General features: G+C 38.7%; 105 protein-coding genes, 1 tRNA gene, 2 pseudogenes and 1 riboswitch (1 of these 109 cut by a window edge). Of the genes and pseudogenes, 11 read left to right on the forward strand and 97 right to left on the reverse strand.

Going from position 1 to position 111,927, the window contains the following annotated elements; translation table 11 throughout:
* Nucleotides 1-2,059 carry the 5' portion of an FtsX-like permease family protein gene (locus tag ABH902_RS07145; RefSeq protein WP_404589918.1) on the reverse strand. It extends 23 nt beyond the left edge of the window, so only the first 2,059 of its 2,082 coding nucleotides appear in the window; the start codon lies at nt 2,057-2,059; its stop codon lies off the left edge, out of view.
* The gene (locus ABH902_RS07150; RefSeq protein ID WP_404589919.1) at nt 2,049-2,816 is read right to left on the reverse strand and encodes an ABC transporter ATP-binding protein; all 768 of its coding nucleotides are present in this window, start codon (nt 2,814-2,816) and stop codon (nt 2,049-2,051) included. The genes ABH902_RS07145 and ABH902_RS07150 overlap by 11 nt, the downstream gene beginning before the upstream one ends.
* A 302-nt stretch (nt 2,817-3,118) precedes the next feature.
* Between ABH902_RS07150 and nrdD the strand changes: the two genes are divergently transcribed.
* Both nrdD and nrdG read left to right on the forward strand, forming a co-directional pair.
* Nucleotides 3,119-5,311 (forward strand): anaerobic ribonucleoside-triphosphate reductase, encoded by a 2,193-nt coding sequence (nrdD, locus tag ABH902_RS07155; RefSeq protein WP_404589921.1) that lies wholly within the window; start codon nt 3,119-3,121, stop codon nt 5,309-5,311.
* Nucleotides 5,312-5,944: 633 nt separating this feature from the next.
* Nucleotides 5,945-6,547 (forward strand): anaerobic ribonucleoside-triphosphate reductase activating protein, encoded by a 603-nt coding sequence (gene nrdG, locus ABH902_RS07160; protein ID WP_404589923.1) that lies wholly within the window; start codon nt 5,945-5,947, stop codon nt 6,545-6,547.
* Nucleotides 6,548-6,598: 51 nt separating this feature from the next.
* Here the strand turns inward: nrdG and ABH902_RS07165 are convergent, their stop codons facing one another.
* From ABH902_RS07165 to ABH902_RS07260, 20 genes are all read right to left on the reverse strand, one after another.
* Nucleotides 6,599-8,002: a cryptochrome/photolyase family protein gene (locus ABH902_RS07165; RefSeq protein ID WP_404589925.1), complete on the reverse strand. Its 1,404-nt coding sequence runs from the start codon at nt 8,000-8,002 to the stop codon at nt 6,599-6,601.
* 73 nt (nt 8,003-8,075) lie between these two features.
* Nucleotides 8,076-9,212 (reverse strand): DNA polymerase IV, encoded by a 1,137-nt coding sequence (dinB, locus tag ABH902_RS07170; protein ID WP_404589927.1) that lies wholly within the window; start codon nt 9,210-9,212, stop codon nt 8,076-8,078.
* Nucleotides 9,213-9,243: 31 nt separating this feature from the next.
* Nucleotides 9,244-10,227, reverse strand: coding sequence for an HD domain-containing protein (locus ABH902_RS07175; protein WP_404589928.1), 984 nt, complete (start codon nt 10,225-10,227; stop codon nt 9,244-9,246).
* A gap of 139 nt (nt 10,228-10,366) precedes the next feature.
* Nucleotides 10,367-11,536: a MucBP domain-containing protein gene (locus tag ABH902_RS07180; RefSeq protein ID WP_404589930.1), complete on the reverse strand. Its 1,170-nt coding sequence runs from the start codon at nt 11,534-11,536 to the stop codon at nt 10,367-10,369.
* Between the two features lie 218 nt (nt 11,537-11,754).
* Entirely contained in the window at nt 11,755-12,621 is an 867-nt protein-coding gene (gene rsmI, locus ABH902_RS07185; protein WP_404589932.1) for a 16S rRNA (cytidine(1402)-2'-O)-methyltransferase, read from the reverse strand.
* Between the two features lie 156 nt (nt 12,622-12,777).
* Complete coding sequence (locus ABH902_RS07190; protein ID WP_404589933.1) at nt 12,778-13,125, reverse strand: DNA replication initiation control protein YabA; 348 nt, start codon at nt 13,123-13,125, stop codon at nt 12,778-12,780.
* Nucleotides 13,118-13,957, reverse strand: a complete 840-nt coding sequence (locus tag ABH902_RS07195; RefSeq protein WP_404589934.1) for a stage 0 sporulation family protein — start codon at nt 13,955-13,957, stop codon at nt 13,118-13,120. The genes ABH902_RS07190 and ABH902_RS07195 overlap by 8 nt, the downstream gene beginning before the upstream one ends.
* Before the next feature lie 14 nt (nt 13,958-13,971).
* Nucleotides 13,972-14,919, reverse strand: coding sequence for a DNA polymerase III subunit delta' (gene holB / locus ABH902_RS07200; RefSeq protein WP_404590075.1), 948 nt, complete (start codon nt 14,917-14,919; stop codon nt 13,972-13,974).
* 1 nt (nt 14,920) lies between these two features.
* On the reverse strand, nt 14,921-15,250 hold the full coding sequence (locus tag ABH902_RS07205) for a cyclic-di-AMP receptor (protein WP_086331890.1): 330 nt from the start codon (nt 15,248-15,250) through the stop codon (nt 14,921-14,923).
* A 13-nt stretch (nt 15,251-15,263) separates the two neighbouring features.
* Nucleotides 15,264-15,908, reverse strand: coding sequence for a dTMP kinase (tmk, locus tag ABH902_RS07210; protein WP_404589935.1), 645 nt, complete (start codon nt 15,906-15,908; stop codon nt 15,264-15,266).
* Between the two features lie 156 nt (nt 15,909-16,064).
* The gene (recR, locus tag ABH902_RS07215; RefSeq protein WP_404589937.1) at nt 16,065-16,661 is read right to left on the reverse strand and encodes a recombination mediator RecR; all 597 of its coding nucleotides are present in this window, start codon (nt 16,659-16,661) and stop codon (nt 16,065-16,067) included.
* Between the two features lie 218 nt (nt 16,662-16,879).
* Nucleotides 16,880-17,797, reverse strand: a complete 918-nt coding sequence (locus tag ABH902_RS07220) for a class C sortase (RefSeq protein ID WP_404589938.1) — start codon at nt 17,795-17,797, stop codon at nt 16,880-16,882.
* 181 nt (nt 17,798-17,978) lie between these two features.
* Nucleotides 17,979-19,601 (reverse strand): SpaH/EbpB family LPXTG-anchored major pilin, encoded by a 1,623-nt coding sequence (locus ABH902_RS07225; protein WP_404589939.1) that lies wholly within the window; start codon nt 19,599-19,601, stop codon nt 17,979-17,981.
* Nucleotides 19,602-19,650: 49 nt separating this feature from the next.
* Nucleotides 19,651-23,217: a prealbumin-like fold domain-containing protein gene (locus tag ABH902_RS07230; RefSeq protein WP_404589941.1), complete on the reverse strand. Its 3,567-nt coding sequence runs from the start codon at nt 23,215-23,217 to the stop codon at nt 19,651-19,653.
* A 100-nt stretch (nt 23,218-23,317) separates the two neighbouring features.
* Entirely contained in the window at nt 23,318-24,028 is a 711-nt protein-coding gene (locus ABH902_RS07235) for a winged helix-turn-helix domain-containing protein (RefSeq protein ID WP_404589943.1), read from the reverse strand.
* A gap of 144 nt (nt 24,029-24,172) precedes the next feature.
* Complete coding sequence (locus ABH902_RS07240) at nt 24,173-25,285, reverse strand: tyrosine-type recombinase/integrase (protein ID WP_404589944.1); 1,113 nt, start codon at nt 25,283-25,285, stop codon at nt 24,173-24,175.
* A 525-nt stretch (nt 25,286-25,810) separates the two neighbouring features.
* Entirely contained in the window at nt 25,811-26,125 is a 315-nt protein-coding gene (locus ABH902_RS07245; RefSeq protein WP_404589946.1) for a YbaB/EbfC family nucleoid-associated protein, read from the reverse strand.
* Nucleotides 26,126-26,140: 15 nt separating this feature from the next.
* Nucleotides 26,141-27,892, reverse strand: coding sequence for a DNA polymerase III subunit gamma/tau (gene dnaX, locus ABH902_RS07250; RefSeq protein WP_404589948.1), 1,752 nt, complete (start codon nt 27,890-27,892; stop codon nt 26,141-26,143).
* Nucleotides 27,893-28,049: 157 nt separating this feature from the next.
* Nucleotides 28,050-28,328, reverse strand: a complete 279-nt coding sequence (locus tag ABH902_RS07255) for a YiaA/YiaB family inner membrane protein (RefSeq protein ID WP_404589949.1) — start codon at nt 28,326-28,328, stop codon at nt 28,050-28,052.
* Between the two features lie 103 nt (nt 28,329-28,431).
* Nucleotides 28,432-29,925, reverse strand: coding sequence for a helix-turn-helix domain-containing protein (locus ABH902_RS07260; RefSeq protein WP_404589951.1), 1,494 nt, complete (start codon nt 29,923-29,925; stop codon nt 28,432-28,434).
* 239 nt (nt 29,926-30,164) lie between these two features.
* Between ABH902_RS07260 and ABH902_RS07265 the strand changes: the two genes are divergently transcribed.
* Nucleotides 30,165-31,187: an immunoglobulin-like domain-containing protein gene (locus ABH902_RS07265; RefSeq protein WP_404589952.1), complete on the forward strand. Its 1,023-nt coding sequence runs from the start codon at nt 30,165-30,167 to the stop codon at nt 31,185-31,187.
* A gap of 45 nt (nt 31,188-31,232) precedes the next feature.
* On the opposite strand, the gene ABH902_RS07270 is transcribed toward ABH902_RS07265, so the two are convergent.
* Both ABH902_RS07270 and galE read right to left on the reverse strand, forming a co-directional pair.
* On the reverse strand, nt 31,233-32,558 hold the full coding sequence (locus ABH902_RS07270; RefSeq protein WP_404589954.1) for a UDP-glucose--hexose-1-phosphate uridylyltransferase: 1,326 nt from the start codon (nt 32,556-32,558) through the stop codon (nt 31,233-31,235).
* Nucleotides 32,559-32,569: 11 nt separating this feature from the next.
* A complete protein-coding gene (galE, locus tag ABH902_RS07275) occupies nt 32,570-33,559 on the reverse strand; it encodes a UDP-glucose 4-epimerase GalE (protein WP_404589955.1) in 990 nt (329 codons plus the stop codon).
* Nucleotides 33,560-33,778: 219 nt separating this feature from the next.
* Here galE and ABH902_RS07280 point away from each other — a divergent pair, with 219 nt between their 5' ends.
* Nucleotides 33,779-33,946, forward strand: coding sequence for a DUF3042 family protein (locus tag ABH902_RS07280; RefSeq protein ID WP_404589957.1), 168 nt, complete (start codon nt 33,779-33,781; stop codon nt 33,944-33,946).
* A 131-nt stretch (nt 33,947-34,077) separates the two neighbouring features.
* On the opposite strand, the gene ABH902_RS07285 is transcribed toward ABH902_RS07280, so the two are convergent.
* The 23 genes from ABH902_RS07285 to ABH902_RS07395 all read right to left on the reverse strand — a co-directional run bounded on the left by ABH902_RS07285 (nt 34,078) and on the right by ABH902_RS07395 (nt 57,094).
* On the reverse strand, nt 34,078-34,428 hold the full coding sequence (locus ABH902_RS07285) for a hypothetical protein (protein WP_404589958.1): 351 nt from the start codon (nt 34,426-34,428) through the stop codon (nt 34,078-34,080).
* Between the two features lie 72 nt (nt 34,429-34,500).
* Complete coding sequence (locus ABH902_RS07290) at nt 34,501-35,232, reverse strand: hypothetical protein (protein WP_404589960.1); 732 nt, start codon at nt 35,230-35,232, stop codon at nt 34,501-34,503.
* A 147-nt stretch (nt 35,233-35,379) separates the two neighbouring features.
* A complete protein-coding gene (locus ABH902_RS07295; RefSeq protein WP_404589961.1) occupies nt 35,380-35,943 on the reverse strand; it encodes a hypothetical protein in 564 nt (187 codons plus the stop codon).
* A 1,089-nt stretch (nt 35,944-37,032) separates the two neighbouring features.
* Nucleotides 37,033-37,302 carry a hypothetical protein gene (locus ABH902_RS07300; RefSeq protein ID WP_404589962.1) on the reverse strand — a complete coding sequence of 90 codons (270 nt, stop codon included), beginning with the start codon at nt 37,300-37,302 and terminating at the stop codon, nt 37,033-37,035.
* Between the two features lie 26 nt (nt 37,303-37,328).
* A complete protein-coding gene (locus tag ABH902_RS07305; protein ID WP_404589964.1) occupies nt 37,329-39,149 on the reverse strand; it encodes an FAD/NAD(P)-binding protein in 1,821 nt (606 codons plus the stop codon).
* A gap of 19 nt (nt 39,150-39,168) precedes the next feature.
* A complete protein-coding gene (locus ABH902_RS07310) occupies nt 39,169-39,540 on the reverse strand; it encodes a DUF488 domain-containing protein (protein WP_404589965.1) in 372 nt (123 codons plus the stop codon).
* A 120-nt stretch (nt 39,541-39,660) separates the two neighbouring features.
* A complete protein-coding gene (locus ABH902_RS07315; RefSeq protein WP_404589966.1) occupies nt 39,661-40,137 on the reverse strand; it encodes a DUF2975 domain-containing protein in 477 nt (158 codons plus the stop codon).
* Nucleotides 40,138-40,278: 141 nt separating this feature from the next.
* On the reverse strand, nt 40,279-40,806 hold the full coding sequence (locus tag ABH902_RS07320; protein ID WP_404589968.1) for an IbrB-like domain-containing protein: 528 nt from the start codon (nt 40,804-40,806) through the stop codon (nt 40,279-40,281).
* The gene (locus ABH902_RS07325; protein WP_404589970.1) at nt 40,788-42,107 is read right to left on the reverse strand and encodes a DUF3440 domain-containing protein; all 1,320 of its coding nucleotides are present in this window, start codon (nt 42,105-42,107) and stop codon (nt 40,788-40,790) included. The genes ABH902_RS07320 and ABH902_RS07325 overlap by 19 nt, the downstream gene beginning before the upstream one ends.
* Before the next feature lie 269 nt (nt 42,108-42,376).
* Complete coding sequence (gene mtnN / locus ABH902_RS07330; protein WP_404589972.1) at nt 42,377-43,054, reverse strand: 5'-methylthioadenosine/S-adenosylhomocysteine nucleosidase; 678 nt, start codon at nt 43,052-43,054, stop codon at nt 42,377-42,379.
* Nucleotides 43,055-43,139: 85 nt separating this feature from the next.
* Nucleotides 43,140-43,538, reverse strand: a complete 399-nt coding sequence (locus tag ABH902_RS07335; RefSeq protein ID WP_404589973.1) for a rhodanese-like domain-containing protein — start codon at nt 43,536-43,538, stop codon at nt 43,140-43,142.
* Between the two features lie 15 nt (nt 43,539-43,553).
* Nucleotides 43,554-44,525, reverse strand: a complete 972-nt coding sequence (locus tag ABH902_RS07340) for an ROK family glucokinase (RefSeq protein WP_404589974.1) — start codon at nt 44,523-44,525, stop codon at nt 43,554-43,556.
* Complete coding sequence (locus ABH902_RS07345) at nt 44,526-44,744, reverse strand: YqgQ family protein (RefSeq protein ID WP_404589976.1); 219 nt, start codon at nt 44,742-44,744, stop codon at nt 44,526-44,528.
* 81 nt (nt 44,745-44,825) lie between these two features.
* Nucleotides 44,826-45,536: a rhomboid family intramembrane serine protease gene (locus ABH902_RS07350; protein WP_404589977.1), complete on the reverse strand. Its 711-nt coding sequence runs from the start codon at nt 45,534-45,536 to the stop codon at nt 44,826-44,828.
* Between the two features lie 9 nt (nt 45,537-45,545).
* A complete protein-coding gene (locus ABH902_RS07355) occupies nt 45,546-46,085 on the reverse strand; it encodes a 5-formyltetrahydrofolate cyclo-ligase (RefSeq protein WP_404589979.1) in 540 nt (179 codons plus the stop codon).
* 86 nt (nt 46,086-46,171) lie between these two features.
* Entirely contained in the window at nt 46,172-47,143 is a 972-nt protein-coding gene (locus ABH902_RS07360) for an alpha/beta fold hydrolase (protein WP_404590077.1), read from the reverse strand.
* A 163-nt stretch (nt 47,144-47,306) separates the two neighbouring features.
* Entirely contained in the window at nt 47,307-48,026 is a 720-nt protein-coding gene (locus ABH902_RS07365) for an MIP/aquaporin family protein (protein WP_404589980.1), read from the reverse strand.
* 1 nt (nt 48,027) lies between these two features.
* Nucleotides 48,028-49,863, reverse strand: coding sequence for a type 1 glycerol-3-phosphate oxidase (gene glpO, locus ABH902_RS07370; RefSeq protein WP_404589982.1), 1,836 nt, complete (start codon nt 49,861-49,863; stop codon nt 48,028-48,030).
* Nucleotides 49,864-49,880: 17 nt separating this feature from the next.
* Complete coding sequence (gene glpK / locus ABH902_RS07375) at nt 49,881-51,389, reverse strand: glycerol kinase GlpK (RefSeq protein WP_404589983.1); 1,509 nt, start codon at nt 51,387-51,389, stop codon at nt 49,881-49,883.
* 703 nt (nt 51,390-52,092) lie between these two features.
* On the reverse strand, nt 52,093-53,574 hold the full coding sequence (locus ABH902_RS07380; protein ID WP_404589985.1) for a helix-turn-helix domain-containing protein: 1,482 nt from the start codon (nt 53,572-53,574) through the stop codon (nt 52,093-52,095).
* The gene (locus ABH902_RS07385; RefSeq protein WP_404589986.1) at nt 53,564-54,898 is read right to left on the reverse strand and encodes an FAD-dependent oxidoreductase; all 1,335 of its coding nucleotides are present in this window, start codon (nt 54,896-54,898) and stop codon (nt 53,564-53,566) included. The genes ABH902_RS07380 and ABH902_RS07385 overlap by 11 nt, the downstream gene beginning before the upstream one ends.
* A gap of 400 nt (nt 54,899-55,298) precedes the next feature.
* Nucleotides 55,299-56,213 carry an LCP family protein gene (locus tag ABH902_RS07390; protein WP_404589988.1) on the reverse strand — a complete coding sequence of 305 codons (915 nt, stop codon included), beginning with the start codon at nt 56,211-56,213 and terminating at the stop codon, nt 55,299-55,301.
* A gap of 127 nt (nt 56,214-56,340) precedes the next feature.
* A riboswitch (M-box (ykoK) riboswitch) is annotated at nt 56,341-56,509 on the reverse strand.
* Nucleotides 56,510-56,701: 192 nt separating this feature from the next.
* Complete coding sequence (locus ABH902_RS07395; protein ID WP_404589990.1) at nt 56,702-57,094, reverse strand: DUF4809 family protein; 393 nt, start codon at nt 57,092-57,094, stop codon at nt 56,702-56,704.
* Between the two features lie 141 nt (nt 57,095-57,235).
* Between ABH902_RS07395 and ABH902_RS07400 the strand changes: the two genes are divergently transcribed.
* Nucleotides 57,236-57,775 carry a DUF924 family protein gene (locus tag ABH902_RS07400; RefSeq protein WP_404589992.1) on the forward strand — a complete coding sequence of 180 codons (540 nt, stop codon included), beginning with the start codon at nt 57,236-57,238 and terminating at the stop codon, nt 57,773-57,775.
* A 94-nt stretch (nt 57,776-57,869) separates the two neighbouring features.
* Here ABH902_RS07400 and ABH902_RS07405 read toward each other — a convergent pair whose 3' ends face one another.
* A complete protein-coding gene (locus ABH902_RS07405; protein ID WP_404589993.1) occupies nt 57,870-58,625 on the reverse strand; it encodes an alpha/beta fold hydrolase in 756 nt (251 codons plus the stop codon).
* An 86-nt stretch (nt 58,626-58,711) separates the two neighbouring features.
* Nucleotides 58,712-59,611 carry a hypothetical protein gene (locus ABH902_RS07410; RefSeq protein ID WP_404589994.1) on the reverse strand — a complete coding sequence of 300 codons (900 nt, stop codon included), beginning with the start codon at nt 59,609-59,611 and terminating at the stop codon, nt 58,712-58,714.
* Between the two features lie 142 nt (nt 59,612-59,753).
* On the opposite strand from ABH902_RS07410, the pseudogene ABH902_RS07415 reads away from it, so the two are divergent.
* Nucleotides 59,754-59,894: pseudogene (locus tag ABH902_RS07415) on the forward strand (transposase); the annotation flags it as partial.
* 76 nt (nt 59,895-59,970) lie between these two features.
* Here ABH902_RS07415 and ABH902_RS07420 read toward each other — a convergent pair.
* The 9 genes and pseudogenes from ABH902_RS07420 to ABH902_RS07460 form a co-directional block, all read right to left on the reverse strand.
* A pseudogene (locus ABH902_RS07420) lies at nt 59,971-60,436 on the reverse strand (IS5/IS1182 family transposase); the annotation flags it as partial.
* A 641-nt stretch (nt 60,437-61,077) separates the two neighbouring features.
* Nucleotides 61,078-61,566 (reverse strand): hypothetical protein, encoded by a 489-nt coding sequence (locus ABH902_RS07425; protein WP_404589995.1) that lies wholly within the window; start codon nt 61,564-61,566, stop codon nt 61,078-61,080.
* An 8-nt stretch (nt 61,567-61,574) separates the two neighbouring features.
* Nucleotides 61,575-61,979, reverse strand: a complete 405-nt coding sequence (locus ABH902_RS07430; protein ID WP_404589997.1) for a hypothetical protein — start codon at nt 61,977-61,979, stop codon at nt 61,575-61,577.
* Between the two features lie 134 nt (nt 61,980-62,113).
* Nucleotides 62,114-62,422, reverse strand: coding sequence for a hypothetical protein (locus tag ABH902_RS07435; RefSeq protein WP_010824213.1), 309 nt, complete (start codon nt 62,420-62,422; stop codon nt 62,114-62,116).
* A gap of 19 nt (nt 62,423-62,441) precedes the next feature.
* Nucleotides 62,442-63,959 carry an EndoU domain-containing protein gene (locus ABH902_RS07440; RefSeq protein WP_404589998.1) on the reverse strand — a complete coding sequence of 506 codons (1,518 nt, stop codon included), beginning with the start codon at nt 63,957-63,959 and terminating at the stop codon, nt 62,442-62,444.
* Between the two features lie 19 nt (nt 63,960-63,978).
* The gene (locus tag ABH902_RS07445) at nt 63,979-64,329 is read right to left on the reverse strand and encodes a hypothetical protein (RefSeq protein ID WP_404590000.1); all 351 of its coding nucleotides are present in this window, start codon (nt 64,327-64,329) and stop codon (nt 63,979-63,981) included.
* Nucleotides 64,330-64,617: a TIGR04197 family type VII secretion effector gene (locus ABH902_RS07450; RefSeq protein ID WP_404590001.1), complete on the reverse strand. Its 288-nt coding sequence runs from the start codon at nt 64,615-64,617 to the stop codon at nt 64,330-64,332. It lies immediately after the preceding gene.
* A gap of 606 nt (nt 64,618-65,223) precedes the next feature.
* The gene (gene rpmG, locus ABH902_RS07455; protein WP_002296119.1) at nt 65,224-65,373 is read right to left on the reverse strand and encodes a 50S ribosomal protein L33; all 150 of its coding nucleotides are present in this window, start codon (nt 65,371-65,373) and stop codon (nt 65,224-65,226) included.
* Between the two features lie 125 nt (nt 65,374-65,498).
* Nucleotides 65,499-67,628: a penicillin-binding transpeptidase domain-containing protein gene (locus ABH902_RS07460; protein ID WP_404590005.1), complete on the reverse strand. Its 2,130-nt coding sequence runs from the start codon at nt 67,626-67,628 to the stop codon at nt 65,499-65,501.
* Nucleotides 67,629-67,864: 236 nt separating this feature from the next.
* On the opposite strand from ABH902_RS07460, the gene ABH902_RS07465 reads away from it, so the two are divergent.
* Nucleotides 67,865-69,457 (forward strand): aryl-sulfate sulfotransferase, encoded by a 1,593-nt coding sequence (locus ABH902_RS07465; RefSeq protein WP_404590006.1) that lies wholly within the window; start codon nt 67,865-67,867, stop codon nt 69,455-69,457.
* Nucleotides 69,458-69,593: 136 nt separating this feature from the next.
* On the opposite strand, the gene thrS is transcribed toward ABH902_RS07465, so the two are convergent.
* The 5 genes from thrS to ABH902_RS07490 form a co-directional block, all read right to left on the reverse strand.
* Nucleotides 69,594-71,531 carry a threonine--tRNA ligase gene (thrS, locus tag ABH902_RS07470; protein ID WP_404590007.1) on the reverse strand — a complete coding sequence of 646 codons (1,938 nt, stop codon included), beginning with the start codon at nt 71,529-71,531 and terminating at the stop codon, nt 69,594-69,596.
* Nucleotides 71,532-72,308: 777 nt separating this feature from the next.
* A complete protein-coding gene (locus ABH902_RS07475; RefSeq protein ID WP_404590009.1) occupies nt 72,309-72,488 on the reverse strand; it encodes a 2-hydroxymuconate tautomerase in 180 nt (59 codons plus the stop codon).
* A gap of 41 nt (nt 72,489-72,529) precedes the next feature.
* Nucleotides 72,530-73,123: a class I SAM-dependent DNA methyltransferase gene (locus ABH902_RS07480; protein ID WP_404590010.1), complete on the reverse strand. Its 594-nt coding sequence runs from the start codon at nt 73,121-73,123 to the stop codon at nt 72,530-72,532.
* Entirely contained in the window at nt 73,120-73,623 is a 504-nt protein-coding gene (locus tag ABH902_RS07485) for an NUDIX domain-containing protein (protein WP_404590011.1), read from the reverse strand. The genes ABH902_RS07480 and ABH902_RS07485 overlap by 4 nt, the downstream gene beginning before the upstream one ends.
* A 43-nt stretch (nt 73,624-73,666) precedes the next feature.
* Entirely contained in the window at nt 73,667-75,133 is a 1,467-nt protein-coding gene (locus tag ABH902_RS07490; RefSeq protein ID WP_404590013.1) for a L,D-transpeptidase family protein, read from the reverse strand.
* Nucleotides 75,134-75,705: 572 nt separating this feature from the next.
* Between ABH902_RS07490 and ABH902_RS07495 the strand changes: the two genes are divergently transcribed.
* Nucleotides 75,706-76,284 carry a YdcF family protein gene (locus ABH902_RS07495; protein ID WP_404590014.1) on the forward strand — a complete coding sequence of 193 codons (579 nt, stop codon included), beginning with the start codon at nt 75,706-75,708 and terminating at the stop codon, nt 76,282-76,284.
* A gap of 92 nt (nt 76,285-76,376) precedes the next feature.
* Here ABH902_RS07495 and ABH902_RS07500 read toward each other — a convergent pair whose 3' ends face one another.
* From ABH902_RS07500 to ABH902_RS07510, 3 genes are all read right to left on the reverse strand, one after another.
* A complete protein-coding gene (locus tag ABH902_RS07500) occupies nt 76,377-77,441 on the reverse strand; it encodes a WxL protein host-binding domain-containing protein (RefSeq protein WP_404590016.1) in 1,065 nt (354 codons plus the stop codon).
* Nucleotides 77,442-77,545: 104 nt separating this feature from the next.
* Nucleotides 77,546-78,280 (reverse strand): WxL domain-containing protein, encoded by a 735-nt coding sequence (locus ABH902_RS07505; RefSeq protein ID WP_404590017.1) that lies wholly within the window; start codon nt 78,278-78,280, stop codon nt 77,546-77,548.
* A 61-nt stretch (nt 78,281-78,341) separates the two neighbouring features.
* On the reverse strand, nt 78,342-80,597 hold the full coding sequence (locus tag ABH902_RS07510; protein ID WP_404590019.1) for a hypothetical protein: 2,256 nt from the start codon (nt 80,595-80,597) through the stop codon (nt 78,342-78,344).
* A gap of 515 nt (nt 80,598-81,112) precedes the next feature.
* Between ABH902_RS07510 and ABH902_RS07515 the strand changes: the two genes are divergently transcribed.
* The gene (locus tag ABH902_RS07515; RefSeq protein WP_404590020.1) at nt 81,113-81,967 is read left to right on the forward strand and encodes a MurR/RpiR family transcriptional regulator; all 855 of its coding nucleotides are present in this window, start codon (nt 81,113-81,115) and stop codon (nt 81,965-81,967) included.
* Between the two features lie 84 nt (nt 81,968-82,051).
* On the opposite strand, the gene scrK is transcribed toward ABH902_RS07515, so the two are convergent.
* From scrK to ABH902_RS07540, 5 genes are all read right to left on the reverse strand, one after another.
* On the reverse strand, nt 82,052-82,933 hold the full coding sequence (gene scrK / locus ABH902_RS07520; RefSeq protein WP_404590022.1) for a fructokinase ScrK: 882 nt from the start codon (nt 82,931-82,933) through the stop codon (nt 82,052-82,054).
* Nucleotides 82,930-83,562: a hypothetical protein gene (locus tag ABH902_RS07525; RefSeq protein WP_404590024.1), complete on the reverse strand. Its 633-nt coding sequence runs from the start codon at nt 83,560-83,562 to the stop codon at nt 82,930-82,932. The genes scrK and ABH902_RS07525 overlap by 4 nt, the downstream gene beginning before the upstream one ends.
* 14 nt (nt 83,563-83,576) lie before the next feature.
* Entirely contained in the window at nt 83,577-85,709 is a 2,133-nt protein-coding gene (locus ABH902_RS07530; RefSeq protein WP_404590025.1) for a hydantoinase/oxoprolinase family protein, read from the reverse strand.
* 34 nt (nt 85,710-85,743) lie between these two features.
* Nucleotides 85,744-87,024: a citrate transporter gene (locus tag ABH902_RS07535; RefSeq protein WP_404590027.1), complete on the reverse strand. Its 1,281-nt coding sequence runs from the start codon at nt 87,022-87,024 to the stop codon at nt 85,744-85,746.
* Nucleotides 87,025-87,179: 155 nt separating this feature from the next.
* The gene (locus ABH902_RS07540; protein WP_404590028.1) at nt 87,180-88,592 is read right to left on the reverse strand and encodes an FAD-dependent oxidoreductase; all 1,413 of its coding nucleotides are present in this window, start codon (nt 88,590-88,592) and stop codon (nt 87,180-87,182) included.
* 124 nt (nt 88,593-88,716) lie between these two features.
* Between ABH902_RS07540 and ABH902_RS07545 the strand changes: the two genes are divergently transcribed.
* Nucleotides 88,717-89,685 carry a hypothetical protein gene (locus ABH902_RS07545; RefSeq protein WP_404590030.1) on the forward strand — a complete coding sequence of 323 codons (969 nt, stop codon included), beginning with the start codon at nt 88,717-88,719 and terminating at the stop codon, nt 89,683-89,685.
* 119 nt (nt 89,686-89,804) lie between these two features.
* Here ABH902_RS07545 and ABH902_RS07550 read toward each other — a convergent pair whose 3' ends face one another.
* The 21 genes from ABH902_RS07550 to ABH902_RS07650 all read right to left on the reverse strand — a co-directional run bounded on the left by ABH902_RS07550 (nt 89,805) and on the right by ABH902_RS07650 (nt 106,581).
* Nucleotides 89,805-90,521 (reverse strand): YebC/PmpR family DNA-binding transcriptional regulator, encoded by a 717-nt coding sequence (locus ABH902_RS07550; protein WP_404590031.1) that lies wholly within the window; start codon nt 90,519-90,521, stop codon nt 89,805-89,807.
* 88 nt (nt 90,522-90,609) lie between these two features.
* Nucleotides 90,610-91,779: a nucleotidyltransferase gene (locus tag ABH902_RS07555; protein ID WP_404590033.1), complete on the reverse strand. Its 1,170-nt coding sequence runs from the start codon at nt 91,777-91,779 to the stop codon at nt 90,610-90,612.
* Between the two features lie 124 nt (nt 91,780-91,903).
* Entirely contained in the window at nt 91,904-92,641 is a 738-nt protein-coding gene (locus ABH902_RS07560; RefSeq protein WP_404590035.1) for a class I SAM-dependent DNA methyltransferase, read from the reverse strand.
* A 1-nt stretch (nt 92,642) separates the two neighbouring features.
* Complete coding sequence (gene rsfS / locus ABH902_RS07565; protein ID WP_404590078.1) at nt 92,643-92,981, reverse strand: ribosome silencing factor; 339 nt, start codon at nt 92,979-92,981, stop codon at nt 92,643-92,645.
* Nucleotides 92,982-92,988: 7 nt separating this feature from the next.
* Complete coding sequence (gene yqeK / locus ABH902_RS07570; RefSeq protein WP_404590036.1) at nt 92,989-93,594, reverse strand: bis(5'-nucleosyl)-tetraphosphatase (symmetrical) YqeK; 606 nt, start codon at nt 93,592-93,594, stop codon at nt 92,989-92,991.
* On the reverse strand, nt 93,584-94,228 hold the full coding sequence (locus ABH902_RS07575; RefSeq protein ID WP_404590038.1) for a nicotinate-nucleotide adenylyltransferase: 645 nt from the start codon (nt 94,226-94,228) through the stop codon (nt 93,584-93,586). Before ABH902_RS07575 ends, yqeK begins: the two co-directional genes overlap by 11 nt.
* 17 nt (nt 94,229-94,245) lie before the next feature.
* Nucleotides 94,246-94,557: a ribosome assembly RNA-binding protein YhbY gene (gene yhbY, locus ABH902_RS07580; RefSeq protein WP_404590040.1), complete on the reverse strand. Its 312-nt coding sequence runs from the start codon at nt 94,555-94,557 to the stop codon at nt 94,246-94,248.
* A gap of 28 nt (nt 94,558-94,585) precedes the next feature.
* Nucleotides 94,586-95,695, reverse strand: a complete 1,110-nt coding sequence (gene yqeH, locus ABH902_RS07585; RefSeq protein ID WP_404590041.1) for a ribosome biogenesis GTPase YqeH — start codon at nt 95,693-95,695, stop codon at nt 94,586-94,588.
* Entirely contained in the window at nt 95,692-96,219 is a 528-nt protein-coding gene (locus ABH902_RS07590; RefSeq protein ID WP_404590043.1) for a YqeG family HAD IIIA-type phosphatase, read from the reverse strand. The genes yqeH and ABH902_RS07590 overlap by 4 nt, the downstream gene beginning before the upstream one ends.
* A 225-nt stretch (nt 96,220-96,444) precedes the next feature.
* Nucleotides 96,445-97,230 carry an acetyl-CoA carboxylase carboxyl transferase subunit alpha gene (locus tag ABH902_RS07595; RefSeq protein ID WP_404590045.1) on the reverse strand — a complete coding sequence of 262 codons (786 nt, stop codon included), beginning with the start codon at nt 97,228-97,230 and terminating at the stop codon, nt 96,445-96,447.
* A 2-nt stretch (nt 97,231-97,232) separates the two neighbouring features.
* A complete protein-coding gene (gene accD / locus ABH902_RS07600) occupies nt 97,233-98,099 on the reverse strand; it encodes an acetyl-CoA carboxylase, carboxyltransferase subunit beta (protein ID WP_404590046.1) in 867 nt (288 codons plus the stop codon).
* A 14-nt stretch (nt 98,100-98,113) separates the two neighbouring features.
* Nucleotides 98,114-99,484, reverse strand: a complete 1,371-nt coding sequence (locus tag ABH902_RS07605; protein WP_404590048.1) for an acetyl-CoA carboxylase biotin carboxylase subunit — start codon at nt 99,482-99,484, stop codon at nt 98,114-98,116.
* 7 nt (nt 99,485-99,491) lie between these two features.
* Nucleotides 99,492-99,911 carry a 3-hydroxyacyl-ACP dehydratase FabZ gene (gene fabZ, locus ABH902_RS07610; protein WP_154775984.1) on the reverse strand — a complete coding sequence of 140 codons (420 nt, stop codon included), beginning with the start codon at nt 99,909-99,911 and terminating at the stop codon, nt 99,492-99,494.
* A gap of 2 nt (nt 99,912-99,913) precedes the next feature.
* Nucleotides 99,914-100,399, reverse strand: a complete 486-nt coding sequence (accB, locus tag ABH902_RS07615; protein WP_404590049.1) for an acetyl-CoA carboxylase biotin carboxyl carrier protein — start codon at nt 100,397-100,399, stop codon at nt 99,914-99,916.
* Nucleotide 100,400: 1 nt separating this feature from the next.
* The gene (gene fabF, locus ABH902_RS07620; protein WP_404590051.1) at nt 100,401-101,636 is read right to left on the reverse strand and encodes a beta-ketoacyl-ACP synthase II; all 1,236 of its coding nucleotides are present in this window, start codon (nt 101,634-101,636) and stop codon (nt 100,401-100,403) included.
* A gap of 24 nt (nt 101,637-101,660) precedes the next feature.
* Nucleotides 101,661-102,398 (reverse strand): 3-oxoacyl-[acyl-carrier-protein] reductase, encoded by a 738-nt coding sequence (fabG, locus tag ABH902_RS07625; protein ID WP_404590053.1) that lies wholly within the window; start codon nt 102,396-102,398, stop codon nt 101,661-101,663.
* 3 nt (nt 102,399-102,401) lie between these two features.
* Nucleotides 102,402-103,328: an ACP S-malonyltransferase gene (gene fabD, locus ABH902_RS07630; RefSeq protein ID WP_404590054.1), complete on the reverse strand. Its 927-nt coding sequence runs from the start codon at nt 103,326-103,328 to the stop codon at nt 102,402-102,404.
* Nucleotides 103,329-103,722: 394 nt separating this feature from the next.
* Nucleotides 103,723-104,679, reverse strand: coding sequence for an enoyl-[acyl-carrier-protein] reductase FabK (gene fabK / locus ABH902_RS07635; protein ID WP_404590055.1), 957 nt, complete (start codon nt 104,677-104,679; stop codon nt 103,723-103,725).
* Between the two features lie 206 nt (nt 104,680-104,885).
* A complete protein-coding gene (locus ABH902_RS07640) occupies nt 104,886-105,113 on the reverse strand; it encodes an acyl carrier protein (RefSeq protein ID WP_404590056.1) in 228 nt (75 codons plus the stop codon).
* Nucleotides 105,114-105,165: 52 nt separating this feature from the next.
* Entirely contained in the window at nt 105,166-106,125 is a 960-nt protein-coding gene (locus ABH902_RS07645) for a beta-ketoacyl-ACP synthase III (protein ID WP_404590057.1), read from the reverse strand.
* Nucleotides 106,126-106,140: 15 nt separating this feature from the next.
* A complete protein-coding gene (locus ABH902_RS07650) occupies nt 106,141-106,581 on the reverse strand; it encodes a MarR family winged helix-turn-helix transcriptional regulator (protein WP_404590058.1) in 441 nt (146 codons plus the stop codon).
* Nucleotides 106,582-106,860: 279 nt separating this feature from the next.
* Between ABH902_RS07650 and ABH902_RS07655 the strand changes: the two genes are divergently transcribed.
* A complete protein-coding gene (locus tag ABH902_RS07655; RefSeq protein ID WP_404590060.1) occupies nt 106,861-107,925 on the forward strand; it encodes an NAD(P)H-dependent flavin oxidoreductase in 1,065 nt (354 codons plus the stop codon).
* 85 nt (nt 107,926-108,010) lie between these two features.
* Here the strand turns inward: ABH902_RS07655 and ABH902_RS07660 are convergent, their stop codons facing one another.
* From ABH902_RS07660 to ABH902_RS07680, 5 genes are all read right to left on the reverse strand, one after another.
* On the reverse strand, nt 108,011-108,241 hold the full coding sequence (locus ABH902_RS07660; RefSeq protein WP_069635996.1) for a YkuJ family protein: 231 nt from the start codon (nt 108,239-108,241) through the stop codon (nt 108,011-108,013).
* A gap of 100 nt (nt 108,242-108,341) precedes the next feature.
* Nucleotides 108,342-109,232 carry an NAD(P)-dependent oxidoreductase gene (locus ABH902_RS07665; RefSeq protein ID WP_404590061.1) on the reverse strand — a complete coding sequence of 297 codons (891 nt, stop codon included), beginning with the start codon at nt 109,230-109,232 and terminating at the stop codon, nt 108,342-108,344.
* 74 nt (nt 109,233-109,306) lie between these two features.
* Nucleotides 109,307-110,530, reverse strand: coding sequence for a glycosyltransferase family 4 protein (locus tag ABH902_RS07670; RefSeq protein ID WP_404590063.1), 1,224 nt, complete (start codon nt 110,528-110,530; stop codon nt 109,307-109,309).
* Between the two features lie 15 nt (nt 110,531-110,545).
* Entirely contained in the window at nt 110,546-111,598 is a 1,053-nt protein-coding gene (locus ABH902_RS07675; protein WP_404590065.1) for a glycosyltransferase, read from the reverse strand.
* A gap of 236 nt (nt 111,599-111,834) precedes the next feature.
* Nucleotides 111,835-111,908: transfer RNA gene (locus ABH902_RS07680), tRNA-Asn, on the reverse strand.
* Between the last annotated feature and the right edge of the window lie 19 nt (nt 111,909-111,927).

Consider the following 111,927-nt stretch of genomic DNA (forward strand, 5'->3'; position numbering starts at 1 on the left):
TAATCCGAGTATAAATCGCTGAAGTTAGAAAATAGTACGCAAGATAAATTAAAATCAGCAGTCCGCAGGATAAATATGCCAGCCAATAGCCGGAACTTGACACAAACTTACTAAAAACATAGATTGCAAAGGTCGCATGCAAAACACCAATGACCATTGGTGGGAAAAAGATAATACTGTTTTGCTGATAAACCAGCCATGTCATTTGCTTTTGAGAAACACCGATTTTTCTTAATAAATCATATTTTGCTTTTTCTTTTTCCGCTTCAGCAAACTGCTGCAGCATCAAAATGCTGCCGGTAATAATCAACGCCAAAATCCCCAAAAACATCGCTACATAGATAAACAAGCCCATTACTCTGCGTTCATACCTCAAATCGGAAAAATGATTTGTATAGTTCAACTGCCAAAATTCTTCTTCATCTGTGCCAATCGTACTAAGGTCTTCTTCTTTCACTTGACTCGCTTTTTTAATATAGCCGCTCACCTGATTATCTATCCACTGGTAACGATAATAAATCGGCGATGTCCAGTTAGGCTTAATCGATTCAGCCAAAAAGTTAGTTAAAGCTTCTTCATCCGAGGTTTGTACGTTAAAGGCCGTTAAATTATACGTAAGCCCAGTATCGATTCGTTGATACAGTGCATCGGAAACCACCAACGTCGGCATCATATACCGCATCAAATCCTGACCTAAATAATCCGGCTTCGTTTCTTTCACAATCAGCTTTTGACCACCTTGCAGATCAAAGACAGAATCATAGCGGACAAAGCCGCTTAAAATATTTTGGAGACTATCTAGAGTAACAGCCTCCTGCTCATGAGTAATCTGAATATCTTTTAAATAAGGATTTATCCGTTGATATTCCCTATAATTGGACAAAGCAATCAGATTAATAGGACTCAAGGAGCTTTCCTTTTGTTCCTGACCAATTTTAAAATGAAACCTGCTACCCGTCAACTTAAATTTCAATGTGACGGATGAATCAATGACGGTATTAGGTTCCGCTTCAATTTTTTTCTTCAGCTTGTTCACAGTGTCCTCGGAAACAATAAAATCGGTGGGCGCAGTAACTTTCACAGAATTCATACCAAGAGTATATAAAGAAGCAGAACCACCAATCATCCCAAGCGCAACGGCAATAAAAATAGTAATTGTAGACAAGGTCCGTCCACTTTTCTTTATATGAAATTTTGTATTCCCTAAAGCCAGCATATGCAAATTACGATAGTAGCTGGAACGATTTTTTTCAATAAGATAGACAATTAAATAAATCGTATATTTAAAAAATAAATAGGTTCCTACCATACATATCAGCATAATCAATAACGGAGCCAGTAATATGCCAGTGAAACTTCCTAGAGCCTTATTCAAAGACACAGCAAACGGCATCACATAATAAGACAAAAGATAGCCGGTTAAAATCAACACAATCCCTAAAACTGCCCAAAAAAAGGATAGCTTTGATAACTTTTTTGATTCAATCATTCGTTCCTCAACATTTTTGGTTAAACTAGTGACACGATAGCGATAAATCGTCCAGGTGCTGCGAAAAGAAACAATTAACAGCATAAAGACAAAGATCAGCGCCGTTTGCATCATGGATGGAAACGAAATGGAAAATAGGCTTTCCACCTTTAAAAACATCGCTTTAGCCAAAATCATCGAAAACAGTTTTGAGAAAATCACCCCAAAGATAATACCAACGACAAGGGAAGCTGCGCCAATAATCAAGGTTTCCATAAAAAACAACAAAGAAATCTGACTTTTCCGCATGCCGAACAAATGGTACAAATCAATCTCCCGTCTTCTTTTCAATAGAAAGAAATGATTCGCCGCAAGCATAAACCCTAACACCATAATAATAAGCAAAATACCGCCGAAATTCATGGCTCCGCTAATATGGATTTCCTGCCCTACGCGCTTTACTAATGCCCGATTGTACGTAATAGCACTGAAACAATAGTAGACGATTACTGCAAATGTCATGCTGACAAAATAGACAAAGTAATTAAGAAATTGTCCTTTGAAATTTTTCCAAGACAAATTAAAAATCATTTGCACGACCACCTCCGCCAATCGTTGCCTGCATATCAATTACGCGATTGAAAAATTCTTTTCTAGAGCCTTGACGCACAACTTCAGAAAAAATCACGCCATCCTTAATAAATAAAATCCGATTACAATAACTAGCGGTATAGGGATCATGCGTAACCATCATAATCGTCGCATCATCTTGAATATTCATATTCGTCATATAATGAAGTAGCTCTGCAGCGGATTTAGAATCCAGCGCGCCTGTCGGTTCATCTGCAAAAATAATTTTAGGCTTAGTAACCAACGCTCGTGCTGCTGCAACTCGCTGCTTTTGGCCAACAGATATCGCATTAGGATAAGCATCTAAGAGCTGCTCGATGCCCAAAATACGTGACACATGAAGTAAACGCGCCTCCATCTCTGCTACAGGCATTCGATCAATAGCCAAAGGCAACAAAATATTGTCCTTCACATTTAACGTATCCATTAAATTAAAATCCTGAAAAATGAAGCCTAAATTTTTCCGGCGAAAATCACTGATCTGATTATCTCTCATCTTTAAAATATCCTGTCCATCAATACGAACAGTTCCTGTTGTCGGTAAAGAAATAGTGGAAATAGTATTCAACAACGTAGATTTTCCTGCTCCACTGGGGCCCATAATCCCTACAAACTCCCCTTGATCGACAGAAAAAGAGAGATTATTCAACACTTGGACTTTATTATTTCTATAACCATAAGACTTGCTTAAGTGATCCACTTCTAAAATTTTTTTCATTGTCTTCTCTCCATCTTATTCATTGCTCTCATTCTACCAAGATTTTTAAAAACTGAACATCGTTTCTTCTTACAATTCGGTAATAATAAAAAAAATTCTTTCACTCTTTTTGTCATTAAATTTTTGTGATGAATTCTACAAAGCTTGTTACGAGTTGCTTTCAATAAATTTTCATTCTCACGAAACACTATATGTAGTTATTAATAAGCTAAAAAAATTAAATTTGACACTACATATAGTTGAAAGATTTCTGGAATTGTTTTATGATAGTGAAGGAAAAAACATATGAGGAGCTGGATAGTATGATGGAAATAAAACAAGCAGGCGTTAAAATGAATTCACAAAATTCAAGCCTGCACACTATGAAAATCGTTAAAAGGGATGGACGCTTAGTTGATTTTGATGACCAGAAAATCTATGACGCCTTGATCAAAGCTGAACAAAAAATTCATGGTTCTTTGGATCCGCTGGCTCACGAACGCATTCAAGAGATTGTCGAAAGAATCGATCAGGAAATTTCCGACCGGTTTACGGAAAATGTTAAAATCTATGAAATTCAAAATATTGTCGAGCATATTTTACTGACGAAAAACGAATATGAACTGGCTGAAGAGTATATTAATTACCGCACACGTCGGGACTTTGAACGCAGCAAAGCAACCGATATTAACTTTACCATCAGTAAGTTAATCAATAAGGATCAAACAGTGGTCAATGAAAATGCCAACAAGGACAGCGATGTTTTCAACACGCAACGTGATTTAACGGCCGGTATCGTTGGTAAATCAATTGGTTTGAAAATGCTACCTCCTCATGTAGCCAACGCGCACCAAAAAGGAGATATTCATTATCATGACCTTGATTATCATCCTTACACGCCAATGACGAACTGCTGTCTGATTGACTTTAAAGGTATGTTAAATAATGGCTTTAAAATCGGTAATGCCGAAGTCGAATCACCAAAATCCATTCAAACAGCAACCGCACAAATTTCGCAAATTATCGCCAATGTTGCATCTAGCCAATATGGCGGCTGTTCTGCTGATCGCGTGGATGAATTACTCGCACCTTTTGCAAAATTGAATTACGACAAGCATTTAATTGATGCCAAGGAATGGATTGAAGACGAAAAGCGTCAAGAAGAATACGCAAAAGCGAAAACACAAAAAGATATTTTCGATGCGATGCAAAGTCTAGAATACGAAATCAATACATTATTCACCTCGAATGGTCAAACACCCTTTACATCACTAGGCTTTGGTTTAGGCTTAAACTGGTTTGAACGCGAAATCCAAAAAGCGATTTTACAAATCAGAATCAACGGTCTTGGTAGCGAAAAAAGAACCGCCATTTTTCCAAAGTTAATTTTCACATTAAAAGACGGTGTCAATTTAAACGCCACCGATCCTAACTATGATGTAAAACAATTAGCTTTAGAATGTGCAACAAAACGCATGTATCCAGATATTTTAAACTACGACAAAATTGTAGAATTAACAGGAAGCTTCAAAGTCCCAATGGGCTGCCGTTCATTTTTACAAGGCTGGAAAGACGAAAATGGCACGGAAGTCAATGTTGGTCGTATGAACTTAGGTGTTGTTACACTAAACCTACCAAGAATCGCAATGGAAGCCCAAGGTGATATTGAAAAATTCTGGTCATTATTAGCGGCTCGTTTGGATATTATGAAAGATGCCTTGGTTTATCGTGTAGAACGCTGTAAAGAAGCTACTCCGGCAAATGCCCCTATTCTTTATATGTACGGCGCTTTCGGCAAACGTTTATCCAGAAAAGAATCTGTAAATGAACTATTCAAAAACAAGCGTGCAACAGTTTCTCTAGGCTATATCGGTTTATATGAAGTTGCTTCTGCCTTTTACGGCGGTGAATGGGAAACAAATCCTGAAGCGAAAGAATTTACTTTGGCTATTTTGAAAGATCTAAAAGCACATGCAGACAAATGGGGCAACGACTATGGCTATCATTTCAGTGTGTACTCAACACCAAGTGAAAGCTTAACAGACCGCTTCTGTCGTTTAGATACGGAAAAATTCGGTATCGTAGAAAATATTACGGATAAAGAATATTACACAAACAGCTTCCACTATGATGTGCGTAAAAATCCAACGCCGTTTGAAAAATTAGATTTTGAAAAAGATTATCCGGCTTATTGTTCCGGTGGCTTTATTCACTATTGTGAATACCCAGTCCTACAACAAAATCCAAAGGCTTTAGAAACTGTTTGGGATTATGCCTATGACAAAGTAGGCTATCTAGGTACAAATACGCCAATCGATCACTGCTACGAATGCGGCTTTGAAGGTGACTTCAATCCGACAGAACGCGGCTTCGAATGCCCACAATGCGGCAATCACGATCCAAAATCATGCGACGTTGTCAAACGCACCTGCGGCTACCTAGGCAACCCCCAAGCAAGACCAATGGTACACGGCCGCCATAAAGAAATCTCTTCGAGAGTAAAACATATGAAATAGAAAGCGGAATGAGCCGTTTAGCCTTGACAGGAAAATAGGAAAAATCGATTGTGGCGCTTTTTACCACAAACCATTTTTATCTTTTTCCCGAAAGGCTGGCTCATGCAGCTGGATTGATAGAAAGCAGAACAGGCTCGTTCAGCTCTTAGGAAATGTTCAACACTTTCTACGAAAGTCTTGTACTGTTCATCATCAGCTCAATTTCTTTCGCTGTGATTCTCAGCAAAATAGGAAATTGAGGATGAGGCGCTCTTCGCCTCGTTCACAATTTATCTTTTTTCCGAAGAGCTAGCCTGTGCAGCTGGATTAGTAAAAAGCGGAATGAGCCGTTTAGCCTTGACAGGAAAATAGGAAAAATCGATTGTGGCGCTTTTTGCCACAAACTATTTTTATCTTTTTCCCGAAAGGCTGGCTCATGTAGCTGGATTAGTAAAAAGCGGAATGAGCCGTTTAGTCTTGAGAAAAAATGTTCAACACTTTCTATGAAAGTCTTGTACTGTTCATCATCAGTTCATTTTTATTCACTGTGATTCTCAGCAAGTCTTGTACTGTTCATCATCAGCTCAATTCTTTCGCTGTGTTTCACAGCAAATGAACTTCTATCGGCGTTGTTTTATTTGAAAGGATGATATTATGAGAAATCCAAAACCAAAAGAATGGTTGGCGGAAGACTTCAGCAAAGATTATATTGCTGATTACAAAGCCTTTAACTTTGTTGACGGTGAAGGAGTCAGAAATAGTCTTTACGTTAGCGGCTGTTTATTTGCCTGCGAAGGCTGTTTTAATCAAGCTGTACAAAATTTTCACTATGGAAAACCATTTACCAAAGAATTGGAAGATAAAATTATTGAAGATCTTTCCCATGATTATGTTCAAGGATTGACACTTTTAGGTGGAGAGCCTTTTTTAAATACACATGTTTGCTTAACCGTCGTTGACCGCGTCCATCAAGAATTCGGTGCTAAAAAAGATATCTGGTCGTGGACTGGTTATACATTTGAAGAATTATTATTGGATTCGCCGGATAAATTGGAATTGTTGAATAAAATCGATATTTTAGTTGATGGCCGATTTGAGCTTTCTAAAAGAAATTTAAATTTGCAGTTTAGAGGTAGCAGCAATCAGCGAATTATTGATGTAAAAAAATCGCTTCAACAAGGCGAAGTGGTCATTTGGGATAAATGCCACGATGCTGAACAATCCTTTGAACAAATAAAAAAATCAGCGTTAATCTAAATAAAAATACACACTAGGCAACTTTGTTCTTTTGTTGTCTGGTGTGCTTTTTTATGAAAATTCTTTATAAAAAGCCAAAACTTTCGCTCGCTGCTGACTATGCTCAACGATCGGCTTTGGATAAGCTAATTGTAACGCTTCCTGCAGTTCCTTCGGTAAAGTACTTGGCTCATGAAGGTATGGCAATGGTACCTGTCGTAACTCTGGAACATACTTTTTAATAAATTCCCCTTTTGGATCAAATCGTTTTCCCTGAAGTGTCGGATTAAAAACTCGAAAATACGGAACTGCATCTGTTCCGGTAGAAGCAGCCCATTGCCAGCCGCCAATGTTACTAGCCGCATCATAATCAATAAGCTGCTTTTGAAAATAAGCTTCCCCTAAGCGCCAATTAATCAGTAAATCTTTTGTTAAAAAGGAGGCCGTAATCATTCTTAAACGATTGTGCATCCAGCCAGTCTGATTCAGCTGACGCATCGCTGCATCTACAATCGGATACCCCGTCCGCCCTTCCTGCCAGCGTTGAAACTGTTCTTGATCATACCGCCAATTTAATTGTTGAAAATTCTCTTTAATTTCCTGCGTTTTTTGCTGAGGGTACTCATTGTAAATCATATTATAAAAATCACGCCAGCACAGTTCTTTAATAAAAGTTTGTTTGCCCTCAGAATCCGGCTGCGCCATTATTGCCTGCCAAACCTGTCGGATAGAAAGCTCTCCAGTCCTTAAAAATTGGGAAAGCTTACTTGTACCATCAACAAAAGGATAATCACGATTTTTTTCATAATCCGCTAAACCTTCTAAAATGAACCGTTCTAGACAAGCGTTTGCCGCCGCTTCACCACAAATATAGGAAAATGGTAGCTGCACTTTGTTCATTATATTTTGAAACGCAGCAGCTCCCTCCATAAAAAGTGGAGCAGACAGCTGCCGAAAGACTCGCTGAATGTCTGCTGTTTGACGATAAGGACGTTTTGAACGCAGCAGCCATTTTTTAAAATAAGGTGTAAAAACATGATAGCTTCCGCCAGTCGGCTTCTCTATTTCTCTTGCGCCATGCAAATGACTATCCTGATAGGCATGAATCTCAATTTGTTGCTCTTCCAAAAAAGTGGCTACAGCTCGATCTCTTTCCAGTCCAAAACCGCGCTCATCTTTGTTAAAATAAAGCGCCTGCCATTCTGGATACGCCGCCTTCAATGCTTTAAAGCTGGCAACCGGTTCTCCATATAAAAAATGAAGTGGAATCTTTCGCGCCTGCGCTCGGTTTCTAAATTCCTGCAGACTTGTAAAAAAGCTATCATGATTAAAGCTATTTGCCAAAAATTGCTCCGGATTTAACTGAAATACACATGCGAGCTGATCATGCGCTGCACTTTGCTCCAGCAACTTATTAAAAGCGGTATTATCCTCAAAACGCAAATCCTTACGAAACCACATTATCTTTAAACTCATCTATTTCCACCTTTCTATCTAGTTGTGCCTTTCTGAGTTTAATAGTAGCACAATGCTTACTTTTCAACGAAAGTTAGGACTGCGTATCTTCTTTGTGCTTCTCCCATAGCGGTAAAACCATATTTTCATAAGACATTGGATCAAGATTCGTCAATGTGATGCCCAACAACCGAATCCCCTGCTCCAACCCCAAAATGTCTTCCCAAATCAAGTTCGCCTGATAATACAGCTCTTCTTTTTTGGAAATGTATTCCGGCAAGGTTTGGCGTTTGGTGATTGTTGTATAATCGGCGTAGCGAACTTTTAAGACCACTGTTTTGCCGTGCTTTTGCACCCGATTAAGGGATGCTTCTACTTTTTCTGCCAACTGACGCAACTGCGCAGTCACTTGTGTTTGCGTTGTTAAAGGCGCAGCGTAGGTATGTTCCTTGCCGACAGACTTTCGATCTCTGGTAACACTGACAGGCGAATCATGAATCCCGCGAACCTTTCGATAAAGGGAATAGCCCATTTTGCCGAAGTGGCGGATTAGCTCCATCTCGTCTTTGTTGTATAGGTCTTCTCCTGTATAAATACCTAAATCATGCATTTTAGGTACAGTCTTTTTACCCACTCCATGAAATTTTTCAATCGGCAGTGCTTTTAGAAAGTCTTCTGCCTCATCCGGCATGACCACTGTCAGCCCTTTAGGCTTTTGAAAATCAGAAGCTAATTTCGCTAAAAACTTATTGTAGCTGACTCCGGCAGAACAGGTTAAATGCAGCTCATTCCAGATATCATATTGAATCAATTTTGCAATCTTAATCGCTGATTTACTGTTAATTTTGTTCACTGTCACATCTAAATAAGCCTCATCGATCGAAACCGGCTCAATAATATCTGTATAACGTTTAAAAATTTCTCTAATTTGCTGCGAAATTTCTGTATATTTTTGATGATTTCCCGGTTTAAAAATAGCCTCCGGACATAATTCAAACGCTTTTTGTGCACTCATTGCCGAATGAATACCGAACTTTCGAGCCTCGTAATTTGCGGTAGTTACTACACCTCTGCCACCGGTATCACTAGGATGCCGAGCAATTACCAGAGGATGACCTACAAGCTCAGGATGATCCCGTTCTTCTACAGAGGCAAAAAAAGCATCCATATCGATATGAATAATCTTACGCGAAATATCCTTTTTTAAGGGAAAGCGCAATTCGCTAATCATAGCATCGTCATCCTCTCTGAAAACACTGCACTTAGTTTTCATTAATAATAAGATAAATCCCTTGCTCACTGTCTCTGCGCAGCTGTTTTATTTTTTCATAAGCTGTCGTGGAAAGCTGTGAGACAGGGACAGCCCCGCTAGCTGTTTTTACTAAAGGATCAACCAAGCGCAGCTTTTTCTTTTGAAAAATATCATAATTATCTTCACTTGAACAATACTGCCAAGTAAAAGCTTGATCCAATTTTGCTAAGAGCTGTCGGATTTCCGGCGAATCAATTTGCTTTAGCTTTGCTAAAAAAGCGGAATCAGTCAATAATAAATCCTCTGAGCCAATTTTTTCAGATTCTAGACCTTGACGAATTGCTTGAGCCAGCCATTCATAGCTATAAATATTACGCGGATCATAAAAAAAATCAATGACAATCTTACGATATTGGTCAATGAACCAATTAGCCCACTCTACAGACTGGAGTAGGATGCGTTGATCGCTAACAAGCAGATTGTCTAAAAACACCTGAATTTCTGACAAAGGCACCGCAAAATAACGTTGAACCTCTCTCAACGTATAATCGATTCGATCACAACACAGTAACGGAGCTTCCTGCTCCAAAAGCGGCCACTGCTCATCATTAAACAGCAACGCTTCAATAGAATAGCCGGCTTGTTCTAAAATAGCCGCAATTTCTGAGTCCTGAATATAATTAGCCTTTATTTGTTCATGATAGTCCTCACGTTCGTTGCTTAAAGCCAAATCGACCACATGAGAAAAAGCTGTATGAGAAATATCATGAAGTAGACCGGCAATTTGTTCTTCCAGTGAACCGCCCAATCTTCTGATTAACAACATAACACCGAGTGAATGCTCATATCTTGTTTCATTCCAAAGTGGATTTACCAAAACAGCGGCTCCTGCCATATGCACCTGCTTTAAACGTTGCACCTCAGTGGAAAGAATCAAGCTCTCCAAAAGCGGCTCTACTGTGAAACGACCATACAGCTCATCATAGATTTCCATCACATTTCTCCTAATTTCCCTCTTCTTCCTCTCTATTATATACGAACATTTGTTCATTTACAACTAATGCTATTTGTGGCCACTTACTTTATTTTATACAAAAAAAAGCAGATGATCCCCCTCTGCTTTTTTTCCTTATTTAGTTATAATTGATTCTTCTTTTTAAAATTGCATAACCAACCAAAAGTAATAAACTGCCTCCGGCAATCAGATACCACTGACGTTCACGGGTATTCGTGCGGGGAAGCTGCGTCTGTTTTTTCATTGTAGGAGATGCTTGTGATGACTCTGTACTAGTTACCGTTGCTTGACTTGAATCGCTTGTCTGCGGTACTTCTTTTGCAGCTGTTTGGCTGGCAGAAGTGCTCGCTGGTGGAATTTCGATACTGCTGTCGCTTGTTCGTAGAGGCTGTTGGTCGATTTTCTCCTTTTCATAGGTGTAGATCACTTGCTGAACTTCTGGTGTAAAAGTCCCTGCTTCGTTTCCTTGAATTGCTTTCACTTTGTAGCCGTTGATTTCTTTAGGCACAATAGTGTAGTTCGTATTTAAAGCACCGGTAAGTTCAGTCGGTTCGGCTAAATTTGCTCCAGCTTCGTCTAAATAAAAGACATGGACGGTACCCGTTGTTGCCGCATCTTTTTTGTAAATATATGTCACTGTTTGTACTGTGTCACTGAGAGTACCCACAGCATTTTGAGGCAGCTGCGTTTCATCTAAAGTATAGCCGTCAAGAGTCAATTTATAAGGTGTTGTATCCGCTGCATAGGAATCCCCGATGTAGCCATTGATTATTTGTGCATCATGAAGCTGATTCCCTTCAGTATCTATATAACGTATAATGACGTTTTCAGCTTGTTCATAAGTTTTTATGTAAACATAAGTCAATGTCACTGATTCAGCAGCTAAATGATTTGCTATTTGGTTATTTAAAAAAAGGATTGTTTCTTCAATAGAAGTTAACCCCACACTTGTCATAAAATCTTGTAAAGAAGTTTCTTGTGTTCTATTACTTGCTTTTATAAACATAGTTGATTTTGAATAATCAACTTCATAGCCTTTAATCACAGCTGGAACCGGCCAATTAAATTTACTTCCCGAATTGATAGAGACATCAGCAGAAGGCAATAATACACGTCCATCCTCAGCAACATAGTGAACACTCCCCGCTACAATCTGTGTAGCAGCAAGCGGTGCCGATACAGAATAATCAGTACCAGCTGTCGTCATTTCTTCAGCAACTACAGGAACCGCAAGAAATGAAGTACTTACTAAAAAAATAAGTGAAGCATTTATTATTCTTCTAAACATAGATTCCCTCCTTTTTATTAGAATTATATCATTATAATATACAAAATAACAATAATTTTTAATATAAATATCTTAACATCCATTAAGCATACTATTTATTAGTTATTTAAATTCATAACAAAACTATAATTTTCCTTATTTTTTATCAATAATATAAAGAAGGTTATTTGTTATATAAAAAAACGCATCTCAAAAATGAGATACGTAAAAAGCTTTCTTTATTCTATGTGGTATTCTCTATAAACCTCCTGCTTTTTCAGCTGGCGTATTTTTGCTACTTCCTTAATCGCCTCTTTAGACGTAAAGCCTGCAGCGATCAGTTCTTCGACATGTTCTTTAGTCGACAGCTTCAGCTCCTGCTGATCCTCAATCAATTCGCCAGTAAATCCAGACACTAGCAGGCAGCATTCTCCTTTTAAGGAATGCTCCTGTAAATATTCCGTTAATTCAGCCAAGGTTCCCCGCAAGTATTCTTCGTGGAGCTTAGTCAATTCACGACAAATCACAGCAGGCCGCTCATCCCCAAAAACCTGTTGAAAATGCTTGACTGTCGCAGCAATTCGATAAGGCGATTCATAAAAAATTTGCGTTGGCAGTGCTGTTTTTAAGGTTTCTAAAACCTCAAGCTGTTCCTTTTTCTTACGCGGCAAAAAGCCATAAAAGGTAAAAGGCTGCGGCAGTAATCCTGACGCAATCAAGGCAGTTATTCCCGCCGTCGGTCCAGGCAAGGCAATAACTTTGATATTTTCTTCAATGCAGGCCACAACCAATTCATGACCAGGATCACTAATGGACGGCATCCCCGCATCGCTGACCTGAGCAATCGTTTCTCCGCTTCGTAAACGCTCAAGCAGCTGCGGAATCCGCTCCTTATAATTATGCTCGTGAAAGCTGATTTGCGGTGTTGTGATTTCAAAATGATTTAACAATTTTTGCGTATTACGGGTATCTTCGCTGGCAATCACGGTTGCTGTTTTTAAAATAGTTAAGCAGCGAATACTCATATCTTCTAGATTCCCAATCGGCGTCGGTACTAGATAAAGATTTCCCGTTTCAGCGGATTCATAGCTTTTTTGTTTAAACATGATAGCTCCTTTACATAATAAAAATAAAAAAACAGCGTGAAACAAAAGTAAAGGTGTTGTTTACTTTTGTCCCACACTTTAAACTTCCTTAAACGAGATGAATCAATGAACAGCGAAAAGACATTCTACCGTTTTTCAAATCGTATAAAAGTCGTATTATTTATTGCGTTCTCCATAAATTACGTCCAGACAAAAAGCACATTCTTCATCATTTTCACGACGGGAACCATATAAAATGTTACATACGTGGAAGCCTTCTTCATATAACTTTTCCAGATTCATCCGTGATTTAGATAGCTCCTGCTTAGCAGGATCATTCGAATCATTGGATAATTTGGTCAGCTCCTGCAGATGTTCCCGCAATCGTTGGTTTTCGATTTCAAGTGTTGTATTTTTTTCGACTAATTCATGCAGCGCTTCTTTAATTTCAGATAATTGGCTCAGCGTTCCCTGTAAATCAGTTTCCAGTGAGCTTAATCCATCGTATAAAGAGCGTTTATCCATTCTGATCACCTTTTTCGGCTTGCGCTTTTTGCGTTGCTTCTTTAATTTCGTCGTAATCATACTCAACCGCTGTTTCACGTCCGAATAAACGAACCTTCACAATCCGGCTTAATAAATTCAGACCGACAACTTTTCCTTTGCCGTCTGGGGTAATCACTTCTTTGCCGTAATCAGGCAATTCTTTTTTGGCTGCTTCATACTCGTCATTTTCGTATTTTAAGCAGCACATTAAACGTCCGCATAATCCGGAAATTTTGACTGGGTTTAAAGATAATCCCTGATCTTTTGCCATCTTAATTGAAACAGGCATAAAATCGCCTAGAAAAGTCGAACAGCATAGCTGTCTGCCACAAGGACCAATTCCGCCTAAAATTTTCGCTTCATCACGTACGCCAATTTGGCGCAATTCGATTCTGGTACGGAAAATCGCAGCCAGATCTTTCACCAATTCACGAAAGTCAATTCGACCATCTGCTGTAAAATAAAAAATCATTTTACTACGATCAAACGTATATTCTACGCGAATTAATTTCATCTCTAGTTCGTGCGCTTGAATTTTTTCTTTTGCCACACTAAGCGCGGCGGCTGCATCGGCTATATTCTTTTGTTCCTTTTCCAAATCGTTTTCTGATGCTTTATTTAAAATGGGTTTTAATTCCTCTGGGAGATCATCTGGATCAACGGATTTCTTTGGTATTGCAACGGTGGCCAGCTGTTTGGACTGCTGGGATTCCACGAGAACTTTATCATTGTAAAAATACTCTGATTTTCCAGGAGCAAAATAATAGATGTGACCTGCTTCACGGAAACGTACTCCTACTACTTCTACCATTTCCATCCTCCTATTTATAGTTTAGGGTGAATCATACGAATCACTAATTGTTCACAAACACTTTGCCAGCTGACGTTGGCTTCCCATTTTTGTCGTGCCTTTAAAATCAGCTCAATTCGTTGCGCCTGCTGTTCCAGCACACGCTTTTGCTGCTGTTTTGCCACACTTTGGGTCAGGCGTTTGCGATAATAAGCGAGCAACAAATCAAAACTCAGCGCTTGCTGTTCTTTTTCTTTGAACACCTTCACTAGTTTTTTTTGAACATAAACAAAAGCCTGTAAGTCATCTTTTGTTAAATAATCAAACCATTGCTGCGTAATTTCCCTAGCTTCATTAAACCATTCATCCTGTGAGATTTCAACTGCTTTGTCAAAACTATTTGTGAGTTCCGCCAAAAGCTCGGCCGTGTTCGAATTAATGCCGTTTTCAGTCAAAGCCCGTACTAGTTTTTCCTTGACAAGCGGCTGAAAGTGCAGAATCTGGCATCTGGATTGGATCGTCGGTAGAATTTTGGCTAATGAGGTGGTTTCAAGGATCGCTAAAATCTTGCCTTCCGGCTCTTCTAAAAATTTCAAGAGACTGTTGGCAGCTCCAATACTCATTTTATCGGCCTGTTCAATTAGAAAAACCTTTTGGGCAGTTTCCACGCCGCTTTTACTGAACTCAGCCTTTAGCGCCCGAATTTGGTCGACTTTAATCGTTTGACCTTCAGGTACTACTCTCAGTACATCCGGATGTTCATTTTCCGCTATCCGCAGGCAATTATTGCATTGATTGCAAGGCTGGTTGTCCGTGACTTGGGTACAAAAAACCCGTTTGGCCATCCATAAGCCGAATTCTTTTTTACCAGTTCCTGTATCGCCTTTAAAAAGATAAGCATGGGCAAGACGACCATGCTCAAAGCTTTTTTGAAGCTGCTGGTAAAGCAGCGGCTGTTGTTCACTTAAGGCTGTCTGTTTCATCTTAATATTGATGGAAGCCTTCGACTGGAAGGACAAAGACAGTCGCTCCGCCAACCTCGACCTCTACAGGATAAGGTACTTGTCCATCCATAGTAATATCAAGTGTAACAGGTGTTGATACATATTGTTTCCGTGATTGACAGGTTTGTTTAATTAATTCCAGTGCTTCTTCCACTCGATCATCATCAATCCCGACAATAAAGGTACTGTTGCCGGCTTTTAAGAAGCCTCCGGTAGATGACAATTTAGTTGCCCGAATATTTGCATCAATAAATTCATTGGCTAAACGGTTGCTGTCTTTATCTTGAACGATCGCTAAAATAATTTTCATACGGATCACCTTCCTAAATTCTAAAGTATGCTGGGTAACGCTCTGTGATTGCTTCAAATGTTGCCTGAACAACATCTTCCAAACTCATTCGGGCATCAATCTTCATGATTCTTTCCGGGTTCTCTTCGACTAGTTTTAGATATTCATGACGAACACGCTGGTGAAACTCCAGACCTTCTGAATCCAGGCGATCAATCTGCTGCTGCCGATTGTTTCTGATTCGGTTTAGCCCAGTGTCTGAATCAACATCCAAATAAATCGTAAAATCAGGAACGGTTCCTTCAATGGCGAACTCATTAATTGAAGCAATCGCTTCAACACCAATACGTCGGCCTGCTCCTTGGTAAGCTAAGGAGCTATCTACAAAACGATCACATAAAACAATTTCGCCGGCTTCTAAAGCAGGTAAAATCTTTTCCATTAAATGCTGTCGTCTAGCTGCTGCATAAAGCAACGCTTCTGTCCGTTCATCCATTTCTAAATTCTTTGGATCTAAAATGATGTGACGAATCTTCTCAGCAATGGGAATACCGCCAGGTTCTCTAGTTTTGATAATACTACGCTTTGCAACCAAATCCAGCTTAGGATACAACTCATGTAATACACTTGTTTTTCCAGCGCCATCTGGTCCTTCAATTGTTATAAAAATCCCTTGCACTCTACTAATCCCCTTACTTACTTTGATTCCTTTTACCTATTATACTGTATCTATCACGATCAGTCTAATTGAATTCCTTCACTCTGACAAGAAATTTAGGCTAATTTTCTTCTGTATTAAAAAATCAGCTATCTCATGAGATAACTGATTTCTTGTTTAAAGCTCACGGCGACCTTCCACTGCTTTGAGTAAGGTCACTTCATCAGCATACTCGATATCGCTGCCCACCGATAATCCATGAGCTAATCTTGTCACCTTAATGCCAGCTGGTTTAATCAAACGAGAAAGATACATCGCAGTGGCTTCTCCTTCTGTGGTAGCATTGGTCGCAATAATAACCTCTTTTACTTCATCATCATGCAAGCGTTGAATCAATGAAGCGATATTAATATCCTCAGGTCCCGTACCTTCCATAGGAGATAAAACACCATGCAGCACATGATAAAGACCATGATATTCACGCATCTTTTCCATCGCCATAACATCTTTAGGCTCTTCTACAACAAGAATAATACTGCGGTCACGAGATTTATCCTGACAAATATCACAAGGATCTTCTTCAGTGATATTGCCGCAAATACTGCAAAAATGCAAATCACGTTTTACACTGATTAACGCTTTAGCAAAAGCATTGACATCCTCTTCCTTCATATCTAATGTATAAAAAGCCAAGCGGACAGCCGTCTTTTGACCAATGCCTGGTAATTTCATATAGCTTTCCACTAATTTTGCAATTGGTTCAGGGTATTGCATAAATGTATATACTTCCTTTCATCGTGTCTCTAGGAATCAACTTTAAATAATTTAGCCCGATTCAGCTTGATTCTTCTTTTTTGACGAATACTGTTAATTGAACGGTATTTCAGTCATGGGTGTAATTTTGTGATCGTTCCTATTTTAACATATTATTACCCGCAAAAACAAAAAAGCATGCCCGCAATTTTAGCGAACAATGCTTTAATGAATGTTTTTTACTTTTTTAGTTTTTTTATTGGTCGTTTCTGCTTGATTTTCTTTTTTTGATTATTATGTTCTTTCTTGTTTCTCACCTCTTTTTGTCGCTTGAAAGCATTTTTTCTTTTGTTATAAATTCTGGTAAGAAGGATTAATAAAAGCATGACTATTGAAGTAATCAGCCCAGCAATCATGACCGCATGATTAGCGGAAGACTGCACAGGTAGATTTTTATTTTTTTGCTTTTCTTTCGGTTTATAAGGGATTCTTGTTCCTCGGACTAACAATCGATGTGAATTTACTCCATAAGGGGTGCAGGTCAATAACGTAACATAATCCTGCTCTTTTACTGCTTGAAGTAGTTCTGTCTGCTCTGGTTTCACCACTTTAATCTGGTCAATTTGATAAGCTAAGGTAGTATCAAGCACATTAATGTAAAATTGATCTCCTTTTTTCAAGTCAACCAGATCTGTGAATAAACGCGCTGAGGTTAAACCAGTATGCCCTGTTAAAACTGCATGGGTGCCAGAACCGCCGATAGGCAGGGCTGAGCCTTCCAAATGACCGATTGAGTCCTTCAGCACCTCATCACTGGTTCCATGTTTCACTGGTAGATTGACGTTGATTTTAGGAATTTCGATGGTTGCCATTACGCCGTCAACATTAAGAACCTTGAAATAATTGTCCGGCATGGCATAGCCGGAGCCACCGATAAAGGGGTCATGGGCAGGTGCACCTGTCATATTTTCATTGTATTCTTTCGCTTTTTTCCATTCTTCCGCTGTTGTTTTTTTATCTGTCTTTGCAATTTTTTCTTTATATTGTTCTGCTATATACGAGCCGTTTTTACTCGCCAAATAGCTGCTAATGCTTGGATATGCAAGTACGCCAATACCTATTAACAATAATGCGATGACTAAAACTATTCGTTTCATAGCATACCTTTCTTTCAAGTTCTATTGATTTCATTAATGCCTGAAGTGGCTTGATGATTGCTTTTCAGTGCATGTAATCCTTATGTAAAAAAGCGGCTGGACAATATGAAACTCCAGCCGCTCAGCAGTTGTTAAGATTCAGTCAACTGACCAAAATCAACAAAGCCTATTTTACAATCGATTAACGAGTTTTCACTTGTTTTTTGCGAGAAACTAAGATAATTCCTGCAAGACCTACCATGATAATACCAGCAACCGTTAATAACACATTGCCAGTGCCACCTGTTTCAGGTAAAACAAATTTACTTGTATTTACTACTGTTTTTTCCGCTGTATAAATATCGGCAGTTACTGAGCCTTTATCCGCAGCTGAGAAGGTTACTTCAAATGCATCTCCAAGTAAGTTGAAGCCGGCTGGAGCTTTTGTTTCCACGATCCAGTATGATTTCCAATCAGCAGGAGCTTCTAAAGTTCCGCCATGTACTTCCAAACCTTTGAAGTGAACATACGCAGGATTACCCGCAGAAGTTTCAACCCAAGCATTTGCTGTGGCATAGTTAGCATCTGTTGGTTTAACAATCAAGCCATTGGCATCTTTTTTCAAGAACTTTCCTGCTTTTGCATCTGCTTCTGATAAAGCGATTTGAAATTGTGCGCCAGCCAAAGCATTTCCTTTGTCATCTTTTTTATCTAAACGAATTTCACCAGTGATTACCTTCACTACATTTGAACCTGGATGTGATTCTACACCGTTTGAGTTAATGTAATCTACATTCGCTTGGTTAGGTACCGTATAATCAGCCTTTTCCAAAATTTTGCTGTTTGCAACAGCTTTAAATTCTACTTCTACTTTTGGATAAGCAGCCAAAGCTGTTCTACCTGCTGCATCAAATTCTACTTGTAAACGATTAGCTGGGCTACTTGGTTCAGTTAATTTGAATCCTGTAGTTAACGCTGTATCACGAGTGCCATCAGCTTTGATTGGGTAAATTTTTACAGAATTCGCTTGATAATTTAACGCTGCATCTAAATCATCATAGATGTTAAATTTACTTGAAGCAGCAATATCACTTGGAATAGAAGCAATGATTGAATACGTCACTTCATCACCTACAGTAACAGAGGGCTTGTTTACTTTCTTCTCTAAGCCGATTGGCTGATTTTTAGGATAAACATGGACATCTGACACCCAGCCATCTTGTGTATCACGATCAACCATTGGTACTGCTACAACAAAAGGATTTACAGAAGTACCAATTTCTACTTCTTTTCCAGTAGCAGGATCAACCGGTGTTGAGTTGGTCAAGTTTTCCACTACAAAATAATAGCCACGATCTAGATCAGTTAATTTTACTTTCCCCGTATTATCCGTGATCCATGATTTACTAGCCGTACTAGAATCTACTTTACTAATCGCGAATGTTTGCGTTTGTGACTTGTTGTTCGCATCTAAATAAGTCACTTTCATTTCTGTATCAGAAACTTTAGTATAAGTAGCACCAGCCCCCATCGGTACTGCTGGTGTATTACCTGTTGTGTCTGCAGCGGTAATACGGAAGACATCAAAAGCAACACCTTGAGCAATTTTAGCGTTTGCAGGTAAATCACCGGAAGCTAATTCTTTCCCATTGTTGTTTAGTTTCCCTGCTTCACTCAAATTATCTAAAAAGTATTTATGAATCGTTAATGAGCCTTTTTCCGGAGCTAAACTGTCTGCAAATGCTGTGACTCCGTTAATAGCTAAGCTAACAAAAGACATTAGCACAAATAATGCAGAAATAGCTTTCTGTACTGTTTTTTTCATTGTTTGTTCTCCTCTATTTGTTTTTTTGACTATTGTGTTTTTTTATTATTTATATTGGAAACTCTTTTTTATTTACAAGAATAGCAGCTGCTAATCCGATAAATACAACACCAACCACAACCAGTAGGATTACTTCATTTCCACCAGCCTCAGGCATAACAAATTCTGGGTAATTCGGCAGATGATACGTCTGATCCCCTCCCGAAACTGTTTCATAAAATGCAGGAGGCAAGGTAGCTCCCTTTCCAGTGATCGTTACAGCTGCATTCGCGGCATCCACTTGAATCAGCCATTGACCCAGCGGCAGATTATAGCCCGGCAGTGTTTTGGTCTCGACTAACATATATTCCCCAGAAACCAGATTGGTAAAGCGTACTTTCCCGTCCAACGCCCCGCTTGTTGCAGCTTGAGCGGTTGTCTGATCCCAACAATTATTCGGATCATTCGTTACTAAGTCATCATGTGTATGATTTGCCTCATCTGCGTGCTTACAGCTATATAACTTGAATTCAACATCAGCCAGTGGTTCTTTTTGGGGATTTTCTTTAATGAATTCAAAATCCATTAATTCTTGAGCTTTTTTCTCTATTACGACTCCGACCTGCTCCGGCTCGACTACCTGTAAATCATCTACTGCAAAAGCAAAAGAATTCCAGGCAGCTCGCGTTTGTTCTGCAAGATTCGGATCCAACAGATTAGCTGACAACTCATTTTCAGCAGGTGCCTTCATTTGGAAATTCAATAAGATTTCTTTGCCTGACACCCATTCTACGCCAGCCTTCAACTCTACTTTAAAACTGTGAATCGCTGTCCAGTCAGTTACGGAGGACTCTGTCTGCCAATTTGGACTTACAGCTGAACTAGCATTTGTTAATTTTTCAGTCGTTTCAGGATAGTTGACGTTTTTAGTCAGATCATCAATTTTCGGCGTCTTTGCGCTACTGTAATGAACAGTCACTTTGTCCTGCCACTCAACCGGCAACGTAATAGGACCAGTTAAGCTTGGTGTAAACGCCGTTCCTCTGCTAACCTTGCTTGTAATACCAGAATCGCCTACTGAAGGCAGCACATCCATCAACACTAATTTTGAAAAATCATCTCCGGTTGTGTTCATCAGCTTCAATTGATAAAAGATATCTCCTTCCGGAACAGTATGACCGAACTTACTATAATTGGCATCCAAGCTTCCTTTGACTAATTTTTCGGTTTGAACATCTACGCTTTTCGTCAACTTATAGTTTTTTCCTGATTTGATGAGGTTTTGAGTGGTATTTTTATCACCATTCAGATCTTTCTTGTCAACTTCACTGATAGAATCAGAAATTGCTGGATTCCCGCTAACCTTAGGAGCATTCAGCGTTTCATCACCAGAAAAACCATACATATATAAGTTAAAATTAGCGGGACATTCTTTCGCAATATTTACATCAAATGCCACTCCGACCGATTCACCAAAAAGCAATTCTTTATCTGTCCAGTTGACTTTAATTAATTGCTGCCCGGTTCCCTGATAGTCGTCTGTAATGACGGAATAGCTTCCGCCGTTTTCGGAAACGACTTTTTTTGCATTGCTATATTTAACATTTGGGGCAGCTGTCAGCGTTACTCCTTTGGGTAAAAGAATCACACCATTTAACGGTCCATTCATTCGGACTTGGGAGCTGTTGTCAAGTGTTAGTGATGCATTGACTCGTTGTTTCCCAAGCTGGACAATGTTGCCATCTTTTACAGAGCTAAATTCAATGGCTGTTCGTCCAACCGGATCATAATTTTCAGGCTGTACGACTTTGACAGAACGATCGGCTGTCCAATTGGCACTTGTGTCATTCGGTGAAACTCTATAATAAGGAGTCGCTTCGCCTTGAATAAAGCCATATTGCATGAATTTATTTGTAGCTGTACCTTCAAAACCTTTTTTGACAGAAAAGTATACCTGATCGTTCCCATTTAAATCTCCTTCTAAAAGAGAACCATCATCATTTTCATAATGAACTTTTAAACTAAGAATCTGATCAGATTCAACCAATCCTAAACTCGCTCTGGAAAACTCATATTTAGGTAAATCACTCAATGAAGTGACAGGTTTTACATCTACTGGATGAGTAATCCAATTACCTTTGGAGTTAACTTCTAGCTTTAGCGATATATTAATTTTTTTTAATACATATTTTGGTGACGTACTATTGTACGCTCTTATTGGATGATAAATAATAATTTTTTCAAAATTTAGGTTCGGATCAATAAACAACTGCGTACCTGCGTATTTATACCCTTTCTCTACAATTGTTTTATAGTCTCGATTATTCCACGGAAACGGTGTTGTAAGAGTTTCATCTTTATAAACTAAACCATTTGCATCTTTCACTTTATTAGTAAGACCTATCGCAAATGATAAGTTATATTTCAATTTTGCTGCATCTGTGACCACTGGAACTAAACCAATTGTATCTGGAGTAGTAACCGTTTCACCTTTTCCGTCAGCAGGACCTTTGAATATCGGATAGTAGACATTCGTTCCACTTGAGGAATTATTCCCTCCTGGAACAATCGTAACTGAGGCTTCATTCGATTCTGTATTTATCTCTCGTCCAAATACATCTTTTGTAGTTAAGTCAACCTTATTAGTTAATACTGCATCGTCTTTTCCAACAGTGCTATAAACAAGAAATTCTTCCGAAAATAAGTCTTCCTCATTGGCCAGTCGCTGCTCTTGTTCTGCAATTGTGGGGGTGTTATAGGTCCAGGTATATACATCGGTTGACGTTTGGAAGGGCCAAAAGCCACTGACAATCGTTTCTTTTTTCGGAGCAGTCGTTGAATTGGTTCCTTGGTAGGTTAAGCCCTCGGTAAAGATTTCTTTGATGTCTAATGCTGTTTTATCACCTAAATAAAGCAGCCCAGTTTTTTTAGAGGAAACACTTACCTTCACTTTCCACATAACAACTTGGCCTTTGGCTGGTGCCACACTTGCATCTGCATCTTTGACACCCACATAAGATTTCGTTACGGAAATTGGCAGTGAAGCAATGACATTAATTTCAGCAGTGTCTGTCAGTACATTTAAGCCATCTGCTTCCAGCGTTGCTTTGATGGATAGCTTTGTATTATTGTCCGTAGTACCGTTTGGTGGAAGGACATTAATAACTGTTCTATACGCCTGACCTGCGATCAGTTCAGGAAATTCATAGGTCAGTGTATGAGTGGAGCCATCATAAGCAGGCGTCACGCCAGCTATCACTAATTCGTTTAAGTCTTGCTTAAATTCCGCTTTGTCCAAAGGCGGCAGTGTAACAACCACCTTTGCATTGGTATATTTCGTTTTAGCTCCCGTTACTTTTAAATTCAGAATATAAGACGCTGTTGTGCCTGACTCGATTTCTTTTTTCTCAGGTGCAATATCAACGTCTACCATAAGGTTTCCGATTCGCGGAGCTATTTTTTTAGGTATCTTACTTACAGTTGTTTCATCTTTGGTAGTCAAGGTTTCTTCTGATGATGCTTCTTTTTCATGCGCCTGAATGCTGCTGACAGGTTGTTTAAAGAAAAAACACAACGTCAGAATGAACATACTTAGTAAAACTGTATACAGTACCCGCAACCTTTTCCTTTTTTCCATTTTTTACCTCCTTTCTTTTTATTTCAACAAACTGTCACCGTCACCTTTCTCTCCAAAATAGCCGCCATGACAGTCATTCATGATCACCAACAAGTTTTTCTCAAAGAAGGTGTGACTTATGTCTGGTGTCTTTTCTGCTAATTTCTGCCATGTAGCCTCTTGAACGAACATTTTTAATGAAATCTTTTGCTGCTTCGTTGCTAATCTTATTACGAATATGAAAAACTAAATTAGCGATTCTAGGCTTTGCCGAACAGGTTCCATTTTCATTCCAAATCTTTTTCTCCATTTCTTCGTAGCTGAACACGGTCCCTTTTTGGCTGAATAAAAGATCAATCATTTTATATTCAAGATTTGTTAATTGTATTTCTTCTTCCCCTTCAATTAACAGGCTTCGATTTTGATCATTTAGTTGTATCCAATCCGTCTGATTCGTGTGATTTAACTCTTTTTCGTGATACCTGACTGTATTATTGATAATGAGCCGAACCTCATCCGGACTATACTGCGATTGAATATTCCCAACTGCTCCCAATTTTAAAAATAGTAAGCGATTCGTTTCATTTTCTTGATTAGAAATAATCCAAATGTGCGGTTCATGATTGGCTTTTAACTCTAATATTAATTTGCAAATTTCACCGATGCTTTCTTGGAATTCATCATATATAATGACCACATCAGATTTTGCCAATAAAGAATCATTCAGGTTTGAAAATTCCAATAAAACCACTTCATGTTGATCCTTTTGTAAAGCTTCTATGTATGTACTATCCAGTTTTCCAACTATATTTATTACACTAATTTTACACACTGTCGTTCCTCCTATAACAAATTAAAAAATTCGAGCAAATAAGTGTCTTTTTTTCGAAATTTCCATACAATTGTGATTAGTGCGGAAAATCCTTTACAGTACTGGGTTTCCCCTAGACTGACCATAATCTATGACGGCGAATTTTTAAATTTGAAAGAGTTTATCCAACTCGTGCATCGCTTTTCTGCGGGTTTCCAATAATGACCCCGTGTAGATATCTAAAGTCATTTTGGTGGACTGATGCCCTAAAATACGACTTAAACTAGCTACATCAATGCCGTTTTCCATACATCTGGTAGCAAATGTATGCCGTAAGACGTGAAAATTGATTTCCGGAATACCAGCTGCCGCCACTTTCTTTTTAAATTGGTTGGAGATTGTCCTTGGTTCAACAAGTTTATTCGTATTGGAAATAACATAAATCAAGCTTGGGTGATATTTATTTTGCAGATACTTTTTTAAATTGGGCGCCAGTGGTATGTCGCGTAATGAGTTGGAGGATTTAGGCGTTCCTTCAATGAGTTTCGTTTTAGCTCCGTTCGGTTCCTCGTTTACAATTCGGGAAACCGTCCTTCTTACATGAATCAATTCATTTTGAAAATCAACATCCTCCCATTTTAAACCACTGATTTCACCAATCCTCATGCCAGAATATAAAGATAAAATAATCGGCGAACAGCTTTTTTCCTGAAAAGCATGCAACTCTAATTTCTTTTGTTGATGAAGACTAAGAATTTGGACTTCCTTTTGTTTTTTCTTTGGAAGTACGATTTGTTCACTTATATTTTCAGACAAATAGCCTTGTTGCTTGGCTGCCTCTAAAGAATTTCTAAGTAAAATAAATACGTTATTGATCGATCCGGCTACAAGCTCCTTTTTTTGAAGGGTATAAAGGAAATTTTCCAGTTCTTTTTTTTGGAGCTTCTTAAGCGGTATACTTCCAAGTTCCGGTAGAATATGCTTTTGGATGACGCGTTTATAGTTAGAATAGGTAGTTTCCTTAACTTTTTTCTTCACATTATTTCTCATCCAAAAATTTAACCAGTTTTCCAACGTGCCAATATAACAATCTTGGGTATGCTGGGGTGAATACAAATACTTTGCTTTTAATACAATCACCTTTTGCTTAACCTCCGTGTATGTTTTACCATATACCGATCCGTAAAGAATCCGACCATTTTCCTTTCTACTTTTTATATAGCGTGCCTCCCATCTCCCATCTTTTCTTTTATAAATATTTTCTCCTTTTCTAGCCATAATAACTCCCATCCTTTCTTGACGATTATTTTGACGGCTCATTTAGAGAAGAACTCACAAAATCGTTAAACTATGTTAAAAACATTTGTGAAATCATTCAAAAAAATAAAAAACCAGATATTTTTCTGTTTTTTTTATTAAAGACAGATTGACTTTTACTAATACTGTTGTTAATATTTAATAGAAGCTGAATTTTTTCATTCCATATCTATTTCTCAATTGTATGGAAATTTCGAAATAGATTATCCGTTTTTTAAAACTATCATTTTTTTAATGTTAGTCTTATTTCCCTACAGCATAGACATCTGTCTATTTGTAATTTTACCTTGTTTGAATAATGAAAAAATAGATTTGATGATGAAATTTCAATATTATATGTTTACAAAATTAAAAAACTCTTCATATAAAAAAAGCAACAGTCATTAATTTTGACCGTTGCTTTTTAGTTATTTTATTTTTTATTAAACTAAATAAATAAAAAGATCATGACTTGTAATAATCGTCATGACCTCTTTTTGACTTTTCTTAAAATCCCGGTAAGCCTTTTGCGTACTTGCCCATCGTTGCTTCTGTTTCTTTTTCGATTTTTGCTAGTGCATCGTTCACTGCCATAATCACTAAATCCTGCAGCATGTCTACATCTTCTGGATCCACTACTTCTTCTTTAATGGAAATATCTTTCATTTTACGGTCACCTGTAAAGGTAGCCGTTACAAATTCATTCGTAGATGCACCAATAAATTCTTTTTCGTTTAACTGTGCTTGTGCTTTTTCCATATCTTTTTGCATTTTTTGTACTTGTTTCATCATACCTTGCATATTACCCATGCCACGCATCATAGTTATCGTCTCCTCTTAATCATTTATCACTTCAACGAGGTCTTGGCCAAATAGTGCCACAGCCTCATCTACTAACTCATTATTTGGTGGTGTCTGCGGCGCTTCTTCATCTATTAAATGTGTTTCGCCAGCTTTTGACTCCCCCTCAGCATGACTGCCGATAGAATCTTTATTTTGGCTAATAAAGGATTGGCGTAGTTTCGGCCAGCTTTCCTTTGTGATACAAACCATTTCCGGTGCATAATCTGACACTAAACGACTTAAATTATTATGCAGCGCCAGCTGCAATTCTTCATCCTCCATTGCACGTCCGCACACAATCTCATAATCAAAGGCCACCACTAAGCCTTTTGGCCCCGCTGCTACCGGTTCACTTGCCTTAAGCATTGCTCTTTGGGTAACAGACAGCATTTGTAATAAATCATCCCAAACATTTTTTACGTTTAACAAGTGATCTCTAGTCGCTTCATTTAAGACCTTATACACCAGCTCAGTCGGTATTCTTAAGGCGTTTTTACTGCTAACCGCTCTTGGTGTTTTTACCGGCTCGGGTTCTTTCACTTGAACACCATTTTTCTTCAATTCGGCTAATTCTTTTTGCAGCTGTTCGATCTGTTGCTGTAATGCTGAAATTTCCGCAGGCGCAGCCGGACTTGTTTCATTAACCGCGGCATTAAGTAGCGGTGCGACTGATTTTGCCAGCTTGACTGTTGCTACTTCAAGGTAAATATTCGCATTGTTGGTAAAACGGATATCATTTTGTGTGTCGCTTAAAATATGAATCATTTGATAAATTTTTTCTGCAGCCGTTTTGTCTGCTAATTCTTTAAAATTATCCGTTAAATGACCCGCTTTTTCTTTTAAAAGATTTGGTGCTTGTTGAAACATTAATAAATCACGACAATATAATAACAAATCTTCCAGAAATCTTCGAGCTTCTTTGCCTGAGCCTAAAATTTTCTCTAAGGTTTCAAGCGCTTGCTCAACATCTCCTCGGACACAATTCGCGATATATTGATCCATCATTTCATAGGTTAAGCTACCGGTCACCTGCATAGCATCCGTCACCGTTACTTTTTCATCACTGAACGAAATTGTCTGATCCAAAATGCTTAACGCATCACGCATTCCGCCTTCTGCTGCCCGACCAATAACATATAACGCCTGTTCATCGTAGCTTATATTGATTTGCTTTAAAATATAAGCCATATGCTCAACAATATCCTGCGTGCTGATTCGTTTGAAATCAAAGCGCTGCGTTCTCGAAATAATGGTTAAGGGAATCTTGTGCGGTTCTGTTGTCGCTAGGATAAAAATAACATTTTGCGGCGGCTCCTCCAACGTTTTCAGCAGCGCATTAAAGGCTCCAGTGGACAGCATATGTACTTCATCGATGATATAAACCTTATAATCCGCTTGAGTGGGCGCATATTTTGCCTTATCACGGATATCACGAATTTCTTCAACACCGTTATTGCTGGCCGCATCAATCTCAATGACATCGTTTAAACGACCTTCGGTAATCGCCCGACAGGTTTCACATTCATTGCAAGGTTCACCGTCTACACTATGTTTACAGTTGATCGCTTTGGCAAAAATCTTCGCTGCACTGGTTTTTCCTGTTCCTCTTGGGCCGGTAAACAAATAAGCATGTGAGGTTTTCTTTTGGACAATTGCGTTTTTTAACGTCTGTGTAATTGCTTTTTGTCCTACAACATCAGCAAAACGCTGCGAACGCCAGACGCGATACAAAGCTTGATACGCCATTATTTACCCCTCCCTCAAAATTTCACTATCTCCTATTATACGTGATTTTTCCAGATAAGGCATTAAAAAAATGTTAAAAGTAATTCGAAAAGCACAGCCGCTAGTCTACCAAAAATAAAAAAACAATCCAATTAAAAATCAGATTGTTTACTGCTCATTATAAAGCTGTGTCTATTTCTTCGTTTGGATTTGGTTTGTCCATCGCACGGAACATCTGGTTATAACGTTCTTCATCTTCTTGATTATCCCGAATAACTTTCGATAAGGTAAATGAAGACGAGATTAATCCCACAGAACCCATTAAGTAATAGCCCTTAACCATTAACGGTTCTTTTAAGGTGTACAGTCCAATTAACATCAATGCCGCAAAAAAGGCAAAGGATCCCCAACTTAGAAACACAAAAGCTGGCGTGTTTCTATACGCTTTCTTTTTCATATCAATCTCCTTAAAATTTATATACTGCTTTTTCAGTATATCATTATCTTATTCTCAAAGACAACCATTAGTTGCAATAAAGAGCATACTTGAAGAATGAATGTTATGAATTTAAGTAGTTAATATCTTCCGGCAACACTAGCCGACGCTTATTAATAAACTTTCTCAAGTCAGTCAAGTTTTTGAACGAGGGGATATCTTCAACAATCATACTTATATTTTTATCCACTCCATCCACGGTAAAATTTGAAACATACAAATCAAAGGATTGATCGATCGGGCTCACGTTTTTTTCAAAGTAGTGACTTTCTTGAAAAGAAACTTTAATTTTATTTTGGAAATTCTCCTTCAATACAGAGCCCAGCAGCTGCGCATGTTCCTGTCCCAAATCACTCAAAACTAAAATAGACACCTGATGCCTTAATTTTTCTGACAGTCGGTTCAAATCTTTCCAGCGAATCGCTATTTCATGCAGCAATTCGTCGGCATACATCGTCTTCCAAGGAAATTTCGTTTTCTCTTCCAATTTGCCCAGTGCTTTTGACACAACGGCAGCAAAAACCACAAAGTTGTTTTTTACAGCGCCGCTGGAATATAAATAACGATCGTAAACCATAAAGTGCTTGTGGGGAAACATTTTATGTCGTGTATAAGTATATTCCATTAAACGAACTATACTTTTGCGACTCGTTTCCGCGATTTCTAATGACAGTGCTTCACTGATTGTTCTGATTAATTGATTGGCCTGATGAATAACATTTCTGCGTTCCTGCTCATTGTCCCAACCATATTTCCACCAAAATACGGAATAACAGAAATCTTCATACCAATGATCAGCCATTACTACATTGAGCGGCTCGACAATTTCAAGAATATCCTCATAATAGCTTTTTTGCTCACTGACCGTCTGTACCAGCTTATTAGCAGCATAGCTTGTCGGCTGAATAAAAAAGCCCTGACGCTCCCGCCTCATGGTAATAATAATCAAATAAGCGAGCTGCATCATTTGACTATCGTTCAGCTGCAAATTGAAATCCTGATTAATTTTATTCGTTAAAGTAAAAACTTTTTCTTTATCTACCTGAAACGGCCATTCCCGAATACCATATACCTCTAAAAAATAAAAAGCAAAAAAATAACGGATTTGGCGTTCATCATTTCCATAAATATAATAAGGTGAACGATTCATTTCAATATTACGATCCTTCAAGGCTGAAGAAATTAAATTCGATAAGCGATACAAGCTGGAATTGCTCAAAAATAATTTTTCTTCCCAATAAACAGCTGGTTCCTTTGGTTGAAAAAAAACAGATTCCAAAAGAGCAAACGCATTCGATTCTTGAATAATTTCAACATAAATTTCATGAATGGAGCGATGTGGCGAGGTGATCAAACGAATACCATTTTTTCTGGAAGTTTCAATTGATAAATGCTCCTCCCAACGATCTTCTATGTACTGACAATCCAGCATAACCGTTTTTCTAGAACAGTTAATTGTTTCTGCTAAATAATCTGATGTAAACCAGCCGTTAGTGCCATTTAGTATGTTAAGCAACAAAACTCTGCGGTGCATAGCAGGTGATAATATTCGCTCCATTTTATCCCTCTTTTCACTTTTTTCATTTTCCCTTCAAATTCTTCCACTTAAAGAGAAAATTTTGAAGAAAACCTTATGTGTCAATACTTATAGTATCATAATAGACTTTTCAAAATCAATTCTAAGCGCACCTCAATTGGTTTATCTACGTCATGCATTTATTATAAAAAGTGTAAAAACGCGGATTTAAAATTTATCGATAAATGGAAAATCCCACCACATTTTTGGAGGGATTCTACATGCAAAACAAACAGTTTAAAAAGACAATAATTCTAGGATTTATCAGCATTTTAAGTATCATGATATTTATCGGCGGCTATGTTTGGGCGGACAGTGTCGATCGAGAAAATCAGCAAAGATCTGAAACTGAAACCATCACAAAAAAATATTTTAAAAAAACAGTAGAACCTAAAATGAAAAAGAAAGAAAAAACAAATGAATCAACTGGTACTTCTGAAGTCACCACTGTTGCTGCAGCTACCAAGCAAACACCGCCTGTCATCGTGGCACCTGCTGCAACCGTTCAACAAGGAGAACCATTCAATGTTTATACTGGTGTAACAGCCACAGCTGCCAACGATGATGATTTAACTGCCCAGCTTCAAGCTTCTAAGACGACGATTGATACCTCTATTCCCGGTGATTATACTGTTCATTTTTCAGTTGTCGACGCGAATAACAATACAGGGACAGCAGATCGTACGATAAAGGTAATCCCCGCTACAGTTGAAGCAGCTGGACAAGAAGATACGCAACCAGCCGATGAAACAGCCCAAGCAGAGAGCACAACTGATGAAAAAATGCCGACTGAAACAAAAACAGCCACAGCACCTTCAACACCTGTTTATGAACCGATGACGATCTACATGAATGGTCAAAATATTCCTTATCAAAATGGCGGTCAAGGAACCGGTCAAAGTATTATTGACGCTAATCCGAGCGGTGTAGCTGCTACTTGGGGTGGAGCAGCCGTACAATCCGGCACTGATGGTCAGAACACGCATTTTATTGGTCATAATCCGGGTGCTTTCGCTACGATCTTTTCATTAAGCGCCGGCAGTCAAATTATCGTAACTGATGCAAACGCAACGCCTACAACTTATACAGTCAGAACTTTACTACAATTGAATGATTATGGAGAAGAAGTAAATACAGGCAAAGATTATTGGGATTTAACTGTCGGAACAGGTGATGAAGAAAGAATCACTTTGCAAAGCTGTATTAATGACGACATTAACTTAATCGTGATAGCCTATAAATAAAAAAGAGTAGGACAGAAAAGAATTTTCTTTTGTCCTACTCTATTTCTATAAAGATGCGATAAAACGCTTAAAAGCCGCTTGACCTGATGCTGACGGCTCAAAGGGTGCAGCCTGAGTTAAAGCTTGAAGAAATTGTTGTCCAACAGCAGCTTGCCAGTTTGGCGTCTCCTCCAAAGCTGCAGCAACCACCGTTGCGCCCATGACTTCCATTAAGCCAAGTTGTTTTTTTGCTGTAAAAGATGCTTGCTCAAAAGAACGATGCTTTGGAGAATTGTCACATAAGACTAAATCCAATTCAAACAATAATTCTTTGCGTCTGGCAATCGCCATAAGCGTGTGGCGAAGCGTTCCATCAGGAGCCACAGCCTCCATTTGAATTTCAGCATCAGAGTAGCCGCGCCATTTATTTAAAATCTCTGTTCCTGTTAAAACTAAATCTTCCTGATTAGGGCTTTGTAAACGAATCACTGGTAACGGCCATTTTACAATCCCAGCATTCATCAGCGGATAGTCAGCGAATTCAAAATAATCAACTATCTCAGCTTTTGCCAAAGGAAACTCTTTGCGACCAGCCTGATAATGTTCGTGAGTAGTATTCTCTCCACCAGATAAAAGTAAGTCTGTCTCAGCTCCTACAAAATAATGAGGCAACACCTCAACAATTCTCATTAATCTGCGGAAGGTAGCCTGATTAAAAGTCAGCGGCTGATGTTTTTCAGCGGAAATGATGGCTTGTTCATCGTAGCAAGCTGCCGGTGCATAATGAAAACCCCAGCTTTCCCCATCCAAATTCATACGTATAATTCGCTGATTCGTACGAGCAGGGTAATTTTCTCGACCTGCATAGCCTTCATTTTCCATGCACAGTTCACATTTAGGATACTCCTGTTGAGATTCCTGTTGAGAAGTTTTTTTAACTGCTGGCTGTATCACTATTTCTAATTCTCCATACTCAGTCAGCGTTGTATAAAACTGTCTTGCCTCTGCCGCCTGCGAATGAATATAGTTATTTCTTTGGTTTAATTCATAAAAATAATTTGTTGCTTCTTCCGGAGACTTATCATAATGTTTCGCAAAAAACGCATTGACAACGGATGGCGGCGGTGTAAGAAAATCCATCAACTGAGCTTCAAATATAGCTAGCTGCTCCGGATTTTTTTCAACTACACCATTTTTTTGTGCTTGATGCACTAATTCTGCAAGCAACTCTTGAGAGGTGGCCCTTACCTTGCTTGGTGCAGCCGGCGCCATTGTCTCTTCACCAATCATTGCCAGCAGGCGATTTTGTAAATAGATGCGGTCCAATTCCATCCAGCCGCCTGCCTGAATTGCTAATGTTGCAAAATCAGTAATCGTTTTACTAATGGACACAAAAATTCCTCCTAGTCCTCATATCCGTTTGGATGACTAACATGCCAGTTCCAAGCGGTTTGAATGATTTGTTTAATGTCCGTCGTTTCCGGCTGCCAGCCCAATTCTTCCTTAGCTTTTTCACTTGAAGCAATTAGTTTACTTGGATCGCCCATTCTGCGCGGCATTACTTTTACCGGAATTTCTTTGCCGGTAACTTCACGTGCAGCTTCAACGATCTCTTTAACGGAGTAACCAGTACTACTGCCTAGATTGAAAATAGCACTGTCATTCCCCTTTTGTAAATATTCAAGCGCCTTAATATGGGCCGCTATTAAATCTTCAATATAGACATAATCACGAATACAAGTTCCGTCCGGTGTATCGTAATCATCGCCAAAAATACCGAAGAACTCTCTTTGTCCCAGTGCTGTTTGTAAAACGATTGGAATTACATGCGTTTCTGGCTGATGATCTTCCCCAATCAAGGCATCGGCTTTTGCGCCTGCTACGTTAAAGTAACGTAAGGCAACATAGCGCATGCCGTAAGCTTGATCACACCATTTCAGCATTTTTTCCATCATTAATTTACTCTCGCCATAAGGATTTTTAGGATTGGTTGGGACTGTTTCTACAATTGGCATGATTTCTGGTTCGCCATAAGTAGCTGCCGTTGAAGAAAATACGATCGTTTTCACTCCAAATTCCTGCATTACTTCCAATACTACCTGCGTTCCATAGACATTATTATTAAAATACATCAATGGTTTTTCAACAGATTCACCAACTAAAGAACTAGCGGCAAAATGAATAACAGCTTCGATTGCTTCCTTTTTAAATACTTCCTGCAAAAAGACTTTATCACGAATATCGCCTTGATAAAACACCGCCTTTTCATGAACAGCTTGTCGATGTCCGGTTAATAAATTATCAACTACTACAACTGTATACCCTTTTTCAACTAATTGATCAACTGCATGCGAACCAATATAGCCTGCTCCGCCTAAAATTAAAACTGACATAATTACCTCCTTGTCAAGTACAAAAGCCTTTTTTGAATATATGCTCCATTTTACAGCTTTCTTCCACCATCAGCAACCACAGCAGTCGATTTGTAAGACAAACGTTATTTTTGTATCCAAACGCTAATCTTCTCAAACAACTTGTTTCAATCTATTGGCTTTTTTAGTTCGTTTAGTTCATAATGGATATATGAAAAAAAATTTGAGAGGAGCTTTAATATGAAAAAATTTATTTCAGGCATGCTTGTCGGAACTGCGGTTACTTGTGTGGCTATGATGGGCTTAGCTGCTACTGTAAAGAAAACAATTATCGATCCGATTGAAGAAAAAGAAGACATGATTGAAGCAAACCGTAAAAAAGCGATGCGCAAAAGAGTGACACGTTAACCTAGATTTGTACTAAAATTCATTAATCAGAAAAGCGTAAAAGGTTTCAAGAGTTGAGTCTTGAAACCTTAATCTTCTTGAAAGACAATATATTTTCTTTACTTCCATGTTAGACATCAGATTATTCCTCCCTAATTATTTCTCCTTTTAAGAAAAAGATTCGCAGCTACGCTACTGCCGGAGAATTTTCTTCCATTTAACGAACGATCCTTTTTGAAATAGTTAAAATACTTCTGTAGGATCAAAAGGTAAGCTAAGTATCTTTTTGTTTGATCCAAATGTATTTCATTATTTTCTATTTCATATTGTAATCCTAAAGCCATACAAACGCCGTGTAAAATACCAAATGCACGAGTGACTTCTTGTGGTTCACCTAATAAAGTATTGGTGCAATGACTTTTTGTAAAAGCACACTCATAAACAACGTTTTCACGTAGTTCTTCTCTTGTAACACCTACAGCACTCAAATACATTTCTCTCATCTCCTATTGATCCTTATTACTATCCTTTCTACTGATCGTTTTTGAATATCATATATGCTGCCGCTTAACATTTTAAAAGGTCAGATTTTCAAAATTGATTAAGTTTAACCATTGAGTACCAAGTGTTTCAATCCACTCGACTAGAGTTCTACACTTCTTAAGTGTATAAAAAGTATATTCAGGATAACCTTGACATTGTTGGGTATAATCACTTGAGTTATCATGAGCAAAAAGATAGATTTTTTCTGTATTTCTATCACACAGAGTGACATCACCATTTGCATCCAAATCTACAATAAATAATGCCCCCAAATCAATAAATTCAGTGTTCTTACCAAAATCTTCCTTCTCATACTGCTCTAACTCATCCAGTATATCTTTTAAATACTCCTTATTATCTAACTCACCAAAACCTAATATCTTAGTTTTATTTTGCCAATAAAACTCACTTTCGGCTATGGTTAATTGATAGTCATAGTAAAACCCTAAAATACCTCCTAACATACCAGTAAATATTGTATATGACTCCGTTTCAATAAAGCTTTCTTTTTTAGGTGGTAAACAAACTATTTCAAAGATACGTCCCTTTATTTCCCAGCATAATATCCAATAATGCATTTCTTTTTTTCTATCTTTCGTAAAGAGTTCTAATAGTATTGCTGATTCTAGCATCAATGTAAATTCAGGAAATAAATCTCTAAATTCACTAGGTATGTTTAGTTTTTTCTCTTGCCATTTCGATATCTTATTTACATTAAAAGTATAATTGTTTTTCTTTGAAAGGTAGTTAATATATTTTTCCATTTTATGCTCCTTTTTGAGAAGCCGAACTATTTTCAGCTTCAAAACTTTTTACCGTTCGCTTTTGGAAAAATTAACTTAGAAGATCCACAGCTGCTTTCGGAGCATTCCATTTCACGAACGATCCTTTTTGTGAATTAATTTTCTGTTCTAAATATTTTCCATTATTTCGTTTAACAAATTTATGCAGATTGAACATTGAATTGTCGTACTCGTTTTTTGCTTAATTAAAAAAAAGAGAGCTATTAATTTTTTCACTTGTTGTTTAGATATCAGTTTTTCAAAATTTTCTTGTTTCTTGATAATTATTGTATGAAGTATCGCAATAGCTTTACTGATATGAGATATAGTATTCTTATCTTTCTTTTTCGATAATACTTTGATAAAAATATCCCACGTTTGAATAGATTTATACTGCCACAGAAATGAACCCACTGCTTGTAAAACTTTCATATCATTCGTAAAAATCAAACGCTTTACTACAATGACTGCTTGATTCTCAAAGTAAATTGTATCAGCATTTTTCACAAATTCTTCACCATTCTTCGTTGAAAGGGCTAAGTGAATATACCTATGACAAAATGATTCTAGCATATAAATATAGTTCCACAGCAAGTCACTATCTTTCTCAGAAGAAACTAACATCATTAATTCATCCGTATGAGTAATAAAACAAGTTCTAATAGGAACAGTATACTTTGTTCCAACTTCCAAACAACTAGCTTGTCTTAAAATTTCACACCCTTTTTCCGTTCATCAAATACTTTATTATTAGACCAAACAAGAGCTTTATCTAAAGTCTCAGCATTATATTTTATCGGCATTTTTCTCTCCTTAATTTTCAAAAAATCCTTCTTTTTATCAATTCGACTTATTATCATTATAACGTGATTTGAGTCATATTCAAACGACTTATAAAGAAAAAGCTCGACAAAAATTCTATCTGAGTCTTAGAGCCATCTATATTTCCATCACTTTAACGAATGTGACATAATCGGTTTGTGTCATATTCGACCAAACGAAATTTTTCATTTTTCAAAATCTATCATCGAAATATTATCTATATATATATATAAATATTTTAAAACGAACGAAAGTAACGTATTTATTACTAACCATCTTTTAAGAATTTTTTTGCAGGAGGTGAACATCATGATCCAACCATTTGGCGATATTATTATTATCAATTTGTAAACAAAAAAATTGATCTATGTGAAATACGGAGTTAGTGGATAATACTTACTTCGTATTTTATTCATGTACGCTTCTCATAAACCTTCATTTTTAAGAAATATTGGCTTAACTTGAACTATATAGTAAATGAAAGCGAAAAAGTATTGACACTTAAAAAAAATACTGGAAGCTTTTACAAAAGAATCAATCAAAGCTTGATTTTAAAAAACGCCGTTCCTATTTAACTGTTACAGAAGTCGTTGAACGATTATTGGCATATGATGATGAATTAACCAAGGGCTACGCCTGTTATCAAGACTATATTTAAGCTGTACAAACAAGAAATTATTCAACAAATGAGGATCACGCTCAGCTTCCAACTTATTATCAAACTACTATTGATACATTTAAAAAGTACCAAAATAAAGTGAAAATGCCTTGGAATTTCCTTATTCTAATGAACCACTAGAATGTTTAAACAACCATATTAAAGTCTTAAAAAGAACGCCTATAGTTTTAGTAACTTCTACAATTTCAAACTGAGGATTTCTTTATGTTTTGACAACATTCTTTTTCATATAAAATAGAAAAACCTAGAGGAAAGTTTCTCTAGGAATCATACGAATCGATTTAATTCTTTGGATTTTCTTCTCCAACATTAGTTGACAAAGAGCAGTAATTTTTAGAAAAATGAGCCATCGCTCCAGTTACTTCTGCTACTTTTTCAGGCTTTACTAAAGGTAGTAATTTTTGCTGCAGCTCATTAAAATCAGCCATACTTAATTTTTTTGTTTGCTGCTGTGCAAAGCTCTGGAGTAAAATTCCTTTTGCTTCCTCTTGTTTTTCTGGTCGTGTATTTTCTATAAAAAAAGCTAAAAATTGTTTCTGTCCTTTATTCATACTTCTTTCCTCCTATAAGCGGATTTTTAATCATTGAAAATCGTTGCGGCAATGACATCTGCTTCCCGCATATTTCTTGGATCGGTTCCTGGTCTAGCTGTTGTCGCGGTCAGCCAGTTCAGACCTTCAGTGGGAATTCCATAGCAGAACAAACCTTCCACAATCTCACCAGAAGCATCAATCATTTGATTATTTTTTCGATCAATCATTAACGCACCTGTAAAAAACTTCTCCCCGGAGCTTAACGTTAATTGATGACTTACAGCTAAACCTGACTGCAACAGCTGCTGTATTAAAGGATTTAAACTAAACTGATTGGCAACCTTAGGTAAACGCGCTTCAATCAGAAAATGCGCAGCATATTTTTTTGTCGGTTCTTTCTGTGAAAACGCGATAAATGTGCCATTTTCTGTTAAAACGTTCATGTCCTCCTGTAGAATCGTCACAACTCCTGCTTCAATCAGCGCTTTCAATTCAGCAATTCTTTCCAGAGGTGGACCAATTGAAAGAAACGCATTTAATGGTGTAAACCAGTCCCACAGCCATTCTTTTGCTTCATCATCTGTGAATAGCTCATGATCGAGCATAAAACGTACCTCATCGCGCAAATCCTTCAAGCTGTCCAGCGCAGCTGCAAAAGGACCATCAAGGTTGCCTTTTTTAGCAGAAGTGTAATCCCATGCAAGATAATCAAGCAGCGATTCCGGATGATTAAAGGTCTGCTGCGGATGTTGGACAATCGCCCAATCCCAATACTCGTCCTTTTTGATACCGAATTTTTGTAGAGTGCTTTGTGCTCCCTTTGTTCGAACAAACATTTCCGTGAAACGGCCAGCATCTATTGAAGGATAATGTTCCTTGATAAGTGCCGTATAATAAGCTAATTCGACTTCTTTTTGTAGCAGCTGAAAAAATTGCTGCGCTGTCAGCTTTTCTTTTCGTTTAAATTTATTCAAGTTTTTTTCTTTTAAAAAATGTGGGCGATATTCTTCTCCATAGGCTTTTTGATTTCGCCCTCTTGCATGATAGGGAATGCCCCGTCTGGAACCTGCAATTATTTTAGGCTCCTTACCGGATGGCTGATACACGAGCTTCCCAGCTCTTTCTTGAAAATGCCCTCCCCGACCTCTAGTCAGCAATGCCAAATAGTCAAAAAAGACCAGCCCTAATCCTTTGATAATAACTGGCGCCTGATCTTTGAGTGCCTGAAGAGGAGCATCAGCAGCATTTTTAGGTGTTGCGTAGTATAACCGGTGTTCACTAGCATAGGCCGCCAGTTTCTTTTCTTGACTGCTCATTTCAATTTCCTGATGTCCTACTGCTAAAATCACCTTATCTACTGTAATTTCAAGCGCTTTTGTATAAACTTGAAAAGCAGTATTTTGCTTTTTGACAGCCCGCACAGTGTTCTTAAAAAACTTTACAGATGTTTGATCAGTCATTCTGGTTTGAAGATAGGCGTAAAACCATTGTTGATAGAAGCCGTAGAGTGCACGTGAGCAATGATCGTCAGGTCCTAGGTCTTCACATTCTTTTATTAGTAACTCTTGATTTTCAGTCGGTTGTTTTTGAATAAACTCAAGCGCTTCCTGCTTAATCCATTCATACAAATTAGGACCTTTCACTACAGGTCCCGAAGTACTTAGGCTCTCGTCCGTAAATAAAGTCACTTGTGAAACTACCGAATTCATCATTAATAAAACTGATTGATCCCGCCAAACCTTTCCTCCTGGACCATAAGGATCGAACATCGTGATTTGAACACTTTGTTCATTTCTTGCCCATTCAATAATGCGTTCTAATGCACCAAGACCGCGAGGACCGCCGCCGATAATTGCTATTTTCATTCATGCCCTCCATTATGCCTTAATCTTTTCTGCTGCTGACACATCTTTCCAATAGTTCTTTTAATACAACAGCATTATTTTCAGCTTGATTTTTGGCTCCATAAACCAATGTAACAGTTGGATGCTTTTGAACAATCTCAATCAGCTGTTCAAAAGCTGCACTTGCTTTTGCTTGATGTAATTCTGCTGTATATTTTTCTTTAAATTCTGGAAATTTAGCTGATTCATGATGAAACCATTGTCTTAATTCTTTGCTAGGTGCTATTTCTTTCAGCCATAAATCCAACTGTTCTTTTTCTTTAGATACTCCTCTAGGCCATAAACGATCAACCAAAACACGATAGCCATCTTCAGGAGCCGCCGGTAAATAAGCTCTCTTTAACTGAATCATTTCCGTCACCTCTTCTTTATTTTAGCGCAAATGACGTAAAATAAACATTAGAAGAATCAATAGAAACAAAAAAACTCAGCCTAATGGATTTGCTTAGACTGACGTTCTTTTTTGTAGTACTCAATTCGATAATTTTGCAATTGCCTTCATTGCGATTGCTTCTTTTAAAATCTTTTGAAGAACACCGGCAAATACAGCAATGAGCATAGCAATAAACATAGGAACACTGCCTAAAATAATCAGTCCCGGCGCGTCATCAATCTCAGCGATGCCAAAAAGAAATGGCAGCATCAACAAATAAAAGCTGCTGATGGCTCCGGCACAATATTGGATCTTTTTCAATTTCTGGACTGCCTGCTCGGAAAAAGTATGACCCTTGTCAATGTAGGTTAAAAGCTCAAAAGATTCATACAGCGTAATAAAAAAAGGAATGGCCGACAAATACAGTAAGCCGGCACTAGGATAGAGTAAAAAAGCATAGCTAGGATTTGCAGGATGCGTTCCTAGATATATTAGACCAATACTCCCGAAAAGAATAACCGGCAAACTAATAAGAATAACAGCAATTTTTAGAAAAATAATTGACCCTCGTTTCATAAGAGAACCTCACAGTTCATTGTTTTCTTTTAAAGAATAGCTCTTTGCTCCTACTTTTACAATCATTCTTTATTCTCTAAAGAAATTATTTAGCTTTTTTGTTCAGATAATCATTCAACTATTTAAACATTGTTTCTGCCCTTAGATTAATTCTTCAGTTTCCCAAGCCTCCGAAAATTTCTCTTCTTTAAAAAGCGACATTAAACCGCTCAATTGTTTCAACCGCAATAATTCATCCTTGTCCATACCGATGTTTTCATTCAACCATTCGTCACTCACTCCTGCTTCCACCAGCTGTTTAACAATACTGACCATTAAATCGATGGAATGCGTTCCTCTTGCCCGATTATGCCGAATCGTACTTGCCATTCGTTCCGACAACGGCTTATCAATCACTGAAACAGGTAAACAATAATTTTCCCGTTCTGCAATTACTTTCGACTGCTTCATCACCTTATAGCGGTGAAAACCATCGACAATTTCGTACACGTCTTCCTCGGCAATATAATAACAAACAATTGGCATGGTATAGCCGTCTGTTAAGATAGATTGTTCTAATAATTTTAATTCTGGAGGTGCCACAGAATTGGGGTTATAGGCATTCGTCCGAATTTTTTTGATGGGCACACGGCGTACATTATATACCGGGCTTAAAAAAGATTCTTCCATGTTTCCAGCGCCTCCTTTTGCTTACTTAATTCTTCCACCGTTTGGCTAAATCCCATATAACGACAAGCGGTATCATTTTTCAAAATAGTAATACACATTCTTTTATAAGAAGGAACGAGACGAAAATTTTTAATCGGCAAATTGTCCGGATATTCCTTAAAGCGAATCACTTCATAAGGCTGACGATAGTTGCGGTTATTTTGGGGTTTGCCCAATTTTTCAAAGGCAACAGGTACATTGTCCAATTCATCAACGACATTAAGCGGCAACGCTCCTCCAGTTTCAGTCCAATATTTAATTGAAGCGGTAAATTTTTTCAAATAAATGTTGCGCGTTGCAGCAGGTAAGGTTTTTAATAAAAAATTGACATACGTTTTCCAACTGTGTCCTTGCGGCAGTTTCACAGTTTTGTACCCGACTGCCCGACTGCCGCCATAAATGGCAGCAAAGTTGGCACCATTTACTCTACCGACAAGCTTCGCCCAAGTTTTTGGTTCAATTGCTCGGTATAGCTTTAAAGAATGAACACCTGAATGATGGAAGGGATTCGCTACTCGCATTTCATTTACTGGAATTCCAGCCTTATAATACAGGTCGTAAATCTCATTGTAATCCCACTTAAACAAAGCATTGGCTGTCCAAATATCCGAAGTCGTCCAATCATAGATAGGGTATACATTAAATACATTCATGCCAATTCTTTGAGTAAAACGTGTATTTCCGAAAGAGCGAAAATTGTCCTTACGATTAATTGCGTTATAGCGGTGTAAGCTTTCCTGAGCACGAATACCTACTAAAATTGCCGTTAATTTAGCTTCTTTTTCCTTATGCAGCCACTTCCCAAACTTAACTTGAAATTGATAATCAGACATTCCGACGCGAAAGAAATCAAATGAATGATTCTCTAAATGAATAACGTAGGGCTTATCAGGAATTTCCCGTACCCACAACTCCTTTTCTTCAGGATTCCAAGGCATCCAGGTCGTATGGTACATTGAAATACCGCAGGAAGCAGAAACTGGAAGACAAATATGATAATAATCAAATTCTGGATATTTTCCCATGCAGCGATCAACATAATCCAATGTCTGCTGGTAACTGCCTTCATAATCTAAGTGAAAGACAGATACTTTCACCTTGCTTTCATGTTTTTTATAATAATCATAAACCAATTCCAGCATAACTCCTGAATCTTTGCCACCGGAAAAGGACACGACCACGTGATCAAATTTTTGAAAAACATAATCAATTCTTTGCATCGCTGCTTCATAAACGTCAATTCCTAACCAACGTTTTCCCATGATAATCCCCCCCTTTATCATTTTCCGTTAAATTAGTTCAAATGACAGCTAACTTCCCAACCTATAAAAAAACAGTTAATTTGAATAAATCATACATCAAAAAGCCTGTATTTTCAATTTCACAGTTAAAATTATCTTTTTTTTGGTGAATACTGTGTGACTATTTAGTATTTTCTATTATTTATCAATTCACTGTTTCTAGCAGAATCACTTGTTTGTCTTCTCATATAAAATCGGCAGCGCTTGAAACATCTTTTGCTCTATACTTTTTAACTATTGATCGAGCTTAATAAGTCCAAACTTTTTTGTAAAAGTACAACAATTTTTTCAGAAATAGTTTCCTGTAATTCCTCCGTAGTCGAAGTAGCCTGTTCATCTGCTTTATCACAAATCCCGCGAATAGAAAGATATTCAGTATCATTTAGAAAACAACACTGTGCAGCCGCTGCCGATTCCATATCTACAGCGCTAATCTGGAATTCATTGTATAACTTTTGTTTTAATTTAGGATCAGCAACAAAGCCTTCCCCAGTGCCAAAAATCCCTATTTTCACCGTAGGCTCAATAGTTCTGAAAAGTCGGATCATTTTTTCATTTCCAGAATAGTACAATTGCTTTGGAAAAGTCTTTTCTGACTGTCTTTTTCGCACGTCATGATGACAATACTGACGACCAAGATATAAATCACCAATCCGGCTGGTTTCTTCAATTCCGCCAGAGACTCCGACATTTAGCAATAAATTCGGCGTAAAATGCGTAATCATCAGTTGGGTAAAAACAGCCGCATTGACTTTCCCCCTGCCTGAACAAACAAATACTAGCGTATGCTCCTTTTCTTCACACAGATAAAATGTATTATGACCATGTTCAACAGTCCGAATCAGTGCAAAAGCGTTTAAAAACGGACGCAGCTCATTATCCATTGCTGCCACAACCCCAATAATCATTGACTAACTCCTTTCAATAGAACCGAAAAAACACAGCGAGGAACATCGCGTTGCGGCGCAGATGTTTTTCACTGTGTTTTGGCAATTAACTATTTTTCTTTTTGGTTTTTCCTGTCCAGCCTTCGTAGCCGCCTTTAAGAATGTAGACATTTTTGTAGCCTTGCTTGCGCAGTTGATTCGCCGCACGAATGCTTAAAGATTTTTTCTGATCGTAAAGATACACTGGCTGATCTTTACGAATGGAATTCATTGTCGTTTTTAACGTCGTGTAAGGCATGTTGCGGGCACCAAGAATATGACCGCCGTCAAATGAATCCTTTTCACGCACATCAATAATCTGTGCTTTACGCATTCCTTCTTTAAATTCATCTTCTGTAATCGTTTTGGCAGAACGCTTAGCCATAATGCGAAGATATAACTCATTTGCGCCCATTCCTAATAAAATAGCCAATAAAATAATGTTGATAATCCATAAAACGTTCATTCCAAAATCCCTCTCCTACGCTTTTTCCTTAAATTGTAACGCGAGTGAAGCAGCGCCGATAACACCTGCTTCATTCCCTAATTCGGCAAGTTTCACTTGGGTACTGTTGCGAACCTCTGGAAATGTAAATTCTTCAAAATAGCTTTGAACCCGACTCCGCAAAAACTCGCCGGCCGCCGACACACCGCCGCCGATCACGATACTGGACGGATTTAGCATATTGCCGATATTTCCCACAGCCAATCCAAGATAATAGCAGACCTTGTCAACCACCATTAAGGCAAAAGGATCATTCGCCTGCGCATAGTCAAAAATATCCTTACTTGACACATCCTGACCATCATCAATGTCTTGCTTCAGCTTAGAGTCTCCAGCATATTCTTCAGACATAAGACGTGCAACTCTGACAACGCCCGTTGCACTGGAAACTGTTTCTAAACAGCCGCGTTTACCACATGTACATTCAAAACCGCCCGGATCAACCGTCACGTGACCAATCTCGCCCGCACAGCCATTAACGCCGTGAAGTAATTTCCCTTCTGCGATAATGCCGCCGCCAACACCAGTCCCTAAAGTAATAAAGACAACATCCGGATGATTATCCCCGGCGCCTTTCCAGCGTTCACCTAGAGCAGCAACATTCGCATCATTGTCCAATACAAAAGGAATGCCAGTAGCTGCTTCGATTTGCGCTTTTACTTTTTGTCGTTTGGTCCAATTCAGATTATAGGCCCCAATTACAGTACCTTCTTTAATATCTACACTGCCGGGCGTGCCCATACCAATTCCTACAAAATCGTCATGCTTCATCCCGTAAAGATCAATGCGATGATTAATTGATTCAATAATATCAGGCACGATGTGACTGCCCTCATCAAGAATATTCGTTTCAATACTCCATTTTTGCTGAACAGTTCCATCAAGTGTTAAAATTGCGAATTTAATCGTTGTTCCGCCTAAGTCAATCCCTATCAGTTTCTTGTCCATTTACTCGGTTCCTTTCTGAGTCGCTTTACTTTCTTCGATTCGATGTTCTCTTTGCAAGACACTTCTCGCATTAAGATAGGTGTCTCTATCAATTAAGTGACCCTCATAAATATTTTTCAATTCAATCATCATCAGCTCAATATCATAAATTCGGGCACCTACATAAATATAAATACCGAATTGCTTAAACAGTTGCTGGACATCATATAGTGTTTTCATAGAATACACTCCTTTGCTCGTGCAAAAAAGAACAGTCTGGCTTTTGACTGCGTTTTCGTCATACCTTGAGTCACTGTTCTATTATACAAGGAAACCGTATTTTTTAAAACCCAAGACTAGGCAAACAATGAGTAAAAAGATAAAAAAGATTCCCGCAACAATTCGTTCATGAATATTGAATTCTTTTGAGTGCTCCGGTACAGCCAATGCTGAAGCAATCAACAGCCCGCCGATTAATCCGCCGATATGTCCTAAAATATCCACAGAGCTACTGAACAAATTAAAAATCAGATTAATTCCAATAAAGGTAGCATACCGCTGGACCATAAACGAGATCGCCGGATTATTTCTAAAATGCCGTCCCAAAAGAACAAATGCGCCAAATAAACCGAACAAAGCCGTACTAGCTCCTGCAGAAATACTGGTTGGCGAACCGAAAGCAAAGCTGACAATATTCCCGGAAACGCCGCTTAATAAATAAATCAGCAGATAGCGCCAATGTCCGTAAATCCCTTCCACCTGCGCGCCAACATAGTATAAAGTCACCATATTCACCGCAAAATGTAGCCAGCCGATATGTAAAAACATTGGTGTAAAGAAGCGCCAATACTCATGGTAGTACAAAATTTCCATTCTGGACATAGCTCCCCAATTCACTAAAACCTGTCCATTTGTTGATCCGCCGCTTAGCTCCGTACCTAAAAAGACAATGGCTGTAAGCGCCAGTAAGCTGTAAGTAATCAGCGGTTGTTTTAAGAATCGTTTGAGTTGCATTTGTGTTTGATAGTTCATCTCTGCCTCCTAGCTGATAAATAGTTGTTTTACAGGTAAATCAAAGGATTCAACGGTCCAGCCTTCTTGAATCTGTTCACTGAATACCAAACTACATGTATGCCCCTGATAGCTTTGTAAAAAACGATCATAATAGCCGCCGCCAAAACCAATGCGATAGCCTTCATGTGTGAAGACAATCCCTGGTACAATTAAAAGATCGATTTCTTCCGCAGAAACAATCGGTGCCGCCACTGGTTCCTCTACACCAAAAAAGCTTCTTTCGAAAACCGTTTCCGGTGTAATTAAATGAAAAGTCAGCCGCCGATCTTGATCTGCTGTTGGCATTAGTACTCGTTTATTTTCCGCAAAGGCTTGTTGAAGTAAGCTCTGCGTATTAAATTCGAACTCCAGCGATTTTGTCATCGCAATCGTTTGAGCCTGCTGCCAGCTGGCATCGTTCAACAGCTCCTGCATAATCACTTGCTCTTTTCGTTCTTTTAAAGCTGGATGCTTATGAAGCCATTTTAAATTTTTCAATCCTAGTTTTCTTAAACGTCCTTTTTCCATCCAACCACTCCCATCTATTATAACTGACACTTAAAAAGTTTTAACCGTACCTTTTAGTTTATAGAAAATCAGCTCAAATAGCAAACTCATGCCCGGCTTTTCACCGGATTATTTACATTTTTCCCTAGCCAGCTCGCGAGTGCTTTATAAACCGCTGCCTCTTTTTCAAACAATAACTCATGTCGCAATGTTTCAAATAAAACCAGCGTTACATCCGTTACTCCAGCTTCGGTCAGCTCTTTGGCTGTTTTTTTAGGTCCTTTCCCGAACTCTCCCACTGGATCCTGTTCACCGCTAATAATCAGAATCGGCAAATCCTCGGCTACTTTTTTAGCCCAACCCTGACGAGTTGCACTGTCTACTAAGCGAAATAAGGTATAAAACCCATTATTCGTAAAGGTAAAGCCTGTGGCAGCATCCTTTTCATATGTACGAACATTATCCTGATTTTTACTCAACCAGTTAAAACGACCCGCTTCAGGAAAATGCTTGCTGTAAGAACCAAAAGCCAGTTGATCCAGCCACGGATTAGGCTTTTTAGGTGCACGCTTATTTAAATAATTAGTTAGCGACAACGCTAATGGCAGCAACGTTGGCTTTGTCCCTGTTCCCATTAAGATCGCTCCGCTAATTTTGGGACGGTATAGCTGTAAATAATTGCGCAGCGCAAAAGAACCCATACTATGTCCCAGCATAACATGCGGTAGCTCCGGATAAGCTTTATCAATCCAGCCCTTTACCTGATGAATATCCGCTAAAATAGCTTGAACAGGTCCTTCTTCGCTAAAATAACCATAGCTCACTTGCTCTTTAGAGATAGCCGTACCATGTCCTAAATGATCGTGCCCCACTACAATGTAGCCTAATTCATTTAAATATTCGGCAAATTCATGATAACGTTCAATATATTCGGCCATTCCGTGAATGATTTGAATAACCGCGACAGGCTGGCTTACAGCGTTCCAACAGACAAAGTGACCCGTTGTTTGTTGATTTGACGATAAAAATGTTCGATGCTCCATCGTTATTCCCTCTTTTAGTTTGATATTCCTTATTATATAGGAAGAACTGCGTAATTACTATACATCCAATGTCTTTTCCAGCCATTCTACCGCACCGTTTCAAGTATTAAAAAATAACTGAGCATTCACTTAAAAAGTAAATGCCCAGCTATATTCATTCAAAACATAAATAACAGTTAAAAATAATAATTACTTCTTTTTAAACCATCAGCATATAAACTCCGGCTGCAATCGCTGCACCAATGACCGGTCCAACAATCGGCACCCAGGAATAACTCCAGTCAGAATCTCCCTTTGTTGGAATCGGTAATAGCTGATGGGCCAAGCGCGGACCAAAGTCACGAGCCGGATTGATCGCATAGCCAGTAGGTCCGCCTAGAGAAAGACCAATAGCTAAAATCAAAGCCCCAACTGCAATTGGCGTCAAACCGTCTGTAAAGCTGTTTTGAGAAAAAGCTAGTAAACCTAAAACTAAAACAAAGGTACCAATAATTTCTGTAACCATATTCGCTGGATAATTGCGAATTGCCGGACCTGTTGCAAAGGTTCCTAAAATCGCACCTTGATCCTCCGTTTGTTCCCAATGCGGCAAATAAGCCAGCCAAACTAAGACAGCACCTACAACCGCACCTACAATTTGCGCAATAATAAACGGTACAACCAAACTCCAGGCAAAGTTACCTGCTATGGCCATGCCAATTGTAACCGCCGGATTTAAATGAGCTGGTCCCATAAAACCGGAAATATAGACAGCCATGGTAACCGCCATCGCCCAGCCAAAAGCAATCACAATCCAGCCAGAAGCTTCGGCTTTACTTTTTTTCAAATTTACCGCCGCACACACGCCATCCCCTAACAAAACCAAAATCAAAGTACCCAAAAACTCGCTGAAAATCTGTGTCATATTGGACGTATCCATTTTACTTCACTCCTTCTTTTAATGTGGTTAAATCAGACTCGGCAATTATTTGATTTAATTCTTCTGTGTAGCTGGCTTTTTGCTGATCTGACCAACCATAATAGCGTGTCATTTCAGCAATGACTCCAGCTTTTACCTGATCCAGTGTATCTCGCATAAATAAGATATGATTGGTACGACGAAGCAGATAATCTGCTGGTGTTAAGGTCATTTCATTTTCCAGTGCATAATGTAGACCTAGTGTTTCTGCTAAGGTCAAGCCTTCAACAGGAGTGGTTTCAGGAATTTTTTCAAATAGTTGCGTTACATTTGAGCCGTATAAATGAGCTAAGTACTCCGCCTCTTCCTTTGTTAAGCCTGCTTCAATTCCCGGTTGAGCAAGAGCTTCTAATTCAGCTTCTGCATTAGCGGCATCCAGCTCGCCGCCGGAAACTGGATACGTTTTTGAATCAATCAGCTGGAATTCACGCTGAAATTCTTCTTTTAAAATACGTTGAATCTCTTTGAGCGCACCTTCCGCCATTTTCCGATAATCAGTAATTTTACCGCCCGACAAAGTTAAAAGTCCGTCATCCGAACGCTCCAGCAAACTGCCTCTGGAAACCGCAGAAGGATTTTCTTTCGTTTCTGCTAGTGAATCTTCTAAATGATTCAACACATTTTCCACATCTAAACGACTGACTTGCTTTTGTTGATATTTTTCAACAATGTCTACGACTTTGTCAAAGCTTTGATCAGAGATTTTGCCATTGTTGCCGCCATTATAATCCGAACCGCCATTTTCTGAAATTAACGGGCGCAATCCAGCCCAGCTAGCTTCGATATCATCAATCGTCACATTGGCTTCAGGATAGCGATCATTGACAATTTCCAACAAGTAATCCACGTCTTCCTGTGTCACTGTGGGATGTTCATAATCGCCGGTATAATCCGTATCAGTAGTACCGAAATACGTTTTCTTTTCTCTGGGAACAACGAAAACCATCCGGCCATCATGCTTGCCTGTATCAAAATAAGTTGGCTGCGGAACAAATAGCTTTGTGCTATCTACAACTAAATGTACGCCTTTAGTCGGGCGCATTTGCGGAATAAGCTCTTCCTTTTCATCCAGACCACGCACCTTGTCAGACCAAGGACCGGTAGTATTAATGACCACCTTGGCTTTTATCTCAAAGGTTTCATCAGACAATACGTCATGAGCTTTGACACCCATTATTTTCCCCTGATCATCAAATAAAAAGCCGACAGCTTTTACTTTACTGACCAGATAACCACCATCTTGAGCCGCACGTTTGATGTTTTCAATCACTAGACGTGCATCGTTGTTGCGAAAATCCAAGTAAACACCGCCGCCCTGCAGTCCTTCACTTTGCAGCTGTGGCTCACGCTCTAGTACTTCTTCCTTTGTTAAGGTATAATTTTCATATTTTGTACCGATCACATTAGCCAAACGATCATATAAATCCATCGCCACTTTTACTGAAAACATATTAAATGTAGCTTTCGGTTCATCGTAAATCGGTAAAAGCATCGGATCAGGCTTTGGAATATGCGGCGCGATTGCTTGAACAACCGCCCGCTCCTTAACTGTATCGGAAACAACCTCTACATCGAAATTTTTTAAATAGCGAATACCGCCATGGACTAATTTAGTCGAACGTGAAGAAGTTCCTTCAGCAAAATCCTGCATTTCGATCAACCCGGTTTTCATCCCGGAAGCACTCGCCTGAAGAGCCACGCCAGCACCAGTAATTCCCCCGCCGATGATTAATAAGTCTAAGGTTTCTCGTTTCATTTTTTCAATCGCGTTTTGTCTTGTTTTAATTGAAAAGGTCATTACGTTCCCTTCTTCCGCTATTTTGATTTATGCTTGAACATTTTCGTTGCCGCAACGGCTTGTTGCCAGCCTTCATATAAATCCTCGCGCTCTTCATCAGACATTTTCGCTTCGAATATCTGTCCTTCTTCATAAAAAGCCTTTAACTCGTCTAAGTCCTTCCAAAAGCCAACCGCTAAACCTGCCAGAAACGCTGCACCTAAGGCAGTTGTTTCCAAATTTTGGGCTCGTTGGACAGAGGTATTTAAAATATCGGCCTGAAATTGCATCAATAAGTCATTGTTAGCTGCTCCGCCATCTACTTTTAAAATGGGAATATCGATCCCTGTATCACTTTTCATCGTGTCAATGATATCTCGTACTTGATAAGCAACGGCCTGCAATGTCGCTTTAACGAAATCTTCTCTGGTTGTTCCTCTGGTTAAGCCAAAGACCGCTCCACGAGCATCTGAATCCCAATATGGTGCACCCAAACCAGTAAAGGCGGGAACAACATAGACCTCATTTTTGCTTCGTGATTCATTTGCTACCGCTTCTGATTCGGCAGCTGTCTGAATCATTTTCAAGCCATCACGCAGCCACTGAACCGCAGAGCCGGCAACGAAAATACTTCCTTCTAACGCGTAATAGACTTTACCGTTAATCCCGTATCCGATCGTTGTTAATAAGTTATTTTCAGAAAGCTGTGGTTTTTCACCAGTATTCATTACAATAAATGAACCTGTACCATACGTATTTTTCACCATGCCAGGCTCAAAGGCCATTTGACCGAATAAGGCAGCCTGCTGATCACCTGCCATTCCTGAAATCGGAATTTCACTGCCATAAAAATGATAGTTTTTCGTTAAACCGTATACTTCTGAATTAGAGGTCGCTTTTGGCAACATTACACGAGGAATATTTAAAAGATCCAAAATATCCTGATCCCAATCCAATTCATGAATATTAAATAGCATTGTTCTGCTGGCATTGGAATAATCCGTCACATGTGTTTCTCCACCTGTTAATTTCCAGACTAGCCAAGTATCAATCGTTCCAAATAATAGCTCACCCTTTTCAGCGCGTTCCTGAGCACCTTCCACATGATCTAAAATCCAGCGAATTTTAGTTGCTGAAAAATAAGCATCTACTACCAATCCTGTTTTCTTATGAATCATCTCACTGTGACCATCCGTTTTTAACTGCTCTGCAATCGGTGAAGATTGACGTGATTGCCAAACGACTGCATTGTAAATCGGCAGCCCTGTTTCCTTATCCCACACCACCGTTGTTTCACGCTGATTTGTAATGCCGATCCCGACAATCTCTGTCGGTCTAATACCGGATTCAATCAGTGCGCCAGCAATGACTGACTGTACCGAATTCCAAATCTCGTTGGCATTATGCTCCACCCAGCCAGCATTCGGAAAATACTGCGTAAATTCCTTTTGTGAGCTTCCTACATTGTTTCCTTTCTTATCAAAAATAATTGCCCGTGAAGATGTAGTTCCTTGATCGATCGCCATAATATACTTTTGCTCTGACATAAAAAAACCTCCTAATTTTAAAAGCGGAATGAGCTTGCCCGACTCTTCTGAAAAAATGATCAACACTTTCTTACGAAAGTCTTGTACTGTTCTACATCAGCTCATTTTATTCACTGTGTTTCTCAGCAAATAGGAAAAGATGATTGTGACGCTTTTTGTCACAAACAGCTTTTATCTTTTTCCCGAGGAGTCAGCTCATGCAGCTGGATAACTTAAAAGCGGAACAGGCTCGTTCAGCTCTGACTGAAAAATAGAAAATTGAGACTAAGGCGCTTTTTGCCTTATTCACAATTTATCTTTTTTCCGAAGAGCTAGCCTGTACAGCTGGATAACAATAATGATCAACACTTTCTGCGAAAGTCTTGTACTGTTCATCATCAGTTCATTTTTATTCACTGTGATTCTCAGCAAGTCTTGTACTGTTCATCATCAGTTCAATTCTTTTCACTGTGATTCTCAGCAAGTCTTACACTGTTCATCATCAGCTCAATTTTTTTTCACTGTGTTTCTCAGCAAGTCTTTCGCTATGATTGTCAAAAAAATACAGCCACCACCTTTTTGTAATCGTTTTCTTTAATAAGTATATAATAAGACCAATTATTTTGACAAAAATGTCACCTTTTTTTTTATTTCAAAAATAAATGAACGTTTTTCAACAAAAAAAGACCAGCCTTTAGCATTTGCTAAAAACCAGTCTAATTTTTTATCCTTCCAAACTACGGCCATGCAGCTGACGAATGCGTGCTTTAATCTGCTGAATATCATAAGCAGAGCCTGCCTCGGACAATACATACACTGCTTTTTCATTACGATAGCTTCCCGAATTTGTCACGTTGGTTATAACTAAATCATACTTGTGCTGCGAATTATAAGCTTCTACATGTAACCCGTTGACATTCTTCAAGCTTAAAATCAACACCTGAGTGAGGACTTCTTTATACAGATCATCCATTTTTAAATCAATCCCGATGCGTGTTTCACCGACAATCTCAAAATCAATAATCGCCAGCGCACTTAAATATTTCACTAATGACCATTCATGCAGACTATTGCCAGCCTCATACTGCGCATCAAAGCAAGCTAAGCTTTTCTCCAGCAGAATCGCTGAAAAAGCGCTCAAGTGATGACTTGAAAGCTGCTGCTCTTTTTGCCAAATATTTTCCCGATCGAACAATTCCAGTTCACCTTTAAAAAAATACAATCGACTATGAATTTGCGAAAAATAATAAAAAATCTTTTTTTCCAAGGTCGGGAAAAATTTCTGCGGTCGATAATACAAAATCACATGCTCCAGCACAAAGGTATCCGCTAAAGAAGTCGGTGTTCTACGGCCGCGAATCAAGCTGTAATTGTTAAAATCCGTCTCCGACAATACCGACATACTCATTAAAAAGACAAAGTGCAGCATACTCTCATCCTCATCAATTTCCAATGGATAACGACTTAAATAACGCAGGCTAAAAGAGCGCAAGGTTTTATAAAGCGGATCTTTTTCATAGCTTCGCCCTTTTTCCCGCAAAGCTTGAAAAACCTTGGACTGCACATTCAGCCTTTTTTTACTAATCGTCAGCCACAAGCTAAGCTTTAACTGGCTATACTCGTCAAACGAAACCGCCAGCGCTTGCTCTAATGCCTTAATTAGCCGTACATTTTGCAGCGCCATGGTCTTTTTCAAATGCACCTCATAAGGTGTTAAAAACCAATATAGCTGAAAATAAAAATAACGTATTTGCAGCTCCTCGCCTTTTAACTGACCGTTTTTGATTTTCAAATCAAATTCCCGTAGCAGCTGATTGACCTCTTTAATTTTACGAAAAAGCGAAGATTCACTAATCATGAATTTCGTCGTTAACTGAGCAATGGTGAATTCCTGATGCTGAAACAAATAATCAATCAGCTGAAATTTAAGCGAGCCTTGCAAATAATCATCAATAATTTTATCAATCGAAAAATGATCTGCTAGCTTCAACTCGACCCAGCGACCATCGTAAAATAAAGAACAGTCCTTTTCATAAGGCTTCAAATAATACGTCAGCTCAGTTAAATCACTTTCAAAAGCCGCTTTAGATACACCTAAATATTCAAGCAGCTCCGTGTCTTCTATCCGTCCGCCTACCAAAAGAACTTTTTTCAAAATAGCAATTTCTCTGGCCTCTTTCTTATCCAATAATGCTTCAATCTTCATCTGCAACACTCCGCAAGCCGGCAACGCCCAGCTGATTCGTAATGTCAAAAATATTCGCATAATTCGCATGATATAAATAGTCCTTTTGAGCAAGCTGCGTTAAGGTCTGTTTAGCTTGAACTGCTAAGGCCAGCGTATTGATTTTTTCCAAAATATTACTTTTAGAAACCAGCTGAGCGCCAAGAACTCGCTGTGTCTGCTTTTCGAAGATTATTTTCCCTTGAATCTCAGCTCCTTTAAAAAAGCTCGTACTACTCTGAATAACGTGACTGGCAGCAATCGGCTGATCATAAAAAGCCGCTTCTGCTTCCGTTAAACCGGTACTTGCCAAATAGTATTCACCAAGCTTCGTTCCCAGTGTCCGAATTGAACCGATAAAAGGAGTCACTTTTTCAATTAGATTTTCCGCCGCTAACATTCCTGTGCGCACAGCATTGTTTACCAGCGGAATATAAAAAGCTTCCTCCGTCAGACTATAAGGCACTTGAATGCAGTCTCCCACCGCAAAAATATCTTTTTGTGAGGTCTCCAAATACGCATCTACCTTAATCGTTCCATCGATATGACAAGCTACTTGATTAGACAAATAGGCTAAATCCGGTCGTACATTCAGTGCAAAAACTGCGCTATCGCAATGGAACGCGGACTGCTGTGTTTGAATTACCAGCCCGTCTCTTTCTTCCTCAATTGCTTCTACAGATTCTTCAAAATGGAAAACAGCTCCTTGTTGGGATAGCGCTTCTTGTACCGGCTGAATCATTTCCCGGTCAAAATATTTAAACAGTAAATAATCCATCCGCTCAAACAGATGAACCTCCTTGCCTTTTTTTACTAGCAAATCACAGGCTTCCGCACCGATTTGTCCACCGCCAATCACCGCTATTTTATGACTGTTTTCCAGCGTTTCAATCGCTTGTAAAACACCGGGAAAGTCTTTATATTTCAGCACTTTTTCCGCTTGACTGCCTGAAATATTCTGTGACCACTGACTGGAACCTGTCGCCAAAATCAGCTTGTCATACGCCTGATCGTATTCAGCTTCCGACTGCTTTACCTTAAGCAAATGCTGCTGAGCATCAAGCCCCACGACTTCCGTTCCCAGCTTTAAATGGATACCGCTAGCCTGTAACTGCTCTTCAGTAATAAAGCGCGCTGCTGCCACAGAATCAATTTCCTGTTTAAAATATAATTGCAGTCCACCCGGCAAATAACCAAGCATTGCTTGTTTTTCAAGCAAATACACAGCTGCCTGCGGATATTTTTGGCGCACAGCTAAAGCAGCTGAAACCCCGGCAAACGACGCACCCACAATGACAATTTTCAAAAGAAACCCTTCTTCCTCATTCAGTAAATAAACGATCTTTTCGATTTATTTAAAGCATAGCACAACCTCAAGCGATACACTCAGAAAAAGCAACATCTACTGAAAAAATAAACGGACGAAACAAAACTAAAAAACAGTTTTGTCTCGCCCTCTACTTACAAATAGGTGGTCAAACGTCTGATTCTTCGGCAATTTCATAAAATCCGTCAATGCAAAAAGCGCATTGCTCGTCTTTTATTCCAATTGCTCGAACCCAAACGACTTTCGACTCAACCTTGAGTAAACGGTGGTCAAACGTCTGGTTCTTCGGCAATTTCATAAAATCCGTCAATGCGAAAAGCGCATTGCTCGTCTTTTACTCCAATTGCTCGAACCCAAACGACTTTTGACTCAACCTTCTTTATTCATCTTTCATAAATGTTTGAATGGCCTCGGTATTTTTTTGTTCATCAATTTGCAGTACACTGCCGGATGGTGTATCATCATTGAAATCCCAAGAATCCTCTACCGGTACTGAAAGTGATTTTAACGGTTTTACTTTCCCGGAAAGAAAATCCTTCGCTAAATCGATCAGCAAGCTAGTAGGAACATTCGTATCAATTTTCCCGACGATTTTCCCGGCAACCTGCGGCAGCTCCCAAACTGGAATCAAATCCTTCGACTGATTAATCAACGCATCCATCACCTGCTGCTGACGTCTAATCCGGCCAAAATCGCCTTCCTCATCCATTCTAAAACGTGCATACTGCAACAAGCTGTTTCCGTGCAGCGTCTGCTTGCCCTTCTTAATATCAACGCCATCCAGATTAATATCCTTTTCAGCCTCAATAGTCACGCCTTTTGGATAAAGTTCATCAATAATATCACTGAATTCTTTAAAATCCATCACTAAATAATAATTAATCGGTAAGCCAAAACTGGTATTCAATACTTCTTTTGTTAACTGGGCACCGCCATAGGCATAAGCCGCATTAATCTTATCTAATCCGTGATCAGGGATATTCACATAGCTGTCTCTCATAATTGAAATCAACTTCGGCTGCTTCGTTTTTCCGTCATAATGCGCCACCATCAGCGTGTCAGAACGCCCCTGATCGTAATCGTCATCTCTGGAATCATTCCCAACAACCATGATTGTCAATTCCTTATCGCTGGATTGTTCATCACCTGAAAAGTCTGTATTGATATGTTTGATCTTTGATTCGCTTTCTTCCTTTGCATTTTGGAATGAGATCGCTGCATAACAGCCAATACTGACGACCACAAGCAACAGAGACAATACGGTAATAATAATTACTTTCACTGATTTTTTCATCGTGAATTCCTTTCTACAATTCAGTTATTCTACTTGTATACTAAAAATCCCTTCGCCAAGCTCACTCAGCGAAGGGATGCAAATTACAGGACAAATAAATTCAATCTATCATTGATTGATATTTCCAATAGCTTCTCTTCGTTGAGTTTTAGCACTATATAACGTAAAAAGCTTTGCTTTTAGCTGCTTTGAAAAACGCCTTAATTCGACATTTTTTGTCCTACCCATGCCTGTCTTTCGACATTTCTGAGCAGCAGCCTGTGTTTATATAGGAGCCTCACCTAACAAGTATTTAGTTCTGTGTAAACTATAAGCGTAACCAACAATAAAGTCAACTTAATTTTATACACATCATTTTTTAAAAAAAAGGAAAAAGCAGCGTTCTTTCTTCATTTAAATAACACTTTAAAAAAACAGCTGCTAAAAAGCATACAGTAAATCTTTACATTTTCTTAAACGTTTTAGTTATTTTTTAGTGCGAATGTATTTTAAAGGTTAAACTGAATCGCCTCAATAGCAAATAATTTGATTAAAAGCTCATTAACCATTTCAACCATTTTTTTCTTGTCAAAAAAATGTTTATTCGTTGTCATGCTCACTGCAGCGTTTGAATAAGTTAACTGCTCATATTCTTCCTTAAGCGTAACTTGCTGCGTTTCGTTTGTATACAAAATTAAATCATCTATGGCATCCGCTAAATACTCTCTTTTAAAGCCACTGTTTAAAACAATTGCTGTAATTAACTCATCCACAGTCAATTCCTCTATGGGAATCAGCTGACCTTCAAATTCCATTGTGTAATTGACATCTTCGATAATTCCGCAAGCATTACAGCCGCCATCCATTAAATTTGTTTTTTTAGTAATTGTAGCTTGTTTCACTATGACCGCACCTTCCCGTTTTTACTAAAATCATTACGCCCTTACCATTATAGCAAAAAATAAATAAAGTTCTAGCGTGTTATGAAGTTTCTCAATCGGCAAATGCCTGTGCTACAATAAAAGAAAAAAGGAGTGCAGACAATGTCGTATCAAGAAATTTTAACCTTTTGGTTTGAAGAGTGTGAACCTGAACAATGGTTCAAAAAAGATCCTGCCTTTGATGCATTAATCACACAACGCTTTTCAAAGGTTCATCAGCAAGCAGTTCAAGGTGAAAAAGCCGCCTGGCGTCAAACACTGCAAGGTCGCTTAGCGGAAATTATCGTATTGGATCAGTTTTCCCGTAATTTATTTCGAGACCAGCCGCAGTCCTTTGCCTACGATGGAATGGCGCTCGTTTTAACTCAGGAGGCTATTGCTGCTGGAAATTTAGAAACCTTAACACCAACCGAACGAAGCTTTCTGTATATGCCGCTTATGCATTCCGAATCGCTGCTCATCCACGAGGAAGCCTTAAAACGCTTTGCCGAAAAAGGTATGGAAAACAATCTGGCTTTCGAAAAACAGCATCAGGCAATTATCCAACGCTTTGGTCGTTATCCTCATCGTAATAAAATTCTGGGTCGAACCTCTACAGCAGAAGAAATCGCCTTTTTAAAAGAGCCAAATTCATCTTTTTAAAATGAAAAAGGAATGCACTATTTAGCCAGTGCATTCCTCAAAAATTGTTTTATCCCAACTAAAAACTCACAGCAACTTTGTTCACTCCATTGCGTTAAAACCATTGTTCAAACCAATCTGCTACAACATCCATCATTTCGCCTTTAACTAAATGACCTTCTTCCTCTCCTGTAATAAAGCGACTATTTTTGGCATAAGGTTCTGCTTTAATTTCTTCATAAAAATCGGCCATATCTTCGTAAGGAATTTTCGGATCTTTCGTTCCATGCCAAAATAATACTGGTCGTTCGGCTAACTTATCAGGCGCTTTAGAAAGATCATAGTTGGACACCCAATCTAACAGCAGTGGTAAGTCTTCAGGTACAAAATAGTCCATTTCAGCCGCTCGTTCCATCACACGTTCAATATAGCGCAGTGGTTGCGGCGTCCCCATCATCGATGCTGCTACTTTAATTTCCGGATGCTGTGTCAATAACGCACAGGTCGTGATTCCGCCCATCGAAACGCCACCCACACCAATCTGCTGATCCAAAATCAGCCCTAGTTTATCAAAATACCGAATTAACTGCGAAAACTCAATGATGTTATATTGAATACTTGACCAAAAGGTAATCGAAGGAATCGGTGAAATCGGTCCTGTTTTACGCTCCCCATGATTCATTGCATCCGGCAAAATCACACGAATTCCTTTACGTGCTAATTTTCTGGCTTGTGTTAATGACAACTCTTTGGCCGACTGCCAGCCGTGATAATATACAACTAACGGTAAAGGCTGCATTTTATTGTCTTCAGCCACGACTTCTAATACAGGAATTTTTTTAATAAAACGATGTCTGATACTAATCTTCATGCCTGTTTTCCTCCTAATCAAAAATCCGTCCATTAACGGATTCCCTCTCTATTATTCAACTATATTGGAGGAATTTGAGCAAGTTTTTAGACTTTCCTTGGTTTCTTTCTTTTTTTACGTCTAAATTTTAGGATTCTTGTTATTAGCCAAAGGGTGAGCAGCCCTAATAGAACTTTCGCAAGTTTACCAGATAAGTGAAACTTCTTTTTCTGATTTACATTGCTTGTTGCTGTGCTTTCCGTTGCAAGCTTCGGTACAGGAATTTGTTGAAGTCCTTCCTGTTCAACATCATAAGCATCCGCATAGTTACCAAAGCCATCAGAGGCTCTTAAATATAGCTCACCTAACACAGCCTCCCTAGATAAATCAATCGAAAAATGACCTGTCTGATCCGCTTTTACTTCCTGGTAATGATAGTCGTTGTTATCCGTATAAAATAACTCAATTTGACAAGAATATTTCGAGGCTTGTCTTTTAATAACTCCTGATAATTTCTTTTGCTCTTGATTAAAATTAACTTCTGAAAAATAAATAGTCGGCTTATCGCTAGTTACGGCATAAGGGACGTTTTTGTAATGATAGATCCGGTCATTTTCATCAGTAAAACATAAATCTACTGTATAGATTCCTAGACGATCTGTTTTCACAGGCTGCTTTTCATAGTACATCGATTTAACTTTAATTTGATCTCGATAATAAATTGTTTCGATAAAGCCATGATACTCATTAGGCGGTCCATTTAGAACAAAGCTCGAAAAATAAACATACGGTTGCTTTTCAAAAGGAAATTCAAGATAATATTCTCCTTTTTTCTTACGCTTTTTCGTCGTCTTACCATCCAGCACTTGCTTACGCCCCTGCAAACTAGATAGTTCTCCTGTCGTATTAATAGCAGAAAACGGCTGTGTTGCTTCGTCCGTTTGCGCATAACTTATTTGAGGAAGTAAAAATAAAGATAAAGCACCCACCACTAACAATCTTTTCATACAAACTCCTTTTGTAATTTATGTAACACAATAGTAACACAAAAGAAATCTAACAGAAACTTCGTTTAAACATTCTTAACAATTAGGAAGATTAATTTCAGTTTTTTTCTAATTATTATGTATTTATCTCCACTTTTTTAATATGTCCAGACGTTCATTTGATAAAGCATTCAAAACAGCTACAGTGGAATTAATTATTGAAAAAAGTGTTTCTGTTAAAGAAGTGGGTGTTCACGCCAATAGTTTGTACCGTTGGCTTCAAGAATACGAAAAATATGGAGATAGAGAGTGGGACAATAGTCCTTTCCCAAAAAGAAAACAAGTCCGAATTTGATGATTAATGTCAAAATCGGGCTTGTTTTTTCTTCTTTATGTCGCTTTTTCTTGGCGATAACTAACGTAGGTTTTAAAGGATTTTTCTGTAAGATATCTTTGATATACATATAATTTTCTTTACTACCATGAGCAGCTTCTGCCACAATATTCTCGGGTAATTTGTTGTGTTGCTCTAAAAAACTTCCTAAGAATGGATTTAAGTTTTTTGTATCTGTCGGGTTTGGAAATAGATCCTACACTGAAACATACTGATTTTTTGTTGCGATTTGTAAATTGTAGGCTGGTGTTAGTTAGCTATTAAGCAAGTAGTCGTCGTTCATTCCCATGAAGGAAAGGTGGCTTCTATATCTGTTTTAGAAAAGCTATTTTGTTCTTGAAAAAGCTGGTTATAGAGTTCAACTTTTTGTTTTCTTGAAAGGTAATCAGCTTGGATTTTGCGTAGATATTTTTGTAGGTTCTTCTTTTTTTCTTTAATTGGCTTTGTCTTTCTGTTTTTCACGTTGTCGTTGTTCTTCTAATTCAAGAAAGAATAGTTCGGTATCGCTTCGACTAAAGTATTGACCGCAAAAGCGATCTCTTTTTTAGGAATATATTGTTCCATATCTAATGGTGAAGTTGTTTCGTTGAAGATACAATTTTTAAGCTCAAAGCACTCGTTTCCTTTCTGATTGGGTTTGGTCACTTTAATCTTACATGGATGATTGCTTTTTGTGTACCTTAAAATAAAAAAAGTAGAACAATAATCAGATTTTTTTCTAACTATTGTCCTACTCTCTTATGATTTAAAACTTTATTTTGTTTCACGATGTTTCGGTCACCAAATATCATAGAATTAAACGGCATTTTATACTAGCAAAAATGTAACAAAATTTACTAATCGCCTATCACTGAATATCATTAACTATTTTACTAATGGCATTCACTAAAAGTTCTCATAAGCGTGCGGCGCTATGTTTATTATTAAAAAATCGCTGGCCGATATTTTTCGGCTGAGATACCTGTTCACTTCTTTCCATTTTTATAGAACAGCTCCCTATTTTGTATGAAAGAGAAGCTACTAATTTCTTTCCTATTAATCAATCCGCACTCTACTATCTGATTGAATTCAGACAGTAAAGTGCCTTTTTTATTTAGTAATCCTTTAAATATGATTTCACTATACTTTTTGGTGCTGGAATTAGATCATCTTCAATATCAACATGTTTACCATTAATACCAGTATATAAGCATTCATCACAAAATTTAATAATTTGATTTGTTTCACTAGATGTTATGGTTAAACGCAAGTTACTATCATGACAACTAGGGCATTCCTCATCTGTCATATATGCACTTAAATCCCAAATAAGCGAAGCAACTTGATTAGATAATTCTTCTTCATTTAAACCTTTGTTAATTTGATTCATATAGAATGGTATTGCAATCTCAAAATTGTCATCCGAGTGTCCTAAAATTAAATTTTTTGAATCCAATTTTTTAATTGCATCTAAATACTCTAAAGAAGTATACTTTAAAAAGATTGAGTCATATTTATTAACATAGCTTATCAATTCATCAAAAAAAGTAGCTAGATTATTAATAGAAAAATTGTTATAAATTCTTAAAATTTCTTTTTCCATATATCCTCCTATGGTTTTGGTATAGGATAATTTGTAATTATATTACCTGCCTTATCCGTTATAATTTTTATCCATGTAGTAGGTTTTCCACCTAAGCTAGGTTTAACTGTCCCTGCATTTCTTCCTACATCTACTATCCTTTCAAATCCCCCAGACTCTGTTTGTTTCACAGGTGTATTTATAATAGATTTTGACTGTAGAATGTTCTTCAAATCTGTTTCAGGAATAGTAAACTGTCCAGCATTTTTTGATGGACTAAATCTCGTTGGATTTTCTGCTACATTAATTCTTGACTGAACAACTCCCACCTTCGGTTTCGAAACATCAGCCCCACTAGCTTTCTCGGGGCTATTAATTAACTCTAGATGTAGAAATAAAAAGAAGCGACAACATTGAATCGCTTCTTTTTTCAATAATGAACTTTTGTACATTAAATACAGCTAGCTTTTATTAGCTATGGCAACTTGATTAGTGAGTTCGTACTTACTAGTCAAGGCTTTACTATTTGACGCCAATCAGATAGTAAAGTGCCTTTTATTTTACTAATTTAATTGTTTAATGCTTCCTTCGCATATGAAATATCCATCTCCAAATCTAAATCTGGAAATTTTTTCTGCAGTTTTTCTAATGTATCAATAAAATCTTCACTTTGTAGATTTTCCGATATATCTTCAAATACTTCGCTTATCCATTCTAATTGACTTTCAGAACAATTATTCAGATATTCAATCGTAGCTTTCTCATCTTCTGAAAATATTTGCGTCAATTCATCCCATATTTCATTAATTCTTGGGTCATCTGGTAATAATTTTTTTCGTTCATTTATTAAATTTTCTATTTTTTCAGAAACAATCATTTTTAGCTCTCTCCTTCTTTTACGGTTGTCTAGAGTTATCAGGTATTATTGTTGTCACTTTTCCATCTTTCTTTATTATCCCCACTCTAACACCATCATAATCTCCAAATGCCCATTGACCATCAGGTAAGTTCTTATTCTGTGGAAGATTATTTATGTGATTACCAGCATCACAAATTTTAGAATCATTCCATTCTTTAGGAAACCATGACTGACCATTTCCTGTTCGTTTCATTTTATTTTTATGACTTGGAATATTCCCCGTTCTAACGCCATTTGGATATTCTTTAACAATATTAAAATCTATATTATTTTCTTTCAAATAATCCATATTACTTTGCCCATGACCACCATTAACCAATCGATTATTAGTATTGAAATCTCCTAAATCAGCATGCTTTAATGTTGAATCAGGTACATTATTTTTCACATTAGCCCCACTGGTTTTCTTATAAGAAAAATCTCCTGTACTCTTTCTTTTATCTAACGTATAGTTTTTTCCGTTTTTATTCCCTTTTAATATTGGCGCTTCTTTATTTGGAGCAGTTAAGCCTTTGGTTCCATAGTAAGCGCTAGTCGCAATAACAGCTATCGCGCTCAAAACAGTTGACCAACGTTGAGCTTTTTCTAAATTGGTTAATGGTTTTCCTGTTTTTGCGTTGATGCCTGTTCGTAATTCTTCCGCCATTGTCGTAAAATAATCATCCAGTATGCCGTTTTCTTTCGGATTCATCAAAATGGTCAGGTAATCTTTATAGGTCTCATTGAACTGGAAATCTGTTTGGGATACTTTTAACGGATCTTTTACCCACATCCATTTATAAGCACCTGAAGCTAGCTGGACACGAACATACTGCCGGCCTTCCATTGCCTTTTTAAATTTGTCGGCACGCTCTTTTTCCAGTTGTTTTGCTCTTGACTCCCAGCGAGTCGTGATCGCTTTCGCCCACGTCATGTCTAATTTTCCTATATCAAAGGTGCCAGTTGCTGAATTCCACGCTTTGCACTCTTTCACTTGAGCCAAACCTCGGTTTAATTCTTGTTGACAGGCTTCGTATTCGGAAAAGATGCTCGCCGAACGGGCGTTATACGCATGAAATTTCTCCAGCTTTTCTCTTCTTTTCACAATAACGTCACACGCATTCATATAGCGTCGTTCTAAATCCGGCCGAGGTGTTTTGGCCATGCTCATCTGATGATTGAGCGCTTGTTTCAACTGCTCTAAACGATTAATTTCTTCCAAGATTCGGTCTTCATCCGTGTCTATGCCGCTGACCATTCCCTGATACTCACTTAGAAATCGCTTGTGTGCACTTTCCAGCGCCTCACCTGTCATTATAGCAGATTGGCACAACGGCGTGTAGACAGTCATGAAATAGCTTTTGGCACTGTCATAAGCTTTGCCGGATAATGGCGCAGATAAAAAAGTATGAATACTTTGTTGTAATGTGGCAATTGCTTGATTGGCTTGGCTGTTTAATTGTGATGCCTGAGCAGCGCGTGCTTGCGCTTCACCAACATAAAATTTAAGCCCCATGATTTCCCTCCTTACTTTCTCACAAGAACGAACGATACGCTTGATGTTGGTGCTCTTCCTGCTCGAACAAGGAACGCTCTTCTTTCTCCAGCTGCAAACGTTCTTCATCAAATTCTCGTTGTGCTTTTTTAGCAAGGAATAAGCTGTCTGAGCCACGATCCTCTATGTACGCTCGTTCTTCCGGTTCACAATTAGTCAAGACAAATCCATACACTGATTGTTCCCGCTGTTGTAGTTCAAAATAGGCTTCCTGTTGTTCTTCTACGTAGCGACGTTGCTTTTTCAATGCAACTTGTTTCTCTTGAAGTTCTTCAATTTTTGCGCGATACTGTTGGTTTTTCTGCTCAAAAGAGAAAGGTTCATTTGCCATTTAGAACCCTCCCGGAAGGTTATTTCTAGTCAGTTGTGCAAAATTCTGATCGATGCGTTCGAAGTCTTTCGCCACCGAATGAATATTCTCTCCAGCGGAAACGATGCCAACAGATAATGTTTTTAGCCCATTCTGAAAGGCAGGAAGCGACTGCTCTGCTGGTCCATTTCCCGCTACGTTTGTGCGAGAAGCTGTAAGTGAAACCTGAATATTATTTAAAGCACTGGCTGAACGACTGAAAGAAGCCGATATATTGCCTGCTATACTGGCATTACTTGAAATAGCCATAAAATTACCTCCTGATATGTATTTATTACAATGATAGCAGTTTACGGCTTGTTGAACAATACCTCATTAAATAGTTTAATTTTCGCCAATCTAACACGGTATGCTTACCACCTCATTCATCGAATTTAGTGTGAATAGTTGCTTGATGATCTTCTTCAAAAAGCTCAACTTCATTTTCCATAGCAGAATCACAAAATTGGAAAACAATGGCCTGGTTGATTTTGATGTGCCCCCCAAAAGTTGTACGTGAAACTACAATTTTTGGAGGTTATTTTTTATGAATTATTATGGAGTAGAGTTTAAATTGAAGATCGTCAAAGAAGATCTAGAAAGTCCTCTAGGTGAACGAGCATTCGCTAAAAAATATGGCCTTTCATCAAACTCCTTAATTTATAGTTGAAAGGACTCTTATCAACTATTTGGGAAAGAAGGGCTCATTACACATCGTTCTCCCAAAAAATATACTAGTGAATTTAAGCGAGCTCTAGTCAAATTCGCTAATTTTTAGCTGATAGCATTCAATATAGCAATCAAAACGATTTTTAAACAAAAGAAAAAAGCTAGAATCCTTACTACATAAGGGTTCTAGCCGATCAATAATAAACTTTATTTTGTTTCACGGTGTAAAGTAACTTTTCTTTCACGTGGACAATATTTTTGTTTTTCCAAACGATCAGGATTGTTACGTTTATTTTTGCTTGTTAGGTAGTTACGTTCTTTACAAGAAGTACATTCTAAAGTAATGTTTACGCGCATTGTCTTTCCTCCTATTACTGATTTCGTCTTCTAAGATATTTCTTAGCCTCAAATATCATATCATGTTTGTTTGGGAATTTCTACCCTTTTGACTAAATTTGTAAAGGAAAACTACTTTACAAATTTTATTGCTGTGCTTCTGTATACTCTGCATAGGCATTGACAATCGCTTTAACCATTTGCTGGTTAGGTCTAGTAGATTCACTATCCAAGAAAGGTAAAACCACACTTACCGCTACTTTAGGATCATTATACGGCGCATAAGCAATAACATTACTATTCACCGTTTCATGACCATCACTGGCTGTTGTTTCGGCTGTACCCGTTTTAGCGGCCATATCCCATAGGGCGCCCTGCATTGTCGTTCCAGTCGTATAAAGACTATTGCCATGAACAACATTGTAAAAACCTTGCTGAATAATATCCATTTGTTCTTTGGAAATATCTACTTTGCCTAATTCTTTTGTTTTTATTTCCTCTTTTAAATCACCTAAAGAGCCGTCTGATTTATTGTCATAAATTCCCTCAACGATATGAGGAGCTACTTTGGTTCCGCCGTTTGCCACAGTTGCGGCATATTGTGCTAATTGCATCGTTGTATAGTTATCATACTGTCCAAAAGATAAATCAAGTAAATGTCCAGGCATTGGTGCATTATCCGGATCATCGAAATTCTTATTGGAGAAACCAACTTCTTCTCCCGGAATGTCAATTCCTGTTTTAACGCCTAAGCCATATTCACCATAGGTTTTTCGTAATGCATTAAAAAGTGTTGGATCTCCGGTTTGATAAGGCAACGTCATATTGTATTTATAGTCGGTTTTCATCATTTTTAGAACCAGCTTCATCATATATGCATTCGATGAAAATTCCAGTGCCTGCTCTGCACTAACTGGTATCTGATTTCCAGGAATCTTATTATAAACTGATGATTTAATTTTAGAACCATATATTTGGATCGGCTCATCTATTAGGACATCATTACCCGAAATCACACCTTGTTCATAACCAGATGAAATCGTCGCTCCTTTTACTACAGACCCGGGAACAAAGGAATCCGTAATCACACTTAACGGATTAGATTGTATCTCGTTGGTCTTAGGATCACGAACCAAAGCCACCATGGCTTTGACTGCTCCTGTTTTTGGTTCTAAAACTGCTACATAGGCACCAGTAGACCGGGGCGCATTTCCTGTAGCCAAGAGCTGTTGGTATTGCTGATTAACGACTTCTTCGATTTTTGACTGCAAGCCTGTATCGATTGTCAGCTTTAGATTCTCTCCTTTTTTCCCTTCAGAAACGGGAGTTTGAGAAACAATTTTACCATCGCTGTCCAACGTTACTTTCGATTCAGATTTTTGACCGCGCAACACATCTTCATATTGCTTTTCTAAATAGCTCGTTCCTACTCGATCATTGCGTTCATAGCCTTTTGCTAAATATTCATCTGCTTCTTCAGCAGGTAATCCGGCTTTTTCAGAAGAAACGGTTCCTAAAATATTTTTAAGTGAACTGTTTTGTGGATAATCGCGATCCCAGTCAACTCCGGTAGAAACACCAGCTATCTCCGATGAATGTTCACCAATAATCGCAATCTCGTCCTGTGTAACTCCTTCATTCTTAATAAAAGCCGTATTTAATTCTTGTACGCCATTCATTCGTTTGAAAATTGTAGCTGCTTTTAAGGTATGTTCATCAAAATTAATTTCTTCTGGTTTGACTTTTTCAACTGTCGCGGCATAGAGCACACCTTCGTCAGTTATTTTGTTGCCTTTTTCATCTTCTTTATCCTTATCTGTTAAGCGTTTCTGTGCTGTTTCCAAATTGTCAGGGTTCGCTAACCAGTAATCCTTTTTGTCGCGCTCCGACAAATCATCCGCCGGCACGTCGATAAGATTATTAACTTTGTTGGCAATTTCTAAAATATCCTTCGTTTTTACCTTTTTGCCTCGGGTATACGTAATCGCTAAGTTCGACTTATTGCCGACCAGCAAATTACCGGCAGCATCGTAAATCTCGCCTCTGGGTGCTCCGCTTTTAACCAACAGCGTAGAGTTTGCTTCAGCCTTTTGAGCAAACTGTTCTCCTTCCACAATTTGCAAGTAGCCTAAGCGAACAATCAGCGCTACAAATAAGCCGAAAATAACAAAAAATAGTAAATTCAGCCGAAACGGAATGTGCGATTTCTTATTTCGGTATGTATTTGGTTCTTCATTTTCTTTTTTTAATTTATCTAAAAAGCTCATTTTTTTCATATCAATGTCCTTTCAGTACATCAAAGTCTTATCTTCTTATTTTAACTAATAATGTTTAAAATTAATAGTAGTAAAAAACATCCTAAGCAAATTTTTAAAAGATTGTCTTCAAATGCGCTAATAGAAAAGCTTCCAGTTTTCAATCTAGATTTTTTTCGCAGAATAGAGTTCTTTTTAAGTTTGGTTTAAAGTACATCAGTTACACTACTATTAAACTTATTCATTGGAGGAAACGAATGAGAAAAAAATTACCGTACACGCTTCCCTTTTTTTTATTGCTTATTTTTTCAGGTTGTCAGCTAAACGATAACGGAACGGAAAGTTCTATTCATTTGGAGCAACTTTCCGTTGAAACCTTGAAAGAACGAAAAAATGTACGAACATTAGCAACCCAAAATGATATTACAAACGAACTAGAAACATTAAAGGAAGCAAAAGAATATTCCTTTGCTAAACCTTTAGCAGTATGGAATCCATACCAAACAATAGCGAATAGCCTTTATCTCGCCTTTGAATTAGAAGAAGGTCAACAGCTTACATATACGATCCAAGCAGATGGTTATGCCGATTTTAGTAAAACAGCGAAACAAACAGACGGCGGCTTTTTGTTGCTTGGATTTATCCCCAGTACTGAAAATATTTTAACTTTACAGATAAAAGATGCGACTGATTCAGTGGTTAAAGAACAAATCTTTTCAGTAGTTGCACCCGATTATGAATATACTACTCTTCAACTGAAAAAAGCTTCCGGAACAAGTGATACCCAGCTTTCCAACGGGTTATTCGCATTAATAGGCGCCGGAAATGGACATACGTTTTTATTCGACAATAGTGGTGTAATTAGAGGAGATATTCTGACAAATAGCTATCGAACGGATCGAATCATTCAAATAGATGATCAATTATTATTCGCGAATACAAACAACCAAATTGTCCGGATGAATGCTTTGGGAAAATTCGAAGCATTGTACAAGCTTTCCGGCTATGAGCTTCACCATGATTTTTGCTTAGCTAATGAAAATAGCTTACTTATTCTGGCTTCAAAAAAAAATCGTGATACTGTAGAAGATATTGTTTTAACTCTAGATCTGACTACAGGTGAATGTAAGGAGCTCATTGATATGAAAGATTTATTGTTTGATTATGTAAGTGATCTTGAAACGGAAGATCAGGACGAGGACAACACTTTAGATTGGCTGCATGCAAACTCAATTCAAGTGATAGATGAGAATCAGCTCATCCTCAGTTCAAGAGAAACATCTTCCATTATTAAAATTAATAATGTTTATACAGAGCCTACCCTGGAATATATCATTGGTGAGGAAGACGTTTGGACAAATACGACTTACAAAGATCACTTATTAACACAAGTTGGTAATTTCCCTAATTCAGGCGGACAACATAGCGTGAACTATCTAGCAGATGATAAACTAAAAGACGGACAATATTACTTATACTTTTATAATAATAATCTGTGGTGGTATGCTAGCAATCCTGATTATACCGGCTCTATTCCAACGGGTACCGGTGAAAAAGAATCTGGTGAAAAATCAAAATACTATAAATATCTAATTGATGAGGAAAAGGGGACTTATGAACTCGTTGATTCTTTCGACTTACCTTATTCCAGCATTGTATCAAATGTGCAGTCCATCGCTGATCATTTAGTAATCAACAGCGGCTATAACGTTCATCTAGCAGAAGAATATACGCAAGACGGCGAACTGATTACATCCTTTGATTATTCAGAGCTTTTAGATGAAACAGAGAAAAATTTAGGTTATCGAGTTTTTAAATATTCTTTTGATGATTTTTGGTTTACAAATTAAAAATAATCGATCTGCAAGCTACTTACTTCCTTTTAATAGGGATCAAAAGTAAGGCAGATCGATTATTTTTCTTTTTACTTTATTTATAGCAAGTTTGGTAAGCTTAATCTATGACACAACTACTTTTTAACCTACTTTATTTACTGTAATTTTTTACATCGGCTGTCATGCTGTCCACAAAGATATTCAAATCTGTTACTTCTGTTTCTTTGCTGCCGTAACGACGAACGTTCACTGTTGCATCCGCTACTTCCTTGTCGCCGACAACAATTTGATACGGAATTTTTTGCGTTTGAGAAGCACGAATCTTATAGCCCATTTTTTCATTGCGATCGTCGACTTCTACTCGTAAGCCTTGTTCCTGCAGGCGTTTTTTTACTTCATAAGCATAGTCAGAATGCGCATCGACAGAAACAGGAATAATTGTTGCTTGAATTGGAGCTAGCCAAGTTGGAAATGCTCCTTTATAAACTTCAGTTAGGTAAGCCACGAAGCGTTCCATGGTTGAAACAATTCCTCGATGAATAACGACAGGACGATGTGTGTTTTCTCCATCGTCACCAACATAAGTTAAATCGAAGCGTTCAGGTAATAAAAAGTCTAATTGAATAGTAGAAAGTGTTTCTTCCATTCCTAGCGCTGTTTTCACCTGTACATCTAATTTTGGTCCATAAAAGGCTGCTTCACCTTCGGCTTCAAAATAATCTAGCTCCAATTCGTCCATCGCTTCTTTTAACATTATCTGTGCTTTTTCCCACATCGCATCGTCATCAAAATATTTGTCAGTATTATTTGGGTCACGATAGCTTAAACGGAAACGGTAATCAGTAATATCAAAATCGGCGTAAACGGCTACCATTAATTCTAATGTACGCTTAAACTCTTCTTTGATTTGATCTGGACGAACAAAAGTATGACCGTCATTTAATGTCATTTCACGCACACGTTGTAAACCGGATAAGGCACCAGATTTTTCATAACGGTGCATCATACCAAGCTCGGCAATACGAATCGGCAGCTCGCGATAGCTGTGAATGTCATTTTTATAAACCATCATGTGGTGTGGACAGTTCATAGGACGTAACACCAGCATTTCACCGTCGCCCATATCCATTGGCGGGAACATATCTTCATGGTAGTGATCCCAGTGACCGGATGTTTTGTATAATTCCACATCAGCCATAATTGGTGTATAGACATGTTGATAGCCTAAGCTGATTTCTTTATCTACAATGTAGCGTTCGATGGTACGACGGATGGTCGCACCTTTTGGTAGCCAGAACGGTAAACCTGAACCTACCTCTTGAGAAACCATAAACAGATCCAGCTCTTTGCCTAGTTTACGATGATCGCGTTCTTTCGCTTCTTCACGCATTTTGATAAACTCTTTTAACTCTTTTTTGTCGAAAAAGGCAGTTCCGTAAATCCGCTGCATCATGTGGTTATCAGAATTACCGCGCCAATAAGCTCCAGCCACCGACAATAATTTGAAGACTTGAATTCTGCCTGTTGAAGGAACGTGGACACCGCGGCATAGATCCACGAAATCCCCTTGATCGTAAACAGTAATTACTTCATCTTCCGGTAAATCAGTAATCAATTCAACCTTATAAGGATCATCAGCAAACAATTGCAAGGCTTCTTCTTTTGACACTACTTTACGAACAATCGGATTGTTTTCTTTAACGATTTTCATCATTTCAGCTTCAATTGCCGGTAAATCTTCTGCCGTCACTGGTGATTCTCCATTATCAGTATCATAGTAAAAACCAGAATCAATCGCTGGTCCTACACCGAATTTAATTTTAGGGAACAGACGACGCAGTGCGTTTGCCATTAAGTGTGCCGCTGAATGACGCAAAATACCTAATGCATCCTCGTGATCTGGTGTGATAATTTCAAGACTGCCGTCTTCTTCAATAGGACGAGTCAAATCGATTAAGGTTCCGTTTAATTTCCCTGCTAAAGCTTTTTTAGCGAGACTATTGCTGATACTTTTAGCAATATCTAATGTGGATGAACCGCTCTCGAATTCTTTAACGGCGCCATCTGGAAAAGTAATGTTGATTGACATTTGTGTTTCCTCCTTCAATTTACTTATTAAAATGATTCTCTTAAAAAATCATCGATACCAAAAATAGTTGATTGCTTTAGCCGTTGATCATTTACCTGTTTTGTTTAAAGCTTCTCTTATTAAAGCAAATAATTTTAACCACAATGAGATAGGATTGATTTTTTCAGGAACTTTTGTACTGCTCAGCTTCTACTCTGTCGATTGGCGCTAGTCGTAGTGATTCTGTTTGAGGTTACTTTGCTCACTTTGTTCGCCAAGTACTGCTCGGCTTCTACTCTGGCGCTTTGCGACAATTGTAGTGATTCTGTTTAAGGTTACTTCGCTCACTTTGTTCCCCAAGTACTGCTCATCATCTACTCTGTCGCTTTTCGCAAATCGTAGTGATTCTGTTTAAGGTTACTTCGCTCACTTTGTTCGCCAAGTACTGCTCAGCTTCTACTCTGTCGCTTTGCGCCAGTCGTAGTGATTCGCAGCAAAAAGTCCTAGTATTTGATCTTATCAAATACTAGGACGAAAAGTTCGTGGTTCCACCTATTTTTAAATACAGCAAGCTACTGTATTCCTCAAGTGTGATAACGGTACGGCCGCCTTTGTTTCAACAAAGGTTTGAAAAAGTGGTCATTCCTTGGGCGGGTCTGGAAAAGTTTCAGCCAAGCTTTTCCTCTCTGAAAGACTGCTTACAAGTTCAGGTGTCTTTTTCCTCAATCAATTATGAACTAATTTAAACACTTATACGCTTAAAAAGCAAGTATTAATTGAGAGCAGTGAGTTGAAACATTATTTTTTCCAGCTACCACCCTGAGCGTAGCGATCTTTTTTCAGCTCGTTAACAATTACGTGAATATTTTCTTTAGGCGCTCCAGTATTTTTGGAAACAACTTCAGTAATATCTTTGACCATATTCGTTAGCTGTTCCTCACTACGTCCTTCGATTAGCTCTACATGGATAAATGGCATTTGAATCGGCTCCTTTCTGTTCGTTTGAGGTAATTATACCGCTATTTCTGTGCTTTTAAAATAAACAATGAAGCTGCTTGGTTCATAAATAGTGCTTCGCTTTGATAAAATGTGTGACTTGTCATTTGTTTAAAGCCTGCTAGTTCACATTTTCTTGCCAATTCTTTTTGGTCAAAACCATTGTGGACTTTTTCGTGCTGGACATGTTCATTTTTATCAAAATCTACAATGAATATTTCTCCTTGATCCTTCAACGCTAAATATAAATGATTCAACAATTCCTGCGTATCCGGCACATGTAGCAAAACTAATGAAACAATTATATTATCTGCTTGTATTTCAGGAATTTTTTCAGTAGAAAAGCTGCCTGTAATGGGTTGAGTATTGGTTAATTCGGCATATTGAATTTTGTCATTTACAATTTTCATCATTTCAACGGATGGATCCATAAGAATGATTTCTTTACAAACCTGGGCCAACTCTAAACCAATCAGTCCAGTGCCGCAGCCATAATCTAAAATAACGTTTTGGGAACAATCGCCTATTTCTTTTTTTAGTACTGTTAAAATTTGTTGTGCTAAGGCTTGCTGTTTTTCAGAATCATAATGCTGAGCAATGCGGTCGAAAACGTTCATTTTAGCCTTCCTTTCATTTGCCTTTCTTGAATCACCTGACAAAGCATAAAATCAAATGGCGTAAACTGCCTTGTTTCTTGTAGCTCTTTAATCTCAGAAAAAGAGGCCAATCGGGCAGCTATTACTTCCTCTGGCTGTAACACGAGTTCAGAAAGCTCAATATTTTGCGAAACAACATAGCCGTCAATTAATAAATTCAGCTGTTCATAACAAATCGTTTCTACGAATTGAAGCTCAGATGACTGCACTACGATGCCGATTTCTTCCTTTAGTTCTCTAAGGGCTGCGGAACGACTTGTTTCTTCTGCTTCAACCGCACCTCCTGGAACCTCCCAAAATAAGCCCATTTGCTTTGCAGGATGTCGTTGCGTGATTAAGAATTTTTCTTGATTTATAATAACAGCTGCTGCAGCCAGTTGGTACTCGCCTTTTGCTAAAGCTGCACCACGTTCTATTACTTTTCCCGTTTTTTTCCTTTGAGAATTATAAACATCTAGCATTTTTTCCTCCTTTATAAAAAAAGAAGCCCTTGCGGACTTCTTTTTAAGCAGGTTCTCCATAATCAACCGGCTTGTCAAATTCACCTGGAGCATCATCATAGATATGTCCATAGATAATCACCGGCATACCTGCGTATGCACCATTAAAGATTTGTGCAACGGCATCACCTGGTGTATTAATACAACCGTTACTACCGAAATTAGTTTTGTATGCTTCTTTATTACCGAAATATTCCGCTTTATAATCTGCGTCATGAATACCGATTTGCGTGACTACACCACCGTAACTCTTTAATGGCATCCAGTATTTTACAGGAACACTATACTTGGAACCGTCCAGCATTTGTCCTTCTAGTTTTGTATCCGTATCTTTATACAAAATGGTATGGAAGCCTGGTACAGTCGCTGTTCCTTTATTATAACGACCAGTAATAACGTCTGTTTCGACAACTTTCGCACCGTTTTTAAAGAAGTACATTTTTTGATCATTTAAATCAATTTCAACATAATCTTTATCCACTGTGTTTGACTGATTGACATCGCCGTCGATCGGTACTTTAATTTCTTCTGTTTCTTTGTCACTGTTCAAGGCGTTAACAATTAAGTCTCTGGTCTGCGGCATATTAATATCCCAGCCGTAGCTGCCATTATTTTTATATTTCATAGTAACACCATGAACATTTTTAAAGATAATCGGTTTGAAAATTGAGCCGTATTTTTGATTGGTTTGTTCTACCCAAGCATAAACTTTAGCAGCATCAACGTCTCCGTTATCGTTAATAAATGACTGCAGCTCTTCTTTTGTCAATGTTAGTTTTTCATTATTAATATCTAAGGTAATTTGTTTGTTTTCTTTTTTGCTGAGTACAGCTAATTTATCCTGTAAGCCTTTATCATCTTTGGTAACAGCTGGTTTTTGATAGAAGTCCTTCACATCGTAGACGTAGGTGCCTTTGTTATTTTCAACATCACTTAGGACTTGCTTAATTAGTGCTTCTTTGTCTACCGTCGTACCAATTTGTTCAGCAATGATTTGGTACTTCCCATCAACTTTTTCAATACGAGCATCCTGACTTGGTGTGCCGGCATCAAACTCAAGCGCGTTCAGCTTGTTTTGCAATTCTGTTTTATAATTTTCGTTAATCGGTAACTTTATATCTCGGCCGCTGATATTTTGTTTTAAATACTCTTCAGTGATTTCGTACTTTTCAGGTAATTCAATCTTGTTTTCCTGTCCGTTTACTTTGATAATCACATCTTCTGTTTTATTAAGTTTTTCCAATCTTTCTTTCGCTGCCTTAGCATTTAAAAAGCTGACATCAACACCATTGGCTTTAGCCGTTATAAAGAAATGCGATTGGAAATAAAACAAACCGCCGGTAAAAATCAGCGCCAAGCAAATTAGTATACCAACTAACGGAACCAGCCATTTATTCTTTTTGTTGCGATTATTATTTTTGGATCCTTTTGCATTTTTGGCAGAGCGACTAACAATTTCTTCATTTTCCATTGAGCTATCTTCCTTTTATATTTAATGTGTGAATAAGTACTGTGAAGATCATGGAATTCCTTTTCTCTTCTACTAAAACAATAAAAAGCATGGCTTTCTTTTGTTTTAACTTTTCATATACGCTCATCATTGCTTTGGTATAATAAAGTTAGTGTAGTCAAATCGTTCCCAACCTTCAATTAATATGCTTGCATATGAGAAAAAATAGTAATATATGTAATCAACGCAATGAACTTTTCTCATAAAAAAATAAAATAATTATAATCTGAGTTTCTATACAATGCATCTTTTATTCTACCACAGATAGTGGATCAGAAAAAAGCCCAAAAATCAATATCTTTACATAAATTCTTGTTTTTTTACAAAATATTAAAAAACTTTCCGATAAATCCCTCTGATTCTTTTTTAAAGTACTGCTATTATCGCTTTTTTCAGGTAGATGTTATTTTAGCAGGAATGCGCAATTTACGTATAATTTCTCTTAAATTCGTTAAAAATCATTTAAAATGAAACGGTTCTTCCCTATTTCATTGAACAATCTACTACACTAATTAAGAAAGGTTGTGGTATGTATGAAAGTATTAAAAAAAGGGATATTTTTCCTCTTATGTTTAGGAATTTTTTATGCACTATTTGTTTTATGTTTAATTTTAAGCGGGACAAAGGAACAGCCCAGCTCAACCCCTGACACAGTTTTAATTTTAGGTGCTCAAGTAAAAGGGACAAAAGCAGCTGCTTACCCTAGCGCCGTCTTAAAAGAGCGGCTCGATGCAGCAGTGCCTTATTTAAAAAAGCATGCTGAGACAACAGTCATCGTTTGCGGCGGCAAAGGTAGTGACGAGCCTGATAGTGAAGCAAACGTCATGACTGAGTACTTGCTGAAAAAAGGCATCGCCAAAGAACGTATTTTAAAAGAAGACACTTCTACTCGTACAAAAGAAAATATTCAGAATGCGCAGAAGAAAAAAGAACTTGGCAATACAGTAGTGGTCACCAGCGATTTTCACCTGTACCGCGCCAAATTATTAGCAAAACGGTTAGGGGTCAAAAACGTCAGTGGTCTACCGGCTGTATCTAAATCCTCAGCGGCCTTTAAAACCTATGTCAGAGAAATTTGTGCTTTAGGGTATGGCTTGCTTTTTGACCATTAATATTTCTATTTTTTCTTAGAGTAACTTCATTAAAAATCAGACTGGGACGTTCATGACGCCTAGTCTGGTTTTTAATGAAGGTTAAGTTAAAGCTATTTTTCCTCATGCGTTTTATATTTTTCCAGTTGCATTTGTTGTTGTTTCATTTTTTTCCGAAAATAGTAAACAATACCGGCTATAACCGCTAGAATTCCAATGATTCCGCCGAAAATCCAATGCCATGGCAGCCGTTGTTTTTGCTCAGGCGGCAGATTTACGGCTGTAGCATTATAGGATTTCGCTTCTTTTTCTTCAATAGTAAATGCTTTTTCCCACTGCCAATCACGAAAACCATCATTAACCGTCACTTTTACGGTATAATTTCCCGGCACGAAAGGCTGCTCATTCAAATCAATTTTATAGTCAAAATTTGTATTGGGCGCCATCGTTAACGCTGTCTGATGATTTTCATAGCGCGGCTTCTTTTCCTTTTCATAATATAACTTGGCGTCAACCTGCAGTTTTTTTATCAGCGCCGGCTGTTTATTTTGAAGATTCATCAACACAACATTATTACCGTTTTTTTGATCAGGTGAAACTTTATTCAACGCTAATTCTGGCTTCACTTCTCGATCGTTTTCACTCAGCAGCACTCCTACAACGTACGAAAATCGATTCCCGATAGCCATAGACTCATTGCTTTTAGCAGCTTCCTCGACACCTTTTTGTTCAAAGTACATCCCGCCTAAAATATAGCCGTCAAATGCTTTTTCAGGTAGGGTTACAACGCAATCGACTGTCCTTTTTGAATGCTTCGGCAAGGTAATCTCCTCCGGCAGCTTCGCTAGCTCATTGAACGTATATAAAGCAGATGAATCCTTTTTGGTTTTGTTATAAGAGTAATCCACAATGCCATTGTCGTTAGTGATAGCAGCATTGGCTGAAGCCTTCACAACAATGTCTTCATCTGTATCATTACTTAACTCCAACTGTAAGGTTTGCTTTTGACCTGGTGTAACCCGCAAATCATAATAGCTGACCTCTTGGCTGCGCTGGTTTTCAGGCAAAATAGCTTTGACTGTGAAGCTCATTTCACTGGCCAAAGTCGTTTTTGTAGAATAGAAAAGGCTGCTAATAAAAATAATTGCTAGTAAAATAATACCTGCACTTTTTTTCATCATTCATACTCCTTTTGTTTAATAAAATAAGAACCAGAAAAAATAGTGATTCTTTTATTTCTTCTGGCTCCTGATCATGCGCTTTTTAAGACGAGTCTTTGCCGTTAAATTGGACTATCATTTAACGTCCAAGTAAGTGTAGTTTTGTATTGTTGATTCGTCACTTTCGTTGCTGTAATCGGTACTGTCAGCATAACACCTTGATTGGCGTTCGCGCCAGAACCAAATGCCAGTGTCCAAGTTCCCATCCCTGTTGATGCTGCAGCTGTCGCAACCGGAACAGAAGAACTGCCGCTTGGATCTAATGTAACGGCTGTCGTAACAGGTGCAAGAGCTAACTGCTGCGTAGAATTAGGGGTTGCAGCGACAAAGCTTAATGAAGCATTTGTCAAAACAGAAGGTGTTGTTTGACTTGTCGCAAACTGACCATTTTGTTTCACCGTTAATTTCCAGCCTAAGTTCAAGCCACGTTTGTCGGTTACTTGGGCAAAGTTTGGAACACTAATTAGGGTTCCGCCACTATTTGTTACTTTATCAAGTTGTGCATAATAAACAGCATTCAGCGATTGAATCGTTTGTGAGCCAAAGTGAAAATTGGAAATATAATCCAAGCTCAAAGGTCCGGCTGTACCATTTGGATGTGGATCATCGGGGTTTGGTGTTACAGTTTGAGACGGATTGGTTGGATTGACAGGTGAAGTTACACTATTATCTTGAATAAACGTGATATCAGCATTGGAATTTAGCGGAAAAGAGGCAGCCAACACAGGAGTTCCTCCAAGCAAACTAACAGAAATAAATAAAGCAGCACTAACGGATAAAAACGAGACTTTTTTCATCTTTACTTCCCACTTTCCAAATTTATTTATTTTAGCTTCTTTTAAAGAAGTAAAATCAAGGTTATAAAGGTGTATCTGATAAAATCCATTGTAGCTGTGCCCCGTATTTTTCATTTACATTCAAATTGACGCTAGGACCCAGCTTTAAGAAAAGACCATTTTGTTGATTCCATGAAATCACCACATTTTCATCGTTGGGTGATGTATACGTATAGACTTTTGAAGCAACGTTATTAATGGAATAATCCACACCATTAATACGATAAACAAATGCTTGTTCAATCCGCTTCGTCGTTGTTGTTGATTGCATCGCCTGATTTTCTCTTACATAAAGCTGCCATTGACTTTTAGCCACTCGGCCGTCAGCAATTACCAGAGTTGAATCTACCATATTTGGATTGTATGTCGTGGTAGTAGCTGGAACTGCAAGATTATTAAAAGATATTTTACTTGGTGCCTGAACAAAACGTAACAGGCCACTTTTAATAGCAAGTGAAGTAGTGATGTTTTGAGTGGTAATTTTTGTGCCGTTGCCATCATTACCATCCGCCAAGCTTTTAAATGCTAGTGTCTGATCCGTCATGTTATCTGCTACAACTGCTGTATATTGAAGAGTAAAGCTAGTATTCGCTTCACTAAAATTATTACCAGCAAGTGTGTTTTGATAAGACCAGTATTGCGCGGTATTGGTATCCGTTAAAAGCTGGGTCCCTGAAACAGTCGTGTTCACGCCCGATGGCGAAGTTTTGATAAGAGTTGCTTGACTGATTTGTGTTAATCCAGTCGGCAGATAAGCTTTTAATTGTTGGTTTTGCCAAACTGTTTGATTAAGTAGCGTGACTTTGAAGGTAAGGCGGACACTTTGACCGGTTACAGCTGAAGTCGCTGATTCCCAATTTCCCTGCGCATTTTTTCGTTCAAGTGTTTGTACCAAAGCTAGCTGTGGCACAGCATAAGGAATGGTCTGTGTGAAATTGCTGCTGGTCAGCAGTGGTAAGCCTGTGCGGCTGCTCATGCCTTGAATCCATAAACGAGCTGTTTCACCGCCTTGAAATGCCGGCAGTCCAGTAAATTGAAAGCTGCCATTTGTATTTAATGTCGTCGTATACGTCGTACCATTATTCACTTGCAGCTTTACCTGATAAACCGCTGCATTATTATTTTGAACAGCAGTGCCTGATAATTGAGTGCTGCCGCTAATTGCAGAAATACTTGTCACAGGGTTAATCGTCCAGCTTACCGGCTGTAAAGCGGAGCTCGGACTCTGAATATAATCGGTGGTTGTTTTCGATCGCGCGTAGAGCGTTGCTGACACAGTATCTCCGTATTCAAGCGCATTATTCAAAGCGGCAGTATAATTTCCAGCACTGTCTACAGGCACGTTAGCTATAATAATCGGAGTTGTTGTTCCATCAGTGTGATTTATCGTTAATTGAACTGTATACGAATAATTGCTATCTTGCGTCTGCTGAATGTTACCGTTAACATTTGTTTGTAAATGCTGCAAAGGTGTGCTAATGACAGGTGCCGTTAATCTCGGCACCGGGTAGGTTCCCAAGGTCATTGATGGTAAAGCAATCGTTCCTGCTTGGGTATTACCGGTAATAATCGTAATTTCTCCTAAACCAGATGTCGTGTCACTAATTGAACCCCTGATAGCATAATTAGAACCATTGATAGCTGGCGGAACGGTGATGCCGCGTTTGTACAGAGCACCTACATCAAAGGATAATTTGACTGACCATTTTGCTCCAAGTAATAATAAACCCGGAGTTGGAAAGGTAACATATATAGAATTATACGTACTGCTATAGGCTAAGCTAACACCGTTTGTGGTGCTGTGAAGATCTTGACTGGCTGTTCCTGGATAGGTTAAGGTTCCCGTCAAAATCGCTAAAAAATCTTGCTGTTTCGTGACGCTGCCATTAATTTGACCGGCTATTTCCGCAGGTAGTTGGACAATAAGAATCGGACGATCATTTATAGAAATGTTGGCCAGCGTTGAATAGGTATACGTAATGGACGGAATCACTTGCCCATAAGTTCCATATGAATAGGTTCCAGTAACAGAACTGCTTCCTAAAGAAATAGCTCGATCTGTCGGCGGTTCTTTCTTCGCCTGTTCCTTACCATTTTCTTCAACTGTTTGGGTTTGTACTGTCGCTTCAGATGTTTCCTGGGTCGCTATTTCATTAGAAGAATCTGCTTGCTCATATGAATGTGATGAAGCTGTCGGGCTCGCTTCAGCTGTACTGCCTCCCCAAAAAGCGACCATCAACAGGAATATTAAAGGACAAAACCGGCTTCTCTTCTCCACATTGCCTCCCCCTTCTCTACAGTATCACCGTTTTTTATTAAACAATTAATATTATAAAATAAATTAAGTTATATTATTAAATTGATTTTATACTGCTCAATAAATAAAGTAAACGATTAAACACCACAAAAATCGATAAAATTAATGATTATAAAAAGCGTTAAATCGAAGTTATTCTCATTTTTTTAGAAAAACAACAAAATATTTGAGAATTATCTAAAAAAATGGTATTATACAGATGTTCTTAGTTTTTTTCATATTGTGTTTCCCTTCATATAGTGTGTGTATGAAGGGTTTTTTTTTGCCAAATAGTAGCTGAGATCCTTGCAGATCACTATTTCCCTAGAAGATGAAGATCTATTTTTCAATAACTTGCATTTTTTTTGCGCCTTTTTTTACATAATTTATGTGTTCTCTACAGTTGCAGTGGTAAATATTTTTAGCATCATATATCTTCAAATTACGTGGGATTATTGTTATAATGAAATTTAAGAACTTTTAGAAGAGGTGTCATTATGCAGTCTGCAGTGATTTTAAAAATTATTTCGCTTGAATCGACCTTCACTACAAGTGAATATGAAATAAGTCAATTTGTCATTAATAATCCTGACTTTGTTATAACCAATACTATTACTACTCTTGCAAAAAAAATCAATACATCTGAAGCCAGCATCAATCGCTTCTGTAAGAAAATCGGCTACAAAGGCTTTAATAAGTTTAAAATAGCCTTAGCACAAAGTAATACTCAATTTGATAAAATCAGTGACGAAACGATTGATGATTCAAATTTGCTCGAATATGTCACTCACGATTATCAAAAAATGTTGCTCAATACCTGTGCGCTGCTTGATGAAAAAACAATCGAAGATGCGGCATCCGCTATTACTCTTTCCAGAAAAATCTTTATATTATCGATTTATACGACTTCTTTTATCAGTGACGAATTTGCTTTCAAACTACGTCAAATCGGACTAGAAGTAACTACCTTAAAAGAAACTCTGGAGGCTCAGCTATCGATTGAAAATATGAACAGCGATTCCTTGCTGATTGCTGTAGTTCCTTCCGTTATCAGTAAAGATGTGATTCCTTTTCTTTCAAACATTAAGAAAAAGCATGTGACAACCATGTTGCTTTCCGGTAATGATAATCCTAAAATCAATGATTTAATTGATATCAAGATGATTACACCTGATCGAGTAATGGCCAACAATCCTTTAGTGCTCTCTAATACGCCAATGATTTCTCTGATTTTTGATATCATTTACGCAACGATTCTTCGTGACAATAGAGGCTTACGTCAAAGAAAGCTAAGCAGCGATACGATTATCAATTCTTTCCAATCAGCCGATTCATCCAAATATGAATGGTAAAACCATAAAAAGACGAGCAAGGCTCTTTTGCCTTGTTCGTCTTTTTATTTTAATTTTTGCTATATCAGCAGTTTTTAGCTCAGCTTACTTTTCCAATTCACGCAAAGCTAAAGCAAAGTTGCCGACCGTCGCACTGCCATTTCCTGAAATAGCTGGATTGACAATATATTCTCTTACATCCGGTACTTCTACATACCCGTTGTTTAATTCTTCAAAAGTTGCGCGGATTTTTTCCATTAAATGTTCTTGCTGCATTACACCGCCGCCTAAAATGACTCTTTCAGGAGCAAAGTTCAGGCGCGCATTTAAGACCATTTGTGCGATGTAGTATGCAAGAATCGTCCAAATTTCATGATTTTCCGGCAGCTGCTCGCCTTTTTGCCCCGTTCTAGCCAGTAAGCTTGGGCCAGAAGCAACACCTTCCAAGCAATCAGCGCCATGATAAGGACAGACTCCTTCAAAGTCTTGGTCTAAAGGATGGCGTTTGATGAAGGTATGACCCATTTCGGCATGCGTATATCCGCCAATAAATTGGCCATTTTGAATGGCACCGCCGCCAATTCCTGTCCCTACAGTAAAATAAACACAAGAGTGATCGTTAACAGAAGCTCCTTTGACATATTCGCCGTATGCACTGGAATTTACATCTGTGGTTAAAAATAAAGGTATAGCCAAATGCTTTTTCAAGGATGCGAGTATATTTACTCCGCGCCAAGCTAGCTTGGGCGTAGCTAAAATTTTACCATAATCTGCAGAAGCAGGATCTACCTCGACTGGTCCAAACGAACCAATACCGATTGCCGCAACCGGATGAGCTGAAAAAAATTCAATAACTTGAGCCAAGGTTTCTTCCGGTTCACCAGTAGGAAACACTACCTGCTCTTGAACATTAAAAGATGAATCGCCCACAGCACAAACAAATTTCGTTCCTCCCGCTTCAATACTACCTAATAATACGTTGTTCATCGCGTAACCTCCAAATTGAAAACAGACTGAAAGCAAGCTTCCTCTTCCAACAATTCCTGCTCCGTCAGTTGTCCGGTATTTAACAAATAGGTGTAATCATAGAAATTAGGTAGCTTTGGTAGTTTCAGGACTGTTTTAGCAAAACTATTGGCTGCAATTTCACTCGTTCGCTGAATATGAGCCTTTCTGGAAACACCCAAAAAATGAAAAGTTTGGATACTTTCCAGCTGGTCAGCTGTTTCAAAGGATCGCTGCTGCTCAAGAAAATGAAAGAATTCATGCATTAAGATAATCTCTTCCATCGCCTCATAGGCTAGTTGATTAGCCAGCGCCATTTCCTCAACGGACTGCTTGTACAGCATGATCTGGCTATTTCCTTTAGCATCTGACTCAAATTGCGCCCGAAATTTAACTTTGAAGAAATCACCGGCGCCTTCTTCCAGCTTAATACTTACCTGATGCTGAGCTAAAAGCTTTTTCGCTGAAGTACCGACAAAAGCCGCAGCAAGCTCTCTGCCAATTTCTAAAGATCGATTGATGTAATAGGAAAGCTTTTCCTGCGGAATCTTATGAAAAAGCAAATCCTGCTTCAATTCCAAATAAGCCAAAAATTCATCTGAGCAATCCATCCTGCTACTCTCCTCTACTTATACGCTACCGCAATAATTTCATCCTCTTGTTTAAGATTTTCCGTTTCTACATCCATTATAGAGGATAATTGTTCAATTGTCTGCATGCCAGTCAAATCCAGCATTTTTTCTTTATAAAACAGAAAAACTTTAGGAATTGTTGCGTTGGCATCTGAATAAATCGTATGATCATCCACAAACGAAAGAAACTCTGAATCCGTCTGTGATTTTTTAAAGGTTAGATAAAAGGCATTGCTGCGCTTGAAGCGAACGACTCCTTCCCGATCAATCACGCAAACATTATTTTGCTTTGATTTAAAAATGAATTTTTTCTTAATCGTTACTCCATCCAGCAGATTCCAGCGCCCAACTTTAGCAATATGAGCTATATTCGCCGGCTCTACACCGATGGCCTCACAAGCAATTCCTTTTAAATCTTCTTCTGTGACTTCAGCTGCACCGAGATTTTTTTGGCGCAGCTCTGTCGCTCCTGTCGCAACTGCTCGCACAATATTGCGCTGAGTATCAATTTCAATATTGACTTCGACAGTTTCTTCGTTGGCACCCGATTGAACAATTTTTTCAATAACTTCCGCCCGAATATGCTTAATGTCCTGCTCCGTTGGATTCGTGATCGAGCGTTCGATTTGTTCACGAACCATGGCTAAAGCCACGCCAATCGTCGAAATATACGGTGCATTTTTAGCCAATTTCCATTTATAACCAAAATGTTCTGCCAAGGCAGGCACAACAATCGCGCCACTGCCGCCGCCGCCCACTAAAGTGATGAAGGAAGGATCTAATTCGTATTCATCCATCAATTCATTAATAACCGGCACTAATTTTTCTACAGCCAGTTGAACGACTGCTTTTGCCGCTGCTTCAGCCGATGATCCTAAATACTCACCCAAGACTTCCCAAGCGATTCGATTACTTTCCTGATTACCCTGAGCATAGTCATCCTGCGGGACATAGCCTAGAAAATTCGCCGCACCGGCCAACGTATAGGAATACTCCTTGCCAGTATTGCCTCGGATAATCAAATATTCATTGGGATCACCGGTTTTAGGAGACACAAAGGCAATCGTTGGCTCTTGTAAATTTTCTGATTCGGTAAAGCATTCATATTCTAAACCAGCAATATGCGCGCTTCGCGGACCGACATCAATAATGCGGCCATCCTTAGCCCGAATCATACTACCGCCGGCCACTGCCAATGTACGTACATCTAAAGAGCGCAGATATGTCTTATGCCCGCCAACCTGAGCGTATTTAATCATTACTTTCCCGTTTTTGATCACGGAAATATCGACACTGGTTCCGCCAACTTCAAAGAAAATACCGTCACTGACTTTTTCATACATTAATGCTCCAGCCACACCAGCCGCCAAACCTGACAGCATAGTTAAAATAGGCCGCTGACGCACTTCATTAATACTCATGACTCCGCCGTCACAGCGCATAATCATTAAGCCTGACTGGATTTTTGTGTTTAAAACAGCAGTTTCTGTCATGTCTGCTGTCTGCATCATTTTGGGAATGAGCGAAGCATTAACCACCGCTGTTCTTGTCCGCATTTTTAATCCGTATAATTGCGAAATCTCATGTCCGCCGGTGGCATAAAGCTTTTGCTCCTGCGCTTTTTGAATCACCTGTAATTCATTTTCAGGGTCATCGACGGAATACGCTTCACTGGCCACAATCACTTGACAATCCTCTGCGACAAACTGATGAATCGCTTTTTCGATTTCTTCATTATTCAGCTTGGCCGAATCAATAAAAGTATGCTTAGCGGTTAAAAATTTATTGGGTGCTAGTTCAATTTGCTCAACGGCCGTTTCTTTTTTAGCCGTACGCACATCCATGCCGGTTCCCATGCCAATAATCCCCACCTGCGCCACATCGCCTTCCAGCAATGCATTGGTTGCCTGCGTGGTTCCATGAGCAATGAAATTAACATCCTCCGGCGCAATATTATTTTCTTTTAAAAGCTTTTGAATAATATTAACAATTCCTTGAGCAACGCCTTCTTCGTGGGTTGTAGGAATTTTTAATTTTGCGATAACTTCATAGGTATCATTATCAATCGCAACAGCATCCGTAAAGGTGCCGCCGACATCAATGCCAATTCTTACTTTTTTACTCATACTAATCCCTTCCTGCCGTCAACTAATTTGCATTTTAATATAAGAAGAATGATGATATAAACAAGCCAACCACTGTTGAAAGAGTGATCCAAACGATGGTTTTCTTTAAGACCTCATTCACATCCGTCTTAGTAAAATCAGACACCCAAACATTATGAGAATTTGTTGGGTCACATACTGCTTGGACATTACTATCTAAACGCAGAGCAACCATTGCCGCCACTGGGTTCATTCCACCGGCAACCAGTAAAGAAATAATTCCGCTGCCCAAGCCCCAGACATTTAAAGGACCACGATAAATCGCTAAAGGTGATAATAATCCAAAGACTAAGATAAACGTCAATTGATTGTGAGGAATCATCATGGAAATTGCCGGTTGTAAAATAGCAGAAACTTCCGTGGACATCACTGCATTCAATAACATCCCAATACCGATCATTAAACCGGCTGCTCCTGCAACGTCTTGAATCCCTTCTACAAATGCGCTGCTGACAACGTGAATCGGATTTTTAGGTGTGCTCAGAATCAATGCCGCAGCAATTCCAATAATAATAGAGGCAACTAAAGGCACTTTGAAGGCAAATACTAAAACAACTGGAATAATTGGAGAAATCAGTGCAATACTGCGCACTTGACCGCCATTTCGTTTTTTTGCCGGCATTGCCCAAGCTTTACGACGTTTCCCTTGGAATTTCACGTAGTAAACAACCATCAGTAAAGAAACAACAATCAAAGGCAGGCCAATCATCCAAGAGTAGGAAGTAACTGTTTCTAAAGGTAAGCCTAAAACATCAATATAAACCGCCAATGTTGAAACAGAGAATGTCACGCCAATACCATTGGCTAATAAAAGAATAATTCCGCTAATCATAGGTGACAATCCAGCTGAAATCATAATTGGGATAATGATTGTTCCAACTAAGATAACCATTCCCAAGCCGTTGCTGGCTGCAAAAATAACTGAACAAACAACTAAAAAGGACAAAGAAATTGGTAAAGCTTTATCGCCTGCCATCTCAGCTGCTTTTTTAATAATTGTTTCTGTTACACCAATTTTACTTAAGACTTTCCCAAACAAAGAGCCAAAAATCAATCCGGAGATTGCCGTAGACATCCGCATCGAACCAGCTTCCAAAACGTCCTTAACAATCGTAAACTGCTCCGGATCTTTCGACATAAAAGCAATGCCTGCAATAAATGAAATCGCAATTGCCATAATCGGCAAAGCTAAAATTGTCGGCACCTTTCTCGTCATCATCAAACCGACCATCACCGCAAATACTACTAAAATTCCTATCAACTGTGCTGTTGCCATTCTTTTTTCCTCCTCATAATACAATGACTATTAACTAAAATATTTCAGCAACTTTTTCGCTGCTGTTTTTGATTGTCGCTCGGCTTGCAATCTTTTTATTACAAGGTTGCAAGCCGAGCATTTTCACTACACATGCGCAATCTAACCAGACACGACTATTTTTTTATATAGCTGCCTTGTTCGATTAATTGATCTTGCAGTGCTGCCCTTTCAATCGCGCCAACGGCTTTATTTTCTTTCACTGCTTGGGCTGCCGCTGTTCCAGCCGCTTGACCTAGTGCTGTCATCGTTGGTGTAGTGCGGATCGCCGCTTGAGCTTCAAAGGAAGCTGAAACACAGCGTCCAGTCACAATCAGATTGTCCAGCTCATCCGTAATCATGATTTCGTAAGGAATACTGTAGTAACTTTCAAAAGCACTACGATCAAAGGCAGTGTCTTTTATTTCCTCATTTTGACTACTATGAACCGAAACAGTTCCTTCACCCTTTGGATTGTGAATGTCAATAGGATAACCTGAATGAGCAATGGTCGTTTCAAACACTTTCGCTTCAAGAACATCCTCATTCGTTAACGTATACGTTCCTTTAATTTGACGCGTACCACGTACGCCAATACTTGGACCTGTATAAGCAACCTTCGCCTCTTCAAAACCAGGAATGGTTGTTTTAAGGAAATGGAAAAGTTCTTCACATTGTTTTCGTCCGAGCATTTCCCCGCGAGTCAATCCTTCTGCCGATACACCGCTTTCATTTATGATACGGGAAGTATTCATAATAAATTCTCCGGGTGTACTTGTTTCAAAAAAGAGAATATCTTCTCGAGGAATCGAAATCGTGCCATTTGCTTTCGCTTGTTTGAATTCCTCTTCAAAACCAATAAATGAAAGAATTTCGGTATTTTTCATCACGTCTAAATCTCTATTCAACCGTGGGAATTTCTCCGGTTTTTCTAAAACAGCTGCTCTTAGCTTTGCTGCATCCACATCATAGACTTTCATATTCATAGTCATCGGCTGCATTGCTTGATCGGATTCTCTTCCTAATTGAAAAGGAACTCCTGCTTGAACCGCTAAGTCACCATCACCGGAAGCATCAATAAAAACTTTGGCTTTTAATCTAGAAACGCCATCTTTATTTGAGATAATCACACTGTTAATGGTTTTCTCTTCCCGTTCGACGTCAATTAGATAGGTGTGAAACAGTACCTCGCAGCCAGCTTCTTCAATCATTTCATCCAACACAATTTTTAAACCTTCAGCAGAAAACGGTGTGACATAAGAAATATAATTGGTTGAATCCAACACATGTCCTGGAGAATAGCCGCGTGCAACCAAGCGTTTCACCATTTCTTCTCCTAAGCCTTGAATGACTTGTTTTTCTCCAGCAAAAAAGGTCATCATTGGTCCTACACCATTGGCCGTTAACGTGCCGCCAAAATAACCATTTTGATCAATAATTAATGTCTTGGCTCCATTCTTCGCTGCTGCAATCGCTGCAAAAACGCCTGACATCCCACCGCCTGCAACAATCACATCATATGCTTTTTTCGAATCTTTTACTTGAATCATTCTAAAAAACCTCCTTATCGGTTAGCGCTTACACCTATCATACATTATTTTCAAAAAATGTCAATAAAACTGAAAAAATAATTCAAAAGATGTTATACTAGATTAAAAAGGAGTGATGAACAGGATGGAAATACGTGAAAAACATCTAAATGACGGCATTTGTTTGATAGAGTTCAAACTGACAGAAAAATTTTCAATAACTTTCAGTAATCTAGGTGGATCAATTGTTGAAATAAAATTTGCAGATAAATTCAATACACTTGAACCGATAACATTAATGCCTGCCTATCCGCTCAGCTGGATTTCCCACCGAACCTTTGCCGGCTCTATAATTGGTCCTTTAGCCGGACGCTATGATCCTAAAGATACGATTCTAGAAAAAAATAGAGGAGCACTTCATTTTCATGGCGGAACGAATGGCTATGACCGACAACTCTGGCAATACAACATCGTCCAAACGGAAGAGCAAGCTGCGATTATTTTTTCTCTTTTAGATCAAGAAAATGACCTGTCTACTCAGGTAACCTATACTTTGACTGCTCATTGTTGCTTGTCCATGGAAATTGTCGGGAAAACCTTCTGTGAAGCTTTATTTAACCCAACGAATCATCTTTATTTCAATTTAAATGGCGATCCGTTTCAAACAGTTGAAAATCATACGCTTTATTTAAATGCCACTGCTTACTTTCAAGAAAATGAGCAAAAGCTGCTGACCACACAAACACCTATTTTAGCTGGTAGCCAGCTGGATTTTTCAGCAGTTGTCGGCAAGACTCTGCAGGGTCTTAAAGAATTTGGCGGCTTAGATACTACTTTTCTATTCGGAGACAAACAGGAAGGCTGCATTATTCAGCCTGAAAACGGCAGAGGTGTGCATATTTCGACTACGTTGCCCGCTGTGGTCATTTTTACATTTAATTCTGAACAGCCTTTATTCAATAAGGACGGGCGCTCCTTCCCCAACTATGCAGGTATTACGTTTGAGACTCAGTACCCGGCTAATAATTTAAGCCAGTGCCGTATCACTAAAGAACAGCCTTATTATTCAAAAACTGACTTTACTTTCTTTTTGACGGATGATAAAGCTAAGTAAACCAAAAAAGAGATTGGCGCATAACTTTTCAAGTTATCCCCAATCTCTTTAAAGTTGAATAATCAGTGACCACAAGCTAAGGAATTCAGCAATTGCTCACTCTTCTTACAACTCCCTTTTTAATCTAAATCCACGTTATGATAGACCTTTTGCACGTCATCTAGATCTTCTAGCACATCAATCATTTTTTCAAATTTTTCTAAATCCTCGCCAGTCAATGTCACTTCATTTTGTGCAATCATTTCAAGCTCGGCAACTGAAAATTCTTCAATGCCTTTTTCTTTTAAGGCTTCCTGCACTGCATGGAAGTCTTCAGGTTCTGTGTAGACAATGATTTGACCGTCTTCGTCTGTTACATCGCGGACATCAATTTCTTTTTCCATTAAATATTCCAGAATGTCATCGGCATCATCACCGGCAAAGCCGATTACACCAGTGTGGTCAAACATGTACGCAACCGCACCGCTGACGCCCATGTTGCCGCCGTTTTTACCGAAGGCAGCTCGTACATCTGAAGCTGTCCGATTAACATTATTCGTCAAGGCATCTACGATCACCATTGAGCCGTTTGGTCCAAAGCCTTCATAGCGTAATTCAGAATATTGCTCATCGCCGGAGCCTTTCGCCTTTTCAATTGCTCGGTCAATAATATGTTTTGGTACATTATATGTTTTTGCGCGCTCGATAACAAACCGCAGCTTTTGGTTTGCTTGAGGGTCAGGATCACCCGATTTTGCTGCTACATAAATTTCAATACCGAATTTTGCGTATACTCGGCTGTTATTGGCGTCTTTGGCAGCTTTTTTCTCTTTAATATTTGCCCATTTACGACCCATATTCTCACTTCGCTTTCATTCATTATTAGATTTTTATTCCGTACCTATTATACTTGTCAAACGGATTTTTGTTAAGTGTTTTTTGCTTTTAACTCTCTCTTAAAGGAAAACGACCAAAATTTTGTTCATTAATTTCAGGAGCTCCCAGCTGATAAAGCCGATCAGCACGAATGGCTAAAGCCATTTGCTGTCCTACCTCTTTTGAAACCTTTGCAATAATAGGCAGTGTTATTGTCTTTTTGTGTTCTCTTAAATACTGCTTGCCTTTTTCCGTAAAGCCCAAAACCTGCAAGTAGCTGTTTGACCAGACCGCATTAATTTCTGCTTGGGTTACATTATTCAGTAAATAAACAGCCAAGCGCTGCAGACGTGTCCAAGTATAGCGTTTTGTTTTTGCCAATGTGATAAAGGACTGAAAAGAATCCGCTGTTTTCGCTGCTTCTTGTAGGCGATATTCAATGCCTTCTTTCATCTGATAAATCCTTTGCAACTCTATTGGAGATGTACTGAGCAGCTTGTATTTTAAAAGCGGCCAATAATTTTCCCAGGTAACATTTGGTGCCTGCTGCAGTGTTTCAAACATCCAAGTGGGCAGCACTGGTGCAATTTTCTTAAACTGATTATCACCGATCGCTTGACGAATGGCTGTCGCACTTGCAAACTGTGGATAAATGGTAGCATCATGATAGCCGGCCTGCTCTCTAGCCAACGGGTATAAGGTCATAGGTCGTTCATAGGCCGCATTTTCTTTCGCATAGCTAAGTCCTAAAATATGATTCGGTGTTGAAAAATCTAACCCTATTTCCGGATATAATTGTCGAAAAACTGCGGTCATTTGCTGCGGATAGCTCATACCATTATTTTTGATTCTCTGATACGCTTGATCAATGCTTGCCTGATTATCTTTTACGAAAGAACCAAAGGCTGCATAATCAAAGGCTGTTGACTGATCGGTACCGAAGCACACGGCATCACAGGCTAGCGCCTGCAGCAGCTTAATGCCGCCTTTAGCAAAATAGTCTGCAGATTGAACCGAATAAGCAAACGGCAGCTCAATCACTAAATCTACGCCATGCAGAAGAGCCGCTTTTGCTCGGGTCCATTTATCCACAATCGCAGGTTCACCCCGCTGTAAAAAATTACCACTCATCACGGCAATCACTACTTCCGCCTGACTAAGCTCTCTTGCCCTTTGTGCATGATACAAATGTCCATTATGAAATGGATTATACTCAACAATAATCCCGCAGCTTTTCATATTCATTCTCCTTTTTTAAAGGTTAATCCGTACCTTTTTCCACTTCTAAAAAAAAGACGATGAGCTAAAAGTCAACAACTTTCACCTCACCACCCTTTTAACACAGCTCTTCTTTTTCAGTCCGCTATTTTTTACAAACGAAAAACCAGCGGCAGCTTTCTTCTGTGGGCGCTTCATCTGTAAAATCAGCATAGACAGCCACATCCATAAAGCCTGAGCTTTCCAGCATCATCAAATAACTATCCAGCGTATACGTCCGCTCCTGATGCAACTCGTCATAACGAACAAACTGCTCCTCATTATCATGTGCTTTGACAAAAAAAGTCAGAAAATGCTCAATACTATGCTCTTTTCCCCCCGGATAGCTATCCCATAAAAAAGCAAATTCCTCCGTCTGATAATGATAACTATACTCCGGAAAAACCTGATCGATTTGATGAATAGAATGGACATCAAAAAGAAAGACGCCCTCTTCCTCCAAGGCCTGATACACATCATCAAATACCTGCTGAACTTCTTGCCGATTCGACATGTAACACAACGAATCTGAGAAACAAGTAACCGCATCATATTGGCCCATTTCAGATAAATCCAGCATATTCCCTTGAACGAATTGAATCTGAACCTCTTCCTCTGCCGCACGTTTGCTGGCCATTGTCAGCATTTCTTCCGACAAATCCAGTGCCGTCACCGTAAACCCGGCCTTAGCGAAATCAACCGCCAACGCACCTGTTCCACAAGCCATTTCTAAAATATTTTTTTTCCCGTCCGGCAAATGACGTTTGGAAAAATCCAGCCATTGCTCGTACAGACGATCATCCATTACTTCATCATAAACAAACGCAAATGTTTCGTATGCCATCTTATTCGACCCAAGCGTGCAGATCAACCATTGGCGCATCTGACCAAAGCTTTTCTAAATTGTAAAAGGCACGTTCAGATGATTGGAACACATGAACAATCACGTCGCCTAAATCAATCAGCACCCACTTACCGCCATCTTTTCCTTCAATACGTTTTACTTCTACCTGTGCTTCTTCTTCTTTTTCTATAATTTCTTCCACGACTGCATTGATTTGACGTTCACTTGTTGCCTGACAAATCATGAAGTAATCGGCTAAAAGTGATATCTTATGCACATCTAAAGCAACAATATCCTCTGCACGTTTTGAATCAGCTGCTTTTACAGCGATTTCTAAAATCTGTTGACTATCTATGATCTTTTCCTCTTTTCTTACTTACCCAATAATTGTACGTTTCAATTGTTTTCGGGTAAATTTTTTGTTCTTTTTTAATTAAATGCATTAACGTATGTTTTGTTTCGTAGGCAACGGCTTCATTCAAATCCACTAAAGCAATTTCTCGCGCTTCCTCCACACCGGGGAACTCACGGCCGGGTTCAATATAATCCGCTACATAAATAATTTTATCCAACAGGCTCATTTTAGCAGCACCAGTGGTATGTAAACGAATGGCTTCTAAAATCTCTTCGTCTTTTATGCCCAGTTCCCGTTCCACCATACTGGCACCTACCAAGCCATGCCAAATCGCGTTACTGTAATTCAACAGCTCAGGATCATAACCGTCCCGCTTAATAATTAATTCAAACTCTTCATCAGGACGTTCCTTGGCATAATCGTGTGTCAACGCTGCGATGCTGGCTTTTTCCTGGGAAGCGCCGTATCTGGCTGCCAGGGCAATCGCGGTTTCTTCTACACCTAAAACATGCTGAAAGCGTCGTTCGCTCATATGCATTTGAACTTCCTGCATCAATTCTTCTCGCTTAAATGAAGTATATTTTCCGCTAAAATCCATCTACATACAGCTCCTTATCTGCGATATATTGCCGAACACTATCAGGCAGTAAATAGCGAGTAGAACAACCGCTAGCTACCTTCTCCCGAACAAGGCTTGAACTAATATCCATCTGCGGTACGTCGACCCAAATAATCGGATATGGCGTAAGTGTACCATAATGCGGCCGCCGAATCCCGACAAAATTTGTCAATGTCAGCAGCTCATCGATTTTGTACCACTTTGGTAAATATTCTACCATGTCTCCGCCAATGATAAAATAGTAATCTGTATCCGGATTATTTTGAGTTAAAGCTTTCATCGTATCATAAGTATAGCTTTTGCCTTTGCGTAACAGTTCAATTGTCTCGATATCCAAAAACGGATTATCCGCAACGGCCAATTCCAGCATGGCTAAACGATGTTCGCTGTCAATTGTCTTTTTTTCATCTGCATGAGGTGGTAAATAAGTAGGCATTAAATAAACTTTATCCAGCCCAAGCTGCTGTTGCACCTGATCTGCTATGACCAAATGAGCAATATGCACCGGATTAAAATTACCACCTAAAATTCCTACCTGTTTACGCTTTTGAAAAAGCTTCGCTTCTTCTACAACTACTTGTGCTTTTAAGGCAGCATTCGTATTTGTCCCCATAATATTACCTCCAAGTTTTAAATTGCTTTAACTTCTTTAGAGATTTTTTGATATTTTTCCTTTGTTGATGGTTTAAACAACACTAACACACGACCGATGATTTGTACAATATCACAATGCGTTTCTGCTTCCAAAACATGTGCAACTTCTTCAGCGATTTCATCTGTATTTTGCAGCAGCGTTACTTTAATTAATTCTCTTTTTTCAAGTGCTTCTTCAATTTGAACGATCATCGCAGCATTCAAGCCGCCCTTGCCGATCTGAAAAATCGGCTGTAAGTGATGTGCCTGACTACGTAAGTAACGCTTTTGTTTTCCTCTTAAATCCACTAAATTTCCTTCTCTCTATTCACTTTTATTAAATCAATGCTTTTCTTTTCAGCACATCGACACCTTTTGGCGCCCAGCCTGCAACAACACAAGGCTGTGTAACGGTAATCCAACCAAAGCCAGCAAAAACGATATCCGTTTTTTCCTTAATCGAAAACTCAAAACGTACCAATTCAGGAAATTCTGCTGTTTCATCAGGTCTTGGCGGCTGCAAAAGTTCTCCTACGTGTTTTTCATAGAAAGCATCAGCATTCGCTAATTTTGTGCGGTGAATAGATAAATCATTGGATACATACGCAATAAATGAGCTGCGTTCTCCTTGAATGAAATCAAAGCGTGCCAAACCACCTAAAAATAAGGTTTGCTCTGGATTCAGCTGATACACTTTCGGTTTGATCTCTTTTTGCGGCGCAATGAGTTTTAAGTCTTTCTTGCCAAGATAATGTGCCATTTGATGACGATGAATAATTCCCGGCGTGTCAATTAAGAAATGACCATCATCCAAAGGAATTTCAATCTTATCTAAGGTTGTCCCCGGAAATTGAGAGGTAGTAATCACATCTTTGACTCCAGCCGTTTGTTTGATAATCTGATTAATCAATGTAGATTTTCCAACATTTGTTACACCGACAATATAAACATCCTTACCGTCACGATATTTTTCGATCGTGTCTAAAAGTGTGGTCATTTCCTGTGGCTTCTTAGCACTTGTCAAGAGGACATCCACCGGACGCAAGCCTTGCTCATGGGCACGTTCTTTCATCCACTGAACCATTTTCGGTTTCTTTAATGACTTCGGTAAAATATCGACCTTATTACCGACCATTAATACTGGATTATCCCCAATAAAGCGATGCAGACCGGGAATTAGCGATCCGCTAAAATCAAAGATATCCACAACATTGACAATTAAAGCATCTTCTCTGCCTAGTTCATTTAACAACCGTAAAAAATCATCATCTGTTAGCTGCACATCCTGAATATCATTATAATGTCTTAAACGAAAGCAGCGCTGGCAATAAACCTCTCCTGTCTCCATCCCTTTATCCAAAGCTGCTTTTGGTGTATAACCCAGCTCATTAGGATGTTCCGTCTGAATGACAGCACCACAGCCGATGCAATGAATTACTTCGTTCATTCGATTCCGCCTTTCCATACCATATCAGGATTTTTTTTCGCTAAATGTTTCATAATTATCCGTTCAAAGAAGCGATTGATCCGAGTATTCCAGCCATCTGTATCCACAATTGGCCGAACCAGAATATTGCGAATTCCGGCAGCATTCGCTCCTCTGATATCTGTCATAATCTGATCGCCCACCATCACTAGCTCTGAAGGCTCCATATTAAGTTTTTTTATTGCTTCCTTAAAGCCTCTTGTTGTTGGTTTTAAAGCTCTGGAAACATATTCTAATTCAAATTTTTCAACAGCACGTTTGATACGGCTGGATTTGTTATTTGAAACCACCACGACAGGTATTCCGGCATTTTTCATTTCCACAATCCATGTCCATAGTTCTTCGGTACCATCGGGATTATCCCATGCAATCAAGGTATTGTCCAAATCTGTTAATACCGCTTTTATGCCAAGCTTTTTTAGCTGGTTTGGTGTAATTTTGTAAATTGCGTCGACCATCCATGTCGGTTTAAATTTTGAAAACATAGTAACTCCTCTCATTGTGCATCATGAACTTTCTCATAATGAAAGGAGTACTAAACTAGCACTCCCCTACTGTGTATTATACTGCATTTAGTTAAAAATTTCTATAAATGCTGACCATAAGTTTTACAGAACTTCCTAACCCTTTTTCTCCTAAAAAAATAAAAAATATAGAACCAGCAGTTACTCTCTACTTGTTCTATATTTACACTTTTGATCCAAACATCATCAGAACTTTCTAAATCGCTGATAGCGGGCCTCCAGCAGTTCCTCAAGCTCCAGCTTCGATAATTCCGTTAATTTACTAATTAACGCCTTACGAATCATTCGATTGATTTTTGACTGCTCCAGCGCTTCGCCATTCATTTCTTCTGGAATCACTCGATCAATTATTGTCAGCTCTTTTAATTCCGCCGCAGTGATTTTCATTAACTCTGCCGCCTCTTTTGCCCGACTGCCATCTTTCCATAGAATAGATGCAAAGCCCTCTGGAGAAAGCACCGCATAAATCGTGTGCTCCAACATCCACACTTCATCCGCCACCGCTAATGCCAACGCACCACCGCTTCCGCCTTCGCCGATAATAATCGCAATAATCGGCACCTTTAAATCAGACATTTCCAGCAGGTTTTTGGCAATCGCTTCACCTTCACCGCGTTCCTCTGCACCAATCCCGCAATACGCACCTGCCGTATTAATGAAGGTTATCACCGGACGGCCAAACTTTTCCGCCTGCTGCATCAAACGCAATGCTTTTCGATACCCTTCAGGATGCGGCGCACCAAAATTGCGCTCAATATTTTCGGGCAAATTACGTCCTTTCTGTATACCAACGACGGTGACAGGTTTTTCATCCAATGTTGCAATGCCGCCAACGATAGCCAGATCGTCACCAAAATAACGATCCCCATGAAATTCTATAAATTCTTCAAAAATTGCCTCAATATATTCTAACGTTGTATAACGATCCTGTGCTCTAGCTAGGGTGACAATATCATTGGCTGTTTTTTCCATAATTATTTCCACCCTTTCATTACATGAAACTGAATTAATTTGCTTAAGGTTTCTCTCAACTGATTTCTAGGCACGATTTGATCTACAAATCCATGCGCCAATAAAAATTCTGCTTTCTGAAAATCTTCCGGCAATTCCTGACGAATGGTTTGTTCAATCACACGCCGTCCCGCAAAACCAATCAGACTTTGTGGTTCAGCTAAAATAACATCGCCATCCATTGCAAAGCTTGCAGTAACTCCGCCGGTTGTGGGATCAGTTAAAACCGTGATATAAACCAGGCCTGCTTTGCTATGCCGTTTGACTGCACCGGAAATTTTCGCCATTTGCATCAGCGAGAAAATCCCCTCCTGCATGCGGGCACCACCGGAAGCGGTGAACAGCACCACCGGAAGCTCCTGCTCCGTCGCACGTTCAAACAAGCGTGTGATTTTTTCACCTACAATTGTTCCCATACTCCCCATAATAAAGTTAGCATCCATAACGCCAATGCCCAGCTCTTGGCCATCAATTGTTGCCTTGCCAGTTAAAACGGCTTCGTTTAGTTCGGTTTTTTCTTGCATAGCAGCAATTTTTTCCAAATAATCAGGGAAATTCAATGGATCCTTCGTCCGAAGATCATTATCCCATTCCTCAAAGCTCTTTTCATCAATCGTCAACGCAAGTCGTTCCCAAGCACCGATTCTAAAACTATAGCTACAATAAGGACAAACTTTTTCTGCACCCATATCCTTGGTATACAATGTTCGTTTACAGTTAGGACATTTTGCCCACATATTATCAGGAACAGCAGGTTTTTTTGCATCAGATTGTTCAGCTGAACGATTCGGATTAATTCGAATATAGTTTTTCTTTTTAAATAAACCCATAGATCTGCTCCTTTTTAATTATCGCTTTCTGGTTCCCAATTCGGTAAAAATGTTTCTTGTAAAAAGCTGGTATCGTAATCTCCGGACAAGACATTGTCATGAGTAATTAAATCCAGCTGAAATTCTGCATTTGTAACGATACCTTCCGTGACGATTTCATTTAAAGCACGCTGCATTTTCATCAAAGCATCTAGCCGATCAGCCCCGTGAACGATCACCTTAGCAATCATAGAATCATAATAGGGCGGAATCGAATAACCAGAATACATCGCACTGTCCACTCTTAAACCCATCCCGCCGCTTGGTAAAAGTAAATTCTTAATTTTACCTGGCGATGGTGCAAAATTAAATGCAGGATTTTCCGCATTAATCCGACACTCAATCGCATGACCACTCATTGTAATATCTGCCTGCGTATACGGTAATTCTTCGCCGGAGGCAATTTTTAATTGAGCTTTTACTAAATCAATTCCCGTCACCATTTCAGTAATTGGATGCTCCACTTGGATGCGGGTATTCATTTCCATAAAATAAAATTCCCCAGATTTGTCCATTAAGAATTCAATGGTTCCGGCATTTTGATAGTTAACAGCCTTCGCTGCCCGCACCGCTGTTTCACCCAATAATTGACGTTTTTCCGGAGAAATAGCTATAGAAGGTGATTCTTCAAGAACCTTTTGATTATTTCTTTGTAAGGAACAATCACGTTCGCCTAAATGAATGACGTGGCCGTAATTATCACCAAGTATCTGTACCTCAATATGACGTGCCGGATAAATGATTTTTTCCAAGTACATATCATCATTGCCGAATGCTGCTTTAGCTTCCTGCTGGGCTGAAGTGAAATGCTGTGGCAACTCTGCTTTGCTTAAGACCTTGCGAATGCCTTTACCGCCGCCGCCTGCAGCAGCTTTTAGCATAACCGGATAGCCGATATCATCCGCAATCGCTAACGCTTCTTCCACTGTTCCGATAACACCTGTACTCCCCGGAATCACAGGCACCTGCGCTTTTTGCATTAATTCACGAGCATTAATTTTGTTGCCCATTGCGTCAATCGTTGCAGCCTTTGGACCGATAAATGTAATATTACATTCCTCGCACATTGCTGCAAACTGACTATTCTCAGACAGAAAACCAAAACCCGGATGAATCGCTTCTGCATTGGTTACAATTGCTGCACTCAATACATGCTGCACATTCAAATAAGAATCTGCGGCTTTGGCTGGCCCAATACAGATTGCTTCATCTGCCAATTGAGTGTGTAATGCTTCTTTATCTGCTTCTGAGTAAACTGCCACTGTTCTAACACCTAATTCACGACACGCACGAATAATCCGAACAGCAATTTCTCCTCGATTTGCAATTAAAACTTTTGAAAACATAGCTCACCTATCCAATCATAAAGGTTAATTCTGCTTCCGCTACTTTTTTTCCATTGACAGTCGCAGTTCCTTTGCCGATTCCGGCTACTGATTTTACTTTCATAATTTCAACTTCCAGCATTAGTGTATCACCTGGAACTACTTTTTTTCTGAATTTTGCTTTATCAATCCCGCCAAAATAAGCTGTTTTTCCTTTGAAATCCGGCATAGACAACAACGCCACAGCGCCCGCTTGTGCTAAAGCTTCAAGAATCAGCACACCCGGCATCACCGGTTCTCCAGGAAAATGACCTTGGAAAAAGGGTTCATTAATTGTTACATTTTTTTTAGCAATGACTTTTTCCCCAGTGACAATTTCTTCTACCGTATCCAGTAATAAAAATGGGTAACGATGCGGAATAATTGCTTTAATTTCTTCAATGTTCATGATTACACTCCTTTTGAGACAAGGAATAATGGCTGATTAAATTCAACAACTTCTTCATTATTCACTAAAATTTCAGTGATCACACCATCTGTTGTTGCCGTGATTTCATTCATCAACTTCATCGCTTCAACAATACAAATCACTTCACCTTTTTTCACCGTATCGCCTACTTGCTTGAAGTTTTCCTTGTCAGGCGCGGGTTTTAAATAGACAACGCCCACGATAGGCGACACAATTTCTTCTGTATTTTCAGGTTTAGCAACTGTCTTTTCATTTTTTTCTGCAGCTGGCTTCACTGCCGGCGCTTGACTGGCTTTTTCTGCAACAATCGGCTCAACAGTTGTAGTCTCTGCAACAGACACTACATTTTTTTGAGACACTTTATTTTTATTCATGTACAGACCAAATGATCCTTCTTTCAGGTCAAACTCTGTTAATGAAGATTGATCAAACTGCGTTAAAAGTTCCTTCACTTCATCGATATTCATTTTAATCCTCCCAACGTTTCAAACAAAGTACCGCATTATGACCGCCAAAACCAAATGAATTCGTTAATGCATAATTAAATTCATGTTTTTGGCTTTCATTTGTTACAATGTTAATTTCAATCGCCTCATCTAGCTGCTCAATATTAATGGTTGGCGGGATGAATTGATGCTGCAATGCGTTCAATGTAGCGATCGCTTCAATCCCACCTGTTGCGCCTAATGAATGGCCGGTCATGCTTTTTGTACTGCTGACGCGAACGTCTTTTGCTGCTGAACCCAGCGCTGTTTGAATCGCCTTGGTTTCGGCTACATCATTCGACGGTGTGCTGGTGCCATGCGCATTAATATAACCAACCTCTGATGGTTCGATTGCTGCTTCTTCAATCGCTAACTGCATTGCTTTGGCAGCTCCTGAGCCATCCGGTCTTGGTGAAGTCATATGATACGCATCACAGTTGGCTCCATACCCTACAATCTCTCCAAGAATTGTTGCACCACGTTTTTGCGCATGCTCCAATGATTCTAACACTAAAATACCAGCACCTTCGCCCATTACAAAGCCGTTGCGGTCTTTATCAAAAGGAATAGAGCCGCGATTTGGATTCTCTTCAGAAGTCACAGCCGTTAAAGAAGCAAAACCGGAAATGCCAATTTCAGTAATAGACGCTTCAGAGCCGCCAGCTAAAATAACATCAGAATAGCCGTGTTTGATATTTCTAAACGCTTCACCAATTGAATTATTGGCCGTCGCACAAGCCGTTACAGTAGCTGTACAAATACCTCTTGCGCCTACGCGTAAGGCGATATTGCCAGCCGCCATATTTCCGATTGCCATTGGAATAAATAAAGGTGCTACCCTTTTTGGTCCTTTTTCCTTCATACGCAGCACTTGATCTTGAATCGTTTGCAGTCCGCCAATACCAGAACCAACAATGACGCCAAAGCGATCCACATCAATTTCCTCGGTCTTTAACTGACTCATCTCCATAGCTTCCAACGCAGCATAAATACCAAATAATGAAAACAGATCCATACGTTTCGCATCTTTTTTTACAAAATATTTATCAAAAGGAAAATCCTTGACTTCTGCTGCTAAAGTAATCCCTGTTTCACTAGCATCGAATTTAGTAATTGGACCGATACCATTTTTTCCTTTTTGCAGACTTTCTAAAAATGTTTGTGCATCATTACCGATTGGCGATGCTACACCATATCCTGTAATTACTACGCGATTCATGCAATCGCTCCTTTCATCCCCTGATTAACCCTGCATGGCGATTCCGCCATCGACGTTGATCACTTGTCCAGTGATATACGGACTTTTGGCGATAAAGACCGCCGTGTTGGCTACATCTTCAACCTGCCCAAATGATTTCAACGGAATTTGCTGAGTCATTCCTTCTTTTATTTTATCCGATAACACATCCGTCATTTCTGTTTCAATAAAGCCTGGAGCAATCGCATTGCAGGTAATGCCGCGCGCTGCCACTTCTCGAGCTACTGATTTTGTTAACCCAATAACACCGGCTTTACTGGCAGCATAATTCGCCTGCCCAATATTTCCCATCAAACCAACAACACTCGACATATTAATGATTCTGCCGCTGCGTTGCTTCATCATTCGTTTCACCGCATGTTGCGTCATATTGAAGGTCCCTGACAAATTGATCTGAATACAACGATTGAAATCTTCATCCGTCATTCGCAATAATAACTTGTCATTCGTAATACCAGCATTATTCACTAATACATCAATTGAGCCTAAGCCTTCTACTACTGCTTCGATCATATCACCAGCAGCCTGAAAATCAGCAATATCCCCTGAAACACCAATACACTTAACTCCGAAGGCTTCGATTTCTGCAATTTGTTCAGAACCAATCTCACTACGCCCATTTAACGCAATATTAGCTCCTTCTTTAGCAAACGCCAAAGCGACCGCTTTACCGATCCCTCTTGTACTTCCTGTAATGAATACATTCTTGCCTTGTAATTCCATTCGTTACCTCCCAAAAAGTGCTTCGGTCTCAGACAATGTTTGACTGTCTTCCACTCGAGCTGTTTTGATTTCCTTATCGATTTTCTTGATAAAGCCAGACAATGTTTTACCTGGACCGACTTCTATAATTGTCTCAACGCCCATTTTTTTCATTGTTTCAATACTATCTGCAAAGCGAACTGCAGTCATAACCTGCTTAGTTAATAGCTCTTTGATCTCTGCTTGTTTCATGACTTGAGCGGTCGTGTTGCTGATTACTGGAATCGCCATTTCAGTAAAATCTGTTTCTGCCAATACAGCTGCCAATTTTTCAGAAGCCGGCTGCAATAAAGCCGTATGGAAAGGACCACTGACATTTAATGGAATCATGCGTTTCACTCCCGCTTCTTTTAGCAATGCAACAGCCTGATCCACCGCCGGAACCTCTCCACCAATGACAATTTGCTGTGGCGTATTGTAATTTGCCGGAGCTACAATGCCCAAAGCACTCGCCTTTTCACAGTACTCTTCGATTAACGTACGCTCCGCATTCATCACAGCGACCATTTTCCCAGTCCCTGTTGGAGCTGCTTCTGTCATAAATTGACCTCTTTTAGCTACTAGCTGAACCGCCTCTTGAAATGAAATTGCTCCGCTGGCAACCAAGGCACTATATTCCCCTAAACTAAGTCCAGCAACAACATCCGTCCGATAGCCTTTTTCTTGTAAAAGACGATAGAAGGCTACACTAACCGTTAAAATAGCTGGCTGAGTATATTTTGTTTCATTCAGACGATCATTTTCAGTAAAACAAAGCTCTGTCATATCATAACCTAAAACATCACTAGCCTCTTGAAAAGTCTCTCTTACAATAACTTCCTGATCAAATAATTCCTTACCCATCCCTATATATTGAGCACCTTGCCCACTAAATACAAACGCAGTCTTCATTACATTACTCCTTTACATTAAAAGCTGATTGGGTTGATTTAGTTCGAATGAAAAATAGGAAATGTGCGAAAGTCGCTTTTCGACTTATGCAGCATTTATCTTTTTTCCGAGAACTTAACCCAAGAAGCTGGATACTTTAAAAGCCGATTGGGTTGATTTAGTTCGAATGAAAAATAGGAAATGTGCGGAAGTCGCTTTTCGACTTATGCAGCATTTATCTTTTTTCCGAGAACTTAACCCAAGAAGCTAGACATTTTAAAAGCTGATTGGGTTGCTCTGGTTCGAATGAAAAATAGGAAATGTGCGGAAGTCGCTTTTCGACTTATGCAACATTTATCTTTTTTCCGAGAACCTAACCCAAGAAGCTAGACATTTTAAAAGCTGTTGTTTTTACTTAATTCCATTGATTAAATTTATCGTTAATAATTGCTTTTGTTTCGCTCATATAAGAATCAATAATTTCTGCAGCTGTTTCTTCCTTTTTGATTAAACCGGCAATCTGTCCGGCCATGATTGAGCCGTAATCCGTATCGCCTTCAACCACCGCTTTACGTAAAGCGCCTTGCCCCAATTCATCAAACTTTGCAAGATCTGGTTCTTCCTGCTTTAATTCCTGAATTTCCAGACGATCATATTCTTTGCTTAACTTATTTTTAATTGTTCGTACAGGATGTCCAAAATGCTGGCAGGTCACCACGGTATCAATATCTCTAGCCTTCAACACTCTAGCTTTGTAGTTTTCATGAATCGTACATTCTTTTGCTACTAAAAAGCGCGTACCAATCTGAACCGCATCCGCTCCCAGCATTAATGCGGCCGCCATTCCTCTGCCATCACCAATACCGCCAGCAGCAATCACCGGAATCGAAAGAGCATCCACTACCTGCGGCACGATACTCATTGTTGTAAGCTTACCTATATGTCCCCCAGCTTCCATTCCCTCCACGATTACTGCATCTGCGCCGATTTTTTCCATGCGCATACCTAACGCAACCGAAGGAACCACTGGAATTACTTTAATCTTATGTTCTTTAAAACGAGTCATATGCTTACTAGGATTTCCAGCTCCTGTCGTGACAACTGGGACCTCTTCTTCACAAACTAAATCCACAATATCCTGCGCGTGTGGAGAAAGCAACATGATATTGACACCAAACGGTTTGTCGGTGATTTCTTTAATCTTTCTAATTTCTGCTCGAACCACATCTTTAGGCGCATTTCCACCAGCGATAATTCCTAACCCGCCAGCTTCACAAACAGCGCCTGCTAACGAAGCGTCTGCCACCCAAGCCATTCCCCCTTGAAAAATGGGGTATTTGATTCCAAGCATTTCACATATTCTTGACTGCATAACTGCCTTCCTTTATCAATAATCACTTCAATTTCAGCTTAAATAAGCCTTGAATAACTAGTGAAAAAAGAAGCTGGAACAAAACAATAAGTTAAGTCCAGCTTTTCTAATTCCAACTAACGGTGCAAAAAGCCAGACTCTTCAACAGTTGTTAAGAATCACATAAAAATTTGATCATCCAACTTTTTATTTTACCTAAGCTTTCATTATTCTGCTTTTTGTTTTTCTACATAAGTAACCAAATCTTGAACGGTTGTAATGCCGTCTTCAGATTCAATTTTCACATCGAAGGCATCTTCAATTTCGTTGATGATTTGGAATAAATCTAAACTATCTGCATCCAATTCTTCTTGAATGTTTGTTGTTAATTGTACTTCTTCTGGTTCTTTTCCTAATTCTTCTACAATAATTGCTTGAATTTTTTCGAATACCATGTGTATATTCCTCCAATTAATTTTCTTTTTTAATTTTATATAGCAACAGTGTTTACAGCGATAAGAGGATCGAACCCCAAGTTAAACCGCCGCCGTAACCTGTTAACACAATTTTTTGATTAGAGCCCAGTGTAAGAATGCCTTTTTCTACTGATTCATCCAGTAACAGCGGAATACTTGCACCAGAGGTATTGCCATTATGCTCCATGTTGGTTAAAAACTTTTCACGCGGAACTTTGACCTTTTTAGAAATTTTCTCGATAATTCGTTTGTTTGCTTGATGTAATAATAAATAATCAACATCTTCTTCTACAACGCTTAGAAGGTTGCTTGTCACATCTTTTAAAGAAAAATCATAAATATCCCGACCGTTCATTTGTAAAAAATTGGAATATTCAGGAGATTCTGTATAAAAAGGACTGCTGTTTTGAACATAGCCTGATGTCAGCGAGCATCCCCGTTGTCCATCTGACTGCAGCTTTTCCTTTAGAAAATGCTGCTTCTCACAAGCTTCCAGCAATACACCGGCTGCTCCGTCACCAAACAAAACAGCGGTACTGCGATCCTCCCAGTCAAGTACCTTAGACAAGGTTTCGCCGCCAATTACCATTCCCAGTTTTTTTCCAGTACGAATCAGCTTTTCACCTACGCTTAGTCCATAAACAAAGCCTGTGCAAGCTGCGCTTATATCAAAAGCAAATGCATTCGTTGCTGCGATGTTGCCTTGAACAAAGCATGCGACTGAAGGGGTGTTAAAATCCGGCGTCATTGTCGCAACAATGATAAAATCCAATTCATCAGCGCTTCTACCAGAACGCTTTAGCAATCTTTCGGCGACTGCCGTACATAAATCAGAAGTATTCTCTTTTGTAACAATATTTCTTGATCTTATACCTGTCCGACTGGAAATCCATTCATCAGAAGTGTCCATCATCGTTGATAATTCATGATTGGAGACTGCTTTTTCAGGAACATATCGGCTTGTACAACTTATTTTTGCATATTGCTCCATCTTAAATCCTCACTTTTATTTGTATTCCTTCAAGAAATCATGAAGATTTTTCAATGCTTTGAGTAATGCTTTCTCCTCTGCACTATCCATACTGCTCAAAATATTTTTGACCATTTCACGATGAAAATGCTGATGAACACGGAAAAGCAGTTTGCCCTTTTTGGTTAATCCCAATTTCACAACTCGACGATCATCTTCACTGCGGATTCGCTCAACGTATCCTTTTTTCACCAAATTATTAATCGCAACTGTCAAAGTTCCTACAGTAATCGATAATTCCTTGGCTACTTCGGAAGATGTCTTTTTCTTGTACATACCAATTGCTTCAATCGTGTGCATCTCAGTTATGGATAAGTCGTTAAAGTGTGATTTTTTTAGTTCCGACTCCTCAATGGTCAAAATGTCATTAAAGACACTTACTAAGTAGTCATTCACTGTTTCTAAATTGGGTTCCATAGTTGTGCACCATCCGTATACTTTGATTATCAAAACATTTGATGTTCAAACTATATCGCATCTAAAAAAAGATTGCAAGTAAAAAATTCAATGTTTACTTTTTCTTAACAGCAAAACAAGTAACAGCAAGTATTTGTTCCAGAAAAAAATTTAAGTCTGATAGTGATTCACAAAAAAACATTTGACAGTTTTACCGGAATTTACTATCATTTGATTTAGTTTGAATATCAAAGTATTTAAAAAAAGTCGCTTTTTATTAGATTGAAAAGGAGCATTATTATGTCTTTAAAACCATTAGTAATAGACAAACTCGTTGCAAAAGTTCCCATTATACAGGGTGGTATGGGGATTGGCGTCAGTTTGGCAAATTTAGCAGGTGCCGTAGGTCGGGAAGGCGGCATTGGAATTTTGTCCACTGCTCAAATCGGCTTTCAGGAAGCAATTTTTGAAAAATCACCCATGAGAGCAAACATGGAAGCGATCAAGAAACAATTTGACCGTGCCAAAGAAATTGCCAAAGGCGGACTTATCGGCTTTAACATTATGGCAGCAACCTTTCATTATGAGCGTTATGTAAAGCGTTGTGTAGAAGTCGGCGCTGACGTGATCATTTCCGGAGCTGGTTTACCGATTAACTTACCTGAATTAGTGGCCGGCAGTACGACTAAAATCGCCCCGATTGTTTCTTCCGATAAAGCGGCAAAGGTTCTTTTAAATACTTGGAAAAAACGCTATAATACAACAGCTGATTTCGTTGTGATTGAAGGTCCCGAAGCTGGCGGACATTTAGGTTTTAAAGCGGAAAGCTTAGCAGAAAGTAGCGAGCAAATGGATGCTGAAATTATCAAAATTGTTGACACTGTCAAGGCCTTCGGCGAGCAATTTAATCGTGACATTCCTGTTATTTTTGCCGGCGGTGTTTTTGACCGTTCCGACATCGAACATTATCTAAGCTTGGGCTGTTCTGGCGTTCAGATGGCAACACGATTTGTTATTACTGAAGAATGCGACGCTCCTGAATCTTTCAAACAGTCTTATCTTAAGGCAAAACAAGAAGATATCACTGTAATCAAAAGTCCTGTAGGTATGCCTGGCCGTGCGCTCAAAAATCAATTTACTGAGCGAATTAAAAACGAACGTATCCCAATTGAAAAATGCCGCAGCTGTTTATCGTACAAACACTGTGATCGTGAAACGATTCCTTATTGTATTACTGAAACATTACTTAATGCAGTAACCGCTGATCCGAATAACGCCTTAGTATTTGCAGGATCCAACGCCTATCGTTTAAAAGAAAAAACAACTGTCAAGGCGATTTTTGATGAATTGACTACGGAAGGATAAATAAAAGCCTGCGGTGTGAAAAAACACACCACAGGCTTTTTTGATAATTTTCATTTTTTGTTAATCATATACTGAGTTCTTTTAATTATTGAATCAAATCATAAATTTCCATTGCGACAATATCGATATTGTCAAATTGGTAACTTTGTTGTGAGTCAGATTCAGTTAATTCAAATGTTTCAGTTGATTTATCATAATTAACGATGCATTTTTCTACACCTTCACGTTCAAAACGACGAACTTGGATCTCGTTGTCAGTTGCTTCTGTCATCGCTTCAAGCCTCTTGATAATCGCCACAAGTTGTGAATGTTTCATAAATGGGCCTCCCTTTACAAACTAGTTCTGTACCATTGTATCAAAACATTCCCTTTCTTGCATGATTTTTCGCTAATTTTTTTAATTTTTTTGCTATTCTCTAATTTTTACTTTCTGGTTGTTTGCCGTCTGGCCACCATAACTTGATTAACGCTTGCGTTCCGTCATTCTCAAACCCTTTAGCCGCAAGCTTTTCATACAATTCAGTTGCTAATTTCGTTGCCGGCAATGTGAGCTTCAGCTTCTCTGCTTCATCCAGAGCAATCTTTAAATCTTTTATAAAATGTTTAACAAAAAAGCCCGGAGAGTAATCCTCTTTTAAAATACGCGGACTGTAATTGCTCAAGGACCAATTCGCCGCACTTCCGCCTGACAATGTAGCAATTACCTTATTCACATCTAATCCCGCTTGATTTGCATAAACCAGCATTTCTGTCATGCCAGTCATCGTTCCTGCGATCATGATTTGGTTTGCCATTTTTGTATGCTGACCTTTACCGGCTGTTCCATGATACGTCAATGTTTTACCAAAAGTTTCAAAAATCGGCACAACTTGATCATAAATTGTTTTTTCGCCGCCAACCATGATCGTTAAAGTACCATTTTTGGCTCCCAGATCCCCGCCAGACACTGGAGCATCTAAAGCCTCTGCCCCTAACTCTTTTGCTTCGATCGCAATTTTTCCAGCTAAAGTTGGCGTACTCGTCGTTAAATCAACTACAATTTTTCCTTTGACGTTTACCGAAAAAATACCATTATCACCAAAATAAATTTCCTCTACGTCCTGTGGAAAACCGACCATAGTAAAAATGATCTCGCTATTCTCAGTAACTGCTGCTGGTGTCTCCTGCCAAACAGCTCCTGCTTCTACTAAAGCATCTGTTTTACTTTTTGTTCGATTATAAACATTTACCTCTAACTCATTTTTTAGCATATTTCGAACAATTGCAGCACCCATAACTCCTGTACCGATAAAACCAATTTTTGGCATGTTCATGACCTCCTATTTTTATTCAGCAAAAAAACTTCTAAACTTAGTATAAACCAAGAATAGAAGTTTTACATTTATTTTCTCAAGGAAGTAAATTTAACTTTGATTCGTTCAATTGAAGCAGCAGTTTCTTTTTCTTCTAACAGCTGCTCATTATGAACAATCATATCTTCATAAAATTCCAGCATTACTTTACCAAATCTAGCAGCCGAAATCTCATATAATTTCTCTTTTAAAATCGTTTCATCGTGTGCAATGCCAGATTCAACATAATTGATAAAAGCATCAGCAAAATCTTCATCCGTTTCAAATGTCTTTCCTAAAGATTCATGATTAAATAAATGTTTTAAATAAGCATTTCCTCGAACCACACATGGAACACCGGCTGCCATTGCTTCTGTGTAAGTCAATCCTTGTGTTTCTGAAGTAGAAGCACTCACGAAATAATCCGCTGCTTTATAATAAATTGCTACCTGATCATTAGGAACTTCACCAGTAAATTGAATATAGTCGTTTACCTCTAATTCCTCAGCCAAAGCTTGAAGTTTTTCAACATATGGACCATCACCGACAATGACTAAACGGGCATTAGAAAAATGATTTATAATTTTAGGTAACCCTTGAATAATAGCTTGTATATTTTTTTCATAAGAAATTCGACTTAAAGATAACAACATGATATGCTCTTTCGACAACCCGAGCTCTTCCCGCAGTGATTCTTTCATTTCAGTCGTAATGTCCGGTCTTTCAAATTTTTCAATGTCAATACCAGTTGGAATAATTCGCATTGGTGAGGTTACACCATATTCTTGTAATTTGTCGATAACACGCTGACTGGGACAAACGACGCCAGTTGTATGATTTGCAAACAAACGAGAAAAATATTTAACGTGAGAAGGTCTTAATACTTTTCCTTTAGCTATATAATGCAGATAATCCTCGTACATTGTATGATAGGTATGAATAACAGGAACCTTCAGTTTCTTTCCCACGAGCTTGCCCAATAGGCCTGAACCAAATTCCGTATGCGTATGAATTAAATCCAGCTCTAATTCCTTCGCGATCAAATAAGCATACCACATTCCCCGAACTACGATCCGGCGATCCTTAAATGACACAAAAGGCACACTCGGCATTCTAATCACATCTTCTTCAAATTCTTTTGCGTTAGGATCAGTTGTGGTAAAAATATAGACCTGATGTCCTTTTTCTTCTAATTCCTCTTTTAGCGTCTTTATAGATGTAGCAACTCCGCTCACCTGTGGAAAATATGTATCCGTAAAGAAACCAATTTTCACTATTTTCCCCTCCTTTTATCGTGTATTTTCATGGTACAAATGTCCGTCAGTTTTTTTCTGATCCTGCAATAGGACTTTTTCATATATCTTCTTTAATTCATGTCCGATCTGTTCAATACTTTTTTCTTTTGCAACAAGATACCCTTGTGCTCTGGTATTAGGGAGCTGTCTTTCCACTAAGCCGCTAATAAGCTCAGCGAATTCTACATTCGAAGTGCCCATATAGCAATTCTCTTTGTCTTTTAACCAGCCTTTATATACTGGAATATCTCTAACTAATACTTGCTGTTTGCTTGCTAAAGCCTCCAAGATAACGATTCCTTCCGTTTCTTCATAGGACGGGAAAAAGAACAAATCTGCAGCCGCATATGCGCCTTCCAGTACATCACCTTTAATATAACCAGCAAATTCTACATTTTTAGGATGTTCCTCTTTTACAATCGTACGTATCGTTTTAGGGATTGAATACATTGGTGTATGACCAAACCAGATAAAACGATAATCGGGAAATTTCTTAGCAATGTCCACGAAATCAATAATACCTTTCCGTTCAAAATATAAACCGACACAAATAATTATTTTTTCATCAGAATCTATTTTAAAATACTCTTTAAATTTTTTTTCTTTATCTCGTGAAGGCTCAAACCGTTTTAAATCAATACCATTTGAAATAGAAGCAATGGGAACTTTTATGCCATAACCTTCTAATAGACTTTTTGAGTAAGGTGTAGGAGTAATCAAATAATCCGCTTTAGAATATAAACTGACTAAATATTTTTTTACAAGCGGAGAAAGCTGGTTAGAACCAATAAATGAATTTCTAAAGTCTTCTTCTGTTGAGTGAGCATGATAAATAACTTTTTTGCCTAATTTTCTTGCCTTATTTACCATACTATGACTATTTATTCCATAAGTATTTATATGTAGAATATCATAATCTGTGCAAGTAGCATCTAATGTAAAGTCAATTCCGACTTCAGAGAGTGCACGTTTTTGGTGATCTAATGCTCGTCCAATACCAGATTTCGCTAAGATTTTTTCACCTTCGAAATACAATAAAACCTTCACATTACCGCCTCTGCTTCCATTTACTTTTTAATTTAGTATAACATAGGTTCGAAACTTCTGGTTCAATCTAAAGTTGTAGTTCAACAACTTTAATCTTTATTATAGCAAATAAATACACAAGATAGCCATTAATTACACAAATAGATTTCTCACATGACAAAATTGTTAGCTAAAATTCAATTTTATTTTAATGAACAAAAAAAGAACGAAAACTGATTTCAGTTTTCGTTCTTTAACTCCGGCAGTAGGACTCGAACCTACGACATCATGATTAACAGTCATGCGCTACTACCAACTGAGCTATGCCGGAATGTTTAGCGCGGCGACGT

It is taken from the genome of Enterococcus sp. UD-01, assembly GCF_044909655.1.
Taxonomy (GTDB): domain Bacteria; phylum Bacillota; class Bacilli; order Lactobacillales; family Enterococcaceae; genus Enterococcus_L.

Coding starts and splice junctions, on each gene's coding strand:
- ABH902_RS07150 (WP_404589919.1), bottom strand. CDS start 2,816: ATGAAAAAAATTTTAGAAGTGGATCACTTAAGCAAGTCTTATGGTTAT.
- nrdD (WP_404589921.1), top strand. CDS start 3,119: ATGATGGAAATAAAACAAGCAGGCGTTAAAATGAATTCACAAAATTCA.
- nrdG (WP_404589923.1), top strand. CDS start 5,945: ATGAGAAATCCAAAACCAAAAGAATGGTTGGCGGAAGACTTCAGCAAA.
- ABH902_RS07165 (WP_404589925.1), bottom strand. CDS start 8,002: ATGAGTTTAAAGATAATGTGGTTTCGTAAGGATTTGCGTTTTGAGGAT.
- dinB (WP_404589927.1), bottom strand. CDS start 9,212: ATGATTAGCGAATTGCGCTTTCCCTTAAAAAAGGATATTTCGCGTAAG.
- ABH902_RS07175 (WP_404589928.1), bottom strand. CDS start 10,227: ATGGAAATCTATGATGAGCTGTATGGTCGTTTCACAGTAGAGCCGCTT.
- ABH902_RS07180 (WP_404589930.1), bottom strand. CDS start 11,536: ATGTTTAGAAGAATAATAAATGCTTCACTTATTTTTTTAGTAAGTACT.
- rsmI (WP_404589932.1), bottom strand. CDS start 12,621: ATGTTTAAACAAAAAAGCTATGAATCCGCTGAAACGGGAAATCTTTAT.
- ABH902_RS07190 (WP_404589933.1), bottom strand. CDS start 13,125: ATGGATAAACGCTCTTTATACGATGGATTAAGCTCACTGGAAACTGAT.
- ABH902_RS07195 (WP_404589934.1), bottom strand. CDS start 13,957: ATGGTAGAAGTAGTAGGAGTACGTTTCCGTGAAGCAGGTCACATCTAT.
- holB (WP_404590075.1), bottom strand. CDS start 14,919: ATGAAACAGACAGCCTTAAGTGAACAACAGCCGCTGCTTTACCAGCAG.
- ABH902_RS07205 (WP_086331890.1), bottom strand. CDS start 15,250: ATGAAAATTATTTTAGCGATCGTTCAAGATAAAGACAGCAACCGTTTA.
- recR (WP_404589937.1), bottom strand. CDS start 16,661: ATGCAATACCCTGAACCAATTGCAAAATTAGTGGAAAGCTATATGAAA.
- ABH902_RS07220 (WP_404589938.1), bottom strand. CDS start 17,797: ATGAAACGAATAGTTTTAGTCATCGCATTATTGTTAATAGGTATTGGC.
- ABH902_RS07225 (WP_404589939.1), bottom strand. CDS start 19,601: ATGAAAAAAACAGTACAGAAAGCTATTTCTGCATTATTTGTGCTAATG.
- ABH902_RS07230 (WP_404589941.1), bottom strand. CDS start 23,217: ATGGAAAAAAGGAAAAGGTTGCGGGTACTGTATACAGTTTTACTAAGT.
- ABH902_RS07240 (WP_404589944.1), bottom strand. CDS start 25,285: ATGGCTAGAAAAGGAGAAAATATTTATAAAAGAAAAGATGGGAGATGG.
- ABH902_RS07245 (WP_404589946.1), bottom strand. CDS start 26,125: ATGATGCGTGGCATGGGTAATATGCAAGGTATGATGAAACAAGTACAA.
- dnaX (WP_404589948.1), bottom strand. CDS start 27,892: ATGGCGTATCAAGCTTTGTATCGCGTCTGGCGTTCGCAGCGTTTTGCT.
- ABH902_RS07255 (WP_404589949.1), bottom strand. CDS start 28,328: ATGAAAAAGAAAGCGTATAGAAACACGCCAGCTTTTGTGTTTCTAAGT.
- ABH902_RS07260 (WP_404589951.1), bottom strand. CDS start 29,925: ATGGAGCGAATATTATCACCTGCTATGCACCGCAGAGTTTTGTTGCTT.
- ABH902_RS07265 (WP_404589952.1), top strand. CDS start 30,165: ATGCAAAACAAACAGTTTAAAAAGACAATAATTCTAGGATTTATCAGC.
- galE (WP_404589955.1), bottom strand. CDS start 33,559: ATGTCAGTTTTAATTTTAGGCGGAGCAGGCTATATTGGTTCGCATGCA.
- ABH902_RS07280 (WP_404589957.1), top strand. CDS start 33,779: ATGAAAAAATTTATTTCAGGCATGCTTGTCGGAACTGCGGTTACTTGT.
- ABH902_RS07285 (WP_404589958.1), bottom strand. CDS start 34,428: ATGAGAGAAATGTATTTGAGTGCTGTAGGTGTTACAAGAGAAGAACTA.
- ABH902_RS07290 (WP_404589960.1), bottom strand. CDS start 35,232: ATGGAAAAATATATTAACTACCTTTCAAAGAAAAACAATTATACTTTT.
- ABH902_RS07300 (WP_404589962.1), bottom strand. CDS start 37,302: ATGAATAAAGGACAGAAACAATTTTTAGCTTTTTTTATAGAAAATACA.
- ABH902_RS07305 (WP_404589964.1), bottom strand. CDS start 39,149: ATGAAAATAGCAATTATCGGCGGCGGTCCTCGCGGTCTTGGTGCATTA.
- ABH902_RS07310 (WP_404589965.1), bottom strand. CDS start 39,540: ATGATTCAGTTAAAGAGAGCTTATTTACCGGCGGCTCCTGAAGATGGC.
- ABH902_RS07315 (WP_404589966.1), bottom strand. CDS start 40,137: ATGAAACGAGGGTCAATTATTTTTCTAAAAATTGCTGTTATTCTTATT.
- ABH902_RS07320 (WP_404589968.1), bottom strand. CDS start 40,806: ATGGAAGAATCTTTTTTAAGCCCGGTATATAATGTACGCCGTGTGCCC.
- ABH902_RS07325 (WP_404589970.1), bottom strand. CDS start 42,107: ATGGGAAAACGTTGGTTAGGAATTGACGTTTATGAAGCAGCGATGCAA.
- mtnN (WP_404589972.1), bottom strand. CDS start 43,054: ATGATTATTGGGGTTGTGGCAGCAATGGATAATGAGCTGCGTCCGTTT.
- ABH902_RS07335 (WP_404589973.1), bottom strand. CDS start 43,538: ATGAACGTTTTATGGATTATCAACATTATTTTATTGGCTATTTTATTA.
- ABH902_RS07340 (WP_404589974.1), bottom strand. CDS start 44,525: ATGGACAAGAAACTGATAGGGATTGACTTAGGCGGAACAACGATTAAA.
- ABH902_RS07345 (WP_404589976.1), bottom strand. CDS start 44,744: ATGAAAACACTATATGATGTCCAGCAACTGTTTAAGCAATTCGGTATT.
- ABH902_RS07350 (WP_404589977.1), bottom strand. CDS start 45,536: ATGAACTATCAAACACAAATGCAACTCAAACGATTCTTAAAACAACCG.
- ABH902_RS07355 (WP_404589979.1), bottom strand. CDS start 46,085: ATGGAAAAAGGACGTTTAAGAAAACTAGGATTGAAAAATTTAAAATGG.
- ABH902_RS07365 (WP_404589980.1), bottom strand. CDS start 48,026: ATGGATACGTCCAATATGACACAGATTTTCAGCGAGTTTTTGGGTACT.
- glpO (WP_404589982.1), bottom strand. CDS start 49,863: ATGACCTTTTCAATTAAAACAAGACAAAACGCGATTGAAAAAATGAAA.
- glpK (WP_404589983.1), bottom strand. CDS start 51,389: ATGTCAGAGCAAAAGTATATTATGGCGATCGATCAAGGAACTACATCT.
- ABH902_RS07380 (WP_404589985.1), bottom strand. CDS start 53,574: ATGAAGATTGAAGCATTATTGGATAAGAAAGAGGCCAGAGAAATTGCT.
- ABH902_RS07390 (WP_404589988.1), bottom strand. CDS start 56,213: ATGAAAAAATCAGTGAAAGTAATTATTATTACCGTATTGTCTCTGTTG.
- ABH902_RS07400 (WP_404589992.1), top strand. CDS start 57,236: ATGTCGTATCAAGAAATTTTAACCTTTTGGTTTGAAGAGTGTGAACCT.
- ABH902_RS07405 (WP_404589993.1), bottom strand. CDS start 58,625: ATGAAGATTAGTATCAGACATCGTTTTATTAAAAAAATTCCTGTATTA.
- ABH902_RS07410 (WP_404589994.1), bottom strand. CDS start 59,611: ATGAAAAGATTGTTAGTGGTGGGTGCTTTATCTTTATTTTTACTTCCT.
- ABH902_RS07425 (WP_404589995.1), bottom strand. CDS start 61,566: ATGGAAAAAGAAATTTTAAGAATTTATAACAATTTTTCTATTAATAAT.
- ABH902_RS07435 (WP_010824213.1), bottom strand. CDS start 62,422: ATGATTGTTTCTGAAAAAATAGAAAATTTAATAAATGAACGAAAAAAA.
- ABH902_RS07440 (WP_404589998.1), bottom strand. CDS start 63,959: ATGGGGCTTAAATTTTATGTTGGTGAAGCGCAAGCACGCGCTGCTCAG.
- ABH902_RS07445 (WP_404590000.1), bottom strand. CDS start 64,329: ATGGCAAATGAACCTTTCTCTTTTGAGCAGAAAAACCAACAGTATCGC.
- ABH902_RS07450 (WP_404590001.1), bottom strand. CDS start 64,617: ATGGCTATTTCAAGTAATGCCAGTATAGCAGGCAATATATCGGCTTCT.
- rpmG (WP_002296119.1), bottom strand. CDS start 65,373: ATGCGCGTAAACATTACTTTAGAATGTACTTCTTGTAAAGAACGTAAC.
- ABH902_RS07460 (WP_404590005.1), bottom strand. CDS start 67,628: ATGAAAAAAATGAGCTTTTTAGATAAATTAAAAAAAGAAAATGAAGAA.
- ABH902_RS07465 (WP_404590006.1), top strand. CDS start 67,865: ATGAGAAAAAAATTACCGTACACGCTTCCCTTTTTTTTATTGCTTATT.
- thrS (WP_404590007.1), bottom strand. CDS start 71,531: ATGTCAATCAACATTACTTTTCCAGATGGCGCCGTTAAAGAATTCGAG.
- ABH902_RS07475 (WP_404590009.1), bottom strand. CDS start 72,488: ATGCCATTTATCCATGTAGAGCTAATCGAAGGACGTAGTGAGGAACAG.
- ABH902_RS07480 (WP_404590010.1), bottom strand. CDS start 73,123: ATGAACGTTTTCGACCGCATTGCTCAGCATTATGATTCTGAAAAACAG.
- ABH902_RS07485 (WP_404590011.1), bottom strand. CDS start 73,623: ATGCTAGATGTTTATAATTCTCAAAGGAAAAAAACGGGAAAAGTAATA.
- ABH902_RS07490 (WP_404590013.1), bottom strand. CDS start 75,133: ATGGAAAATGAAGAAATTGTTAGTCGCTCTGCCAAAAATGCAAAAGGA.
- ABH902_RS07495 (WP_404590014.1), top strand. CDS start 75,706: ATGAAAGTATTAAAAAAAGGGATATTTTTCCTCTTATGTTTAGGAATT.
- ABH902_RS07500 (WP_404590016.1), bottom strand. CDS start 77,441: ATGAAAAAAAGTGCAGGTATTATTTTACTAGCAATTATTTTTATTAGC.
- ABH902_RS07505 (WP_404590017.1), bottom strand. CDS start 78,280: ATGAAAAAAGTCTCGTTTTTATCCGTTAGTGCTGCTTTATTTATTTCT.
- ABH902_RS07515 (WP_404590020.1), top strand. CDS start 81,113: ATGCAGTCTGCAGTGATTTTAAAAATTATTTCGCTTGAATCGACCTTC.
- scrK (WP_404590022.1), bottom strand. CDS start 82,933: ATGAACAACGTATTATTAGGTAGTATTGAAGCGGGAGGAACGAAATTT.
- ABH902_RS07525 (WP_404590024.1), bottom strand. CDS start 83,562: ATGGATTGCTCAGATGAATTTTTGGCTTATTTGGAATTGAAGCAGGAT.
- ABH902_RS07530 (WP_404590025.1), bottom strand. CDS start 85,709: ATGAGTAAAAAAGTAAGAATTGGCATTGATGTCGGCGGCACCTTTACG.
- ABH902_RS07535 (WP_404590027.1), bottom strand. CDS start 87,024: ATGGCAACAGCACAGTTGATAGGAATTTTAGTAGTATTTGCGGTGATG.
- ABH902_RS07540 (WP_404590028.1), bottom strand. CDS start 88,592: ATGATTCAAGTAAAAGATTCGAAAAAAGCATATGATGTGATTGTTGCA.
- ABH902_RS07545 (WP_404590030.1), top strand. CDS start 88,717: ATGGAAATACGTGAAAAACATCTAAATGACGGCATTTGTTTGATAGAG.
- ABH902_RS07550 (WP_404590031.1), bottom strand. CDS start 90,521: ATGGGTCGTAAATGGGCAAATATTAAAGAGAAAAAAGCTGCCAAAGAC.
- ABH902_RS07555 (WP_404590033.1), bottom strand. CDS start 91,779: ATGAAAAGCTGCGGGATTATTGTTGAGTATAATCCATTTCATAATGGA.
- ABH902_RS07560 (WP_404590035.1), bottom strand. CDS start 92,641: ATGGCATACGAAACATTTGCGTTTGTTTATGATGAAGTAATGGATGAT.
- yqeK (WP_404590036.1), bottom strand. CDS start 93,594: ATGGATTTTAGCGGAAAATATACTTCATTTAAGCGAGAAGAATTGATG.
- ABH902_RS07575 (WP_404590038.1), bottom strand. CDS start 94,228: ATGGGGACAAATACGAATGCTGCCTTAAAAGCACAAGTAGTTGTAGAA.
- yqeH (WP_404590041.1), bottom strand. CDS start 95,695: ATGAACGAAGTAATTCATTGCATCGGCTGTGGTGCTGTCATTCAGACG.
- ABH902_RS07590 (WP_404590043.1), bottom strand. CDS start 96,219: ATGTTTTCAAAATTTAAACCGACATGGATGGTCGACGCAATTTACAAA.
- ABH902_RS07595 (WP_404590045.1), bottom strand. CDS start 97,230: ATGGAAAAAACAGCCAATGATATTGTCACCCTAGCTAGAGCACAGGAT.
- accD (WP_404590046.1), bottom strand. CDS start 98,099: ATGGGTTTATTTAAAAAGAAAAACTATATTCGAATTAATCCGAATCGT.
- ABH902_RS07605 (WP_404590048.1), bottom strand. CDS start 99,484: ATGTTTTCAAAAGTTTTAATTGCAAATCGAGGAGAAATTGCTGTTCGG.
- fabZ (WP_154775984.1), bottom strand. CDS start 99,911: ATGAACATTGAAGAAATTAAAGCAATTATTCCGCATCGTTACCCATTT.
- accB (WP_404590049.1), bottom strand. CDS start 100,399: ATGAATATCGATGAAGTGAAGGAACTTTTAACGCAGTTTGATCAATCT.
- fabF (WP_404590051.1), bottom strand. CDS start 101,636: ATGAATCGCGTAGTAATTACAGGATATGGTGTAGCATCGCCAATCGGT.
- fabG (WP_404590053.1), bottom strand. CDS start 102,398: ATGGAATTACAAGGCAAGAATGTATTCATTACAGGAAGTACAAGAGGG.
- fabD (WP_404590054.1), bottom strand. CDS start 103,328: ATGAAGACTGCGTTTGTATTTAGTGGGCAAGGTGCTCAATATATAGGG.
- fabK (WP_404590055.1), bottom strand. CDS start 104,679: ATGCAGTCAAGAATATGTGAAATGCTTGGAATCAAATACCCCATTTTT.
- ABH902_RS07640 (WP_404590056.1), bottom strand. CDS start 105,113: ATGGTATTCGAAAAAATTCAAGCAATTATTGTAGAAGAATTAGGAAAA.
- ABH902_RS07645 (WP_404590057.1), bottom strand. CDS start 106,125: ATGGAGCAATATGCAAAAATAAGTTGTACAAGCCGATATGTTCCTGAA.
- ABH902_RS07650 (WP_404590058.1), bottom strand. CDS start 106,581: ATGGAACCCAATTTAGAAACAGTGAATGACTACTTAGTAAGTGTCTTT.
- ABH902_RS07655 (WP_404590060.1), top strand. CDS start 106,861: ATGTCTTTAAAACCATTAGTAATAGACAAACTCGTTGCAAAAGTTCCC.
- ABH902_RS07660 (WP_069635996.1), bottom strand. CDS start 108,241: ATGAAACATTCACAACTTGTGGCGATTATCAAGAGGCTTGAAGCGATG.
- ABH902_RS07665 (WP_404590061.1), bottom strand. CDS start 109,232: ATGCCAAAAATTGGTTTTATCGGTACAGGAGTTATGGGTGCTGCAATT.